This is a genomic window from Bacteroides sp. AF39-11AC, assembly GCF_003474285.1.
Lineage (GTDB): Bacteria > Bacteroidota > Bacteroidia > Bacteroidales > Bacteroidaceae > Bacteroides.
The window spans coordinates 1-115,343 of sequence record NZ_QROH01000012.1 but is presented as its reverse complement, the minus strand read 5'-3'; the positions used below and the strand labels follow the sequence as shown (position 1 = coordinate 115,343).

At 42.6% G+C, this 115,343-nt stretch carries 86 protein-coding genes, 1 tRNA gene and 6 pseudogenes (1 of these 93 running past the window's edge); 61 read left to right on the top strand and 32 right to left on the bottom strand.

The genetic code is table 11. From position 1 onward, the window contains the following. The 7 genes from DW036_RS22740 to rbr form a co-directional block, all read left to right on the top strand. Positions 1 to 1,259 carry the 3' portion of a glycoside hydrolase 43 family protein gene (locus DW036_RS22740; RefSeq protein WP_118466316.1) on the top strand. The gene continues 367 nt to the left of window position 1, outside the view, so 1,259 of the gene's 1,626 nt are visible here — the last part of the coding sequence; its start codon lies beyond the left edge, outside the window; it ends in the stop codon at positions 1,257 to 1,259. Positions 1,260 to 1,272: 13 nt separating this feature from the next. Then, a complete protein-coding gene (locus tag DW036_RS22735; protein WP_118466315.1) occupies positions 1,273 to 3,213 on the top strand; it encodes a glycoside hydrolase family 97 protein in 1,941 nt (646 codons plus the stop codon). An 18-nt stretch (positions 3,214 to 3,231) separates the two neighbouring features. Then, entirely contained in the window at positions 3,232 to 4,593 is a 1,362-nt protein-coding gene (locus DW036_RS22730; RefSeq protein ID WP_118466314.1) for a glycoside hydrolase family 43 protein, read from the top strand. Between the two features lie 15 nt (positions 4,594 to 4,608). Then, complete coding sequence (locus DW036_RS22725) at positions 4,609 to 7,230, top strand: TIM-barrel domain-containing protein (protein ID WP_118466313.1); 2,622 nt, start codon at positions 4,609 to 4,611, stop codon at positions 7,228 to 7,230. A 39-nt stretch (positions 7,231 to 7,269) separates the two neighbouring features. Further along, a complete protein-coding gene (locus DW036_RS22720) occupies positions 7,270 to 9,303 on the top strand; it encodes an NPCBM/NEW2 domain-containing protein (protein WP_118466312.1) in 2,034 nt (677 codons plus the stop codon). Between the two features lie 40 nt (positions 9,304 to 9,343). Then, entirely contained in the window at positions 9,344 to 10,414 is a 1,071-nt protein-coding gene (locus tag DW036_RS22715) for a glycoside hydrolase family 43 protein (RefSeq protein ID WP_187374669.1), read from the top strand. Between the two features lie 275 nt (positions 10,415 to 10,689). Next, the gene (gene rbr / locus DW036_RS22705) at positions 10,690 to 11,268 is read left to right on the top strand and encodes a rubrerythrin (RefSeq protein ID WP_007216470.1); all 579 of its coding nucleotides are present in this window, start codon (positions 10,690 to 10,692) and stop codon (positions 11,266 to 11,268) included. 105 nt (positions 11,269 to 11,373) lie between these two features. On the opposite strand, the gene nadB is transcribed toward rbr, so the two are convergent. Beyond that, entirely contained in the window at positions 11,374 to 12,945 is a 1,572-nt protein-coding gene (gene nadB, locus DW036_RS22700) for an L-aspartate oxidase (protein WP_118466311.1), read from the bottom strand. 77 nt (positions 12,946 to 13,022) lie between these two features. Continuing rightward, positions 13,023 to 14,942: a tetratricopeptide repeat protein gene (locus DW036_RS22695; RefSeq protein WP_022393167.1), complete on the bottom strand. Its 1,920-nt coding sequence runs from the start codon at positions 14,940 to 14,942 to the stop codon at positions 13,023 to 13,025. A gap of 232 nt (positions 14,943 to 15,174) precedes the next feature. Here DW036_RS22695 and DW036_RS22690 point away from each other — a divergent pair, with 232 nt between their 5' ends. From DW036_RS22690 to DW036_RS22680, 3 genes are all read left to right on the top strand, one after another. After that, positions 15,175 to 15,519 carry a helicase gene (locus DW036_RS22690; protein WP_233560526.1) on the top strand — a complete coding sequence of 115 codons (345 nt, stop codon included), beginning with the start codon at positions 15,175 to 15,177 and terminating at the stop codon, positions 15,517 to 15,519. Positions 15,520 to 15,569: 50 nt separating this feature from the next. Beyond that, a complete protein-coding gene (locus DW036_RS22685) occupies positions 15,570 to 15,980 on the top strand; it encodes a PH domain-containing protein (protein ID WP_022393165.1) in 411 nt (136 codons plus the stop codon). A gap of 63 nt (positions 15,981 to 16,043) precedes the next feature. Continuing rightward, complete coding sequence (locus tag DW036_RS22680) at positions 16,044 to 16,817, top strand: LytTR family DNA-binding domain-containing protein (protein ID WP_118420763.1); 774 nt, start codon at positions 16,044 to 16,046, stop codon at positions 16,815 to 16,817. 353 nt (positions 16,818 to 17,170) lie between these two features. Here the strand turns inward: DW036_RS22680 and DW036_RS26280 are convergent. After that, a pseudogene (locus DW036_RS26280) lies at positions 17,171 to 18,378 on the bottom strand (hypothetical protein). Beyond that, positions 18,375 to 19,691 carry a DUF4270 family protein gene (locus tag DW036_RS22670; RefSeq protein WP_118466310.1) on the bottom strand — a complete coding sequence of 439 codons (1,317 nt, stop codon included), beginning with the start codon at positions 19,689 to 19,691 and terminating at the stop codon, positions 18,375 to 18,377. The pseudogene DW036_RS26280 and the gene DW036_RS22670 overlap by 4 nt, the downstream one beginning before the upstream one ends. A 198-nt stretch (positions 19,692 to 19,889) precedes the next feature. On the opposite strand from DW036_RS22670, the gene DW036_RS22665 reads away from it, so the two are divergent. Both DW036_RS22665 and DW036_RS22660 read left to right on the top strand, forming a co-directional pair. Next, on the top strand, positions 19,890 to 20,945 hold the full coding sequence (locus DW036_RS22665; RefSeq protein ID WP_118466309.1) for a kelch repeat-containing protein: 1,056 nt from the start codon (positions 19,890 to 19,892) through the stop codon (positions 20,943 to 20,945). A 14-nt stretch (positions 20,946 to 20,959) separates the two neighbouring features. Continuing rightward, positions 20,960 to 21,304, top strand: a complete 345-nt coding sequence (locus tag DW036_RS22660) for a DUF4907 domain-containing protein (RefSeq protein ID WP_118466308.1) — start codon at positions 20,960 to 20,962, stop codon at positions 21,302 to 21,304. On the opposite strand, the gene DW036_RS22655 is transcribed toward DW036_RS22660, so the two are convergent. Beyond that, the gene (locus DW036_RS22655) at positions 21,276 to 22,229 is read right to left on the bottom strand and encodes a hypothetical protein (protein WP_118466307.1); all 954 of its coding nucleotides are present in this window, start codon (positions 22,227 to 22,229) and stop codon (positions 21,276 to 21,278) included. The two genes, DW036_RS22660 and DW036_RS22655, sit on opposite strands and share 29 nt — an antisense overlap. Before the next feature lie 172 nt (positions 22,230 to 22,401). On the opposite strand from DW036_RS22655, the pseudogene DW036_RS22650 reads away from it, so the two are divergent. The 5 genes and pseudogenes from DW036_RS22650 to DW036_RS22630 form a co-directional block, all read left to right on the top strand. Then, positions 22,402 to 22,969 (top strand): annotated as a pseudogene (locus tag DW036_RS22650) (ORF6N domain-containing protein). Positions 22,970 to 23,035: 66 nt separating this feature from the next. After that, the gene (locus DW036_RS22645; protein WP_118466305.1) at positions 23,036 to 23,455 is read left to right on the top strand and encodes a hypothetical protein; all 420 of its coding nucleotides are present in this window, start codon (positions 23,036 to 23,038) and stop codon (positions 23,453 to 23,455) included. Positions 23,456 to 23,464: 9 nt separating this feature from the next. After that, on the top strand, positions 23,465 to 24,823 hold the full coding sequence (gene lpdA, locus DW036_RS22640; protein ID WP_118466304.1) for a dihydrolipoyl dehydrogenase: 1,359 nt from the start codon (positions 23,465 to 23,467) through the stop codon (positions 24,821 to 24,823). A gap of 10 nt (positions 24,824 to 24,833) precedes the next feature. After that, positions 24,834 to 26,255, top strand: coding sequence for a D-alanyl-D-alanine carboxypeptidase/D-alanyl-D-alanine-endopeptidase (gene dacB, locus DW036_RS22635; RefSeq protein WP_118466303.1), 1,422 nt, complete (start codon positions 24,834 to 24,836; stop codon positions 26,253 to 26,255). A gap of 146 nt (positions 26,256 to 26,401) precedes the next feature. Beyond that, positions 26,402 to 27,312 (top strand): annotated as a pseudogene (locus DW036_RS22630) (hypothetical protein); the annotation flags it as partial. A gap of 242 nt (positions 27,313 to 27,554) precedes the next feature. Here DW036_RS22630 and DW036_RS22625 read toward each other — a convergent pair. The 4 genes and pseudogenes from DW036_RS22625 to DW036_RS22610 form a co-directional block, all read right to left on the bottom strand. Beyond that, positions 27,555 to 29,969, bottom strand: a complete 2,415-nt coding sequence (locus DW036_RS22625; protein WP_118466302.1) for a glycoside hydrolase family 9 protein — start codon at positions 29,967 to 29,969, stop codon at positions 27,555 to 27,557. Between the two features lie 5 nt (positions 29,970 to 29,974). Beyond that, a pseudogene (locus DW036_RS22620) lies at positions 29,975 to 30,904 on the bottom strand (ThuA domain-containing protein). Beyond that, positions 30,901 to 31,395: a hypothetical protein gene (locus tag DW036_RS22615; protein ID WP_118466301.1), complete on the bottom strand. Its 495-nt coding sequence runs from the start codon at positions 31,393 to 31,395 to the stop codon at positions 30,901 to 30,903. The pseudogene DW036_RS22620 and the gene DW036_RS22615 overlap by 4 nt, the downstream one beginning before the upstream one ends. Positions 31,396 to 31,702: 307 nt before the next feature. Next, a complete protein-coding gene (locus DW036_RS22610) occupies positions 31,703 to 32,281 on the bottom strand; it encodes an RNA polymerase sigma-70 factor (protein ID WP_026366944.1) in 579 nt (192 codons plus the stop codon). Between the two features lie 134 nt (positions 32,282 to 32,415). On the opposite strand from DW036_RS22610, the gene DW036_RS22605 reads away from it, so the two are divergent. The 6 genes from DW036_RS22605 (at position 32,416) to DW036_RS22580 (ending at position 45,967) form a co-directional block, all read left to right on the top strand. Further along, positions 32,416 to 33,429 (top strand): FecR family protein, encoded by a 1,014-nt coding sequence (locus DW036_RS22605; protein ID WP_118466300.1) that lies wholly within the window; start codon positions 32,416 to 32,418, stop codon positions 33,427 to 33,429. Between the two features lie 235 nt (positions 33,430 to 33,664). Next, positions 33,665 to 37,084: a TonB-dependent receptor gene (locus DW036_RS22600; protein WP_118466299.1), complete on the top strand. Its 3,420-nt coding sequence runs from the start codon at positions 33,665 to 33,667 to the stop codon at positions 37,082 to 37,084. A 13-nt stretch (positions 37,085 to 37,097) separates the two neighbouring features. Then, complete coding sequence (locus tag DW036_RS22595) at positions 37,098 to 39,062, top strand: RagB/SusD family nutrient uptake outer membrane protein (protein ID WP_118466298.1); 1,965 nt, start codon at positions 37,098 to 37,100, stop codon at positions 39,060 to 39,062. 20 nt (positions 39,063 to 39,082) lie between these two features. Continuing rightward, positions 39,083 to 39,802: a DUF3823 domain-containing protein gene (locus tag DW036_RS22590; protein WP_118466297.1), complete on the top strand. Its 720-nt coding sequence runs from the start codon at positions 39,083 to 39,085 to the stop codon at positions 39,800 to 39,802. 136 nt (positions 39,803 to 39,938) lie between these two features. Continuing rightward, complete coding sequence (locus tag DW036_RS22585; protein WP_118466296.1) at positions 39,939 to 42,956, top strand: glycosyl hydrolase family 28-related protein; 3,018 nt, start codon at positions 39,939 to 39,941, stop codon at positions 42,954 to 42,956. Positions 42,957 to 42,964: 8 nt separating this feature from the next. Beyond that, positions 42,965 to 45,967 carry a glycoside hydrolase family 55 protein gene (locus DW036_RS22580; RefSeq protein ID WP_118466295.1) on the top strand — a complete coding sequence of 1,001 codons (3,003 nt, stop codon included), beginning with the start codon at positions 42,965 to 42,967 and terminating at the stop codon, positions 45,965 to 45,967. A gap of 314 nt (positions 45,968 to 46,281) precedes the next feature. Here DW036_RS22580 and DW036_RS22575 read toward each other — a convergent pair whose 3' ends face one another. Beyond that, on the bottom strand, positions 46,282 to 47,778 hold the full coding sequence (locus DW036_RS22575) for an acetyl-CoA hydrolase/transferase family protein (RefSeq protein WP_118466294.1): 1,497 nt from the start codon (positions 47,776 to 47,778) through the stop codon (positions 46,282 to 46,284). A 93-nt stretch (positions 47,779 to 47,871) separates the two neighbouring features. After that, on the bottom strand, positions 47,872 to 48,315 hold the full coding sequence (locus DW036_RS22570; RefSeq protein WP_118466355.1) for a hypothetical protein: 444 nt from the start codon (positions 48,313 to 48,315) through the stop codon (positions 47,872 to 47,874). Positions 48,316 to 48,640: 325 nt separating this feature from the next. Between DW036_RS22570 and miaB the strand changes: the two genes are divergently transcribed. Next, entirely contained in the window at positions 48,641 to 50,011 is a 1,371-nt protein-coding gene (gene miaB / locus DW036_RS22565; RefSeq protein ID WP_118466293.1) for a tRNA (N6-isopentenyl adenosine(37)-C2)-methylthiotransferase MiaB, read from the top strand. 94 nt (positions 50,012 to 50,105) lie between these two features. Here the strand turns inward: miaB and DW036_RS22560 are convergent, their stop codons facing one another. Next, positions 50,106 to 51,308, bottom strand: coding sequence for an ATP-binding protein (locus DW036_RS22560; RefSeq protein ID WP_022393150.1), 1,203 nt, complete (start codon positions 51,306 to 51,308; stop codon positions 50,106 to 50,108). Positions 51,309 to 51,511: 203 nt separating this feature from the next. Then, positions 51,512 to 52,207, bottom strand: a complete 696-nt coding sequence (locus DW036_RS22555; protein ID WP_118466292.1) for a DUF6266 family protein — start codon at positions 52,205 to 52,207, stop codon at positions 51,512 to 51,514. A gap of 568 nt (positions 52,208 to 52,775) precedes the next feature. Here DW036_RS22555 and DW036_RS22550 point away from each other — a divergent pair. The 9 genes and pseudogenes from DW036_RS22550 to DW036_RS22515 all read left to right on the top strand — a co-directional run bounded on the left by DW036_RS22550 (position 52,776) and on the right by DW036_RS22515 (position 63,828). Continuing rightward, a complete protein-coding gene (locus DW036_RS22550; protein WP_187374668.1) occupies positions 52,776 to 54,509 on the top strand; it encodes a hypothetical protein in 1,734 nt (577 codons plus the stop codon). Positions 54,510 to 54,587: 78 nt separating this feature from the next. Then, positions 54,588 to 54,998 carry a DUF3244 domain-containing protein gene (locus tag DW036_RS22545; protein WP_118466353.1) on the top strand — a complete coding sequence of 137 codons (411 nt, stop codon included), beginning with the start codon at positions 54,588 to 54,590 and terminating at the stop codon, positions 54,996 to 54,998. 19 nt (positions 54,999 to 55,017) lie between these two features. After that, positions 55,018 to 56,556 (top strand): vitamin K epoxide reductase family protein, encoded by a 1,539-nt coding sequence (locus DW036_RS22540; protein WP_118466291.1) that lies wholly within the window; start codon positions 55,018 to 55,020, stop codon positions 56,554 to 56,556. Positions 56,557 to 56,647: 91 nt separating this feature from the next. Next, positions 56,648 to 56,872, top strand: coding sequence for a hypothetical protein (locus DW036_RS22535; RefSeq protein ID WP_118466290.1), 225 nt, complete (start codon positions 56,648 to 56,650; stop codon positions 56,870 to 56,872). 153 nt (positions 56,873 to 57,025) lie between these two features. After that, positions 57,026 to 57,919: a GLPGLI family protein gene (locus tag DW036_RS22530; protein WP_118466289.1), complete on the top strand. Its 894-nt coding sequence runs from the start codon at positions 57,026 to 57,028 to the stop codon at positions 57,917 to 57,919. A 9-nt stretch (positions 57,920 to 57,928) separates the two neighbouring features. Continuing rightward, entirely contained in the window at positions 57,929 to 60,520 is a 2,592-nt protein-coding gene (locus DW036_RS22525) for a carboxypeptidase-like regulatory domain-containing protein (protein ID WP_118466288.1), read from the top strand. A gap of 9 nt (positions 60,521 to 60,529) precedes the next feature. After that, positions 60,530 to 62,420 (top strand): annotated as a pseudogene (locus tag DW036_RS22520) (peptidase domain-containing ABC transporter); the annotation flags it as partial. Next, positions 62,416 to 62,763 (top strand): annotated as a pseudogene (locus DW036_RS26275) (HlyD family secretion protein); the annotation flags it as partial. The pseudogenes DW036_RS22520 and DW036_RS26275, both read left to right, overlap by 5 nt. Positions 62,764 to 63,090: 327 nt before the next feature. Further along, positions 63,091 to 63,828 (top strand): hypothetical protein, encoded by a 738-nt coding sequence (locus DW036_RS22515; protein ID WP_118466287.1) that lies wholly within the window; start codon positions 63,091 to 63,093, stop codon positions 63,826 to 63,828. A gap of 104 nt (positions 63,829 to 63,932) precedes the next feature. Here the strand turns inward: DW036_RS22515 and DW036_RS22510 are convergent, their stop codons facing one another. Beyond that, positions 63,933 to 64,436 carry a DUF3836 domain-containing protein gene (locus tag DW036_RS22510; RefSeq protein ID WP_118466286.1) on the bottom strand — a complete coding sequence of 168 codons (504 nt, stop codon included), beginning with the start codon at positions 64,434 to 64,436 and terminating at the stop codon, positions 63,933 to 63,935. Positions 64,437 to 64,823: 387 nt separating this feature from the next. On the opposite strand from DW036_RS22510, the gene DW036_RS22505 reads away from it, so the two are divergent. The 16 genes from DW036_RS22505 to DW036_RS22430 all read left to right on the top strand — a co-directional run bounded on the left by DW036_RS22505 (position 64,824) and on the right by DW036_RS22430 (position 81,079). Then, positions 64,824 to 65,726, top strand: coding sequence for a bifunctional 2-polyprenyl-6-hydroxyphenol methylase/3-demethylubiquinol 3-O-methyltransferase UbiG (locus tag DW036_RS22505; protein ID WP_022393133.1), 903 nt, complete (start codon positions 64,824 to 64,826; stop codon positions 65,724 to 65,726). A 36-nt stretch (positions 65,727 to 65,762) separates the two neighbouring features. Further along, a complete protein-coding gene (locus tag DW036_RS22500) occupies positions 65,763 to 66,644 on the top strand; it encodes an ABC transporter permease (RefSeq protein WP_118466285.1) in 882 nt (293 codons plus the stop codon). A 104-nt stretch (positions 66,645 to 66,748) separates the two neighbouring features. Beyond that, positions 66,749 to 67,003 (top strand): DUF3098 domain-containing protein, encoded by a 255-nt coding sequence (locus tag DW036_RS22495; protein WP_007661024.1) that lies wholly within the window; start codon positions 66,749 to 66,751, stop codon positions 67,001 to 67,003. Between the two features lie 59 nt (positions 67,004 to 67,062). After that, positions 67,063 to 67,866 (top strand): undecaprenyl-diphosphate phosphatase, encoded by an 804-nt coding sequence (locus DW036_RS22490; RefSeq protein ID WP_118466284.1) that lies wholly within the window; start codon positions 67,063 to 67,065, stop codon positions 67,864 to 67,866. 3 nt (positions 67,867 to 67,869) lie between these two features. Then, entirely contained in the window at positions 67,870 to 68,571 is a 702-nt protein-coding gene (gene truB, locus DW036_RS22485; protein ID WP_007661020.1) for a tRNA pseudouridine(55) synthase TruB, read from the top strand. An 18-nt stretch (positions 68,572 to 68,589) separates the two neighbouring features. Continuing rightward, the gene (queA, locus tag DW036_RS22480) at positions 68,590 to 69,648 is read left to right on the top strand and encodes a tRNA preQ1(34) S-adenosylmethionine ribosyltransferase-isomerase QueA (RefSeq protein ID WP_022393129.1); all 1,059 of its coding nucleotides are present in this window, start codon (positions 68,590 to 68,592) and stop codon (positions 69,646 to 69,648) included. A 90-nt stretch (positions 69,649 to 69,738) separates the two neighbouring features. Then, positions 69,739 to 70,209, top strand: coding sequence for a 2-amino-4-hydroxy-6-hydroxymethyldihydropteridine diphosphokinase (gene folK / locus DW036_RS22475; RefSeq protein ID WP_118466283.1), 471 nt, complete (start codon positions 69,739 to 69,741; stop codon positions 70,207 to 70,209). Positions 70,210 to 70,254: 45 nt separating this feature from the next. Then, complete coding sequence (locus DW036_RS22470) at positions 70,255 to 71,268, top strand: lysylphosphatidylglycerol synthase transmembrane domain-containing protein (RefSeq protein WP_118466282.1); 1,014 nt, start codon at positions 70,255 to 70,257, stop codon at positions 71,266 to 71,268. A gap of 273 nt (positions 71,269 to 71,541) precedes the next feature. Further along, complete coding sequence (metK, locus tag DW036_RS22465) at positions 71,542 to 72,834, top strand: methionine adenosyltransferase (RefSeq protein WP_044534541.1); 1,293 nt, start codon at positions 71,542 to 71,544, stop codon at positions 72,832 to 72,834. 237 nt (positions 72,835 to 73,071) lie between these two features. Beyond that, complete coding sequence (locus DW036_RS22460; RefSeq protein ID WP_118466281.1) at positions 73,072 to 73,551, top strand: hypothetical protein; 480 nt, start codon at positions 73,072 to 73,074, stop codon at positions 73,549 to 73,551. Positions 73,552 to 73,774: 223 nt separating this feature from the next. After that, positions 73,775 to 75,406, top strand: a complete 1,632-nt coding sequence (locus DW036_RS22455) for a tetratricopeptide repeat protein (RefSeq protein ID WP_118466280.1) — start codon at positions 73,775 to 73,777, stop codon at positions 75,404 to 75,406. Positions 75,407 to 75,538: 132 nt separating this feature from the next. Further along, entirely contained in the window at positions 75,539 to 75,925 is a 387-nt protein-coding gene (locus DW036_RS22450) for a DUF3244 domain-containing protein (protein ID WP_118466279.1), read from the top strand. Between the two features lie 36 nt (positions 75,926 to 75,961). After that, positions 75,962 to 76,960: a hypothetical protein gene (locus tag DW036_RS22445; RefSeq protein ID WP_118466278.1), complete on the top strand. Its 999-nt coding sequence runs from the start codon at positions 75,962 to 75,964 to the stop codon at positions 76,958 to 76,960. Then, positions 76,961 to 77,878, top strand: a complete 918-nt coding sequence (locus tag DW036_RS22440) for a thioredoxin domain-containing protein (RefSeq protein WP_118466277.1) — start codon at positions 76,961 to 76,963, stop codon at positions 77,876 to 77,878. It abuts the gene before it with no gap. Then, positions 77,875 to 80,097, top strand: coding sequence for a TonB-dependent receptor (locus DW036_RS22435; protein ID WP_118466276.1), 2,223 nt, complete (start codon positions 77,875 to 77,877; stop codon positions 80,095 to 80,097). The genes DW036_RS22440 and DW036_RS22435 overlap by 4 nt, the downstream gene beginning before the upstream one ends. 4 nt (positions 80,098 to 80,101) lie before the next feature. Then, positions 80,102 to 81,079 (top strand): DUF4249 family protein, encoded by a 978-nt coding sequence (locus DW036_RS22430; protein WP_022393121.1) that lies wholly within the window; start codon positions 80,102 to 80,104, stop codon positions 81,077 to 81,079. A 136-nt stretch (positions 81,080 to 81,215) separates the two neighbouring features. Here DW036_RS22430 and DW036_RS22425 read toward each other — a convergent pair whose 3' ends face one another. Further along, complete coding sequence (locus DW036_RS22425) at positions 81,216 to 81,614, bottom strand: hypothetical protein (protein ID WP_118466275.1); 399 nt, start codon at positions 81,612 to 81,614, stop codon at positions 81,216 to 81,218. A gap of 128 nt (positions 81,615 to 81,742) precedes the next feature. Between DW036_RS22425 and DW036_RS22420 the strand changes: the two genes are divergently transcribed. The 11 genes from DW036_RS22420 to DW036_RS22370 all read left to right on the top strand — a co-directional run bounded on the left by DW036_RS22420 (position 81,743) and on the right by DW036_RS22370 (position 90,094). Then, complete coding sequence (locus tag DW036_RS22420) at positions 81,743 to 82,330, top strand: TIGR00730 family Rossman fold protein (RefSeq protein ID WP_022393119.1); 588 nt, start codon at positions 81,743 to 81,745, stop codon at positions 82,328 to 82,330. Beyond that, positions 82,327 to 83,055 carry a DUF4271 domain-containing protein gene (locus DW036_RS22415; protein WP_118466274.1) on the top strand — a complete coding sequence of 243 codons (729 nt, stop codon included), beginning with the start codon at positions 82,327 to 82,329 and terminating at the stop codon, positions 83,053 to 83,055. Before DW036_RS22420 ends, DW036_RS22415 begins: the two co-directional genes overlap by 4 nt. 4 nt (positions 83,056 to 83,059) lie before the next feature. Next, positions 83,060 to 83,812, top strand: a complete 753-nt coding sequence (locus DW036_RS22410; protein ID WP_007660987.1) for a uroporphyrinogen-III synthase — start codon at positions 83,060 to 83,062, stop codon at positions 83,810 to 83,812. A gap of 184 nt (positions 83,813 to 83,996) precedes the next feature. Further along, entirely contained in the window at positions 83,997 to 84,386 is a 390-nt protein-coding gene (rnpA, locus tag DW036_RS22405; RefSeq protein ID WP_118216296.1) for a ribonuclease P protein component, read from the top strand. Continuing rightward, positions 84,383 to 84,604 carry a membrane protein insertion efficiency factor YidD gene (gene yidD / locus DW036_RS22400; protein WP_007219099.1) on the top strand — a complete coding sequence of 74 codons (222 nt, stop codon included), beginning with the start codon at positions 84,383 to 84,385 and terminating at the stop codon, positions 84,602 to 84,604. The genes rnpA and yidD overlap by 4 nt, the downstream gene beginning before the upstream one ends. A 20-nt stretch (positions 84,605 to 84,624) precedes the next feature. Next, complete coding sequence (locus DW036_RS22395) at positions 84,625 to 85,269, top strand: TatD family hydrolase (protein ID WP_118466273.1); 645 nt, start codon at positions 84,625 to 84,627, stop codon at positions 85,267 to 85,269. Between the two features lie 76 nt (positions 85,270 to 85,345). Then, a complete protein-coding gene (tyrS, locus tag DW036_RS22390; RefSeq protein WP_118466272.1) occupies positions 85,346 to 86,638 on the top strand; it encodes a tyrosine--tRNA ligase in 1,293 nt (430 codons plus the stop codon). 103 nt (positions 86,639 to 86,741) lie between these two features. Next, a tRNA-Gln gene (locus DW036_RS22385) sits at positions 86,742 to 86,812 on the top strand. Positions 86,813 to 87,033: 221 nt separating this feature from the next. Continuing rightward, positions 87,034 to 87,876, top strand: coding sequence for a 5-dehydro-4-deoxy-D-glucuronate isomerase (gene kduI / locus DW036_RS22380; protein ID WP_022393114.1), 843 nt, complete (start codon positions 87,034 to 87,036; stop codon positions 87,874 to 87,876). 70 nt (positions 87,877 to 87,946) lie between these two features. Continuing rightward, on the top strand, positions 87,947 to 88,741 hold the full coding sequence (locus DW036_RS22375) for a gluconate 5-dehydrogenase (protein ID WP_118466271.1): 795 nt from the start codon (positions 87,947 to 87,949) through the stop codon (positions 88,739 to 88,741). 108 nt (positions 88,742 to 88,849) lie between these two features. Next, positions 88,850 to 90,094 carry a DUF4861 domain-containing protein gene (locus DW036_RS22370; RefSeq protein ID WP_007660975.1) on the top strand — a complete coding sequence of 415 codons (1,245 nt, stop codon included), beginning with the start codon at positions 88,850 to 88,852 and terminating at the stop codon, positions 90,092 to 90,094. Between the two features lie 79 nt (positions 90,095 to 90,173). Here DW036_RS22370 and DW036_RS22365 read toward each other — a convergent pair whose 3' ends face one another. The 12 genes from DW036_RS22365 to epsC form a co-directional block, all read right to left on the bottom strand. Next, entirely contained in the window at positions 90,174 to 90,788 is a 615-nt protein-coding gene (locus DW036_RS22365; RefSeq protein ID WP_022393111.1) for a polysaccharide deacetylase family protein, read from the bottom strand. A 130-nt stretch (positions 90,789 to 90,918) separates the two neighbouring features. After that, the gene (locus DW036_RS22360) at positions 90,919 to 94,263 is read right to left on the bottom strand and encodes a protein O-mannosyl-transferase family (protein ID WP_118466270.1); all 3,345 of its coding nucleotides are present in this window, start codon (positions 94,261 to 94,263) and stop codon (positions 90,919 to 90,921) included. Positions 94,264 to 94,766: 503 nt separating this feature from the next. Beyond that, the gene (locus DW036_RS22355; RefSeq protein ID WP_118466269.1) at positions 94,767 to 95,894 is read right to left on the bottom strand and encodes an ATP-binding protein; all 1,128 of its coding nucleotides are present in this window, start codon (positions 95,892 to 95,894) and stop codon (positions 94,767 to 94,769) included. A 145-nt stretch (positions 95,895 to 96,039) separates the two neighbouring features. Then, entirely contained in the window at positions 96,040 to 96,885 is an 846-nt protein-coding gene (locus DW036_RS22350; protein ID WP_118466268.1) for a metal ABC transporter ATP-binding protein, read from the bottom strand. A 27-nt stretch (positions 96,886 to 96,912) separates the two neighbouring features. After that, positions 96,913 to 97,839, bottom strand: coding sequence for a metal ABC transporter solute-binding protein, Zn/Mn family (locus DW036_RS22345; RefSeq protein ID WP_118466267.1), 927 nt, complete (start codon positions 97,837 to 97,839; stop codon positions 96,913 to 96,915). 40 nt (positions 97,840 to 97,879) lie between these two features. Beyond that, positions 97,880 to 98,590: a tRNA (5-methylaminomethyl-2-thiouridine)(34)-methyltransferase MnmD gene (gene mnmD / locus DW036_RS22340; protein ID WP_118466266.1), complete on the bottom strand. Its 711-nt coding sequence runs from the start codon at positions 98,588 to 98,590 to the stop codon at positions 97,880 to 97,882. Positions 98,591 to 98,595: 5 nt separating this feature from the next. After that, complete coding sequence (locus DW036_RS22335; protein WP_118466265.1) at positions 98,596 to 99,069, bottom strand: YqaA family protein; 474 nt, start codon at positions 99,067 to 99,069, stop codon at positions 98,596 to 98,598. After that, complete coding sequence (locus DW036_RS22330) at positions 99,054 to 100,052, bottom strand: hypothetical protein (protein ID WP_187374671.1); 999 nt, start codon at positions 100,050 to 100,052, stop codon at positions 99,054 to 99,056. The genes DW036_RS22335 and DW036_RS22330 overlap by 16 nt, the downstream gene beginning before the upstream one ends. A gap of 48 nt (positions 100,053 to 100,100) precedes the next feature. Continuing rightward, positions 100,101 to 101,375 carry a phosphoribosylamine--glycine ligase gene (purD, locus tag DW036_RS22325; protein ID WP_118466263.1) on the bottom strand — a complete coding sequence of 425 codons (1,275 nt, stop codon included), beginning with the start codon at positions 101,373 to 101,375 and terminating at the stop codon, positions 100,101 to 100,103. A 37-nt stretch (positions 101,376 to 101,412) separates the two neighbouring features. Next, positions 101,413 to 103,563, bottom strand: a complete 2,151-nt coding sequence (locus tag DW036_RS22320; RefSeq protein WP_118466352.1) for a DPP IV N-terminal domain-containing protein — start codon at positions 103,561 to 103,563, stop codon at positions 101,413 to 101,415. Positions 103,564 to 103,578: 15 nt separating this feature from the next. Beyond that, positions 103,579 to 105,090 carry a class I SAM-dependent RNA methyltransferase gene (locus DW036_RS22315; RefSeq protein ID WP_118466262.1) on the bottom strand — a complete coding sequence of 504 codons (1,512 nt, stop codon included), beginning with the start codon at positions 105,088 to 105,090 and terminating at the stop codon, positions 103,579 to 103,581. Between the two features lie 129 nt (positions 105,091 to 105,219). After that, positions 105,220 to 106,119, bottom strand: coding sequence for a serine O-acetyltransferase EpsC (gene epsC / locus DW036_RS22310; protein ID WP_118466261.1), 900 nt, complete (start codon positions 106,117 to 106,119; stop codon positions 105,220 to 105,222). A 163-nt stretch (positions 106,120 to 106,282) separates the two neighbouring features. Between epsC and cysK the strand changes: the two genes are divergently transcribed. Then, positions 106,283 to 107,230, top strand: coding sequence for a cysteine synthase A (gene cysK / locus DW036_RS22305; RefSeq protein ID WP_118466260.1), 948 nt, complete (start codon positions 106,283 to 106,285; stop codon positions 107,228 to 107,230). Between the two features lie 456 nt (positions 107,231 to 107,686). Here the strand turns inward: cysK and DW036_RS22300 are convergent, their stop codons facing one another. The 5 genes from DW036_RS22300 to DW036_RS22285 all read right to left on the bottom strand — a co-directional run. Continuing rightward, positions 107,687 to 108,118 (bottom strand): hypothetical protein, encoded by a 432-nt coding sequence (locus DW036_RS22300; RefSeq protein ID WP_147401533.1) that lies wholly within the window; start codon positions 108,116 to 108,118, stop codon positions 107,687 to 107,689. A 1-nt stretch (position 108,119) separates the two neighbouring features. After that, positions 108,120 to 111,335: an RHS repeat-associated core domain-containing protein gene (locus DW036_RS26115; protein ID WP_222850737.1), complete on the bottom strand. Its 3,216-nt coding sequence runs from the start codon at positions 111,333 to 111,335 to the stop codon at positions 108,120 to 108,122. A gap of 7 nt (positions 111,336 to 111,342) precedes the next feature. Next, complete coding sequence (locus tag DW036_RS22290) at positions 111,343 to 114,627, bottom strand: hypothetical protein (protein WP_118466258.1); 3,285 nt, start codon at positions 114,625 to 114,627, stop codon at positions 111,343 to 111,345. A 119-nt stretch (positions 114,628 to 114,746) separates the two neighbouring features. Then, on the bottom strand, positions 114,747 to 114,842 hold the full coding sequence (locus DW036_RS25665; protein ID WP_158585981.1) for a smalltalk protein: 96 nt from the start codon (positions 114,840 to 114,842) through the stop codon (positions 114,747 to 114,749). 63 nt (positions 114,843 to 114,905) lie between these two features. Then, on the bottom strand, positions 114,906 to 115,343 hold a 438-nt coding region (locus DW036_RS22285), incomplete at its 5' end, for an N-acetylmuramoyl-L-alanine amidase (RefSeq protein ID WP_233560521.1).

Genomic DNA, 115,343 nt, shown 5'->3' with positions numbered 1-115,343 from the left:
TGCCCTATCGGTCGTATATATTCACGGCAGAAGATCCGGCCGGGAAGTGGGAACTATTATCGAGAACACAGCATTTTCATGATGCCTCTCTGTTTTTTGATGATGACGGCCGAGTATATGTATTCTATGGAACCGGTGAGCTGGAGGAATTGAAGAGTGACTTGTCGGATGTGAAACCCGATGGAGTCAGTATGAAGATTTTTGAACGGGATGCTGATGAACAAGGCTTGCTGGAAGGAAGTCAGGTTGTGAAACATAACGGAAAGTATTATTTGCTGATGATTTCCATGGATTGGAGTATCCCCGGTCGGGTGCGCAGGGAAGTATGTTATCGTGCAGACAAGATAACAGGGCCTTATGAGAAGAAGGTTATTCTGGAACATGATTTTGATGGTTATGGAGGAGTAGGTCAAGGTTGTATTATTGACTCGGAAGAAGGAGATTGGTATGGGGTTATTTTTCAGGATCGCGGAGGAATAGGCCGGGTACCTACTCTTATGCCCTGCCGTTGGATAGACGGATGGCCGATGCTGGGAGATGAAAATGGACATGTGCCTTTGACGATGGAAAAAGAGATATATCCGACTGAAAATACCAAAGGAATACTTGGAAGTGATGATTTCGACGGAGAGAAACTTTCACTCTATTGGCAATGGAATCACAATCCGGTGGATGACAAGTGGTCGCTCACAGAACGGCCGGGATATTTACGTTTAGAGACCAGCCGGGTGGTTAATAATCTGTATCTTGCTCCGAATACGATTACACAGCGTATGGAAGGACCGAAATGTAAGGCTACTGTCTCGCTTGATATTTCGAATATGAAGGATGGCGATGTGGCAGGTTTCAGTGCATTCAATGGACATTCCGGACTTTTGTCTGTGGTGAAGGAGGGAGATGCGAAACGACTTGTAATGTCTACCAATGTAGTCAACTTTGATAATACTCCTAATAAAGCCATCGCGAGTGTGGATGTAGAGGAAAAGGAACAGGTAGAACTTAATCAGAATATCATTTATTTGCGTATAGAGGGTGACTTTACTCCGAAGCGGGATATTGCTACTTTCTATTATAGCTTGGACAATAAGGAGTGGAAGAAGATCGGAACGGATTTCAAAATGCGTTTTGATTATACAAAACTGTTTATGGGAAGTAAGTTTGCCATCTTTAACTATGCAACAAAATCGTTGGGAGGTTATGTCGACGTTGATTACTTTGACTATGAGAGAGCCAATGATAGGGTGACTATTAATAAATAATATCTTGATACTTATGAAATATTTTTTAGTTATAACAGCGTTATTGATTTGCCTTACAATAAAGGCGGAGGAAAAACAAATAGCAAGTCCGGATGGGAAAATAGTAGTAACCATCTCTGATAAGGATGGGCAACCTTCCTATCGTATCAGTTATAAGGATACTCCTTTTATCAATTCTTCCCCTTTGGGGCTTATTACAAATATAGGTGATTTTTCCCGGGAGATGTCTTTGGAGCACGATGTTCAGTCAAGCAGAATTGATGAGACTTATACATTGCCCAATATAAAGCAGAGTAGTGTGCACTATGTAGCCACAGAGGGGGTATACCGGTTTAGTCAGCAAGGCAAGATTATTTATGATGTCATATTTCGTGTAAGTGACCGGGATGTTGCTTTCAAGTATAAAATGTATCCTCAAAAGAATACTTTATCCTGCATTGTGAAAGAGGAGGCGACAAGCTTTGTGCTTCCTGACGGGAGTACGACCTTTTTGTGCCCGCAAAGTAAACCTATGGGAGGATTTGCCCGTACTTCTCCCAGTTATGAGACACCGTATAAAGCAGATGATGCCATGGGCAAAAATGGATGGGGCGAAGGTTATACTTTCCCTTGTCTGTTCCGTAATGGTGATAAGGGGTGGATACTTATTTCGGAAACCGGTGTAGATAGCAAATATTGTGGAAGTCGTTTGTTGGGGCATGAAAATGGCTTATATACAATCGGTTTTCCTCAGGAGGGTGAAATGAATGGAAATGGTACAATTGCACCCGGACTTGCCCTGCCGGGAGAAACGCCTTGGAGAACGATCACTTTGGGTGAAACTTTGGCTCCGATTGTTGAAACGACAGTTTCCTTTAATGTTGTAAAGCCACTGTATGAGGCATCCGGAAAATATGAATACGGCAGAGGTTCCTGGAGCTGGATTATTGGTATGGATGGAAGTACGAAGTATGAAGAGCAATTACGTTATATTGATTTCTCTGCGGCAATGGGATACCAGTCTGTATTGGTAGATGCATTGTGGGATACGCAAATAGGCTATGACAAAGTTGAAAAGCTGGCTAAGTATGGTGCGGAAAAAGGAGTGGGACTGTATCTGTGGTATAATTCTAATGGATATTGGAATGATGCCCCACAATCACCGCGTGGTATCATGGACAATGCGATATCCCGACGTAAGGAGATGAAATGGATGCAAAGCATTGGAATACGCGGTATAAAGGTTGACTTCTTCGGTGGTGATAAGCAAGTTACCATACAGCTGTATGAAGATATTCTTGCTGATGCCAATGAATATGGGTTACTGGTGATTTTCCACGGGTGTACTTTGCCTCGCGGTTGGGAACGTATGTATCCTAACTTTGCGTCGAGTGAAGCCGTATTGGCCAGTGAAAACCTGCACTTCTCTCAGGGAAGTTGTGACAATGAAGCTTTCAATGCCTGTCTGCATCCATTTATTCGTAATACGGTGGGTAGCATGGACTTTGGTGGCAGTGCACTGAATAAATATTATAATGCGGATAATGCTCCACGCGGTAGCCGGCGTATAACTTCTGATGTGTTTGCTTTGGCTACTGCGGTATTGTTCCAAAGTCCGGTACAACATTTTGCCTTGGCTCCGAACAATCTGACAGATGCTCCGGAATGGGCGATAGGTTTCATGAAAGAAGTTCCTACTACGTGGGATGAAGTACGCTTTATTGATGGCTATCCAGGTAAATATGTAGTTATGGCACGCAGGCATGGTGATAAATGGTATATTGCAGGAGTTAATGCGCAGAAAGAGACCGTAAAGTTGAAGATTGCCTTACCGATGTTTACGCCTGGTGATCAAGTGAGGGTATTTACTGATAATGAAGAATTGCAAGGAAATGTAAAACAAATAAAGGTAAATAAGAAACAGGAGTTACAATTGGCAATGCCTTGCAATGGTGGAATATTAATTGTAAAATAATCAAATTAAAAAAGCAATATGGATAAAATGAAATCTTTATTCCTTTCATCGCTATTGGTAGTGGTGAGTACTTCGGGATTGGCACAAAATCCAATCATTCAGACAAATTATACGGCCGATCCGGCCCCAATGGTATATAATGATAAAGTATATCTTTATACTACCCATGATGAGGATAATTCTACCTGGTTTACGATGAACGACTGGCGATTGTATACGACCAGTGATATGGTGAACTGGACGGATCATGGCGCTGTGTTATCATATACTGATTTTAGTTGGGCAAAAGGGGATGCATGGGCTCCACAATGCATTGAGAGGGATGGTAAGTTTTATATGTACGTACCCATGATTTCGAATATAAACAATAGAGGTGCAATTGGTGTGGCGGTAGCTGATAGTCCTTATGGTCCCTTCTATGATCCGCTTGGAAAGCCATTGGTTCAGAGTGAATGGGGAGACATTGATCCGACTGTTTTTATTGATGATGACGGACAGGCTTATTTGTATTGGGGAAATCCCAACCTGTATTATGTGAAGTTGAATGAAGATATGATTTCTTATAGTGGGGATATTGTGCGTGTACCTTTGGTAGCAGAATCGTTTGGTAAACGCGAAGGCGATGCCCAGAGAGCCACTCTGTATGAAGAAGGCCCTTGGCTTTATAAGCGGGATAAGAAGTATTATTTATTCTGGCCGGGAGGTCCGCTGCCCGAGCATATCGGATACTCAACCAGCGATACCCCTACAGGTCCATGGAAGTATGGAGGAGTAGTGATGCCTGCCGGTGGCGGAGCGTTTACCATCCACCCGGGAGTTATTGATTTCAAGGGTAAAACTTACTTTTTCTATCATAACGGACAGTTGCCCGGAGGTGGTGGATTCAACCGTTCGGTATGTGTTGAGGAACTTAAATTCAACAAAGACGGATCTATTCCTCAACTGAAGATGACAGAGGGTATTACAAAAGGGATTACGACACTGAATCCGTATGTAAAAACGGAAGCGGAGACTATTGCTTTTTCTGAAGGGTTCAAGTCTTTCAAAAATGATCAGGTGGGTGTTTTTGTTACGGCAATGAAGAATGGTAGTTATACTTGTGTTCGCGGTGTAGATTTCAAGGCAACCGGTGCAACGAAGTTCAGTGCCAGAATAGGAACTACACATAATGATCCTGTAAATCTGGAAATCCGTCTGGATGGTGTCGACGGGCAACTGATAGGGACAATGAAGGTACCGCGTACAGGAGGAAGTGATCGTTGGGACTTACGGACTATTGACATTACAAAAGTGACCGGAGTACATGATTTATATTTTATAGTAAAGGGGCGGCCTGCTACCAATCTTATGTATTTTGATTATTGGATCTTTTCTAAATAACTTGTACTAAATACTATGAGAAATAAAAGGAAGTATATCAGAACAACAGGAATCATCCTGTTGTTCTGTGTTGTTTTGTTGAATACGGCATGTGCTTCAAAGCAAAAAGAGAAAGTCGTTCTTGAACTGAAACAGGGATTGCTTTCGCTGATACCATTAAATCAGAATGCTGTCCGGGTACAGTTTTCCCAACCGGGTTCGGCGCCTATAGAAGAACTTATCTATACAGAAAAGCTTCCTGTTCCTGAATATGAAGTTACAGAAGATAAGCAATCACTGGTTTTATCTATGGATGGAATTTCAGTGGAATTCGATAAAGGTACGGAAGTTTTGACTTTTAAAGATGCGAGTAAGCGTATCATTCTTCAAGAGAAAGTTGACGGGCGTTTCATGAAAGCTTCTTCTGTACAGGATGAACCTACCTATCAGGTGGAACAGCACTTTGTTTCTCCGAAAGATGAATATATATACGGTACAGGGCAGTTTCAGGACGGTTATCTAAATATCCGGGGATTGACACGGCGCTTGACGCAGGTGAATACACAGATTTCTATTCCTTTTATTCTTTCAAGTAAAGGCTATGGGCTGCTGTGGAATAACTATGGGTTGACGGATTTTAATCCGGCAGATAAATTTGTCGAGTTGACTCCCGCCAATGCAAGTGGAGAGGCTGTTACAGTAAATACCACCGGTACGAGTGGAAATGTAAGGGAAACCAGACAAACCTATTCGTTTACAGCTTCGGTGGAAGTACCTCGTTCCGGTAGCTATTCTTTGTTGCTGGATGTGGGACAACGAATGGCACGGAAGTATTATCTGGTTATCGACGGACAAAAGATTGTGGATGTCAATAATTTATGGTTGCCTCCCACTACTTCTGCCATTGTGGAGCTGACAGCCGGTAAGCACGATATAGAAGTGCAAGGTGAACGTAATGACAAGCCTGTGTTATATTGGCGTCCTGTTTCAGAAGAGACTGTATTCCGTTCTCCGGTTGCCCAAATGTTAGATTATACGGTTTTTGCCGGTAACGGAGATGAAGTGATCGCCAGCTATCGGGAACTGACCGGACCTGCCCCCATGATGCCTTTGTGGAGTCTGGGATATATACACTGCCGGGAGCGTTATAATACTCAGGCGGAATTGCTGGAGAATGCCCGTGAATTCCGGAAACGGAAATTGCCTATCGATATGATTGTACAGGACTGGCAATATTGGGGAAAATATGGCTGGAATGCCATGAAGTTTGATGAAGACAGATATCCTGATCCGGGAAGTATGATGAAGGAACTTCATGAGATGGATGTGCGTCTGATGATCTCTGTATGGTCTAAAATTGATGCTCAGTCCGAAGTGGGAAAGCAAGCCAAGGAAAAGGGATATTACATACCGGGCAGTGACTGGATTGACTTTTTCAATCCGGATGCAGCGGCTTTCTATTGGCAGAATTTCCGTACCGGATTATTGAAATATGGTATTGACGCCTGGTGGCAGGATGCCACTGAACCGGAGAATGATGATTTGCAGAACCGTCGCATCAATCGTGAACAAACTCCGGGAGAGGTTTACCGGAATGTATATCCGATGTATGTTAGCAAGACAATCTATGAAGGTTTACGTCAGGATGATCCAGACAGGCGAGCTATGATTTTTACTCGCAGTGGATTTTCAGGAATGCAACGTTATGCAGCCGCCACATGGTCGGGAGACGTAGGGCATGACTGGGAAACCTTACGTCGGCAAATCGTAGGGGGATTGGGACAGATGGCGACAGGGCTGCCTTGGTGGACTTATGATGCAGGTGGGTTCTTCCGTCCGGGCGACCAGTATACAAATACCGGATATCATGAACAGTTGATCCGCTGGATACAGGCAGGAACATTTTTCCCACTGATGCGTGTGCATGGCTATATGAGTAATACCGAGCCGTGGCGATATGGAGAAAAGGTGGAACATATCATTGCCCGATATCTGGATTTACGTTATAGGCTTCTTCCTTATATCTATTCACAAAATGCTGCGGTTTCATTCAATGGTTCTACTTTGATGCGTCCGTTGGTGATGGATTTCCCTGAAGACCGTTTTGCACTGGAACAAAACTATCAGTTCATGTTCGGACCTTCTATACTGGTGGCTCCGGTGGTAGAAAGTGGTGTTAACCGAATGAAGGTTTATCTTCCGGAATGTTCGGCCGGCTGGGTAGATTTCTGGAATGGTACACCTCATAAGGGAGGTATATTCACAGATGTAAATGTGGATCTTATGAAGACTCCTTTATTTGTGAAAGCGGGTTCTATATTACCGTTAGGACCTCAGAAACAGTATGCAGCTGAGGAGACGGAACAACCGTGGGAAATCCGTATTTATCCGGGGGCTGATGGTTCTTATTCTGTTTATGAAGACGAAGGAATCAATTACAATTATGAGAAAGGTCAGTTCAGCACGTTTGATCTGAAATGGAATAATTCGGATAAGACCCTTACTATCAGTGACAGAAAAGGCTCGTTTGCAGGAATGAAGGAAAGAATGGCTTTCAATATTGTAATTGTAACGCCGGAATCGGGCACTGGAATTTATCAGTCAAAAGTAAACAAGAGCATTGTTTATGAGGGAAAATCAATGGTGATATCACTGTAGTGTTTCTTAAAAGGCAATGATTTGGAAATATCTTAAAATATGAAGAATAATATGAAACAGTTTTTGGCCCTCGTAGGGTTTGTAATAGCGTCCATTACTACAGGATGTGGTCAATCCCATACTGTGTGGCTTGATGATTTGGATCTGACAGCTATGACTCAAGGTCATGGAGTAGCCATGAAAAATAAATCGGTTGATGGTAAACCCCTGACAATCGGAGGACAAACGTTTGAACGTGGAGTGGGTACCCATTCAGTCAGTGAAATAGCAATTCAATTGGATGGCAAAGCCGTATCATTTACGGCTCAGGTAGGGCTGGATGATGAGATCATCGAGCATAAGACGTCTGCCGAATTTATTGTAATAGGAGATGGAGCCAGGCTTTGGACGAGTGGGATTGTAAAGGCAGGAGATACGCCTAAATTATGTTCGGTTTCATTGGATGGAGTCAAAAGACTTGAGCTGATTGTAGCTGATGGTGGTGACGGGCCTTACTATGACCATGCTGACTGGGCGGATGCAAAGATAATATCAAAAGGAAAGCAGAGTTTTCCTACACTTAAATTCATTGCTACGGAACCTTATATACTGACTCCACCTGCTCCCGCGACGCCGAGAATTAATGGGGCTTCTGTGTTTGGAGTGCGTCCCGGTTCCCCATTCCAATATCAGATAGCGGCTACAGGCGATCGTCCGATGACATTTGCAGCAGAGGGATTACCGGCAGGATTGGAGATTCACCCGGAGACGGGTCTGATTACAGGTAAACTAACCAAGGCTGGTACATTTGAAGTGGTTTTGCAGGCGAAAAATGTGAAGGGAACGGCAGAAAGAAAACTTCGTATTGAGTGTGGTGACAGAATTGCTCTTACTCCGCCGATGGGATGGAACAGTTGGAACTGCTTCGGACATGAAGTCTCGGCTGAGAAAGTGAAGCAAGCGGCAAGAGCTATGGTTGAAAGTGGTTTAGTGAATTATGGCTGGACTTATATCAATATAGATGATTCATGGCAACATCACAGAGATCCCAACGACCGGACCAGAGGTGGACGGTTGCGTGACGATCAAGGTAATATCATACCTAATGCCCAATTTCCTGATATGAAAGGGTTAACGGACTACATACATTCACTTGGATTGAAAGTGGGTATTTATTCTTCACCCGGTCCGTGGACTTGCGGAGGTTGCGTAGGCAGTTATGGTTATGAAAAGCAAGATGCCGATATGTATGGTAAATGGGGGCTTGATTATTTGAAATATGACTGGTGCAGTTACGGGGGAGTTCTTGACCGTGATTTAGATAAGGATCCTTACAGTGTGTCTTCCTTGGCGTTTCAAGGGGGAGGGGATTCAATTGCCGGTAGAAAGCCATTTAAGATTATGGGGGATTATTTGCGTCAGCAGCCCAGGGACATTGTTTATAACCTGTGTCAGTATGGTATGGGAGATGTCTGGAAATGGGGAGATGACGTTGGAGGCCAGTGTTGGCGTACGACTAACGATATCACCGATACTTGGGAAAGTGTAAAAGGCATCGCTCTTTCTCAAGACCGTGCAGCCGCATGGGCGAAACCCGGTAACTGGAATGATCCGGACATGCTGGTTCTTGGTATTGTAGGTTGGGGAAATCCTCACCAAACCAAGCTTAAACCTGATGAACAGTATCTCCATTTCAGTCTTTGGAGTTTATTCTCTGCACCGCTTCTGATAGGTTGTGACTTGGAGAAAATGGATGATTTTACCCTGAGTCTGCTGACTAACAATGAGGTGATAGCTGTTAATCAGGATCCTTTGGGTAAACAAGCCACGTGTGTATATTCAATAGGGGAATTACGTATTTATGTGAAAGAACTTGAAGATGGCAGTAAGGCGGTTGGTTTCTGTAATTTCGACCGCGAAAAGGCGGATATCTCTTTCCGTGATTTTGATAAACTGAATATTACGGGTAAACAAACTGTGCGTGATCTTTGGAGACAAAAGGATATAAGAACCTTGGATACAGGACGGAAGCCATTGCCTCTCAATGTTCCAGCCCATGGGGTACTTCTTTATAAATTTACACCGATTCAGTGAGAATATAAAAAATAGAATTACTTACTTAATTGTTTTTATCATGAGAAACACTCTTTTTATTGTTAGTTTATATCTGATCTTATCCGCTTGCGGTGAGAAAAGTAATGAAGTGAAGTTTATTTCGGAAGGTAATCCGATAGTGACGGATAAGTTCACCGCTGACCCGGCGCCTATGGTGCATAATGGTAGACTGTACCTCTATGTGGGGCACGATGAGGCTGAAGAAGGACAGGACTTTAACATAACCGAATGGCTGTGTTATTCAACAAAAGATATGAAAACATGGACCGATCATGGAAGTGTGCTGAAGCCTACGGATTTCTCATGGGGAGTTGGCGAAGCATGGGCTTCCCAGGTTGTAGAGAAAGATGGGAAATTCTATTATTATACAACGGTACAGGCGGGTGCGCCATATAATAGTAAAGTAGTAGGCGTTGCCGTGTCAGATAATCCGACGGGACCTTTCATTGATGCTCGGGGTACACCGCTTATTACAGATGATATGACTCCTAACGGTTCTCGTGGATGGTGGAACGATATCGATCCGACCGTTTTTGTGGATGATGACGGCACACCATGGATGAGCTGGGGCAATGGTACCTGCTTTTTAGTGAAACTTAAACCCAATATGACAGAACTGGATGGAAACATAGAGATTCTTAAAATGCCGAAATTTGTGGAAGGACCATGGATTCATAAGCGTGAAAATCTTTACTATCTGACGTATGCATCGATGGGTAAGGGGCGTGAAACCATTAGCTATGCCACGGCACCAAGTATGGATGGTCCATGGACCTATCGTGGAGTCTTGACAGGAATGGCAGAAAATAGCTTTACCATACACCCGGGAATCATTGAATTCAAGGGACAAAACTATCTGTTCTATCATAATGCAATACTTACCATAGATGGTAAATCCGGTGCCACAGGGCGTCGAAGCGTGTGCGTTGACTATCTTTATTATCTACCCGATGGACGTATGGCGTATGTTGAGCAGACCAAAGAAGGTATTACTGTGAAGCCGAAGACAGCAGCCGAAGTAGCTGAGATTGTAAATCTATACACTGGTGAAGAAGAGGTTGTGGTAGAAAAAGAAGTAATAGCGGAATAGAAGTGTAACAAGCTGTAATTCCCATCATTATGAATGAGAGAATTAATAATTTAGTTATTGTCTTCATAGTCGGAAGTATTTATGTTTACCAAATACAAAGATAAAGTTTTTCCTGAATTATATTTCCGGAAATAGGTTTTATCTATGCCTTCATAGATAAATACAATGAATAAAAAGTGTGTAAATACCAAACAAAATCTTTATTTTTGTGTTGTTAATAAGAATGACTAACGACAATTGATACGTAATTTACTAACTAAATAAGAAAAAGAACTATGGCTAAAAGTGTTAAGGGAACTCAGACAGAAAAGAATCTGTTGACTTCATTTGCAGGAGAATCACAAGCAAGAATGCGTTACACTTATTTTGCAAGTGTAGCTAAGAAGGAAGGTTACGAACAAATTGCTGCTATCTTTACTGAAACGGCTGACCAGGAAAAAGAACACGCTAAGCGTATGTTCAAGTATTTGGAAGGTGGTATGGTAGAAATTACAGCAAGCTATCCTGCCGGTGTTATCAGCACTACACTGGATAACCTGAAAGAAGCTGCTGCCGGTGAACACGAAGAATGGTCTCTGGACTATCCCCACTTTGCTGACGTAGCAGAAAAAGAAGGTTTCTATGAAATCGCTGCTATGTACCGCAACATTTCAATTGCTGAAAAAGGTCATGAAGAAAGATACCTGGCTTTCGTAAATAATATCGAGAATGCTACAGTATTCGCTAAGGAAGGTGAAGTAGTATGGCAATGCCGTAACTGTGGTTTCATCTTCACTGGTAAAGAAGCTCCTGAAGTTTGTCCGGCTTGCTTGCATCCGCAGGCTTACTTCGAAGTGAAGAAAGAAAACTATTAAGAAATTCTTATTTCTATGATAAAGAACGCCCGGGTGTTTCGCTTGAAGAAACATCCGGGCGTTTTGCATTATAAGCAGTATACCCTCATGGGGGAGGCGCTTATACTATTTCTTTGCGTGCGGATAATCAATCGTATAATGTAATCCGCGACTTTCCTTGCGTTCTATTGCCTGACGGGTAATCAGGTAACCGACATTAACCATATTACGCAGTTCGCAAATAGCTCTGGATGCCTTGCTACGCTTGAAAAGATCTTCCGTCTCTTCATATATCATATCCAAGCGTACCCAGGCACGTTTCAGGCGCAGATCACTACGTACAATGCCTACATAGGCTCCCATAATCTGGTTCACTTCTTTCATGCTTTGAGTAATAAGCACCATCTCTTCGTTGGTCACTGTTCCTTCGGCGTTCCATTCCGGTATCTCGTGGTTGAATTCATAGCGGTCGAGTACGCTTAGCGCATGTTTGGCAGCGGCATCGGCATAAACAACTGCTTCAATCAAAGAGTTGGAAGCTAAACGATTGCCTCCGTGAAGACCTGTGCAAGAGCATTCTCCTACGGCATACAGGCGATTGATGGAAGACTCTCCGTTCAGGTTTACCTTGATGCCACCACAGAGGTAGTGTGCGGCAGGAGCTACCGGGATATAGTCTTTGGTAATATTGATGCCTAAGCTGAGGCACTTTTCGTAGATATTCGGGAAATGTTTCTTGGTTTCTTCCGGATCTTTGTGTGTAACGTCCAGATATACATGGTCGTCACCGCGCTGCTTCATTTCACTGTCGATGGCACGTGCCACGATATCACGCGGGGCAAGAGAAAGACGCGGATCGTATTTCTGCATAAACTCTTCACCACCCATATTACGCAATACGGCACCATATCCGCGCATTGCTTCCGTTATCAAGAAACAGGGACGGTCGCCCGGATGATAAAGCGCTGTGGGGTGGAACTGAATGAACTCCATGTCCTGCACGAAACCTTTGGCGCGGTAGACCATGGCAATACCGTCTCCGGTAGCAACCAGCGGATTAGTAGTGTTGCGGTAAACAGCACCTACACCTCCCGTAGCCATTAGCGTCACTTTGGAAAGGAAAGTATCCACTTCGCCCGTATCTTCATTCAGCACATAAGCTCCGTAGCACTTGATGCCCGGAGTATGGCGGGTTACAATAATTCCCATGTGATGCTGGGTGATGATTTCTACGGCGAAATGACGGTTGAATATCTCAATGTTAGGATGCGTCTTTACGGCTTTGATGAGGCTTTCCTGTATTTCGGCACCTGTATTGTCTTTGTGATGCAGAATACGGAATTCAGAGTGTCCGCCTTCTTTATGTAAGTCGAAGTCTCCTTTGTCATTCTTGTCAAATTCTACTCCCCACTCTATCAGTTCCTTGATTTGTCCGGGTGCTTCACGTACCACTTTTTCTACGGCGGCACGGTCACTGATCCAGTCGCCCGCAATCATGGTGTCCTCAATGTGCTTATCGAAATTATCTACCAGTGTATTGGTTACTGAGGCGATTCCCCCTTGTGCGAAGAATGTATTAGCTTCTTCCAATTCCGTTTTGCAGATGAGCGCTACTTTACCTTTATGAGCTACTTTCAGAGCGAAGCTCATGCCGGCTATACCGGAACCAATTACTAAAAAGTCGAACTCTCTAATCATATTTTGTATGTTTAAGTACTGCAAAGCTACGAAATAAGTAGTTTCATTGTACTTTTCCCGTATATTAATTCACAAAATTATGATAAGAACTGTTTAACAACTTCATCCAGGGACTCTTCTTTGGCAAGTCCTATGTTCTTTCGCATACGCGAGCGTATCACGTTGACACTGTTACGGTTAATACCCATAATCAGAGCTATTTCATCCGTACTTTGGTTCATGCAGATGAGCATGGCAAGCAACTCTTCATTGCGGGTAAGTTGCGGATAATATTCCCGTAATTTGGGTAGATAGAACGGGTATATTGCTGCAAACGATTGTCTGAAGTCATTTTCATCCTCTTTGCTGAGGAGGCTCTGACCGGTCAGTTGACGGATAGAAGTCAGGTTATTGGTAGCCATTGCCTGCTCTATCTGTTCGGTCAACTGCTCATTACGGCGGTTCAATTCTTGTTGGCGGGTGATTAATTTCTTTATTTCCTGTTTATGTTTTTCCAAAAGTAAGCGATTGGCTTTTCGTTTGCTTATGAAGTAGGCAACGGAGATGATAAGTATTAACAGCAGGGCGATAGAAATACATATATTATAGAATAACTGTTGCTTTTGCAGTTTCACTTGTGCCGAGAGCAAAGTATTTTCTTTTTCTTTCCGTTCAGTATCAAACCGGATATTGGCAGCAGCAACAGCACGCATCTTTTCAGCTGAATTCAGCGAATCCGTAAAAGTCTGGCTGCGTTTATAGCAACGGATGAATGCATCCTTCATATTCATGTCCAGATAGTAGTCCATAAGTATGTCGTTGGCCTTTTGTTCTCTGGATTTCATATCCATGCCTATAAAACCTTGTGCGGCTTTCTCTATCAGAGGTATTCCTTGTGTAGCTTTTCCTGTTTGCAATAAAGCCCGTCCTAAGTGAAGTTCCAGCTCATACTTGGCCCATTGTGGCATGCGGGAACTGTCCGGGCAGATACTTAATGCAAGCGTTAGTGCTTTCTGCACAGAATCGGGATACTCCAGATAGGCTTCTGCTGTAGTAACTTTGTTCACAAATACTCCTTTGAAACTGCCTTGCAGAGTTGATATCTTCTCAGCCTGGTTTAAATAATAGAATATAGAGTCCTTATTCTTCATCTGGCTGAATATGGATGCCCGGTAGCGATAGAGGTCACCCAGCCCGAAACTGTCTTTCAGAAGCGAGTAATGTTGAGCTTCCGCATTCAGTTGCAGGGCGCGGTCGTACATACCCAGTTCTGCATAAAGGTTGGCTTGTTCGCCATAGGCTATTACGATATTTTGGGGCGGTATGCTGTCGGTATAACTGCTGATGGCTTCCTGATTGATGGCAATAGCCTTTTCATATTCCCCGATAAGGCGGTAATAAATACCGAGTCGTGACATGATGCGAAGCATATTCCGGTACTCTCCTCCTTGTCGGTAAGCTTTCATGGCTTTTTCCAATATTCGGATGGCTTGGGGGATGTCGTTTCCGGAATAGATATAAACTCCGCTGATCATTTCAGCTTGTGGGATAAAACGGTTGGCATCTTCATAGTCGGGTAGTTGCAGGTATTCATTGGCCAACCCGATGGCTTGTTCATTGTCTCCATGCATCTGGTGCAGACTTGCCCGGGCAGATAACAGTTCATGTTTGCAGTTCTCTTGTATGAATGGAATCTGGCTGAGACTATCCATATATTCCATGCCGGAACGAATTTGCTTGCTTTTTAAGTAGTTGTAGTAAGAAATGGTAAGTATTTCCCGGGCATACTTAATCAGTGTATCATTCTCTTCTGTATTATTTATATTTTCCAGTAATTCCGCTAACTTTATTTTAGTCATATTTTCGGTTTCCCGGAACTTTTCCTCTTTTAGTAATGTGGTGAGTTTTTCTGCAGTTTGTTGCCACTGTCCGACATCTTCTGTGTTTGGAGAATGTGAATCAGTAGTACAGGCTCCTACAAATAGTAAGAGCAAGAGTAGTGGTTTTCCTATATTCATGATTCTAAAAACTTACTTTGTTTGGGCAAAGATACAATTCCATTTGGAAAAAAAAGAAATGATATCTATATTTTATGGCTTTTATTTGTAATTGATAATGAGGAAGATACATTTTTGTATATTGGATTGTATATTGGCTATTTATGGTTTAATCTTATAGTTTCTGCAAATTTGTAGCTTAATAGAAAACTAACCGACAATGAATAAAGTGGAAAAAATATCCCGATTGTGTATGAAAGAGATCAGTAGGGCTTTGATAGAAATGATTTCCGAAGACTCGCCTTATGCTTCGAAAGATATGCTTTGCGGAGCGCGTGGTGCTGTTTTCCGTGAAATTTTTATTTTCCATTATCCGGACTTTATAGGGAAAGTACAGGAACTGGTTCCCGGTGTTACGAAAGATGAGGAACTGCTTTGTATGTTGGTCTCCCTTGGACAGTCTGTAGAAGAAATAGAGAACTTGTTTTGCCTGCCTGCCGAGCAGGTATATATGTTCCGTAAATCGGTATGTTGGAAAATGAGACTGGAGGAAGTAAAGCTGTTAGGTGACAAACTAAGGGAGATATTGGAAGAATAACTCACTTCGTTTCGTAAAAATACCTATCTTAGCAGCAAAAATCAGAGTCAATGAATCGTATCTTTCATGCCCGCATTGCTGCGGGGCAATATCTATTTTTGCTGATAACAACGGCTATTACCATTCATGAAATGTGGATGAAACATGCCATTATGACTATTCTTTTTATGCTTCTGCTCATTATTGCTATTGAGCGTCTTATTCATACCACCTATACACTGACGACGGATGACAAGCTTATCCTCTTTTATGGTCGTTTTTCACGTTCAAAGGAAATACTCCTGAAGGACATTATTTCTGTAGAGCGTGCCTCTTCCATGAAAATAGGACGTTTCGCCGTGATGCGCTATGTGCTGGTGAAGTACGGGACGAAAGAAAAATGTGCTGTGTTGCTTCCGGTGAAGGAAGATTTGTTCATAAAAACTCTTACTAACCGTTTAAGTGAAGTGAAGAAATATTAATTCTCGATTTCCTTTTTGCAGTCTTCCGGAAAGTCGTTCGTCTAATTTCTAAAAATAAGAGAAATGATGATGAATTTGACTTGTGCTATTTTGCATGCCGACAGACAGGTGAGTGAACAACTGGAAGTGTTCATAGCCAAAATACCCTTTCTTTCTTTGTGTGGAAAGTACAGTAATCCCATTGAGGCATTGAAGGGTTATTATGACAACAAGGTACACCTTTACTTTGTAGGAATCGGGCAGGAAGAAATGGAAGGAATCAACGGAATGGAATTCAGTAAACTGCTTTCTCCGTCCACCCGTGTCATTTTTATTGCAGATACCCCCCGGTATGCCGCCGAGTGCTTCCGCTTGGATGCATTGGATTATCTGATATCTGAAATCAATTTTCCTGTCTTTTTTGAAGCGGTGAATAAGGCTTCGCGCTGGTTCAGCCTGAAAGGTGAAACAGGGATGTCGTTTACTGTCGTTCCCGAAAAGTCTCAGGCCGATACATCACAGTCCGAAATGCCTAAAGTGATTTATGTGAAGTCCGACAATCGCATTTTCCGTCTGGATATATCCAGAATATCTTATATCGAAGGGTTGGGCGATTACGTGAAGATTTATAGTAAAGATGAACCAAAGCCTGTACTGAGCCTGTGTACAATGAAATATATGGAGGAGAGATTACCTTCTGATGAATTTATACGTGTGCACCGCTCGTTTATTATTCGTAAAGATTGCATACGTATCATAGAGAGCAGTAAAATTGCTCTGGATAAAAGAAGTATCCCTATCGGAGAGGTGTACCGGAAGAAGTTGAAAAACTATATTTCTGACTATTCTGTCCTTTAGCCTGTTTCAATGTTCGTTGCCGAAATTGACTCATATGATACAGAAAGGAATAAAAGAGTGATAAGGTGGTAAAGTGATAGGGAGATAAAGTAGCTGCGCTATATATCGCAGGGATTTGTCAGAATTTATCAATAGCAATGTGGGCTTTTGTAACTTTCTGATTATCAGCATTGTTAAACCATGCCCTATTCAGTATACGACTGAACCCTATTAAGTATACGACTGAATGGCATTCACTATACGACTGAATTAGGTTCAGTATACGATTATTTTAGGAATATATATCATTTGTAAATAATATACACCGCTATCCTGTTTCTTAGTTCATAACCCGTCAGAAGAATATTATTCCCTTACCTCAATTTTGACCGTGATATTCTTTCTCCAAACGTAATATTCAAATTTACGCTAAATCGGCTTTCCTGCATCAGACTACTGCGTGAGTTGATCTGTTTCCGCCAGGTGGCACCCAATGAAAGATAGGAGTACCGGATAGGAAAACTTGCTCCTGCACTCACTTCCAGATATTGCATCTTTCCACCCCGCAGATTTATATACGAATTACTTAAACCTATTCCACCCATTAATTCAGTGGAGCGGGGGAGGCGTGGATTGGTAATATAGGTTCCCCCGATGTTCAACTTGTGCTGGTTTTCGTATTTTATGGAAGTGTAAGATGAGGTATTACGGCTCCAATCCAGATAATTATAATCGGCGGTAGCCACCCAACGTTCGGTAGTCATTGATATTCCGGTGCCGATGTGCATCGGTAAATATTGCGTCCGGCTATGATAACTCTTATCGACACCTTCACTGGTGGAAGAATTGCTATAAGTCAGATTGTTTTCGTGGTTGACCTGGAGGGGGCAAACACAAGTCCTGCCGCCCACTTCTGACTGCCGGTGGTATTGAATTCATAATGTATTCCGAAGTCTGCATAAAAGGCACGCTTGGAAGATTCGTATTCCACAATGGCACTTTCTTGCGTTTCGCTTTGGGTTACCGTTCCCAGTATGATACCCAGATTTACGCCAACGGACAGGCGTTTGGTCAATGCAAAGGCATTAGTAAGATAACAACGGTATAATCCTCCCGATCCTTCAAATAAGGAATAGGTATAACTTCCGGGCATACCTTCCACTTCTTCTTCGGTCTGAATCATGTAGCCTACGCTGCTATAGGGCGCAGCGCCTATCATGGCATACCAGCGTGGCAAGATGCGGCACCCTATGCTGAAGCGGTTGGGATTGCCCATAAAGCTGGAGCTGTGATCATTCTGAAAGGAATAACGGGCAGATGAAACCGATGCACCGACATCGAATATGAAACAGGTACTATCCATTCGGGTGATGGCTGCCGGGTTCAGAGTATTTTGGAATCCGGTTCTGTTCAGAGCAATACCTATATTGCCCATTCCGGCATAACGTCCACCGTCACTGGTACTCAGTTCACCCACTCCATACATGGAAGTGGGCAGGTTGGTGTTGTTTTGGGCTACGACAGAGAGGCTTGCTGCACAGAAGCTGCACAGCATAAGGGGAATCCGGTGGTAATGTTTCATTTTTCGTTGTATATTTTAAATCTGATATCTAATTTACATTGTCTCTCCTGGTCGGGGTCGTTGGTGAAGATTATTTGATTGAAAGTCATTGTCATTTCATTCTCTGGTAGACTCAGGAGTAGCTTCTGCCGTTTTATGCCCCACGTACCGAAGTTGTTGCGGATAAATTCGGTTACGTCAAAGGAATAATAAGTATCCCGCCCTAACATATCGTCCACTGTCAGGTTTCCGGTCTGTACCGTAACACCATCACTGCCGTATACATAATCTTCCAATACATTGTTTTCATCTGTGATGTAAAGGCGTATATCTTTCGGTAGTTGGTTTAGCTTGTTATAACTTCCGGACAGCGGATAGAGGTAGAGTGTGGCGCTTTCTATGGAAACAATTTCTCCTGCATCCTGCAAATTGTTCAGATGGGGGAATTCTATCTGATTATAGAATCCCGTCAATCCCTGCATATATGCCCGTCTGCCCAAGCTGCCGGAGTGAATAAGGTTCTCTATTCCGCTTTCCATGGTAGCGAGAGGGGTACTGGTGCGATCGTGGCGGATACTGGTGTAGGCATAATCAGTGTTTACACTGAAGGTCAGCTCTTTTTCCGTATGTTGACTAGCCACTTCCTTATAGTGCAGGGTGATGGCCATGGATGAATCATTCACTATAAATCCGGTGACGCATTCTCCGTTGTTTTCGGCTATGAGTGCCAGTCCGGGGAACTTTTCTTTGAACTTATCCTGGCTGTCGAAATAGTCTTCTTCTGCTACGAGGTCATTCAGTAACTCTTTCCCCAGTTCATCGGGCAGGCGTATTTCTAACTCCTTCTTTCGTCCGGGGCTCGGAGTGAAAGTGAAAGTGAACAAAGGCATACTTTCGGTAGGCAGGATAGTACTGTTGTATAAATCTTCGTCATCGTCCAGATAGATGGCTTGTTTTAGTCGGTAAACAGATATTCGTTGCTGTGTTAAGGTATCGCCCCAGAAGTTGCCGGAAGGTGTCATCCTCAGTACTAACGAGTCGAAGCTGTAACTATAATCCTCGTTGGGGGTAAAGCTGTTTTTAGAGTATTCGGCATAGTAAGCGGCGGAGACTTCACCCCATGAGGCATCCTTATAGTGTCCCAGCTGACAAATACTGTCTCCCCTGGTCTCTATGGAGTCCATAAGAATGGTACTGATGTCCACCGTACAAGTATCTACATATACATTATAGAAAGAACTACTCACCAGACTTTGTCCTAATTCTGAATTTTCATCCTGGCAAGCACAGATGGCGGCGATCATTATAATCAGACTATACAATAACTTTTTCATTGTAACTCATAATATTTCGTCGCAAAGGAAAATGAAACTTCTATATCTTCCTATTAAAATCGGCTATCGGGCAGGTTTTATCGGTAAAGGTATTTACCGGAAATTTAATGCCGTTTGTCGGTTATATTTGTTGATGAAGTACCTGTAGCCTACTTTTGCTACCAAAAATATAGTAAATCAAAATAAGTTCTGAGAAAAATGAATCGACTATTATTTGGAATGATACTGTTGGCGGTTGGATGCCTGGCTGGCAGTTGTACGGACGACGATGAATACACACAGGGTGTATGGATGAGAAGATCGGACTTGGACGGTGTAGCGCGGGGACAGGCCAGCAGTTTCACCATTGGAAATAAAGGTTATCTGTGTTGTGGCTATCGTGGGTCGAATAAGACATATCTGAAAGACCTTTGGGAATACAATATGGATGGAGATTATTGGACACAATGTGCCGATATGCCCGATGCGGCAGCGGGACGCCATAGTGCGGCTTCGTTTGCCTTGAATGACAAAGGATACATTACTACCGGTATTCAGAAGACCGAGCCCACATATCTGGCAGATACCTGGGAGTATGATCCCGCTACGAATACCTGGACGCAGAGGGATGACTTTGGCGGTGGTGTACGTCTCGGTGCATTGGCTTTCTCAATCGGAGGGTACGGTTATGTGGGTACGGGGTTCAATGATAATTATCTGAAAGATTTCTATCGCTTTAATCCTAATGCCGCTGCCGGAAAACAATGGGAAATTGTAAATGGATTCGGGGGATACAAGCGTTGGTATGGTACGGCTTTCGTTATAGATGATGTGGCTTATGTCTGCTGTGGACAGAACAATAACACGCTGGTTGATGATTTATGGAAATTTGATGGTGACAACTGGACTCAGTTGCGTGACATTGCCAATACTAATAGCGATGAAGATTATGATGATGATTATGCTATAGCGCGCTTAGGTACTGTATCTTTCGTGATAGATGGAAGAGGGTATATTGCTACCGGAACCCGTAGTGGCGTGACCAGTGATTATTGGGTGTATGATCCTGATGAGGATTTGTGGTATGGTGACTCCGATGATGATTATACGCCGCTTACGAATGTGCACAATGTAAGTTCAGGAGGTTCGTCGCGTGCCTATGCTGTATCTTTCTCTACGGGCAAGCGTGGCTTTGTGTTGACGGGGGCTTCGGGAACCAGCTATTTTGATGATGTTTATGAACTCCTGCCCTATGAGCAGGAAGATGTTGATTAGTGTTTTTGTGATTTATGAAGCTAGTGTTTATTGTGAAGATTGGTGTACTGTCTCTGGTGGCAGTATGCCTTTCTTGTTTCTTCGGCTGCACGAATGCCGCCGGAGAAAAATTATCCTGCCGCTCTATGCAAGTAAAGGGGGGATATGGGTATGTAGTGGTTTACGGGATAGATACACTGATTTATCAACCTTATATACCTGCCATAGGTGAGAAGATCACCTTTGCATCAGAGGAAGATGCTTTGAAAATAGGCAGATTGGTGTGTCGTAAGTTAGCGGAAAAGCAACCTCCTACAGTAAGCAGGGAGGAGATTGTTGAAAACTTACCGTCTATGCATCTTCCGGTGGCAGGTCGCTGACCTCATGTTGTATAGGCGAACAATCATAAGGGTATTTCTTTAGTAGTTTCCCTGTAATGATTTTCTTTGTGTCACTGCCGGGTCTTGACAAGGTCATGCTGTAACTAACTTGCAAGGCTTTATAATAAACATCAGCATAATACCTGTTTTGTTTCATACTGACCAGGTCCTTTTCGAAGCTAATATCTTTTAATTCACCTCTGTACATTCCTCTGTCGGTGTATATCTGCTTCTCTTGTTCGAGAATGATCTGTCCGTCTACAATACTTCCCGGCATATCCACAAGGCGGCTTTTTCCTTCGGGATTCATCCATTCCTTGGGATATTCGCCGGTGTTGGTGCCGAAGTAATACTCAGTAAAAGCATTGTAGAAAGGAAAAACGGTGGTTTTCTTTATTTCTTCTCCACTACCGGTTCTGTCTATCCAAGTGATTCCCCAAGGTTCTGTTCCGGCTTCTCTTACTCCATCAAATTCATCCAGATAGTAAGAGATGGATTCTATCTGATAGTAATTGGTGCATACTTTCTGCTGGATGAATATTTGCTCTGAGTAAAGTCCTTGTTCGGTACTCAGTTTGATAATTAATTTGCGTTCTTCTCCTGCAAAGTTGTCATTCAGGTGTATAATAAGGGATTTCGCTTTGTCGCGGGTGATGCTGCCCCAATGAAAGCGTACGGTGCCCATACCCTCCAGCTTCAGGGGATATCCGTTTTCATCTGTCATGATGCCTCCGTCCGGATACATGACGGAAGCCACAATCCAGTTGGTTCTGGTCATCGGGATCTCTATGGAGTTTGCATCGCCTTCAACAGTAAATTCTTCCGTAGAAGAGAAACGTTCATCATTTTCATTATCACAGGCTGTTCCGCAGAAAAGGATGACAATGGAGAATATTAGCATTTGGAGTACGTTCATTCGTTTCATGTATCTCTAGTTTCGTTAGTTTAAAATAGCTTTTGTTTATAGACGTATTTTTATTGGGAAATACTGCAAACAAAGGTATGTTTTTTTAGTAAGAAAAAGATAAGGGGGGGACTTTTTGTAGAATATTAGTTGTACCTTGTAGGTCTTTAAATCAACAAAATACATATAAAGTATGGAAAACGAATTACAAGTAATCAGAGAGCAGGAAATAGAAGCCATGCTTAATAGAACTGAGAGGACAGAAAGTTTTGCTGGACAGAGATGTGGCAACGCTGTACGGAGTAGAAACGAAGCGGGTGAATGAAGCGGTGAGGAATAATCTGGATAAATTCCCCAAGGACTATATCATTGAATTGAATGAAAGTGAGATACGGTATTTGCGGTCGAAACTTTCGACCGCAAATTTATCCCCTAAAGTACGTGCAGTCCCTAAAGCCTTTACCGAAAAAGGTCTTTACATGCTTGCCACTGTTTTGAAAAGTCCTCGTGCTACGGCTACGACTCTTGCCATTATAGAGTCTTTTGCTCATTTAAGAGAACTCTCCCGTAATCTAAATATTTTGTCAACTGAAGTAGATGAAGATAAACAGAAAACATTGACCCAACGCAGTAGCGAGTTACTTCACGAATTATTGTCTGTAGAAGAGAAGGGAGATACAACAGAAACCGAATCTTCGATAGAACTGAATTTATATGCTTTAAAGATGAAGCGTACGGTGAAAAAGATAAAGAAAGGATAATTCTTTTGTGCAGATAAGAGAGGTTTTTATTAACTTGCAGGCAGTTTACAAATAACCCTTGTATATATGGAAAAAATATTCAAATCCAAAGGTATGACTACTACTGAAAAATGGGTAATAGTATTTGTTCTTACTTTTATGTGCGGTACATACCTGTTGCTGAAAGAGGCGTCTGTCTTATGTGGATTCATTGTGGCTATTCCTTTTCTGATTAGTAATTACCAAAGGAAATATATCATTAAAGAAAATGGAGACCTTTGGGTGAAGACAGTGTTCGGTATATCTCAGAAGGCGATCGGAGTGAACTGTATCCTCTATAACCCGTCTGCCAAAGGATGGCAATGGCGCGTCCGCCAGATGGTGGTCAGGTATCAAAATGGATTGAAGAAAGGCTTTTTCCCGATTACTCCTGCTGACCCGGAAGGGCTGATAGCCGCACTTAAAGAAAAGAATCCTGGTCTTGAGTTGCAATATACCTATAAATAAATAGAAACTATGAAATACCAAGTTGCCATTATCGGTGGAGGTCCTGCGGGATATACTGCTGCCGAAGCTGCCGGGAAAGCCGGACTAAGCGTAGTGTTGTTTGAAAAGCAAAGTTTAGGTGGAGTTTGTCTGAATGAAGGCTGCATCCCTACCAAGACTTTATTGTATTCGGCAAAAACGTATGATGCTGCGCGTCATGCTTCCAAATATGCAGTCGCTGTTTCCGAAGTCTCATTTGATTTGCCGAAGATAATTGCCCGTAAACAGAAAGTGGTGCGTAAACTGGTGTTGGGCGTTAAAGGTAAGCTGACTGCCCACGGAGTGAATATCGTGCAGGGAGAAGCTACCATCATCAATGAGAATACTGTGCAGTGTGGTGCTGAGACTTATGAGTGCGAGAATCTGATTTTATGCACCGGTTCGGAAACATTCATTCCCCCTATTCCCGGAGTGGATACTGTACCCTTCTGGACGCACCGCGATGCTTTAGATAATAAGGAGCTTCCTGCTTCACTTGCCATTATTGGTGGTGGAGTAATCGGTATAGAGTTTGCCTCCTTCTTTAATAGTCTGGGCGTACAGGTCACTGTTATCGAAATGCTTGATGAAATCCTGGGAGGCATGGATAAAGAGCTTTCCGCTCTTCTGCGTGTGGAATATGCAAAACGTGGAATCAAGTTTATGCTTAGTACGAAGGTCGTATCTCTTGCTGAGGCTTCTTCCGAAGACGGGAAGCCACAAGTGCAGGTTAATTATGAGAATGCAGAAGGTACAGGCAGCGTGCTTGCCGAGAAACTATTGATGAGTGTAGGTCGCCGTCCGATAACGACAGGTTTCGGGTTGGAGAATCTGGAATTACGAAGAACGGAAAGAGGGAATATCTGTACAAACGAACAGATGCAAGCCTCTGCTCCGGGAGTATATGTATGTGGTGATCTGACAGGTTATTCTTTACTGGCACATACAGCTGTTCGTGAGGCAGAAGTAGCTGTACATACGATACTTGGCAAGAAAGATGTCATGAGTTATTGGGCAATTCCCGGTGTGGTATATACCAATCCGGAGATTGCAGGAGTAGGGCAGACGGAAGAAAGTTTGCAAATGAAAGGTATTAATTACCGTGTTGTAAAACTCCCGATGGCTTACTCCGGTCGTTTTGTTGCTGAGAACGAAGGAGTGAACGGAGTTTGTAAACTTCTGATAGCAGATGATGAGACCATAGTGGGAGCACACATATTGGGTAATCCGGCTTCTGAAATTATCACCCTGGCAGGTATGGCTATCGAACTGAAACTGACTACCGAAGCCTGGAAGAAAATAGTATTCCCGCATCCCACGGTTTCAGAGATTTTTAAAGAAGCGTTGTAACTCGATAAACATGAAAAAATATCTGTTGTCTCTTGCTCTTTCTCTTTTGTTTATTCCTGTAACCGTATGGGGACAAAATACGACTGTTAAGAGCCTTTCTTCCCGCCTGGATACCTTGATTAAATATCAACTTCCTGCTGGTTCCAACGTTGGTATATCCATATACGACCTGACTGACGGGAAGTCTTTATACACTTATCAGGCGGATAAGCTCTCTCGTCCGGCTTCTACTATGAAACTGCTGACTACTATTACCGCCCTTGCCCACCCGGATGCGGATGATCCTTTTAAAACAGAAGTATGGTATCAGGGCGTGATTGAACAAGATACGCTGAAAGGTGATTTGTATGTTGTGGGCGGATATGACCCTGAATTTGATGATGAAGCTCTGGATTCATTGGTAAATGCGCTAAGTCGTTTCCCGTTCTCGGTGATATCGGGCCATGTATATGGAGATGTTTCTATGAAAGACTCCATTTATTGGGGAAGCGGTTGGGCTTGGGATGATACACCTGCCTCCTATCAACCTTATCTTTCGCCATTGATGCTGAATAAAGGTCTGGTCACTGTTACGGCTTCTCCCGGCGAACGGGGTCACTTGGCAAGTCTCGATTGTGTTCCTGCCTCTTCTTATTATACCGTAACGAATGAAACCAAATCCCGTACTCCTGCTGTCGGACGTTTCGGGGTTTCTCGGGATTGGCTACAGAATGGTAACAACGTAGTTGTAAAAGGAAATGTGGAAAGTAAGCGGATAGGTACGGTTAATATCTATTCCTCCCAAGATTTCTTTATGCATACCTTTCTTGAGCGTTTGCGGGCAAAAGGTATCAGTTGTCCTGACGACTATTCTTTTAATGAATTGCTGAAAGATAGTGTTTCGGTACAAATGGCCCTGTTTGAAACCTCTATTCAGGATGTTGTCAATCAGATAATGAAAGAAAGTGATAATCTGAATGCGCAGGCTTTACTCTGTCGCCTGGGTGCACAAACCACCGGAAAGAAGAGGATTTCGGATGAAGACGGACTCTCCGCTATCCGTAAACAAGTAAAGGCTTTGGGTGAGGACGTTGGTCGCTACAATCTGGCGGATGGTTGCGGACTTTCCAATTATAACTATATTTCTCCGGATCTGCTGGTTTCTTTTCTGAAGTTTGCCTATTCCCGTACGGATGTTTTCCAGAAACTATATAAGGCCTTGCCTATTGGTGGAGTCGATGGGACATTAAAGTATCGTATGAAACGCGGAACTCCTTCTTATAAGAATGTACATGCCAAGACAGGTTCTTTTACAGCTATTAATTGTCTGGCGGGTTATTTGCGTATGGCAAACGGACATGAGGTTGCTTTTGCCATTATGAATCAAAATGTTCTTTCGGGAGCTAAGGCGCGTGCTTTCCAGGATGCGGTATGCGATGAAGTGATAAGGTGACGGGCTATAAGTGGGGATACTCAGAAAATGTTATAAAAATTAGCCAACTAATCCATTGCGAGTTAGTTGGCTCTTTTGTATCTTTGGATATTCCCCAAAATTTCAGGTTTGGCAGCCCAAGCGGGGGAAATTCTTTTTCAGTGGATATGGTTAAGATACGAAATATAATTGAGATTCAGCCTACGTTAGGCTTTACAGAGTTTGATATTCTGCAAAACTATCAGAAAAGTTTTGCATGCAGTGAATTAGGTCGTCTTCACTCACTTTTCCCATTTTCATTCCTTGCCAAAGAGATGGTTCTTAAAGATTCCCCTTTGGGTAGGAAAAGCTATTTTTCTGCTAGTGGCAAAATAGCTCTGATGGTCCTGAAATCTTATACCGGATTGTCAAACCGCCACCTGGCGGAACATTTCAACGGGAATATCCACTTCTAGCTGTTCTGCGGTATTCTGATTGCTCTTTCCCGTTCGATAACCAATTATAAGATTGTAAGTGCCATCCGTCAGGAACTTGCCGGTAAACTGGATGTTGATTCCCTTCAGGTTGTGCTTGCCAAACATTGGGGTCTCTATCTGGGCAATCTGTATGTATGTCTGACCGATATAACCTGTTACGAAAGCCACATATCCCACCGGTATAAACCTGCTTGGAAAGCTTCTCCGACAGACAGATGAGCAGAATTCCCCCATGGGTAGCGGTTCATGTATACTCCTGATAACCAACGACGCCTCTCTGTCATACGCAAGGTGTTCGTACAGCAGAAACAGTTTTTTGACGGTGGAAAGAATATATGTGTCCGCATAGTCCGCATAGACCGGAATTATGTCCGTCCTATCTTGCGGCAAAGGATGAGCAGTTGCGGCAGATACTACGTTCTCATCTCAGCCGGGAGCGTGCAACACGTCTGGCCGGTAGCTTCGGTACACACCACCAGCATTACTCCCTGACAAAGGTCAAGGCACGGAACAGGAAAACGGAAATCCTATGGATATTTCTCGGGATACATACATCGAACGCCGTATTGATGACGGAGAAAACAAAAACAGACAGGCTAAAGCTGCGTGACATAAAGCTATATTCTAAAATAGAGCAGCCTATGGGGGCTCCCGAAACCTCATGCCCATACGGAGCTATTTGGAACATCCAAGGAAGAAAGGATAATGAAAATGGCATGTGAAACGAAAAAATAGTCATTTACACATGCCATTGATTATTTTTTTGGGGGCATTTACTGAATATCCCGGAAAATGCTCATGGACATGGGGCGATTCCTGATTTGTGGAATGAATGATAAGTTGATTATTTGAAGAGTTCTGCTACGCACCACATCAGGCGTGCGGTGGTGTGCGTCCAAATTTCCTTATAGGTACAGTTGTTCTGCATAGGGAAATAGGGCTCGTCATCATTTTCGAATGTTTCGATTCCTACGGGCACGGCTCCCACTACATCCCCGGCATAGGCTCCGTACAGTGGCGGGTAGTCATATCCGTCTCCATAAACGGTACTCATGGCAAAAGGGTTGTAGCCCAATATGTACTCTATCTGGCGGGTTGCAATATCCCTTAGTACTTTATCATTGAATAGGCGTGCAAGGATAAAGGCAGCCTTGGCTTTGCCCATGACAACGGCGTGGAATCCCCTGAACTGGTAGGCAACGGGGAAACGGCGCAGGTAGAAATTCTGTGAGAGAGGGATACCGTTGCGCACTTGTGCATTGTATTCTTCCAAGCTGGGAAGCCCTACCTGCTCGCCTTCGTGGTACAGATTTTTATAATTGGTATTATCCACTTCATATACAGCGCTTGGCAGTATGCCATAAGGTTCAATCAGTTGTGAAATCCTGCGTAGATAGTCGGCATAGGCTTCACAAGATGCCTGCCACAACGGGGCGTCCGGATGGGTGGGGGCTTCTGTCAGTAGCATTGAGAGTCCTTCTGCCATCAAGTGTTCTTGGCTTTGATGATAATAAGCCAGAATGCGTTTCTTTTGGGAAGATTCATAGAAGAAGCCTCGCAGGGGGATTTTCCAGTCGGTGCGCTTTTCCAGCTGTTGGCCGGCCATGACGGTACGTGCCAGTCGGGTCGCCCAATCCAGATAGTAAGTATCTTGTGTAAGGCGGTATAAACGCATGGCTGTGACGGTGGTCAGGGCACAGAGCTCGGTTTCGTTCTTTTCTGTTCTTTCCGTGTCCAGCAGGTCGATAGCGAATTGGAAGTCCTCAATGGCACTGTTCCGGCACCACCGTGCAAATACCGGGTCCTTCTTTTCAAAATGGGGAGCGGCGAGTGCGCAACAGGAAGCAGCTTTCAGATTGTCCGTAGGCGTGTTTCGCGCTTCTGTCTGCATGTCGTCTTTGTCTCCACGGATATTCTTTGTCCAAATGCCGATAATCAGTCCGCCCAGTCGGTAACCGTCGCCGAAGCGGGTACGCAGAATCCAGTTCACTCCCCAACGTGCCTCTTCCAGTAGGCGTTCGTAGAAGATGCTGTCTTTGCCTTGTACGGCACCGGCCATTTCGAGGAGGGCGATGCACGATTCGGCTGTGTTTCCCGTTCCTTGGGTCAGGTCAGCAGCATCGTGCCATCCTCCGGTAACGCTCATGCTTCGCCCGTCGGGGTGATAGGCGAATACATCCTGATGGCATTCCTGATGAATGCCGGGCTGGTCGAAACCGCAACGTTCGGAAAAGAAGAAGTTTAGCGTGTGCCAGGCAGTGGATAGGTAGGCATCATTTCCGATAGGGAAAGGTTTTGATTGCACGTCGCCAATGGAAAGGTAATATTGCCCGGGTGTATTGAAACTACTGAAGTCCAGTACCAGAAATCCCTTGTCCTGCTTCTTGTCTTGATTCAGAGGGCTGCCCGTAGCTTGATAAACAATTTGTCCCGTGGCGGCATCGTGCAGGCAGAAAGTTTTTTCCTTCACGTTCTGTACCAAAGCCTGCTTGCGTGCTCCTGGCTTGTATCCGCTGTGGCAGTAGGCCATTGCACCTTTTCGCAGGTCGAATCCCTTGCTGTTTTCCACTTCTACCTTTTCGATGCGCATGTCGTCTATATATAGGCTCATGTGCTCGCTGGCTCCAGCAGGGGCACCCGCCAGCATGATGTTTACCGAAAAGCCGGTGACACAGTCACGGTATAGGTCCGGTATCTCCCATATGATGTGCTGCCATTTGTTAGGATAGACTGTTTCAAAGTGTTGTCCTTCGAAGCGTCCGGGAGTCGGCATGATTTTTTCTCCTTCATTATATAGGGTGAATCCGGCAAAGGTCAGATAAACGCCCGGTGCATCCACGTATACCCAAACGGAAAAGCGGTTGTATTCCCGCAAGTCTTCCCGGTCGAGGGGACGGATAATCTCCGGAGTGGCGTAATTCCGGTTCGTTGGATTCTTCTTGCCCAGGGAGGCAGGAGTGTCCAGGCGTATACTCCCTTTACCCGAAACAGTAACTTTCTGGTCTATATGTATGGTTCCGGGTCCGGTGTGGCGCAAAGAACCGAAATCTTCTGCAAGAGGGAGTACCCTGCTTTTCAAGACCTCTTTCTTTTCCCAGCGCGTCAGTCCGGCGTGTGCTGGGTTGGCTTTCATTATACGGTGTACATGATTGCTTTGCTGTAATTGTTTCTCCAGTTCCGTATCGGGTTTCCACGGAACTTGTGCTTGTGCATGCATGTAACAGCATGCTAGCAACAGTGTTCGAATGATGTATTTCATGGTATTCAGTGTTTGGTTTCAGGGTAAGCATGAAAAGGAGCCTTGAACTCCGGACGTAATGTATAAGTATCTTTCAGCGGGAAATCTGCCGGAACTTCTTGGGTGACGGCGCCAGTGGCAGCCCATTCGCATCCCCGGAGTAAAGTCACCTGGAAACCGGTGCAGCGCATGGAGTAAATCATGTTCGGGTCGTTGCCGCAGTGTCCCAGGAGGTCGACGAATATGCGACCCTTTTCATAGCTTACTGTCCACATCAGTGGTTCATGACGTCCGCGTTCGTAGGCGGTGGCCAATATTTCCATGTTCCTTACCGGACCGCGAAGGCGGGTATATATCTCGTCCTTGAAGTGTTTCCATTGAGGTGGCAATCCCTGCAGGATAGGATGGTGGGGAGCGCGGTGTTCTATGACGGTTTCGTGCTGCAATCCGTGGTAGCCGGCATACCCCGGAGAGTAGTCGTAGACGTACTACCCGTCTTTCCAGTGCAGATAAGGACCGTCTTTTTCGTTTCGTCCGTCCCAAGCTCCCATGCCTATTATCTCGTTGTATTCTTTCCAGTCGGCCATTGGGACGACGGAAGAATGTATCACTACGACACCACCTCCATCGGCAACGTATTTCTCGAATTTCTTGCGTACGGACTCTGTCCATGTAGCTCCGCCGTAGTTGATGACGATTAAATCATATTGGTGGAAATCGGGTTTGAAGGTAGCGATGTCTCCACCAAAGTCAGGTGTAAAGGCAAAGTCCACTTTGAACATTCCGCTGTTTTCCAATATCTGCTTCATGGCTTCGCAGGCGCCTTGCCAGTAATGGCTGCCGTCTTGACCGGCTATCATCATGGTTTTGATTACTTTCTTTTGCTGTGCGTGCGTGTGCGTGGCAATCCCTATATAAATAAGGAGCACCAGGATAAGTGTCAGTCTTGTTCTCATTTTTCGGAAGATTTAAAATTTTTGCCAGTTGGGTTCCATTCTATACGGTCATAGCAGCGTGTTGCGCGCAGATTGTAGCCTTGTTCGTCTACACTGAACTTTCCGTCTTTGAAGTAGAATATGTAGAGTTCGGAGATACCGTCATTGTTGCGGTCTTCTACAAGGAGATTGTACTTGTCGGTGACATAAATCTCGTCGGAGATATATTGGATTTCCTTAGTATAGTTATCGACGATTACATAGTATGCTTTGAATAGGTCGAAAGTGGGATAGTGTCCGTTGTCCCGTCCGAAAAGCATTACTTCTTCGAGGGCTTCATCTCCGTCCATATTGGCAAATACGGATTGCTGGAAGAAAAAGCCCGGCTTTTGTGCTTGCGGAGGAATATTGTCCCATCCTTCCTGATGGGCTGTCACTGAAAATTGTGCTTGTGCATGGAGGGCATACACAAGTACTGGCAATAGGGTAATCAATTTTTTCATTCTGTGCATTTTGAGGTTATGATAATAATTTTGTTGCTTTTTTCTTATATGACCGGCGAGCCGGGTTTTTCCCTAACCTTTTTTAGAATAATTAATGAACATGGAATGTATAGGGACTCATTGTATTTCTTGTCAGGACTGAACCAGTTTGACTCGTATACTGAAAGGTTACAACATCCGTATCTTTTCCATTAAAACACCCGGATGTTTTAGGGCAATACATCCGGGTGTTTTGATCATTCAGTCCTATACTCTTTAGGGATGAGTCCCTATATGTAGTCTGCAAGGTATGGGGGTATTCCGCTTGGGTACGACACTAATGCGAAGTAAGCAGGTGTATCAACATCAGTGGCAAGTAATCTTTCAGCTTAACTCTTAATATCTTTAAAGCCTGCTGGATGCGGTAGTCTACGGTTTTAGGAGAAACATTGAGCAGCTCGGCAGCTTCCTTATAACTCAGATTCTGGAAACGATGCATGATGAAAGCTTCTCTATAAGTAGGTGGCAGTTCGTTGATAGCCCTTTGTATATGTTTACTTAATTCGTTGATTTGATAGATATCTACCTCTTGCAGCATGGTGACCATTCGTTCATAGTAAGCTGCGTCTGCGCGTTGTTTCACTTCATTCTGGGTAATCCGGGTCATGGAACGATTATAGACGGCTTTGAACAGATATTGCTTGAGCGAATATTCAATAACGGGTCTTTCACGGTTTTCCCAGAGCCATAGCATGACATCTTGGACAATCTCTTCTGCATCTTCCAACCGGACGAAACGATAGCAATAAGTGCAGAGTACAGAGTAATATTTCTGAAATAACATATCAAAAGCATTTCTGTCTCCTCTCTGCATGGCAAATAATAAAGATGTATCTTCTGATGGTGTATTTTTCATGGTGGTGGTTCATTATTGTTGGGCAAAAATAGTTTTTTTTCTTATTATACTCTAAGTATATAAATATTTTTAGCTTTTTATTTAGGAGTTCTTCTTGCTCGTTAGTCTTATAGTTAAAGCTAGCAATAAAGAATATGGTAAAAAGAGAGGGAATGGAAAATTTGCTTCTTAGGTATTATGAAGGAGATACGACGGAGGACGAAACTATTCTGGTAGAGGAATGGTTGGAGGCATCCGAAGAGAACAGCAGGATAGCCCGGCAGGTTCAGACAATCGGTCTGGCAGTGGACATGGCGCAGATTTCATCCAGGCTGGATGTAAAGAAAGCTCTGGAGGATGTACATCGGAAGATGGAGCGGAAAAAAGTCAATAGGTATCAGGTATTATTTAGAGGGATGCAACGGGCGGCCGCCATTTTATTCATTCCTTTGGTGATATCGTGGTCTATCCTTTATTGGAGTAGAGATGGGCAAGAGATACAGATGATGGAGGTCAGGACAAATCCGGGAATGACTACCTCTGTTGAATTGCCGGATGGAACGGAAGTCGTTTTGAACTCATCGTCATTGTTGCGGTATCCTTCCCAATTTGCCGATGATAAAAGGGAAGTGAAGTTAGTGGGTGAAGCCTTCTTTTCCGTGGCAAAAGATGAAAAGAAGTTCATCGTCGGTACGTTGAACAAATCCAAGATAGTGGTACATGGAACGAAGTTCAATATAGAGGCCTATAAAGAGAGCAAGAAGGTGCAGACCACCTTGGTTTCGGGTAAAGTCAGTTTCTCCTATGTAAATAATGGCGGGAGGAATGACGTGATGATGCAGCCGGGGCAAAAGGTAGTCTATGATATAGTACAGGAAAAGGTCGTTGTGGAAAAAGCCAATGTAGACGTGGAAACAAGCTGGAAAGATGGATACTTGATTTTCAGAAACACTCCATTTGAAGAAATATTGAAGAGTCTGAGTAAAAGATACAATGTGGAGTTTATTCTGAAAAAGGCTTCATTGAAGCAGAGTTCTTTTACGGCTACATTTACTAAGCAACGTCTGGAACGTATATTGGAGCATTTCCGAATATCCTCGAACATTCATTTCAGATTTGTTGAGGATGGCGATGTGAATGCCGAGAGACAAGTAATAGAAGTTTATTAACCCTTTAAAAAGTAGTATGATGAAGCACAAGTCCGTTTAAAAAAACATGCAGGAAAATGTTGGCGCATTTTCCTGCATGAAACACAGTAACTTTTAAATATCTGTTTGGCGACAGATAAAGTAACTTTATTTTTTCACTAGAAATCAATACAAAATTATGAAAAAACACTATTGTATCCAATCATTTAGGGCAAAAAGTGTCCTGATGAGATGCATGAAAAAAATTCCTCTTGCTATGAGATGCACATTATTTATGTTGTTTTGCTTGGTTGGTATGGCTTTGGCCAATGATGGTTATGCTCAAAAAACAATGGTAAACATTACTCTTGAGGACAAGACCGTTGATGAAGTACTGACGGAATTGGAACAGGGTACTGAATTCGTTTTCTTCTACAACAACAAGCAGATTGATGTGAGACGTCGTGTATCGGTCCGGGCAAATAACAAAACGATATTTAAGGTTCTGAACGATGTATTCAAAGGGACTAATATAGGCTATAAGGTGTTGGACCGTAATATAATCCTTTATGATAAAGCTATAGGAGCTGATGAAGTACAGACGACTTTGCAGGCTGCGACGGTGAAAGGTGCTGTGGTCGATGCAACCGGTGAGCCGGTTATCGGTGCCAGTATCCTAGTGAAAGGTACCAGCAACGGAGTCATTACCGACGTAGATGGAAATTTTACGTTGAATAATGTGGAGCGGGATGCTACCCTTGTTGTAAGTTATGTGGGCTATAAGACTCAGGAAATCCGTGTCGGAGGCAAAACTTCTTTCAAAATCGTATTGGCAGAAGATGCAGAAGTACTGGAGGAAGTAGTGGTAGTTGGTTATGGCGTACAGAAGAAACAATCATTGACGGGTGCAGTGACTGCCATTTCCTCGGAAAAAATTCAGACTACCAAAAGCGAAAACCTTATCAATAACATTCAAGGTAAGATGCCGGGACTTATGATTCGTCAGAAAACCGGTGAACCGGGTACGTTCGACAACATGATCAGCATTCGTGGCGGTGGCAATCCGTTGATTGTTATCGATGGCGTGACACGCGAATACGAAGAATTTGCCCAGCTCAATTCAGAAGACATTGAGAACATCTCCATCCTGAAAGATGCTTCGGCGGCCATCTACGGTATGAACTCGGCCAACGGTGTAATCATCGTCACTACGAAGCAGGGAGCTTCTGAAAAGACACGTGTCTCTTATTCCGGATTGTTCGGAATGAAGCATGCCACGGGTATGGAAGAGACGGTAGATGCCTACACGTTCCGCCTGATGGAGAACGAAATGAGCCGCAACGGAAAGAAAGCCGAGGTCTATTCACAAGACATTTTGGATAAATATAAGAATGGAGTGGACGGTTATCGCGACTGGGATTGGATTGACCTGTATATGAATAAGTTGGCTTTTGCTACCAATCACACCCTTTCTGTACGCGGTGGCAGTGACAAAGTGAAGTATTTCGTTAGTGCCGGCTACAATCGGGACAATGGTTTGCTGAAGAGTGGCGTTCAGTATTACGAACGTTTCACCTTCCGTTCCAATTTGACAGCCGAACTGACCAAAGGACTGACTATGAATGTAAAAGTTGCCGGACGTTGGGATCAGACACAACGCCCTAGAGAAGACTTTATGTGGACATTCAAGACCTTGTTGGTGAATGACCGTGGAGTAGGTCCTTATGCCATTGGCTCTACTGACCACTATTCGGATATTGCTCCTGAAAGTAAGAATGCGGCAGCTTTGGTCAATCCCGACAAAGACGGTTACCGCCGTAATCGGGGTGTGAACTATTCGGCAGATGTTGATTTGACGTGGAAAGTACCTTTCGTAGATGGCTTGAGTATCGGAGTTCTGGGTTCTTTCAATGGCAACAACCGCAACAACTCCGAGTTGCAGAAGTCTTATCAGTTGTACGATTACTTTACCAATCAACCCACTAAAACTTACGGTGAAAACCGTTATCAGAATACCATGGGCATTTTCCAGAAACTTTATGGACGTGCGCAGGTGAACTACATGAACAGTTTTGGCAAGCATAATGTAAATGTCACGGGAGTTGTCGAAGCGTCAGGTAGCCGCTATGATGAATTGTACGGACGTCGTTTGTACGATGGTTATTTCAGCAATGACATATTGAATCAGGCCGATGCCAGCACGGCAACCAACAGTGGTTATCGTAATGAAACCCGTCTGGCGGCATATTTGGTGCGTGCCAATTATGACTTTGCGGGCAAGTATCTGTTGGAAGTTGTCGGACGTTATGACGGCTCTTATCGCTATGCACCTGGACACCGTTGGGCTTTCTTCCCCTCTGTAAGTGCCGGATGGCGTATTTCGGAAGAAAAGTTTATGAAGGGGAAGTTGCCGTTTGTGTCCAATTTGAAACTTCGTGCTTCTTACGGCAAGAGCGGATATGATGCTGGTAACGCTTTCCAATATGTAGCCGGATACACACAAGGCAATCTAGGATATGTGCTCGATGGCAACAAACTGACGATGGGTATGGTGGCTCCGGGAGTTGTTCTTGACAACCTGTCATGGGTGGTGACAAAGACGACCAACCTTGGTGTGGATTTCGACTTGTGGGACGGCAAACTGTTTGGTACGGTTGAGATTTATCGCCGTGTCAACGATGGTTTGTTGGCAAGTCGTCTTCAAGATATTCCCAATACCTTCGGTGCAAGCTTTCCTAATGAAAACATCAATTCGGAAGAGAACAGAGGTTTGGAAATTGAAATCGGTACACGTGGCAAGATTGGTAAGGACTGGGGTTATAACATCAGTGCCAACTATTCGTTTACCCGCTACAAATACCTGAAAGTGGAACACTCTCCTTACCAGAGTTCGATGGACCGTTTTCTGAATGGGTACGAAAACCGTACTATCGGTGGCATGTGGAATCATAGTGGTGGCGGTATGTGGATTCAGAAGACTGACGGACAGTTCCAATCCATCTCCGAATTTGAAACAGCTCCTCTTTATGGCGGTAGCAATGGTAACTCCATGATGCTTCCCGGTGCATTCCGTATTGTCGACCGTAATGGTGACGGGGTGATTTCATACGAAGACCAGTTGCCCGAATCGCGCCGTGCCGGAGCCAATCCTCCTTATCAGTTTGGCTTGAATTTAGGATTTACTTACAAAAACTTCGACTTGAATGTGCTGTTCCAAGGTGCTGCCGGCTATGTCATCGGCTATGCCAACGACGACGTATTCGGTTATGGTTCTAAAACCAATCCCACATTGATGAAGAAGTACATGGACCGTTGGCATACAGCCAATGTTACCGACGACCCTTATAGCCCTTCCACTCAGTGGGTATCGGGTAAGTTCCCCGCTTTGCGTCGTGACTTTACTGGTACGCAAGACAATGGTAACAGCTGGGGTGTGGGTGCCATTCCTTTCTGGAATCCGAATGCTACTTACTTGCGTCTGAAGAGCTTGGAATTGGGTTACACGCTTTCCAAGAACCTTACCCGTAAGGTGGGCATTAGCAACCTTCGTGTTTTTGTAAATGGTTTCAACCTTTTGACATTCTGTAATTCCTTGCTGAAAGATGCAGACCCCGAACGTGAAGAACGCGACTGGGGTGCCAGCTTGGCCTATCCGTTGATGAAAGCATATAACATTGGTTTGAATATTAATTTTTAACGCTTAGATTGTTATGAAGAAAAACATATTATCCGCCTTGGCACTTTGTGCTCTTGTAGGATTTTCAAGTTGTGATAGTTTCTTGGAATTGGAACCTCTCGACAAGGTGTCGGGAGACAGACTGACCGAAACTGATGGTGGAATGAAGGCTCTGCTGGCTAATGTGTATTCCACAGTACCGATGGAAGACTTTACTTTCCGCCCAAATACGGGGTTCAATGCCCGTAACTACGACGGTGTGAACGGCACTTCCAACATTGCTTTCCTCTCCGACGAAGCGGCACGCAGCGAAGGTGGAGGCGACATCACAGAGGGTTTTGACTATTGGCCTTACAGCGACATCCGGCAGGTGAATATTTTTATAGAAACGGTAAAATCTTCGTTGGAGAAAGGCATCTTGAACCAAGAAGACGCCACTCGCATGATTGCCGAGGCCCGTTTTGCCCGTGCTTATATCTATTTCGGTTTGGCCAAGCGTTATGGCGGTGTGCCTATCATCGACCGTGTGCAGGATGGCGACTACGTGCCGGGCAATCCGGAGGCATTGAAGGTGCCCCGTAGCACGGAAGCGGATACGTGGAAGTTCATTATCAAGGAATTTGGTGAAGTGGCCAATGAACTTCCTACAAGCCGCGATGGCTACCGATTTACGAAATGGGGTGCATTGGGTATGAAGTCGCGTACGGCCTTGTTTGCCGCTTCTTTGGCAAAATACTGGGACAAAGCTCCGCTGGCAGGCGAGGCGGTTGCACAAAAACTGGTCGGCATAGACAAGAGCGAAGCTGATTATTTCTATGGCGAATGTATTGAGGCTGCCGAAGAGATTCTGAGCAACTACGGAGGTTCTTTATATGGAGCGAATCCGGCAACTGTTTCCGAAGCTCGCGAGAACTTTCAAAAGCTTTTCATTCAGGCCACACCGGTGGATGAAGTATTGTTGGCTCGCGGCTATGTAGACGGTTCGGTCAATAACAATCGTTCTGGCCATGGTTGGTCCTTGTTCTACAGTCTGGCGCAGGTGAATCCGGGTGCTTTGCGTTACGGGCGTTTCAGTCCCACGCTCGACTTGGTCGATTTGTTTGAAGACTATACCGATGACGGTACCGGCAAAAGTGCTCCTGTCAAAACACGTACGGATGGTAAAGAAACCAATGTACCCAATATTCAGTTGCCAGGTAATATAAAATCCAGTGACCCTTACATACGGTATGGCAGTTTGTCTGACCCGTTCCTGAATAAAGATGCCCGTTTGCAGGCCAGTATCATTGTTCCCGGAGCCACGTATGCAGGCGTACCCATCATCATGCAAGGTGGTCTGGTTCAGTCCGACGGGGAGGTCGCTGTTTATAATAACTCGGCAGCACAAGGCAAAGACGGAAAAACCTACTTTGCTTTCGGTGCAGAAGGTACGAGTGGTTATTCGGGCTTTGGTAATATTGGTAACTCGGAAAACGGCAATTATACTACTACCGGCTTTTCTGTACGCAAGTACATGGAAGAAGAGAAATTCTCTTCTCTCTCCAGCCGTGATAACTCTGTGACGACTCCGTTTATCGACATCCGCCTGGCAGAAATCTATCTGGATTACGCAGAAGCTGTAATCGAAAGCGGCAAGGGCGATCGTGCCAAGGCTGCCACTTTGCTGAATTCACTTCGTCATCGTGCCGCCCACAAAGACAATATCCCGCTTACTTTGGAAAATGTGTTGAAGGAACGTCGTGTGGAATTGGCATTTGAAGGAAAGCGTTTTTGGGATATGGTTCGTCGTCGCGACAATCACATATTCTATAACAGCGGCATGCGTTCGGCTCTTGTTCCGATGATTGATTTGCGCACCGATACGCCTTCGTATATCTTTGTTCGTGCCAATTTCCACGGCGATGAGAAACAAAACGGGCGCACCTTTACTGCTCAGTCCTATTATCGGAGCATTCCCGGAACAGCTACAAATGGCTTAGTTCAGAACCCTGGTTATTAATACTAAAATCTTAGAAGATTATGAAGAAGATATTGTTATTGATTTCATGCTGCTTGTTTGCATTGACATCTTGTGAAATAGATAATTACGAAGCCCCCAATGCTTCCATTCACGGTTCTATCATCGATGGCAAGACCGGTGAACTGGTCGGAATGGATGTTCAGGAAGGAGGTGAATTGAAAGTCGTGGAATTGGGATTCGAAAATCCGCAAGACCAAAGCTGGAGAATTATGAATACGGGCGAATACCGCAATGATTTGGTATTTGCCGCAACGTATGACATTCGCATGGAAAACAACAACTGCTATGCCTTTGTAGAAAAAGATGTAGTGGTGAAGAAGGGTGACAATACCAAGGATTTCAAGGTGACTCCTTATATTCGCATCAAGAATCCGAAAATTGAGAAGAATGGTAATCAGATTGTTGCCACTTTTTCGTTGGAAGGCGGAAAGGGTGATGAGAAACTCGCTTCTCTCCAGTTATTTGCTTTCTCGGATATGTGGGTAGGCAATTCTGTAAAGTTTAGATTGAGCGGTGGTACCGATAAGGTGGATTTTGGCATTCCGGTTGATATAGATTCGTCTCAGACCTATACGCTGACAATTGATATCGCTGCCAACCAGAGTTCTTTCAAATATGCTGGTAAGAACTACTACTTCCGTATTGGCGCGAAAGCGGATATTCCGAATGTCGGTACAATACGTTATAATTATAGCCCGTTGGTTGCTATACCTTTCTAAAGAAGGGTGGACGTATTAATAAAATTCGTATGTTTGCTTTAGCAGAATTTTTTATGTTTTAATAAAAGAAGGCGTTCTGTCCGTTGGAAGAACAGAGCGCCTTTATTGTAATAATTAATTTGATAATAGTTTTATTATGAAAAAGCTGAGAAACCTTTTGTGGATGCTGTTATTGGTAGCATTTTGTGGGCAACTTTATGCGGTAGAGCTGAACTCTATCTATCCTTTGAAACCCAATGATCCCGAAGCATTTTATTTTACCCCCGAGAACTATCCGATAAAGGCAGATGGCAAGATGGATGTATCGGATGCCTTGCAGGCAGCGATTAATCAAGTGAAGAAGGAAAAGAACTTTGGTATTCTTTTTATTCCCGAAGGAAAATATAAAATCAGTAAGACTATCTATATACCCGGTGCCATTCGCCTGATTGGGTATGGGGAAAAACGTCCGGAATTTATTCTTGCCAAGAATTCGCCGGGATTTCAAGAAGAAGCCTCTGCGGATAAGGGAAAAGCGAAATATATGTTTTGGTTTACCGGTGGAGTGGTAGAAGAAGGGGCAGCTCCCCGTGATGCCAATGCCGGTACATTTTATAGCGCGATGTCCAATATTAATCTTCGGATAGAAGACGGCAATCCGCATGCTGTTGCGTTGCGTACCCATTATGCACAACATTGTTTTATTAGTTACATTGCAGTATACATAGGTAAGGGCAAAGCCGGATTGTTCGATGTCGGTAATGAAATGGAAAATGTGGCTTTCTATGGAGGCGATTATGGTATCTATACCACTAAATCTTCTCCGGGATGGCCGGTAATGATGGTTGATTCTTATTTTGAGGGACAGCGTATAGCAGCACTTCGTTGTCAGGAATCCGGTTTGGCAATGGTGAACCTGTATGCCAAGAATGTGCCGACTGTATTTGACATTGATCCTAATTATTGCGACAAACTGTTTCTGGAAAACAGCTGTTTTGAGAACGTAAGCGGTCCGGCGGTGGTAATCACCAACGAGAACAACAGCAACAATCAGATTACTTTCCGCAATGTATATTGCAAGAATGTGCCGGCATTGGCAAAATATACCCGTAGTAATACAGTCACAAATGTCTCTCATAAAATCTATAAAGTGAAATCATACGACCACGGTTTACAGATGGACAATATGCTGGACATGCCGGAATATGAAACACTGGTCGATGTTGAGCCGATGCAGAAGATGCCGGCAGCCCAACTGATGGACATCCCTGCTTTGCCTGCAATGGCAACATGGGTCAACCTTCGTGAACTGGGAGCAAAGGGAGACGGAGAGACGGATGATACGAAGGTTATCCAAGAGGCCATCAATAAGTATGATCATATCTATGTACCGCAGGGTTGGTATCGTATCACCGAAACATTGAAGATGAAACCCAATACCAAGTTAATAGGTTTGCATCCTTTTGGCACGCAATTCCGGCTGAGTGAGAGTACTGCTGCGTTTAGCGGCTTTGGCGGTCCGAAAGCGATGGTGGAATCTTCGGAAGGCGGTGCGAATATGCTGACGGGCATTGGCATCAATACCGGTGGCTATAACTATCGCGCTGTAGGTGTGAAGTGGATGGCAAATGCAGATTCATATATCAACGATGTGAAGTTTGTAGGCGGACATGGAGGCATGTGGAAACCCAAACCTGGGGTAGAGGCTCCGAGAGGTTGGTGGGGACGTCCTGCACGTGTTAGTACACCGGACAATCCGGTTAGGGAATCCGGTATGGATTTTGCATGGGACAATCAGTACTGGAGTCTGTGGGTCACCAACAATGGCGGTGGAACTTTTAAAGACATCTGGACAGCAAGCACATACGCCACCAGTGGGTTCTATGCGCAGAACACGTCCACTCCAGGACGTATCTATGCCATGTCCATCGAACATCATGTAAGGAATGAAGTACGTTTCAATAAAGTGGCAAATTGGAAAGTTTATTGCATGCAGACCGAAGAAGAGTCTGTGGAAAGCATACAATGCCAACCTATCGAGATGGATGACTGTAAAGATATGACATTTGCAAACTTGTATATGTTTCGTGTAATCCGTATCAATGAACCTTACCACAGTTCTGTTCGCATTCGTAATTGTGAAAATATTGCATTCTTGAACTTGCACAACTATTCTCAGATAAAATATACCAATAATATTGCAGTCTTTGATGTGAACAAGGATATTGATATCCGTCCGTGGGAACTTTCCCGCTTGATTGTGACGGGCAAGGAGCCGCACAAGCAGCCGTTGGACAATGAGATAGGTAAAGTGAACCGATTGGCTTCCGATTTTGAATTTGCCGAAGGTATTGCACGTGACAGTAAAGGAAATATTTATTTCTGTGACCACCGGATGCGTCGTATTTTTAAGTGGTCTGTAGAGACGAACAGTTTGTCATTGTTGGCCGATTTTCCATGGAAACCCTCCAATCTGGCAGTTGATTCTGAAGACAATCTTTTGGTTTTGTTCCGTTATGATGCTCAGCCAGGCTATCTGATTGATGGGAAACCTGAACAGATGCCGGTAATGCCTGATACTAAAGGTACCTCGTTCAGTGGATATGGCAATTCTGCTTATACCATGAAAGTCTATTCCATTGACCCTGAAAATCCGGAAGAAACTATCAAATTGCTGCCACTTGTCCCGATGGGACAAGTAAAGAATGTCTATAAGGCGTTGTATCCTTCCAACCGTTGGAGAGACTTCCATGATTTTAATGAAGTATCTGTATATGTACCCGAGCTGTGTTTCTTAGCACCGGATGGCAGAACCATCATACCTCATTACTTCGATTTGTCACGTAGCTCTTCTTTGCTGGAGGCTTACCCCGGTAAACCTTTCTATACATCCGATGAGTATGACCGCAGAATGGTGAAGATAGATGTTGCCAATGACGGTACACTTTCCAACCTGAAGTACTTTGTGGAGCAGGGGGAATTTGGCTCGGCGGTAGATAAGGAAGGAAACCTCTATGTGGCGGATGGGGAAATTTATATTTTTGATGAGGAAGGCAAGAAGAAAGGAATGATTCGTGTTCCTGAACGTCCTTCTACATTACAGTTCGGCGGTAAGGATGGCAATACATTGTTCATTACGGGCCGTTCTAAATTCTTTGGTGTGCGTATTAAATAGCAAAGACGATGAAATATTTCCAGACAATCAGATTTCTGTTGGCAATCTGTTTGATTGCCAGTAGCATACCGGTAGGTTGGGCAGCAAGTGGTCATTCCGTTTATACCCAACGACCGGATGATCCGGAGGCATTTTATTTCACTCCGGAGAACTATGGCTTTAAGGCGGATGGAAAGTCGGATGTGACCGATGCACTTCAGGAGGCCATCAATAGGGTAAAGCGTGAAAAGAACTTTGGGATACTGTTTTTGCCTGAAGGTAAATACCGTATCAGCAGAACAGTACAGATACCTTCCTCTGTCCGTTTGATTGGATATGGGAAAAAACGTCCGGTGATATATTTAGGAGCCGGTACTCCTGGTTTTCAAACTATCCGGAACTATATGGTATGGTTCACCGGTGGACTGGCGCAGGAGGGGCGTGAACCTTCAGATGCCAATGCCGGTACTTTTTACAGTGCAGTGTCCAATGTGGATTTCCACATTGCAAAAGGTAATCCACAAGCCATTGCCATCCGTGCTCATTTTGCCCAGCATGGATTCATCAATCATTGTGATATTAGGATAGGGGATGGAAAGGCAGGTATCTATGATGTGGGCAATGAGTTGGAAGACGTCAGATTTTATGGTGGTGAATATGGTATCATTTCTTCAAGGACTTCTCCTGGATGGCCCATGATGATGGTTGACACCTACTTTGAGGGACAGAAAAAAGCGGCTGTCTATTCAAAGGAGGTAGGTTTTGCCATTGTCAACATGCATGTGAAGAATACTCCCGTAGCTTTTGAAATGGCAGAGAACTTGGCAGACCGTCTCCATGTGGAGAACTCTCTGTGGGAGAATGTTTCCGAAGCAGGCGTCAAGGTAAGTGTAGTAGGGAATACTTTTTCGCAACTGAATCTGGTGAATGTTGACTGTAAGAATGTTCCCGTACTGGTGGACTATACCCAAAACGAAAAGAAAATCATTGGCGAGTCGAAACTATATAGAGTAAAGGAGTTTACTTACGGCTTGGTCTATCAGGACTTGAATTCCGTTTCCTCCTTTCAGGAAATTTGCGAGATAGAACCCGTATCAAGTATTCCGGCTGCGCTTCATAAGGACCTGCCTACTCTACCTGCTATGGAAACTTGGGTGAATATCCGTGAGTTGGGTGCGAAAGGTGATGGAGAGACAGATGATACGGATGTTTTTGAAAAGGCTATCTCCCTATATAAAAACATTTATATTCCTCAAGGCTGGTATCGTCTGACACGAACTTTGAAGCTGCTGCCTGGAACCAAGCTTATAGGGATGCATCCTTTCGGTACCCAGTTGCTTTTAAAAGAAAGTGAGCCTGCATTCAGTGGTTTCGGTACTCCCGTTCCTTTGGTAGAGTCTTCTGAAGGCGGTGATGATATCTTGAATGGTATAGGTATAAGCACCGGTGCATACAACTACCGTGCTGTGGGTTGTAAGTGGATGGCGGGTGAACGCTCTTATCTGAATGATGTTAAGTTTGTAGGAGGTCATGGCACCTTGCGGAAACCCGTTCCGAGTGCTCCGGGCCAACAGTCTTACCGGAGTGGTGAACGTCGTATCAGTTCTCCTACCTCTCCCGTTATGGAAACCGGTAGGGATCTTGCCTGGGACAACCAGTATTGGAGTTTGTGGGTGACCAACAATGGGGGTGGTACTCTTAAGGATATCTGGACGGCAAGTACGTATGCTGCTGCCGGATTGTATATCAGTGAGACGGAGACACCGGGACGCATCTATGCCATGTCCTTGGAACACCACATGCGTACCGAAGCCCGTTTTCATAATGTATCCAATTGGAAGATTTATGCTTTTCAGTTTGAAGAAGAAGGTCGTGAAGGGGTAGATTGCCATATGGCGGAGATGTCGGGCTGTAAGAATATCGAGATGATAAACGTATGGATGTATCGTGTTATCCGTGCTTTTATGCCGAAAGAAATAGGCTTTCGCATTTGGAATTGCGAGAATATTGTTTTTCGCAATATGCACAACTATACGCAAGTGTTACCGGTTATTGAATTTCCGGTATATGATGTGAATAAGGCATTACCGGTCTACTCCTGGGATTTTGCCCGTCTTACTATTTCGGGCAAAGAAAGGGGTTACCGTCCTTTTGTCAGCGTTATTGACAAGCCGGTAAAGTTGGCCTCTGGCTTTGAACTTGCCACTGGAGCAACTGCCGACAGTCGGGGGAACGTTTACTTCTGCGAGAATCGTCTGAAAAAAATCTATAAATGGTCGGCAGATACGGAGCAAATCACCTTGATAGCGGATTATCCATGGAAACCTTTCACATTGGCTACGGATACACAAGATAATCTGTTGGTGATTTTTCGCTACGACCCACAGCCTGGCTATTTGGTGAACGGGCAGCAAGAAACGGTTTCCCGTCTGCCGGATGATAACCCGATGTACAGTGGTTGGGGTAATAGCGGATGGAGTGCTTTGGGATATTCTTTCAATCCAAATCAGGCGGATGCCAGCATGAAACCGATGGCGCGTGTTATTACGGCCGATGTGAAGCGGATAGAGCGGGTCATCCATCCTTCCAGTCGTTGGCGGAGTGATTTTAACAAGATAGTAGCTAGTATGCCCGAGTATAGTTTCATTGCTCCTGATGGTGTGACAATTATTCCAGAGACCTATGATTTGGGACGCTCTTGTGCTTTAACTATTACAGTTCCCGGTCAACACGAACCGGTTTATATTGTGAATGAGATGAATAAAACGACAGTACAACTTTCCGTTGGTCAGGATGGTAGCTTGACAGAGCAAGGAGTTGTATGCCCATATGGTCAATACAGTAATGTGACTGATGCTGACGGAAATGTTTATGTTGCTGATGGGGAAATATTCGTCTATGACAAATATGGTAAAGAGCAGAGACGTATACAGATGGAGGAACGTCCTATCTCCTTGGCAATCGGTGGAAAACAGAAGAATATGCTTTTTGTTACTACCTCAAGTTCTTTCTATGGGATTAATATACGTTAGGCAGTATAAGTAGGGATACTCAGAAAATGTTATAAAATCAAAAACAGACAGGCTAAAGCTGCGTGACATGAAGCTATATTCTAAAATGGAGCAAGCCTATGGGGGACCCGAAACCTCATGCCCATACGGAGCTATTTGGAACATCCAAGGAAGAAAGGATAATGAAAATGGCATGTGAAACGAAAAAATAGTCATTTACACATGCCATTGATTATTTTTTTGGGGGCATTTACTGAATATCCCGGAAAAACGAGCTACGTGGCTACGTTGTAACATTGCAAACCTCTTATAGCTCGTTTCTTATAGCTCGTAGCTTACTTGTACTGTGCCCAGTCTATGTTTTTCATATCTCCACTTTTAGCCAGTTCAGCATGCATTCCTAATGCAGCACGGAGGGCATGGGGAGTCTGGGCTTTACCATCGGTCAATTTCAGGTAATCCCATAGAATATTTTTATAGTCGGGGTGTACGCAATTCTCGATAATGGTCTGTGCGCGTTCTTTCGGACTCTTGCCGCGCAGGTCGGCAACACCCTGTTCGGTGATGATGATATTTACATCGTGTTCGCTGTGGTCGGCATGCGATACCATCGGAACGATAGCGCTGATTTTACCTTCTTTAGCAACAGAAGGACACGTGAAAATAGAGATATAAGCATTTCGTGTAAAATCGCCCGAACCACCGATACCATTCATCATTTTCGTACCACCGATATGTGTAGAGTTTACGTTTCCGTAAAGGTCTGCTTCAATAGCGGTATTGATGGAAATGACACCTAAGCGACGAACCACTTCCGGACTGTTGGAGATTTCCGACGGGCGGAGTACCAGTTTGTCGCGGAAGAAATCCATATCATCATAAATACCTTGCAGACAATCGTTGGTTACAGTTAGTGAACAAGCGCTACCGAATTTTACACGACCGTCGCGGATCAGTCCGATTACGGAGTTCTGAATCACTTCTGTGTACATCTCAAATGCCGGAATCGTTTTATCGCGTCCCAATGCACCGAGCACAGCGTTGGCAATGTTACCTACACCGGATTGCAGCGGTAAGAATGTTGACGGGATGATACCACGTTTCATGTCCGCAGCCAAGAAGTCGGCTACATTTTGTCCGATTTTATCTGTCAACGGATCAGCTTCGGCAAAACCGCGTGCTTCATCCGGCCAGTTGGTTTCTACTATACCTACAATCTTTTTCGGGTCTACCTGAATATATGGCTGACCGATGCGATCGCTCGGTTTGTAGATAGGAATTTCACGACGGTAAGGCGGATCAAGCGGTTCGTATACATCGTGCAGCCCCATAGCATTCTTGCTGTGAGCAGCATTCAGTTCCACGATGATCTGGTCGGCAAGGCGGCAAACTGTAGGAGCGATACCACCGGCTGCAGTCAGGTAGATTTTACCATCGGGAGTCACTTCGCAAGCTTCGATGATGGCAATGTTTACTTTGCCCATGAAACCGTAACGAACTTCTTGTGCCATCTGTGACAAGTGGATGTCGTTATAAGCGATTTCTCCGCTGTTCACTGCTTTACGGAAATCAGAATTGGTTGTGTAAGGAGCACGGTAGCGGATAGCTTTGGCACGTGAAAGTACGCCGTCGCAAGAGTCACCCGTAGAAGCACCGGTAAAAATGCCTATCTGAAAGGGATTTCCTTTTGCATGTTCTGCTTCCGCGATTTTTGCTAATTCAGCCGTAACGGCTTTGGCTGTTCCTGCGGGAGTGAATCCGCTCAAGCCGATGTTGTAGCCATGTTTAATCAGGCTTGCAGCTTCTGCTGCCGAGATGTAATTGAATGCCATAATGTATTTAGTTATTTTTCCTATGTGAAAATTCGTAAGTTATCGGAAGAATTACCCTCAACTCTTCACTCTTAATGCTCAACTCTTCACTTATCAATACTTTCGTTGTAGTATTTCCGACCAAATAATAGCTTTCCGTGCCTCTTCTGCCGAATGAATCGCATATTCGGAATCAGTTTCAGGCTTTTGTTGTATGGATGGAGGAGGAGAAATCTTCTGTTTCGGTGGAACTGTGACAGATTTGGGAGGTGTATTTATAGAATCTCCCCCAAAAATATGTTTTGAAGCAGAGAATTGGTATTCTTCTTTAGCTGTGGAAACGGGTTTCGGGTCCGGTTGGGGACCTTCGGGGATATATCCGCCATAAGTCTTTTCCCAACTTTCGGGAATGGGCAGTGCGTCATCGTCAAAATCCGTATCCGGCATGGGTATAGCAGGACTGTTGTCAGCGTTCTTTTTTGCTTCTTTCTTGAATTGCTTGGCAATTCCGATAACGATTATGCCTGCGATTAGCAGAAACTGTAATATGCCATCCATACTCATTTAAGTTTTTCATCGCCAAAGGTAACTAAATTATCTGAATTACAGCCTATTTTTGGACATGAAAAAAGGGCAGCTTCACAGCTCCCCTTATTTTTTTTAACCTAAACCTTAACTATGAAAAAATCTAATGTTTCTTTCATTACGCAAATTTGTGAAATAAATCGCTTTACGCCAAACATCTACCTCGAAAATGTTTAGTCTCTTAACATTAATTATCAGAAATGCCTCATTTTCTAACTATTGAGTGTTATTTTTCCTCATTTCATCTGTAAATTAGTGTCGAAGGCGTATCTTTGCAGTCGAAATAAAAAAAGAAATTATGGAAAATGTAACGGGAGCAGACTTTAAATCTGCAACTGCTGATGACAACAAGAAGTTGTTCATCGAAACCTATGGCTGCCAGATGAATGTGGCAGACAGTGAAGTAATTGCCTCTGTGATGCAGATGGCGGGATACTCAACGGCAGATACGTTGGAAGAAGCGGATGCGGTGTTTATGAATACTTGTTCCATCCGTGACAATGCCGAACAGAAAATCCTGAATCGTTTGGAATTTTTCTATTCGCTTAAGAAGAAGAAACGCAATCTGATAGTGGGAGTATTGGGGTGCATGGCCGAGCGGGTAAAGGATGATTTGATAACGAATCATCACGTCGACTTGGTGGTAGGGCCTGATGCTTATCTCACTCTTCCTGATCTGGTTGCAGCTGTAGAGGCAGGCGAGAAAGCTATCAATGTGGAGCTTTCTACTACCGAAACTTACCGGGATGTGATCCCTTCGCGTATTTGTGGAAACCATATTTCTGGTTTTGTGTCCATCATGCGTGGATGTAATAACTTCTGTACGTATTGTATCGTTCCCTATACCCGTGGGCGGGAGCGTAGTCGTGATGTGGAAAGCATCCTTAACGAAGTGTCCGACCTCGTGGCTAAAGGCTATAAGGAAGTCACCCTATTGGGGCAAAACGTAAATTCCTACCGTTTTGAGAAACCGGATGGAGAGGTTGTATCTTTCCCTATGTTGCTCCGTACTGTAGCCGAGGCTGCGCCGGGAGTACGTGTCCGTTTCACTACTTCGCACCCTAAAGATATGAGTGACGAAACGCTGGAAGTTATTGCACAAGTTCCCAATGTGTGCAAGCATATCCACCTGCCGGTGCAGAGTGGAAGTTCCCGCGTCTTAAAGCTGATGAATCGCAAGTATACCCGTGAGTGGTATTTGGACCGCGTAGATGCTATTCATCGTATCATCCCCGATTGTGGCTTGTCCACAGATATATTTTCCGGTTTCCATTCCGAAACGGAGGAAGATCACCAGCTTTCCCTTTCCCTGATGGAAGTATGTGGTTATGATTCGGCTTTCATGTTTAAATACTCCGAGCGTCCGGGTACGTACGCTTCCAAGCATTTGCCGGATGATGTGCCCGAAGAAGTGAAGATACGCCGGTTGAATGAGATTATTGCCTTGCAGAATCGTCTTTCTGCCGAGTCTAATGCCCGTTGCATCGGCAAGACTTATGAAGTCTTGGTAGAAGGAGTTTCCAAACGTTCCCGCGAACAGCTTGTAGGACGTACGGAGCAAAATCGGGTGGTAGTATTCGACCGTGGTACACACCGTATTGGTGATTTTGTAACGGTAAAGATTACCGAAGCCAGTTCCGCAACGCTGAAGGGAGAAGAGGTGAAGTAATCGCTTAGAATATATTTGCTTGATATATAATCTTTTCACTCGTGTCCTGACAAGCTCGGGTGCACGAGTGAAAAGAAAATTTCCCTATTGCTGTTTAGTATAAAAATCCAAATAACCAGAGAGGTATTCGTTTTCCTGTTCCATATTCTACATCATCTATTGCCAGATAACTGTCGGGCAGGTCTTTTATTTGTTCAAAGGTCTTTGTTTTGCCTCCCACTTCAAATGTATAAGTATCGTCTATCCGAAAATCTCCTTGTCCCGAGAAAGCTATTTCGTGGCGTGATTTCAATTGATTGGCAAAAAAAGTCTCCCGGACGTTTCCGATATCGGAAGCTGCAGAGAGCGCATACATCAGATTGGTATTTTCCAAATATACCTTTTCCGGTTTGGCAAGTTGTTGCATATTGCTCTTGCCGGAATAGAGCATGATGAGCAATGCAGCCCGTTCCAGTATCTGAAACATACGTGCTACCGACTGGCGGGTCGTTTCTATACTTTCTCCTACCTTAGTCATATTGGGAGTGAACGGGACCATTTGTGAAACAATCACCAGCAGCCGTTTCATTTTCCTGATAGAAACATATTCCACTTTTTCTACTGCCGGTAAGTCGTTTTCAAGGATTGTAGTGATAACCTGCTGTAAACGGAGCGGATAGGAAGCCGGTGCTTCTTTATAAAAAGGATAATAGCCATGCCGCAGATACTCTTCGAACAGTGGAATTATGGTAACTTTTGACACGATGTTGGCACTGATGTCTATATGCCCTTTCAGTATATCTTCCAGTGTCAGGGATGGGAAATTTCCTTTGTCTTCAAATTTAATGAATTCCCTGAATGAAAGTCCTTGTAGTGTATAGAATATGCATCTGCGAGAAAGATCTGCTATGGAAAAATCTATTTGTAACAAGGATGATCCTGTGAAGATGATATGCAATTCAGGATAGCGGTCGTATATATTTTTCAATTCTTGTATCCAATTATTGTATGGATAGCGATGCACTTCATCAACAAACAAATGCGTTCCACCATGAAGGATGTGGTATTCTGCTAAATCTATAAGTCGGTGTTCGGTAAACCATAAATCATCCAGAGAGATATAGATGGCTTGTTCGCTTTTTGAAAATACTTTTTTGATGCGTTGTAACATTAAAGTTGTTTTTCCTACGCCACGTGCACCTTTTACACAAATCATTCGTGATGACCAATCTATGGTGTCATATAGATAGCGGATATGAGACAAACTAACTGAATTGACCAAACGTGATGAATTGATATAAATGTCTGTTATTTCCATAATGATACAATTTTGTAGAAGCAAAGGTAGAAAATGTTTTTTATAAAACACGTTTTATTCAGAAAAACGTGTTTTATAGATAACGCTTTCATTGAAAATGTAGCTTTCGTAACTTATTTTTCAATAAAAGAGGGAAGCTGCCAGAGAATTTATCCCCGTTCAACTTCCCTTCTCTTTTTCAGTTCCGGTTACTTGCCGTCAGTTTATCCCAACGGATCGTCTTCTATGCCTCCATCGCCTGAGCCGCCACCTTCGGAACCTCCATTTGCCGGAGTGTCCTGCAGGCATACGCTGTTAGAGACATTTGTAACATCTTCATTGCAAAAACCGAGGTAAACGGCCAGTGCATCGTCGTTCCAGTTGGCGGGGAGCTTCAGCTCTGCTTTGGTATCGGCGCGTGTGGCTGCCGCTATGTCGTAAACGGCCATCCCTCTATCCTTGTTGTATGCCAGTAGCATGGCTGCGTCTTTGGTGGTTGCATCCCCCATTCCGCTATTGTCTGTCCAGACAAAGGCGGCCTTACTGTCGCTTACTGTTACTGTAGCATCCAATGCGGGCATCAGACTGCCGCGTGTCACCAGAGCTTTGTTGTAATCAATCGATACATTTTCTCCATCATTCTTCGTTGCATGTTTCAGAATATATGATACAGCTGCATTGAATGTCGATTGCTGTCTGGAATACTCTTTATACCCAAAACGAATGAAAGGTGTCATAGTCTTTACAAAATTGATAGTTGTTGCAAATTTAGATCGTTGGTCCTGCTGCTTTTCTGTGCGTGGATTACTGATGTTTATTGCCAATGCTCTCATGTAGTGTACTGATTTCCATGTGCTTCCTACTACTGTTCCTACTTTTCCTGAGAATCCTCCGAGGATTCCTTGCTTAATTGTTCCCATAATTTTTCTTTTTTGTGTTTTAAATAATTAATTTTTCTGTGTGAACTTGCTAAAAGACTTCTGCAGCAATCTCCGTCGTGTTGTTCAGTATGCAACGGTGTTTTGTTTTCGTTGCGTTGGCAAAGGTATGGGAAAATTTCTTTTTGGGCCTTCAATTTTGGGCAAAAGTCTTCATGAATTTCTTTTTAAATTTATAATTTGTTTGTAATCAGTATGTTATATTTGATTTTATGATTTTTTAGATGATTCTTATTTGATATGTATGGTGTGTTGGGTTTCAAATGTGCTTGCTAAAGGATAGATTATTCTTGATTTAGTATTTATCCGGTTTTGGTCAATTTTTCTTCTGATTCTTACCAACTCCGTGTCATCTCCGTATCTATACGAGGATTTGGAGATTGGAGTTGGTGTGGAGTTGGTGTGGACCAGATACGGAGTTGGTACGGGGAGGGTTAATATTGGTAATTTTTTCTTTTTCAACTTTTATTCTTTTATTTTCTGATGTTTGACATTATTAATTTGAAAGTTCTATCTTTGTGCTACAAACTATAATAATATGGCGGATACAATGAAAAACAACATAACTTTAATGTTCCTTTCGATTATTTTTTTTCTGATAGCTTGCAGTGAGCAACAGAGTGATAACAAGCAGTTGATATTAGTGGATTCTCTTATGCAATCACAGCCGGACAGTGCATTGAATATCTTACGGGGCATTTCAATGGAGAATTTTGCTACACAGGTTGATAGTGCTTATTATGCGTTATTGTTGACGCAGGCAAGGGATAAGAATTATATTGTGCAGACAGATGATTCGTTGATACGCTATGCTGTGGCATATTACGATAAAACTAATGATGTGCGTATGCAGGCAAAGGCACATTATTATTGGGGATGTGTGTATAGGGATATGAATCGGCAGGCAGAAGCATTCAGAGAATTCCTTATTGCAGCACCTTTGACGGAAAGAGCTAAAGAAAAGAGACAATTGGGATTGGTGTACAATAATATAGGATTTATCTATATGATACAGGATTTTAATGAAAAAGCAGATTCTATTTATCAGTTGATGGAAGGTATTGCTGAAGAGTTGAAAGATACTTCCCTTTGGTCAGAAGCTTTGTTCAGGCAAGGTTCTATTGTCTTAGCAAAAGGAGAGGAATATTTTCCTATTGCAGAGCAGAAATTATCTGATGCTTTTGCGGCAGTAGATAGAGCGGGGAATAATGGTCTGAAAGCTGATATTTCAGCTTCACTCAGTAATTTGTACAGTCGGATGGATGAGGGAGAAAAGGCTTTGTATTATGCAAAGCTGACTCTTTCCTTGCGGAGAGACACGGCACGGGCTTATCACACTTTTTTTATTTTAGGAGATGCTTATTATAAATGTAGGCAGTGTGATTCTGCTATTTTCTATATAAATAAAAGTTTGGTAAGCAAAGATTATGGAAGAAAGGTAGATGCTTATATGCGTTTGGCGGACATCGCAATGATTCAGGGAGATACTGCTTTATCCATAGAACTGGAGAGGAGCAGTTCTGCCTATAAAGATAGCTTATATAGATTTCGCCGGAGTGTAGTTGCCAATGAAATAATTGAAGTGGAAACTGATGTGCAGACAATGTTTCAAAAACTGTATTATGATGATCTGTTAAATGCATACTTGTATATCTATATACCGGTGGTAGTAATAATTGTTGTAGTTACTTTTTTTCTATATAAACGATATCAAAGAAAAAATGATTTATTGCAAAAGGACAAGCAACAATTGGAAAAGGTCAATCAGGATTTGAACCAACATTCTACCAATTTGCAGGCTGATATAGCGGAAAAGGATTTGGAAATTGAAGATTTGAAAAAGGAATTAGCTTCACTTCAAATTGATGAAGAACAAAGAAAAAAAATGCAGGCAGAACTGAGCGAGATGATTTTGAAGCGGGGAACTTTAGCAAAGGAGGCTTTCCTGCACTCACCACTCTACGAAAAAATGCAGACTATCATAAAGGATTATCAGGATAGAGATGAATCTGATGAAGAAATAAGTAATCAGGAGTGGCAGGAATTTGTAGCCGGAATGGATATTCAGTGGAATAATGCCATAACGGATCTTTGCGTAAAGTACCAATTGTCTAAAGAGGAACTTCATTTGGTGTGTTTAAGTTTGGCAGGGTTTCCATTTTCCCATTTAGAATACTTATTGCACCTTTCCAGAAGAACGCTCTATCGAAAGAAAAATGCCTTGCTTGAGCGGATGGGTGCTGAGCGAAATTGTGAATTTGAAGAGATTTTGCAAAAAAAATAAGTGATGGCACACTTGTGACACACTTTGTTTGCACAGGCTTTCGTAATTTAGCCACTATAAAACAAAAGTCTGATGCATATGAAAAAGGTATTGTTTATTTTATTTTCGTTTTTGGTTTTTTCCGGTTCTGCAAATGCCCAGTTTATCTCTGGTAATACGGAGATAATGCTTACGCAAAAGGATGAAGATAGAACTCCACCTGGACAGACTGGTGATGTGAGCCCGGAAAATGTTCCTAAAACTCGTGGCGCTATTTTCCAATCTGTGTGTGCTTACTTATATAATAAGGTGGTAACAGTTGACTTTCAAGCAGTATTCTCTGCTGTTGCGGTCAATGTTATTAGTGAAACTACCGGAGAAACAGTTTATTCTGAGCTGTTTACTAATCCAACAAGCTTTTCTATTGACTTAAGCGGGAAAGACGCAGGAGATTATATGATAGAACTTGTCTCTGATGAAATCACGTTAGAAGGATATTTCCCTTTATAATATTCTATATAAACTGATCATGGCTGAAGTTGATAATATCGCTGTTGTACTCTATCACTATTTACGATTACTATCTGTAAAGGTGAGCAGAAGTACTGTGCATCGTTTGCTCGACACTCCGTTAGGAGATAGCATACGAGGTATCAGTGATGCATTGGATGTGCTTCATGTAAAGAATGAAGTATATCAGCTTCCGTCATCCGATTATTTTTCGCAATTGGAATCTCCTTTCATCACAATGCTTAAGGTGGACAAAAATCCATTTTGTATAGTGGCGAAAAAGAGCGATTCCATCGTAGAATTCATCGATGGAGATGGACAAAAGCATAGTATGGTGGTGGACAAGTTTTTGCAGCGATGGACGGGTACTGTCTTATTCGGAGAGCCTACAGAAAAGACCTCGAATGAACATTGCCATGTAATGAAAAATATTATTTTCTATTTGCTGCGTTATAAGTTTGCCATCGCTGTACTTTTTCTCCTGATATTGGGGATGCAAACTGCATTCTCTCAAAATCAATCGCCTGCTTTTGTTCTCTATTTATGTACATTGAGTTTTGGCATTCTTGCTTCTATCGCTATCTTCTACAAAGAACGGGTGAATGAGCAATTCATGGAGTCATTCTGCCATATAGGGAAGGTGGTGAACTGTAATGAAGTGCTTCATTCTAAGGGAGCAAATATAGCAGGTGTAGGATTAGGGGAATTATCTTTGCTCTATTTTGTTGTTCTCTTTTTGTTTTCTTTGACCCGCTGGAATGATTTTTATGGGATTTCTGCCATTTGCTGTGTTGTTGCAACGGCATTCACTTTATATTCCATTATTTGTCAGGCTTTCATTCTTCATAGAGGGTGCATGCTTTGCATGCTGGTAAACTTGGCGGTATGGGGTAATGCGGTGGCTCTTTATATGTTGAGAAACTATTTTGATATAGGTTTTTCTTTTTCTTCATTTGCTGTATTTATTGCTATAGGATGTATCTGTTTGATTTTTGGAATACAAATGAGAACTATCTGGAGCAGAGAAAGGGAGAGAGTCTCTCTAAAAAAACATCTTGGTAGTCTGTTTAATTCGGAAACTTTTCAGATGTTACTGGCACTAAAGCCTCAAATAGAGGAAATGGCAAGTCCGGATATTACGCTGCATAGTCAGGCGGCAGGAGGTAGTGAGGTGATGATAGTGACTAATCCCAATTGCAAGAATTGTGCGCGGATTCATCATCATGTGAAAGAGATAGCTTCAAGGATTCCTGTATCATTGGTATTTCTGACATTCCCAAATGATAAGTTGGGAGAAAGAATTGCGCAAATTGTCATTGCAGCTTATTACATGGATGGGTGGGATAAGGCAATGCAACTTTTGGAAGAATGGTATGAAACGAAATGTATCAGAGAAGCGGATGATTACAGTATAACAACCGAGGTGCAAGATTTGTGGATGAAGCAACAGGTATATTGTCGGAGACAGAGAATAAGCAAGACGCCCTCTGTTATAGTGAGCAAGCATTATATACCGGAAGTGTATCCGTTATCAGATTTAAGATATGTATTAACATAAAGATATTATTTTCGCGAAGTAATAGCTGTTTTGGAATCAGCTTGAAAAATCCGGGATAACCTTTTTATTTACCTTTAAATTTTTTATTGTTATGAAGAATTTAAGTAGTTTTGAAGCATTCAAACTGAACAAGGCTCAGATGAATGTTATAGCTGGCGGCATTAACGCTAAAGAATATTGCGCTCAGCTTCATGCTCTGTATCAGAACCGTGGGGGTAATTTAACCGCTGGAGAAACAACTGGTTTTGCTGTAGGTTGGACGCAGGCTGGATGTGATAAAATGTATAATGATGTTACTTTAGTATCTAATACATAAGTAATGTCATAAGACTTTAAAGGCATATTCATTGGGAATATGCCTTTATCAATTAACAATTGGAGGCTATCTCAAAATTAATACAACCATTATTATTGAAGGTTTGGGATAGTTCTTAAAACGTTTTGAGGGACTATTTTAATAGAAAATATTATGAAGATATCAATTAGTATTCTTTTCTTGTTTTTATCTATTGGTATTCATGCCCAAAACCAAACAATGAAAGCCTGGGGTTGGCAACAAGTGGATACTGCATATCTTATATGTCAATATAAGTATTCTCAGTATAATTATGTTGCAAATGTACAAACAGCGGAAACGACAAGGCTTGAGGTAGGAAAGCGACTTTCTAAATTTTATAGCTACAGTACATTTGAGCATGACTCCTTATCCAGTACTCCTGATGGTAAGCAATTAATTAATCAAAGATTTAATGAAGCTTTGAAGCAGAGCGCTCAAGCATCCCGAAAAGAAGACAAGATGAAAATTTTATTGATGGGTATTCCAAGCCGTGCATCTGAATATATGATTTATAAAAACTATCCTGAAAACGGGAGGATGTTGGTACAGGATGCTGCATCTCATGAGTATTATAAGTACATTGAAGACGATATACAAAAATTACAATCATGGGAGATTGCAGAAGATTCTATGATTATTATTGGCTATTCTTGTCAGAAAGCGACTTGTAAGTGGAGGGGTAGAAAATATACTGCATGGTTTACCCTTGATATACCGATTAGTGACGGTCCTTATAAATTTTGTGGGCTACCGGGGCTGATAATGAAAGTGGAAGATAGCAAACAATTGTATTGTTTTGAAATACAAGGGATACGAAAAACTGATAATGAGGGCATCTTTTTGGCTGAGCCACGAGAGGAAAATGTAGGTGGATATAAAGATGCAGACAGAAAAGAGATAATTGCCAAACAAGCTAAAAGCCTAAAGAATGTAATACGGAAATTAAATAGAGATATGCAGCAATTGGGTAAATCAGAAAGGATATTTGAAGATGTAGTAGATGCTATGGAGCGGGATTATAAATAAAAGTGATGCATGAAAAATTGGCTAATGCTTGTCATATTATCTTTATCAGTATTGACGGTTTATCCACAAGTAAGTTTAACAGGAAAGGTTGTGGATGCAGAAAACAATGCTTCTCTTTCTAACGTCATTGTTATGCTGAGAAACTCCCAAGGACGCGTAATAAAATATACACAGACCGATAATGATGGACTTTTCAGCCTTAATGTATCGGATGATATGGCTTCGAGTTGTAATATTTCCTTCTCTTTGATGAGTTATAAAACAAAGTCTTATGCCTTGAAAGGAAATAATCAAGAACTTAATGTATGTTTGGAACAAACCTCCATACATATAAAAGAGGTAGTAGTTAAAGCACGGAGAATAGGCGAACAGGGTGATACGCTGATTTATAATGTAGCCGGTTTTGCCACGGAACAAGATAAAAGTATAGGCGATGTACTGAAAAAAATGCCTGGCATCAATGTAGATAAAGAAGGCAAAATAAAATATAATGGAGTAGATATAAATAAATTTTATATTGAGGGTAAAGATTTATTAGAAGGTCGCTATGGCATTGCAACTAAAGGCATTTCATACAGAGATGTAGGGCGAGTGGAGGTGATGGAGAATCATCAGCCCATTAAAGTAATGGCAGGTTTTTCGTTTTCAGATCAGGCGGCTATTAATCTAAAACTGAAAGACCGGGCTAAAGCACAGTGGGTAGGCACTTTTGAGTCGGAAGGAGGATATTCCGGGAGTAAAAATGTTTTGTGGAATAGTGTCTTATTCGGAATGTTGATAAAGAAGAGCATGCAGAATATTACGACTCTGAAAAGTAACAATACAGGCCTGAATATTGGAAATGATATTCAAAACTTTTATTCAAATGCGTGGAATGAGAACAGTACAATGATGGGATTGAGAAACTATATTAATATCAGTCCGAAAAGATTTTCTAATTTGGAAGAAGAAAGAACGCTTTTCAATCGTTCGCATTTGATTTCTACCAGTCAACTATGGGAAACATCGAAAAAGTTACAAGTGAAAACACAAGTGGATTATCTTAATAATAGGGAAGCAGACAATAACTGGTTGGAAACGGTGTATTTTTTGCCGGATAGTGCGAGGGTTATATCAGAAGATGAGCAGGGAGTAAGCAGGCAAAATCATTTAGGAGGGCGTGTCATGTTGGAAGCTAATAAGGATAATTTCTATCTAAATCATGTTCTAAGTACAAATATCCAATGGAATGATGTTGACTTACAAACCGGAGGTTCTTATCCTAATAGACAATCTGCATGGATGCCTTCTTATCAATTGGGTAGCCATTTACAATGGATGCAACGTTTGGGTAAGAAATTGATTACATTTACCAGTAATAATCAATTGTGCTCTCGCCCGCAGCACTTGGATATATTGCAAAATGAGAAGCAGCTTTATCAGAGTACAGATGCTAAAGTCTTTTATACAAATGAAAATGCTAGTTACAGTCTTGTGCTTAATAAGTTTGTACTTACTTTGAAGGGAGGAATGGCAGGATTATTGCGCTCAATGGATAGTAAACTGGAAGGTGTATCCTTATCATCCAATCAAGTAGTAAACGATATAACATCCAATAATCTGCAATTGTATGTTGCTCCGCAGTTAGAATATGAGATAGGTAGATGGAATTTTACGCTGAATGTTCCTGTTAATTATTATCATTGGAATTTTGGCAGTGATTTGCAATTAAAGAATGATGTTCTCTTTTCTCCACAACTTGTTGCCAGATGGAATCTTAATTCCAGGCTAAGTGTAAGTGTGAGTGGGCAGGTCTCTTCTCAAGGTTATGACGTAGGGAATTATTATAATGGTTTGATTCTTACGGATTATCGTACTTTGAAAAGTGGATATGAAACGTATGATACTTCTGTTGGAAAATCTATAATAGGAAGCATCTATTATAAACGGTCATTAGAAGAACTTTTTGCAAATCTAAGCATATTTCCTCTTTGGAATAGCTCGCCTTATCAAAACGAACAATGTTTTGTAGATGATTTTCTCTTATACTCCTATCGGAAACAGCCAGTATCTTCTGATTCGTGGTTTTTTATCGGAAACCTGAGTAAGGGTGTTGACTTTATCAGAGGAATTGCTACACTTAAAGCTAATTACGGACTTTCAGATATATCACTTGTTGCAGAAAATAAGCTTGTCTCCTATCGTTCTTCTTCCGGCAATATGAGCATGGATATATATGGGCAACCGTCTACATGGTTAGATTGGTTTTATCAAATAAGTTATGGCTTTTCAAGTTTGGAAAGTGATATACAGGAAAAAGAAGTATTAGATAGTTGGCAGCATACATTTAAGTTGAATATCATTCCACACAAAAAAGTTATTTTTACCCTATCCGGTGAGTATTACCGCAATGAAATGAGCAAAAACGTATATAAGGATTTGTTGTTGGCTGATACAAAACTAACTTATAAGTGGAAAGATTTTGAACTTTATATCAAGGTTCGCAATCTTTTCAACTCAAAGGAATATGGATATAATGTTCACAATGAACTAACTTCTATTAGTTGTTTGCAACGCATTAGAGGGAGAGAGTTTCTGATTGGGTTTAATTGGAAGAAATAAGGAAACATTATGAAAATATTTCCTTTTTATATCCAGTACGATGCCATGGATTGTGGCCCCACCTGCCTGCGCATGGTGACTGCTTTCTATGGCAAGCATTACTCGCTGGAAAAATTGAGGGAAAAGTCATTCATCACCCGTGAAGGTGTATCCATGCTGGGTATCAGCGAGGCAGCAGATAAACTTGGTTTTCGAAGTATGTGTGTGCAAATAGATTATGCAAAACTTCAGGAAGCACCTCTGCCTTGCATCGTACACTGGAATCAGCAGCATTTTGTTGTTGTCTACAAAATAAATGATCGGCAGGTATGGGTAGCCGATCCCGGAGGAGGAAAGCTGAGATATACCAAAGAGGAATTCTGTCGTTGCTGGGTAAGTTCGCGAAAGAATGGAGAAAATACGGGAGTGGTGCTATTGTTGGAGCCGACTCCTGAATTCTATATGATGAAGGATGAAGATGAGCCTATTAATCGTAGAGGTTTCGGATTTCTGTATTCATATCTTCACCCTTACCGGAATTTGGTGGGGCAACTACTATTAGGCCTGCTTTTGGGTAGCATGATACAACTGATGCTCCCATTTCTTACGCAGTCTATTGTAGATTTTGGAATTAATAACCAAAACCTTAACTTTATATATTTGCTACTGATGGCTCAACTGATGTTGAGCTTCAGTAGCAGTGCCGTGGAGTTTATCCGTGGCTGGATATTGTTGCATCTGGGGACGCGCATTAACATTGCCCTCATTTCTGATTTCCTGATTAAACTGATGAAGCTTCCTATGGGATACTTCGACACTAAAATGACGGGTGATATCCTGCAACGCATCAACGACCATACGCGTATTCAGAATTTCCTGACGGGAAGCAGTCTGATGGCTGTTCATGAAGAAACGTGCGGAACTGGATCATAAACGTTTTACCCAGCAGAGTGCCAACCAGAGCACAGTGGTGCAACTGGTAAATGGTATGCAGGAAATAAAGTTGAGTGCCTGCGAACAGCAGAAGCGTTGGGAATGGGAGCGCATACAGGCACGACTGTTCAAAGTGAATATCCGCAGCCTTGCCTTGCGGCAGTATCAGGATTCGGGAGCGATATTGATAAACCAGACGAAAAATATTATAATTACGGGCTTGGTGGCAAGCCTGGTAGTGCGGGGAGAAATGACGCTGGGTATGATGCTGTCCGTGCAGTATATCATTGGGCAACTGAACAGTCCGGTGAATGATTTGATAGCTTTCGCACGCGATATGCAGGATGCATGCCTTAGTATGAACCGCTTGGGCGAAGTGCGTGACAAGCCGGATGAAGAAGATCCCGCAAGGCAGTTGATACGGGACATTCCTCCGGGGAAAGATCTTCGACTGGAGAATCTGAGTTTCAGGTATGATCCGTTGAGTGAATTTCCTACATTGGACGACATCAGCCTGGAGATAAAAACGGGAAAGCAGACAGCTGTGGTTGGTATGAGTGGAAGCGGAAAGACAACATTGGTGAAGTTGCTGTTGGGCTTTTATCCTCCTGCAAGCGGGCAGATATTGCTGGGAGATACGCCATTGGAGAACTATAGTATCCGGGAGTGGAGAAGGCAGTGTGGCGTTGTGATGCAGGACGGCTTTATCTTCTCCGATACCATTGCGGGAAATATTGCGCCGGGTGCGGAACACATTGACAAAGAGCGGTTGCGCCATGCGGCCGAGGTGGCAAACATACACGGGTTCATCGAAGAGTTGCCACTGGGATACAACACCAAGATAGGACAGGAGGGGCATGGATTGAGTCAGGGGCAGAAACAGCGTATCCTCATAGCCCGTGCTGTGTATAAGAATCCGGAATTCATCTTCTTTGATGAGGCCACCAATGCACTGGATGCCAATAATGAACGTATCATTATGGAGAATTGTTGCTTCGCAGACAGGGGATATTATCGGCAAGATAAAACTCCCCGTCAACGGATCGGGCAAAGTGAAACCCGGGCAAAGGGTGAATATCAGCGTGACGGGGTATCCTTATATGGAATTCGGCTTCCTGACCGGAACGGTAGTATCTGTTTCCCTTTTGAAAGATAGTGATAGTATGTATACTGTTACCGTAAGTTTACTACAGAATTTATGTACATCTTATGGCAAGGTATTAGAATTTAATGGAGAGCTTACTGGAATAGCAGAAGTTATGACGGATGAACGGAGTGTGACCGGAAGGTTGCTTGGCCCGTTACGCTATCTTTGGGAGAAATACTTGTAACATTCTTTTTTGTTCGGAGAACTCACTGAAAAGACTTTAGACGAACATTGTTTTGTAATCAGTTTAAAAAGAATCCGGGCTAGTGTTTTTTATTTACCTTTGAGTTTTTTATTCTTATGAGGAATTTAAGTAGTATCCATTTGTAATAATTGCTAAATATGAATAAGCTGTTGTATTTATTACTAATAATCATTTGTTGTGGTTGTGCGTATAATTCTGAAACAGAGAAACATCAATATCAACGTGATAATATAATAAATATTCGGGATAAGCTGATAAGCCTTCAATTATGGGAGATTAGAGAATGTATTACTAAAATAATATTTTATGGGAATGCTTGTTTTTAATATTATAGTTACGTTAATATTATTATTGTGGGGAGCTTATTTTGTCAGGATATCACGGTTTATTCTACCGGAAGAGGTTGTTTGTGCAAATTACAAATATGTTCGGTTGACTAAGATTCTGATTTTTGTAGCTGCCGGAGTTTATTTCTTGACGCGATGTCTCCTAATGGTACTTTTGCCTGGATCGGCCATTCACATGGTAGGTATTGCTGTTTTATTGGCAATGGCTGTTGTCGTGTCGCTGTGTCTTGTTATTATATCCAAGGGTAGTAGATGGCAATATGCTGCTATTGCTTATTTTTTAGTATCTACAGTTGGTATTGGTTATTGGGCGAATGATATGATTACTATGCCTGGCGAAATATATGTGAATGAAAATCAGGTTGAAATCAGAGGAAGTTATACACTTGATATTCCGCTAACTGCTATCTCTGCAGTGAAATTGGAAGAACAGTTTCCAAATGTGGCATATCGTGATAATGGTATTTCTTTTAAAGATATTAATATAGGATATTTTAAACTTAGAAGTGGCGAAAGATGTTTTATGTATCTGAAGAATAGATTGCTACCGATTATTCATATAGAAAGAAGGAAAGATATGCCTGTGTATGTGAATTGTGATACGCCAAATGAAACTATCGAATTATATAATAAACTGGATAGCATATTGATTGGGAATAAATTTCATCAGTCCGGTTGGTGGTATATTGGCTTGTAACAATGTGCTTTGTCCGGAAAAGGCTATTGTGTGGTTTGCATAAAAGAAAAAAACACGAACCTCACGGCCCGTGCTTTTCTGCTTAACTTTAATTTCTATATTTATCATTTTGCAATTGCCAATAGATTAGTTGTGAAGTCCATCTGTTTGTGGTTAACCAGCGTCCAGTCTGATTTATTTTTGCTATCTTGCTTGTAGGCTTTGTAGGCCGTAGGCATATTTGCATCATTCAGTTCGTATACACTTTTCTGAATTGCTTCATCAAAAGCTTTGTGAGATTCGTTCCAGCGAGCATAGTTCATGATTATTTCATTATCGCTGTACTGGTAAGTCATTTTGAAATAGGGTATCCATTCATCTTTTGCACCATCCCATTTGGAAGCCTCTTTACTTATCAGGCGGTTCTGATCATCGTATGCAAAGGTGTACTGCATGTGGCGTTGGAGGTAAGATCCATCTTTTTTGAAGATAGTTTTTGATGCTACCAATTCGCCGTTCATCACTTGATTTGTTATGAAACCATCCTGAGCTTTCACTTCGGAGTTAAGAACACTTGCTATCATAATAGCTACCAATGCGACTGCTTTAAATAAACTTGTAGTTTTCATAATCTTTATTTTTTAATTGTTACTATTTCTATTTGGCTTTCGCTCTTATCTATTAGACGGAACTACTTGCTGAAAAGTGGCAGATAATTTTTATTTTTTTGCTGACCGCTTTCGCTTAATAACAGTCAATTCCTGTGCCAAAGTGATAATGTGTTGATAATCAGTGGTTATTTAAGGATGCAACCTGTTCATTATCGGACAGCTGTCCGCTTATTATCGAACAGTGATTAGAAATAAAGGAAGAGCGTGCTTACGAAGTTCCTCTCTTTTATTAAAACTCCTTAAAGAAAGCCCGTATCATCACTTTTTATTTGTTATTTTGCACCAAATTCGGGTATAGTGTGGTCTGATTGATTCGGGCTGCACTTCATTATTGCATAATGTTCAATGAATAAACTCACCATAAAAGTCTGTCCGGTATGCGGTAGTGCACATATAGAGCGTGCTATGACTTGCATAGACCATTATGCTTCCAGCGAAGCATTCTATCTGTGCCGTTGTCAGGATTGTAGCTTTCTCTTTACGCAGGATTTTCCTGTGGAAGCCGAGATAGGCAGATATTATGAAACTCCCGATTACATTTCCCATTCCGATACGAAAAAAGGCCTCATGAACAGGGTGTACCACTGGGTGCGTAGCTATATGCTGGGCCGTAAGGCACGCTTGGTGGTTCGCGAAGCACATCGTAAGGAAGGACGTCTGCTGGATATCGGTACGGGAACAGGATATTTTGCCGATGCTATGCAGAAGCGAGGCTGGCAGGTGGAGGCAGTGGAACGGAATGCGCAGGCACGCGTATTTGCTAAGGAACACTTCAATCTGGATATAAAGCCTGATACTGCATTGCAGGATTTTGCTCCCGGTAGTTTTGATGTCATTACTTTGTGGCACGTTATGGAGCATCTGGAACATTTGAATGAGACGTGGGATACATTGAATAAACTCCTGACGGAAAAGGGTGTACTGATTATTGCAGTGCCTAACTGTTCTTCTTATGACGCTAAGAAGTATGGTGCACATTGGGCTGCTTATGATGTTCCGCGCCATTTGTGGCATTTTACGCCGGGTACCATTCAGAAGTTGGGTGCCAAGCATGAGTTTATATTGGCTGCACGCCATCCGATGCCGTTTGATGCATTCTATGTATCGATGTTGAGTGAAAAGTATATGGGGCGTTCTCTGTCTTTCTTTCGGGGTATGCTTAGTGGTACGCTGGCATGGTTCAGTGCATTGGGGAGCAAGGAGCGGAGCAGTTCGATGATTTACGTGTTCAGAAAGAAACAGAAGTAAGATATAGAGGATGATAAAATGGTAAGATGATAAGGTATGAAGACGAAAAGCAAAAATAATTCCGTATCCTATTTTGATATGCAGTTCATTACCTCCAGTATCAGTACTACGTTGGTATTGCTGTTGTTGGGGTTGGTGGTGTTTTTCGTGCTGACTGCCCATAATCTGTCTGTGTATGTGAAGGAGAATATCAATTTCTCTATTATCATTAGTGATGATATGAAGGAGACGGATATTCTGAAGTTACAAAAGAGGCTGGATAAAGAAGTGTTTGTACGGTCTACGGAGTATATTTCGAAGAAGCAGGCGCTTCGCGAGCAAATTGAAGCAATGGGAACAGACCCGCAAGATTTTCTGGGTTATAATCCGCTTCATGCATCTATCGAAGTGAAGTTGCACTCTGATTATGCGAATACCGACAGTATAGCTAAAATAGAGAAACAGATAAAGAAGAATACCAATGTACAGGAAGTGCGTTATCAGGAAGATCTGATAAACATGGTCAATGAGAATATCCGCAACATAAGTCTGATGTTACTGGGGTTGGCGGTATTATTGGCGTTCATATCCTTTGCATTGATCAATAATACTATCCGGCTGACAATCTATTCCAAGCGTTTTCTCATTCACACAATGAAGTTGGTGGGAGCGAGTTGGAGTTTTATCCGTCGTCCGTTCCTGTGGCGTAACTTCTGGATAGGCGTATTGGCTGCTGTCATTGCCGATGGGATTTTGTGGGGTGCTGCCTATTGGTTGGTGGTGTATGAGCCAGATCTGATCAGTGTTATTACGCCCAATGTCATGATGCTGGTTTCCGTATCGGTGCTTGTGTTCGGGGTGTGCATTACGTGGTTCTGTGCATACCTGTCCATTAATAAGTTCCTGCGGATGAAGGCAAGCACACTGTATTATATATAATACTGGACAGTATAGTTGCTTCAATCGGAACTATGCATGAGTGGAAAAATAAGAAACGCTTTGAGCGAAGTTAAACCGTAAATAATTAAATCATAAATAACGAGATGAGTAAACAGAAATTTGCTTTCGATAAAACCAACTTTATCCTGCTTGCAGTTGCAATGGCGGTAGTGATTATCGGCTTTATCCTGATGACCGGTCCGGTGTCTACACCGACGCACTTTGAACCGGATATTTTTAGTGCAAGACGTATTAAAGTTGCTCCGGTGGTTTGCCTTGCGGGCTTCTTGCTTATGATATATGCAGTGTTGCGTAAACCGCGTGACAAGCAAACGGATAATGAAGGAATGAAAGAATGAAATGCTATGTGTGGGAGGATGTGACTTCTATCATAAATTATAAATCATAAATAAACTACATGGAATGGTTTGAGGCGCTCATCCTTGGGATAATCCAGGGTTTGACAGAGTATTTGCCGGTAAGTAGTAGCGGACATTTGGCTATCGGTTCGGCATTATTTGGTATTGAAGGGGAAGAAAATCTGGCATTTACGGTAGTAGTACATGTGGCTACGGTATTCAGTACACTGGTAGTTCTTTGGAAGGAAATAGAATGGATTTTCAAGGGGCTGTTTAAGTGGCAGATGAATGAAGAGACGCGTTATGTAATTAATATCTTGATTTCTATGATACCTATTGGTATTGTAGGTGTATTTTTTAAAGATGAGGTAGAAGCAGTCTTTGGTTCAGGTTTGCTGATTGTAGGCTGCATGCTATTGGTGACGGCTGCTTTACTGTCTTTTTCTTATTATTATAAGCCGAAGCAGAAAGAAAATATTTCTATGAAAGATGCATTCATTATCGGTTTGGCTCAGGCTTGTGCTGTGCTTCCCGGACTTTCACGTTCCGGAACTACAATTGCTACAGGGTTATTGCTGGGTGATAATAAGGCAAAGTTGGCTCAGTTCTCTTTCCTGATGGTGATGCCACCGATATTGGGCGAAGGCCTGTTGGATGGTATGAAGTTGATGAAAGGCGAAGATATTGCCGGAAGTATTTCAACGTTGTCATTGTTGATAGGCTTCATTGCGGCTTTTGTATCGGGTTGTTTGGCTTGTAAGTGGATGATTAATATTGTGAAAAAGGGGAAACTGATATACTTCGCGGTTTATTGTGCGATTGCCGGTATTGTGACCCTTGTACTTTCACAAATGCAAGGATAGCAGATGAAGTTTAAAGAAGGAGAAGTACTCTATTTCAATAAACCGTTGGGATGGACTTCGTTTAAGGTTGTGGGACATGCGCGTTACCACATCTGCCGACGGATGAAAGTGAAGAAATTGAAAGTAGGCCATGCCGGCACACTCGATCCTTTGGCTACAGGGGTGATGATTGTCTGCACAGGTAAGGCTACGAAGCGAATTGAAGAGTTTCAGTACCATACGAAGGAATATGTTGCCACCATTCAGTTGGGCGCCACCACTCCTTCCTACGATCTGGAACACGAGATAGATGCCACTTACCCTACGGAGCATATTACGCGGGAGTTGGTGGAAGAGACGTTGAAGACATTTATCGGTGAGATACAACAAGTGCCTCCCGCCTTTTCAGCCTGTATGGTGAATGGCAAACGTGCTTATGATCTGGCACGTAAAGGCGAAGAGGTAGAGTTGAAACCGAAGTTGTTGGTGATTGACGAGATAGAGTTGCTGGAGTGTAACCTGCCGGAGATTAAAGTCCGCGTGGTGTGCAGCAAAGGTACCTATATCCGTGCCCTGGCACGTGACATCGGTGAAGCGCTGAATAGTGGTGCTCATCTTACGGCTTTGGAACGCACTCGTGTAGGTGATGTCCGGTTGGAAGATTGCCTCGACCCGATGAATTTTAAGGAGTGGATAGATGCTCAGGAGATAGAAATTGAAGAATAACTTAAAGAAAGAATAGATATGAAACTGTCGCAATTTAAATTTAAGCTTCCGGAAGAGAAGATTGCTTTGCACCCTACAAAGTATAGAGATGAATCGCGCCTTATGGTGCTTCACAGAAAGACAGGTGAGATTGAGCACAAGGAATTCAAAGATGTTCTGAACTACTTTGATGACAAAGATGTGTTCATCTTCAATGATACGAAAGTGTTCCCTGCCCGCCTGTATGGTAATAAGGAAAAGACCGGTGCCCGTATCGAGGTATTCCTTCTTCGCGAGCTGAACGAAGAACTTCGGTTGTGGGATGTATTGGTAGACCCTGCCCGTAAGATACGTATCGGCAATAAGCTGTATTTCGGTGACGACGATTCTATGGTGGCTGAGGTTATTGACAATACGACTTCTCGCGGTCGTACGCTCCGTTTCCTTTATGACGGTCCGCACGATGAGTTCAAGAAAGCTTTGTACGCACTGGGCGAAACCCCACTGCCGCACAGCATTATCAATCGTCCTGTAGAACCGGATGATTCAGAACGTTTCCAGTCTATCTTTGCTCGCAATGAAGGTGCGGTAACGGCTCCTACTGCCAGTCTGCACTTCAGCCGCGAACTGATGAAGCGCTTGGAAATCAAGGGTATCGATTTTGCTTATATTACTCTTCATGCCGGTTTGGGCAATTTCCGAGACATTGATGTGGAAGACCTCACGAAGCATAAGACGGATTCTGAGCAAATGATTGTGAATGAAGAGGCTGTTAACGTTGTGAACCGTGCCAAGGACCTGAACAGACAGGTTTGTGCCGTGGGGACCACCGTGATGCGTGCTATTGAGAGCACCGTAAGCACAGACGGACATCTGAAACCGTACGAGGGCTGGACGAACAAGTTCATCTTCCCTCCTTACGACTTTACAGTGGCAAATGCGATGATTTCCAATTTCCACATGCCGCTTTCTACTTTGCTGATGATTGTTGCTGCTTTCGGTGGATACGATCAGGTAATGGAGGCGTATAATGTGGCTCTGAAGGAAGGTTATCGCTTCGGTACATATGGTGATGCGATGTTGATTACGGATAAGTAAACGAATGATTAGTGGTTAGTGATTAGTGATAAGCGGGTTGTTGCAGTGTCATTCTCTCACTAATCACTCATCGTTAATCACTAATCACTTATGCAAGTCTATTTCAGTTTAGGGACTAACTTAGGCAATAAGGAGCAGAACCTCCGTTTTGCCGTGCAATATATTGAGAAGCGGATAGGGAAAGTTATTTCCCTGTCCGCTTTTTATGCTACTGCCCCGTGGGGATTCTCCTCGAAGAATGCTTTCCTGAATGCTGCTGTCTGTATAGAGACCACGCTTTCTCCCTTAGAGGTACTTTCTGAGTCGCAGTCCATTGAGCGGGAGATGGGACGTATTCATAAATCAGTAAATGGTGTGTACAGCGACCGTGTGATAGATGTCGATTTGTTGTTGTATGATGATCTTATTCTGGATACCCCTACATTGAAACTTCCCCATCCGTTGATGCAGGAACGTGCTTTTGTGATGGAACCGTTGGCGGAAATTGCCCCTGATGTACTGCATCCTGTATTGAATAAAACTATGCAGGAGCTTTATAGGACACTTGTGTCTCAGAAATAGAATACTTGTGTTATAGAAATAGAATGCTTGTGTTATAAAAACAGTATGAAGAATAAATATCGCAACTTGTTCTTGCTTTTTGGTGTGCTGGCTATCGTTGTCATGCTTTGCACGATGGATATGGATTATTCCGATATATGGGAGAACCTGAAGCGCGTGGGCTTTTGGTTTCCTGTGATCATGCTGTTGTGGTTCTTTGTCTATCTGATAAATACCTGTTCATGGTATCTGATAATCAGGGATGACCGCAAGTATCGCGTTCCTTTCTGGACGGTCTGCAAACTGTCGATCACTGGTTTTGCCATCAATTATGCCACGCCCGGCGGACTGATGGGAGGCGAACCGTACCGGATTATGGAACTGACTCCTTATGTAGGCGTAAGCAAGGCCAGCTCTTCGGTCATCCTGTACGTGATGATGCATATCTTCTCTCACTTCTGGTTCTGGTTTCTTTCCATATTCTTATATCTCTTCCTGTATCCTGTGAATACCTTTATGGCGGTATTGCTCACTGCAGTCGGAGCGTTCTGTCTGCTGGCTATCTATTTCTTTGCCCGTGGCTATAAGAATGGAATGACGGTGAAGACTTTCCGGTTCCTGCAGAAGGTGCCGTTTGTCAAACGGTGGGCACATCGTTTCATTGTGAAACAAAAAGATACTCTGGAACAGATTGATAGTCAGATAGCCATGTTGCATAGCCAACATAAGATTACTTTCTACAGTTCGCTGTTGTTGGAACTTTCGGCACGCATATTTTCCAGCCTTGAAATATACATCATTTTGCGCGTCTTCACACCGGAGGTGAATGGCTGGGACTGTGTATTGATATTGGCTTTCTCTTCGCTGTTCAGCAATCTGATCTTCTTCTTCCCGATGCAACTGGGGGCACGCGAAGGCGGGTTGGCACTGGCTGTAGACGGATTGCACATGTCTCCGGCACTGGGTGTTTATGTGGGGCTGATTACCCGGTTGCGTGAACTGCTATGGATTGCTATCGGGATGGTGTTGATAAAGATTGGGAATAAGAAACCGGGAGATGCTTCTTCTTCCGAATGTTAAAGCCTTTTCAAGTATCCCGATTGCCTTACCCACAAGTGGGTATTCTGTTTATACAAGTGTTAATACTTCCCCGATTATATACTATATTCATCGAAAACCTTTATCTTTGCACCCGAAAATGAAATGTGGAAAGATTTGAGTAGCTTGCAACCACAGAAAAAAATGCTAAAACACATCCTTTTCTGACGATGCCTCCGTGCATCGGGATATGCATGTCTACTCACCCGGTCCCCGCTTTTCATTCTTTAATTATTCATTCTTTAATTTAGAAGTATGGGATATTTATTCACATCCGAATCGGTGTCAGAAGGACACCCCGACAAAGTGGCCGATCAAATATCGGACGCTGTGCTTGACAAACTGTTGGCTTACGACCCCAGTTCGAAAGTAGCTTGCGAAACTCTGGTAACTACCGGACAGGTAGTACTGGCTGGAGAAGTGAAAACCAAAGCGTACGTTGACTTACAACTCATTGCGCGCGAAGTAATTCAGAAAATCGGCTATACAAAAGGCGAGTACATGTTCGAAAGTAACTCGTGCGGTGTATTGTCCGCTATTCATGAGCAAAGTCCCGACATTAACCGTGGCGTAGAGCGTCAGGACCCTATGGAACAGGGTGCAGGCGACCAGGGTATGATGTTTGGTTATGCTACTAACGAGACCGAAAATTACATGCCTCTTTCTCTCGACCTGTCACACCGCATTCTGCAAGTGCTGGCCGACATCCGTCGCGAAGGTAAGGAAATGACTTATCTCCGTCCCGACTCTAAGAGCCAGGTAACCATTGAATACGATGATAACGGCACGCCCGTACGTATCGATACGATTGTAGTTTCTACTCAGCATGATGATTTCATCCAGCCGGCTGACGGCAGCGAGGCTGCCCAGTTGAAAGCGGATGAAGAAATGCTTGCCACAATTCGTCAGGATGTCATCAATATCCTGATGCCACGTGTCATAGCTTCCATCCATGCAGAGAAAGTTTTGGCATTGTTCAATGATCATATCACTTATCACGTCAATCCTACCGGAAAGTTCGTTATCGGCGGACCTCATGGAGATACCGGTCTGACAGGGCGTAAGATTATTGTAGATACATATGGTGGCAAGGGTGCTCATGGTGGCGGTGCTTTCTCAGGTAAAGACCCCAGCAAGGTAGACCGCAGTGCTGCTTATGCTGCCCGTCACATTGCCAAGAATCTGGTAGCTGCCGGTGTAGCCGACGAGATGCTGGTACAGGTATCTTATGCTATCGGTGTGGCACGTCCCATCAACATTTACGTCAATACTTATGGACGCGGTCATGTAGCGATGAGTGATGGTGAGATTGCAAAGAAGATTGATGAACTTTTCGATCTTCGTCCGAAAGCCATTGAAGATCGTTTGAAACTCCGTAATCCGATTTATCAGGAAACTGCAGCTTACGGCCATTTGGGACGTGAACCGCAAGTAATTACCAAGCACTTTAAATCTCGTTATGAAGGTGACAAGGATGTAGAGGTAGAACTCTTCACTTGGGAAAAACTGGATTATGTGGATAAAGTGAAGGCTGCTTTCGGTCTGTAGTATTTTCCTTTCAGTTAGTAATCAGCGTAGCTTTACAAGCTATTTATATAGAAGCCGTCTTTCTTCATCCCGTTTTGCGGGGGAGAGGACGGCTTTTTGTTATTCTTCTGTTTAATAATAAAACATTTTCTCTGAATAAAGAGTTATTTATATGGCTACGAAGATATAATTTATTTGTGATTTGTCATTAAACGGTGTTATTAAATAATTGAAGATACACTTTTAAATTGATTAAGAATGGGCAATATCTTTAACAAAATATTCTCTTTAACGAGAGATAATGAAAGCAAACCGGATTTCCAGACTTGCTGTACTCCTATGGAGGTTTTTGATGAACAGAAAGTAAAAGCTATTGTAAAGCACTGGCTTTTGTCCATTGATGAATATGAGACTATACCGGATGATATCGTTGCATTGAACTTCAATCTGTGGGAAGCTGTTGAAGAAGATGGTGGAAGTTGCTATACACTTGAGTTGACGGGTGCCAAACAGTATGATGCAGAAGATGATGACTGGGCATGTGAAGAGGATTTTGATCCAAGACTAAGAAACTGTGATGCATTGCAACTTTCGAGTGCAATCCCATGGGAGGATATATTGAAAGGACTGGTAAAAGTCTTGAAAGAACTGAAGGTTGAGTTAGCGGGGATAAACCTCTTTCAGGTTGAGCATATTACTGTTGGATTTACGGAAGGGGATCTGGAAGTTATAAAATAATGTGTAAATGCTCCCAATTCTGGCGAAATGCTAATTAGTCATCGGGAAACTCCTTTGTTTTGCCTTGTTTCTGTATTTGTGGGTATCTGAACGGATATATAATGGCAAAAATGCTATTCGTTTATAATTTGTTACTATCTTTGTGGAGATACGTAACTATCCGTTAATGTTGACTTTTTGTCGTTGATTGCATTCGGAAACATAGTGATAAAACTACCTATTTATGAAGAAACTATTATTCTTTTTCTTATTAATTACAATATCTCTGTTTAATTCGTGCAGAAAGGGAGAGCATGTCATTAATCCGGCTTTATTATTAGCGGATTCTTTAATGCAATCTCGTCCTGATAGCTCACTCTATTTACTTGAGCAAATCTCCGATCCACAAAAGATAAAGAATGCGGATAGGGCTTTCTATAACTTATTGTTAACGCAAGCAAAATATAAGAACTGCATACTATTACAAAATGATTCTTCGATACAGATAGCAGTAGATTATTATAAAAAGAATGTGGATAAAGAACGACTTGCGAAATCTTATTTCTATCTGGGTTGTGTTTATTTGGAACAGAAAAAGTTACCGACAGCTATTGATTTTTATTTGAAAGCTATAGATGTAATGCCTAAAGATAGGGACTCTATCTTTTTATCTATGATATATAGTCATTTAGGTGATTCTTATAATAAACAAAACTTGAATCAAACAGCTATAAGTATGTACAAAAAGGGGTATTATTTGTGCATGAAATATGATTCAGTCCGTACTTGCTATTTCCTAAAAGATATAGGCGATGCTTTCTTATTAAAATATCAACTGGATAGTACATATTATTATTATCAACAGGCATTGGTAATAGCTCATGCTTTACAAAATTTTGATTTACTATCTGTTATATATAAAAACATGGCTACTTTTTACAATGCGCAAGGTAAATATGCAGAGGCTGAGGCGTGCATTTCAAAAGCATTACCATATTTATCTAGTGAAGAAGATATTACTTCTGCTTGCTCTGTAAAAGGTGATATCTTGAGTGATATGAATAGAAAAGATTCAGCTGTGTATTATTGGAGAATAGGAAAGAGGTCATCTAATATATATGTTAAAGCATCATCTTTTCATAGTTTATTTCAGGAAAGTAAGAGAATGAAAGATTGGCAAAATGCTACATTATATGCTGATTCTTTCATTTTATTCTATGATTCCATTGAAACGATGAATAATCGTGCAGAACTTGATAGTTTGATGGATAATCGTATAGTTGAATTACATAAAAATGAATTATCTGATCGAAATCGACATTTAGTTATTTTGTTAGTAGTAATTTTTTTATTGCTATTATTGCTATTGGTTATACTGTATTTGTGGAAAGATAGATGCCGCAAGAAAAAGTTTATGGATTTGCAATATAGATTATTGGATAATCGTGTGGAAACAGTGTTGCTAAATGATAATTCGACCTCTCCTCGGAAGATTAATAGTCTTGAATTACAAAGATTGAAAAAAGAACGCATCGAAATTTGTATGGCATTGTTTGAGACAACTGAAGGCTATAAGAAATTGATTGAGTTGAAAAAAATAATGCCTAAAGAACGTATAATCAAGGCGAGATTTTCTAGAGTAATAATAGTGCGTGATATTCAAAAAACATTTGTAGATGTGATGGGTGATTTGAAAGATAATTGTTTGTCATTGACTACCGATGATTTGCTTTATTGTGTATTGGTTCTGCTTCGTTGTCCTAAAGAGGTAATTATGGATGTGATGGATTCCTCTTCAGATGCAATAAAAACAAGAAAAAATCGTATTAAGAATAAAATGAATACTGACTTATTTGAAAGTATATTTAATATTTAATAGTCAGGCCTTTATAAGTTTTATTGTTACTGTTGTTACCTTTCTTATTATCCTATTGTTACCATTGTTACTATTTAATTATTGGTTCTCATATAAAAAACATTTTAATTTGCCTCGTCAAAAATTATTAATATGAAAACCAACAAATTACTATTATTTTTATTGGTATTTCTACCGATATGTATGTGTGCAATGCCACAAGGAAAGGTGGAAGATATTAAATTGCAGAAATCATTATCTAGTACACCTGCCAAAGGTAAACGCTCAGTAGACCTTCTGGAAGCTTCAGCACATTTTAATTTCTATAATGAGACGTTACTAATTAACCTTTATGGTGATTTTAAGAATGTTGAAATCTCTGTGACCAATCTTTTGACTAATGAGGTCGTTTACTCTGAACTACATACAATATCAAGTAATATTGTATTGAACATGGGCGGATTATTAGAAGAAAATTCAGAATATCGTTTAGAGATAATTATTGGAGAGACTATATTATACGGAGATTTTGATTTTTAATTTAAAGCTAATGGTGTAGCTTAACCATTCAAAGACATGAAAAAACATTTATTATTCACTCTTTTAGGAGTATTGACATGCTACTCATGCAGTAATAGCTATGATTTGTTAGAAAATGATTTGGAGTTAGCTAAAGCAGCTACAGATTATGAGGCATCAACCAGAGCGATTGAAGAAGATACTGATTCTTTAAAAATAGAAACGGTAGCGGATGAGGAAACTATTCAGCAGCTTATGGATGATTATGTAACAGAATTAATGAACCGTACATCTATAGCAAAAGAAAAGGTGATGCGAACTGTTTATAGTGCTTCCGATGATGTAGTAGGGGTCTTCAGGGTTGGCACTTGCGGGGGTTATGCTGAGTTGGATGTTCGTATTGATACGGAAGACACTAGGTCGAAGTCCAAGACTGAAGGTTCGGTAGGGGATTCATATGTTGATAGTAACGGTAATGTTGTTTTAAGATTTTGTTTAACTGAGGCGAGTCAGTATTATCCTGGAGGTGTATTTCTTGTAAAGCATATAAATTACAATAGAACGGATTTTAGTTTTACTTATCCCTCGATGAAAATTATAGCACGTTATCATGATTGTGATGATAAACGTCCGATTAATGATGCTTGGGGTACACATCCTAAATATAACTCTGCAAAAGCCATATCTACGGGATATACTAAAATAGATAATAATGTTGTTTTAGCATGGGCTTTTCCTGATAGACGAGGTGTACCAAGTACTATGACAAGTGGGCAATTTGGTCCTAAAACTCGTATAAATTATGGAGTTATCTGTGGCTCACCAGCTGGAACGATGGGAAAAATCCTCTTTGATGATGAAGATTCGAGTAATAAGAATTGGGCTAAATTATATACTGGGTATACTTTTACTAAAGATTTGGCATCAGAAACTCTTTATGGTGAATATGGTTTAAATACAGGCAAAAATACGTTGTATAGTATAACATTAAATACAAATCTTGATTGTTTCAAGAATAAGAATATATATCATCCAAGGATGATAACTGCTAATTAAATGAAACAGATATTGTTATTAATGTTGGCTGTGTTGCTGTATTCTTGTTCCAAAGGTGGCGAAGAAGTTGTTGCTGAAATAAATGGGTATAAACTATATGCTTCAGAATTGTCTCAGGTGACAACACAAGAGACCTTCGATTTATTGAATATGGCTTATGAAATAAAGATGAGAGCCTTAGATGATTTAATCAAACGAAAATTGATTGAATATGAGGCTCTTGGTCGGAGGATTCTTGTTGATGAGTATTTGGATACTTATGTTGATAGTATTATGACAGTTTCAACGGGAATAGATACGGCGGACTTGTCCTTAAAAAATAGTATGCGGAGTGTCTTAATCCGGCATTTAGCAGATTCACTATTTAATAAAGCGCAAATCAAACGATATGTTTATCCTCCTAAACAGCCTAAATGTGTTGTTGCTGATTTGTGCGTACAATATAGGGGAAATCTCGATGCTGCTACCCATTTGATAGTAGCATCAGATTTCTGTTGTAAACGTTGCGCTGAATTTGAGAAAACCTTGAAACGTATTTATGATAAATACCATGACCGGGTGAAATTTGGCTTTGTTAGTTTTGCGGACGAACCGAATCTTGCTTCGTTAGCTTGTGAAGCAGCTGGTAAATATGGGAAATTTTGGGAGTTTCATGATGCCATATTCTCATATAATGCTTTGCCGGACTCTGCATATATTTTGGGACTTGCAAAGAATTTAGGATTAGATGTAGCCGGATATAAGCAAGATTTACAGTCTGCCGAAACTTATAATAATGTAAATCATACTATTAATAAACTGATGGAGCGGGGATTGTTTGCCACTCCTACCATAATAATCAATAATCGTTTGGTTTACATAACAAACTCTTATGAAGAATTGACTAAACTGTTAGATAAAGAATTGCAAAACAAATGAAAATTTTATCTCTTTATTTATGTTTTCTTTTTCTGTGCCTGCACACTTCCTTTGCTCAAAAAGTAATTGTACGGGGTCGTGTGACGGATGCAAAGACGGGTGAAGCCCTCTCTGATGCTAATATACTGGAAAAGAATTCGAGTATAGGTATGGCTACAAATGCTTATGGGCTTTATTCTATTACGATCCAGGCAGGGAGGTGTGTGCTTCAATGCTCCATGTTGGGGTATACTACCTGGTCGGATACGTTGCAACTGTCAGACAATGCGGTGGTGGATATAGCTTTGCAACCCAACGATTATCTGCTGAAAGGAGTTGAAGTAGTGGGAGCAAGAAAACATGGCGGGCAGTTTATGTTGGATGCAAAGGAGATACAAGCCTTACCTGTTGTGGGGGGAGAGGCAGATTTGATGAAGACTTTACAATTCTTGCCCGGGGTACAAAGTGGTAACGAGGGAGCCAATAATATTTCGGTAAGAGGAAGCAATCAATGGGGGAATTTAGTTTTACTGGACGAAGCAGTGGTTTATAATCCAAGCCATGTGTTATCCTTTTTTTCTGTGTTTAACAATGATGCTATTCAAAAAGTAGACCTTTATAAATCTTACTTTCCATTGAAATACGGCGGACGTTCTTCGTCGGTGATTGATGTCCGTATGCGTGAAGGTAATAGTAAAGAGCGTAATCGGAGCGCGAGTTTAGGATTAATAGCTTCTAAAGTCTTATTGGAAGGTCCGTTGAAAAAAGGTTCTTATCTGGTTTCCGGCAGGTTTGGTTATCCCGGAGCTACACTTAGCTTATTGGGGGGGGATCTGACATCTAAGCCACAAATGTGGTTTTATGATGTGAATGCTAAAGTGAATATGGCATTGAATGACCGTAACCGCCTTTTCTTTTCGTTATATAGTGGAGGAGATCATACCATTTTCAACAAACTGGTCAAAGACTATGGAATGGATTGGGGCAATGCGACAGCTACTGTGCGCTGGAATCATATTCTGAATGACCGGACTAATGTGAATACAAGCGCCATCTTCAGTAACTATTATTATAAGTATAAATCCCTGGCAGACGGATTGCAATATCTATGGAAATCAGATATGCAGTCTTACCAATTGAAATCGGATTGGGAGACGCATTTGGACAATTCATTGAGTCTGAAAACGGGAGTAAGTGCGCATTATTTCACTACGATGCCCGGTGCGGTGACAAGAGCTAATGAAGATTCTAATGTGATGCCTTCGCGCTTGCCCAGAAAAATGCTGTGGGATATGGGACTCTATGCAGAAGGTGAATATAAATTCCTTTCCCGTTTCCAACTGAATGCAGGAATCCGTTTGTCTGTGCTGCATGCTCCGGGAAGTTCTTCTTATGGGGCAAAAACGTATGTGGTTCCTGAACCCCGGGCGGAATTGGCCTATATGCCTGATGCTTCCAGTCGCTTCACTCTTTCTTATACGCAAGCAGCACAGAGCATACATATGCTGTCCAACTCTTCGGTAGGAATACCTTCGGATATGTGGATACCTGCCAATGCGTTATTGCAACCTTCTGTAATGCGGCAGGTGGCATTGGGGTATGAATATCATTTTTCTCAAAGGGAATACACTCTGTCGGTAGAGGCTTATATCCGGAAGATGCGTCATGTGGTAGATTATGCAGAGAATGCCAATATATTCCAGAACGACCGGATTGAAAAAGAAGTGGAGAGTGGCACTGCCCAAGGCACCGGACTGGAATTTTACTTTTCTAAAAACCGTGGAGTATTGACGGGATGGCTTAGTTATACACTTTCGCGTGCCCGAAACAAGATTAATGGGGAGGAATACAAACCGGTATACGATCGCCCACACAATCTGAAGTTATTCCTGAACTGGAATTTTGGGTCTCATTGGTCATTATCGTCCACTTTTTCTTATGCTTCGGGCATGAATCTGACGTTGCCGGTGGGGAAATATTATTTTCATCAGGCTGTATTCTACATTTATTCGGGCAGAAACGGATATCGTGCTCCGTCGTTTCATCAGTTGGATCTTTCGACGACTTATCGATGGAAAAATCGAAGTCTTTCTCTTTCAGTGATCAATGCGTATAACCGAAAAAATGTTTTTTCTATGTATGCAGGGCGTGACGGATATTCTTCTTTTTCAAAGTCTCGTATCTATAAATTATATCTTTATGGTATTGTACCATCGCTAACCTATACTTTTAAATTTTGATAATATGGTAAAGACTCTTTCTTATATTTTGTGTTTGATTTTAGGAATGTTTATATCAGGGTGTGAAAGAATAGTTGATGTGGATTTTTCGGGATATACCTCAGATGCTATCGTCTTCGAAGGGATTGTTACGAATGAGCGTCCACCTTACTTCTTTCATCTAACAAGACCTTCTGCCGTATCGGCAGGTGAATATGATTATGCAGGTATAGAAGATGCTGTAATCATTATTACAGATGTTACGGACGGTATCAGGGATACGCTTCAGTATGTGCCGCCTCGGTTTGAAGGCTATGATGTGTATTATAACTATTATAATTATGATACGAAGCGGAAAGAGGAGACTTCTGGATTCAGTTTGGGTGCCGTCTATGGAATGTATGTGACCACTAAACTATATGGTATCGTGGGGCATTCCTATTCGCTGGATTTTTACTGTGATGGCAAGCATTTTGAATCGGAAGCACAGAAAATGGAACAGCCTCTCGTTATCACCGACCTTAAGGTCAAGAAAGTGGATTTAGGGGAAAAAGGAGAAACTGATGCACCTTGTATTAGCTTCATTAATCCGCCGGGAGAGAATTATTATTTGTTTTCATTTTATCCTTGGTCGTATACCCACTTTACATTTACGCGCCCTAATGTCTTACTTGGAGGAGATTCGGATTGGCGTTTTTCCATTTTAGGTGATGAATATTTGGAAGAGAATGTGGTGGACTTTATTGTTGATGACGGAGAAAATGCTTTCGGCTATCCTAATGGATGGGGATATATTCCGGTGGGTGACTCTCTGTATGTATGGGCGCAGACTATCTCTAAAAGTTGCTATCATGTTTACGAGCAAATGCTGAAGCAATTACGTACAGATGGTGGTGCTTATACTCCTACGCCTACCTCTATTACCGGAAATATCAGTGGTGGAGTTTATGGTTGCTTTCGGGTAAGCGCTGTTTCTGAAAAAGGAATACTAAAGGGAAAATAGGTGTTTGTCAGGGAAGTATTCTTACCGTATTGAGATGAAATACTCACCCCATTGAGAAGAAATACTCATCGTATTGAGAAGAAATACTCATCACTGTGAGAAAACATTCTCAATATGGTGAGAATAAGTGAGAATCTTACGGTTGAGCTGTCTCCAACATATCAATCAGCTGTACCCGCTGTATAGAGAAGCTATTGCTTTCTTTTTGTACATACTTGAGCAGTGCGAGTCCGTCCTGACGAAGTTTGGATTTTCGAAGAAGGTCATCTGTTCCCATATCGTCGGATATCTTCAGCATGGTCATAGCGGCAAGCTCCGTCTTTCCCATTTCATTAGGATCGCCTTTGTATCGATCAATTAATTCCTCTATATTCATTCCCAGCAAATCTTCGGAGGGGAAACCCAGTATTTGTCTGGTCAGATCGTCATATTCAGTCCATTCACTCCAGCGGTATTTCTTCTTCTGGAGCAGGGCGTTCACAATTAAAGAAATGATTTCCTGGATCATTCGTATCAGATAATCTTGCTTAATCATATATTCCTCCTTTTAATAGTGTTAGTTGAAAAGAATGAGAACAGATTACAAAGTTAGTGATATTTTTAAGATATCGCTGAAAATCTTTACCTTTGCACTCACTAATAATATAAGGTATAGCAATTCCCATGAATAAGATAACTTCCGTATGTGTATATTGTGCTTCGAGCACCAAAATCGATTCCGCCTATTTTGAAGCTGCCCGTGAACTGGGTACTCTGTTGGGGCAACGTCGTATCCGACTGATAAATGGTGCTGGTGGTATCGGACTGATGAGTACTACTTCTGATGCTGTGTTGGCAGCAGGTGGAGAGGTGACTGGTGTTATTCCTCATTTTATGGTGGAACAAGGATGGCAGCATAAAGGGTTGACAGAGATGATAGAAGTGGAAAACATGCACCAGCGTAAGCAGAAAATGGCAGATTTAAGCGATGCTATTATTGCTTTGCCCGGTGGATGCGGTACATTGGAAGAACTGCTGGAAATTATTACCTGGAAGCAATTAGGTTTATATCTGAATCCTATCGTTATCCTAAATACCAATGGATATTTTGATCCCTTGTTAGCCATGTTGCAGCGTGCCGTGGATGAGAACTTTATGCGCGAGCAACACGGTGCTATCTGGCATGTGGCAAGTACACCGCAGGAAGCTATTGATCTGATACATACCACTCCCATCTGGGATAGTTCCATACGTAAGTTTGCGGCAATATGATTGGGCTACTGCTGACATGGATTGCGGGATTCGAGGGAATGCCTATTCCCTATTCTCCTAAATTGGATGACGGAATCACTATACTCCTGTTGTGCTGCTTTTTCATATCTGCCTATGTCTTATCCCGTAGTCGTAAGTTTCTGGTGCAACTGGTGAAAGACTTTCTGCTCAACCGTGAGCGGACCAGTATCTTTGCAGCCACCACGGCAGCGGATATGCGTTATATGTTATTGTTGATCTTGCAGACTTGTGTGCTGGGGGCTGTCTGTACTTTCAACTATTTTATAGATGTCCGGCCGGAGCTGGTAGAACGTATTCCTCCTTATATTCTGCTTGGAGTATATCTTGCAATGGCTTTACTTTATCTTTTCTGGAAATGGGTGACTTACTCTTTCCTGGGTTGGATTTTTTTTGACGGAAACCGTACAAGTCTTTGGATGGAGTCTTATTCTACATTGCTTTATTACCTTGGATTCGCCCTTTTCCCATTTGTTTTGTTCCTTGTTTACTTCGATTTGGATTTACTTGCAACTGTGATAATCGGTTTATTTTTGGTCTTTTTTACTAAAATATTGATGTTCTATAAGTGGATAAAGCTTTTTTGTAACAATTTATATGGCGTTTTGCTTTTAATTTTGTACTTTTGTGCCCTTGAAATCATACCTTGTTTTATTGTATATCGAGGTGTGTTACAACTAAATGATTATTTGATAATAAATTATTAGGACGTTGAAAATTAAGAAAGTACTTGTGTCGCAGCCGAAACCGGCATCAGAGAAATCTCCTTACTACGACATCGCCCAGAAGTACGGTGTGAAAATTGATTTTCGCCCGTTTATCAAGGTGGAAAGTCTGTCTGCTAAAGAATTCAGACAGCAAAAAGTGTCAATCCTGGATCATACCGCTGTTATCTTTACATCGCGTCATGCCATCGACCACTTCTTTCACCTGTGTACAGAATTGCGTGTTTCCATTCCGGAAACTATGAAGTATTTCTGTGTGACAGAAGCTGTTGCATTGTATATTCAAAAGTATATTCAATACCGCAAGCGTAAGATCTTCTTTGGTAATACAGGAAAGTTTGAAGACTTGTTGCCTTCTATCATCAAGCATAAGACTGAGAAGTATCTGGTCCCGATGTCTGATGTGCACACAGACGAGATCAAAAATCTCTTGGAAAAAAGCAAGATACAGCATACAGAAACTGTTATGTATCGTACAGTAAGTAATGATTTTACTGCGGAAGAAGAATTTGATTATGACATGCTTGTATTCTTTAGTCCTGCAGGAGTAACTTCTCTGAAGAAGAATTTCCCGGACTTCCAACAGAAAGAAATCAAGATTGGTACCTTTGGCTCCACTACAGCACAAGCTGTACGTGATGCCGGACTCCGTCTCGATCTGGAAGCTCCCAGTGTACAAGCTCCGTCTATGACGGCAGCACTGGATATGTTCATCAAAGAGAACAATAAAGGAAAGTGAGAATAGAATTATAAGTTGTTAGCTATAAGTCGTTGGCTTATAATTTGATAACTGTAATTTTGAAACTGATAGAATTACGAGCTACAAGTGGTTGTGCTTTTATGCCCCATACTTTGTAGCTCGTAATTTGTTATTTCCCTTCCTCATAAACTGATAACTAATAACTTTATAACCCATACTGACCATGCTCTCCAATACCCTGCATAAGACCGAAAGGCTGGATAAGAAGAAAGTCATCGATAAGATGTTTTCAGGCGGTGCGCGCTCGTTTTCCGTCTTCCCTTTGCGTGTGGTATATCTGCCGGTGGAGGAGTTGGAAGCTCCTGTTTCCATACTTGTCAGTGTATCAAAACGCCGTTTTAAACGGGCGGTGAAGCGTAACCGTGTGAAACGTCAGATACGTGAGGCATATCGGAAAAACAAGCACGGACTATTGCAGGCACTCCAGGATAAGGAGCAGCAACTTGCTGTGGCTTTCATTTATCTTTCCGACCGATTGACTGACTCGATGGAAATTGAAGAAAGGATGAAGATTGCGTTGGCTCGTATCACGGAGAAAGTAGCCTCCTTATGAAAAAGCTGCTTTCATACCTGCTGTTGCTTCCTATTTATTTTTATCAGAAGTGCATTTCACCCTTGACTTCTCCTTCGTGCCGTTTCACTCCCACCTGTTCACAATATGCTGTTGAGGCGATTAAGAAGCATGGTCCTTTCAAGGGATTGTATTTGGCAATCAGGCGTATACTGCGTTGTCATCCCTGGGGAGGTTCCGGATATGATCCTGTTCCATAAAGACATAATATCTTTGCTGTATGATAATTCCTGCTGATATACACACTCATTGCCAACCGGAAGTGCCTGGAGAAGCTATTGTGAATTGCTTTCCCGAAACATTTGTTCCGCAACAGGAAGGGTGGTATTCTGTGGGAATACATCCGTGGTATATAACTTCTTCTACTGTATCTCTGGCTGAAAAAAAGAGATGCTTGGAGGAGCTATTGTATCATCCTCAGGTTTTGGCTATAGGTGAAGCCGGATTGGATAAATTGGCTGATGCTTCTCTGCCTTTACAGATAGAAGTTTTCGAATATCAGGCACGGCTGGCTGAAGAAACAGATAAACCGCTGGTTATTCATCTGGTGAAGGCTGTAGATGAACTCTTAAAATTGAAACAGAAGATACGTCCGGTGAAGCCGTGGATTATTCATGGGTTTCGCGGAAAAGCAGTGCTGGCAGAAGAATATCTCCGACATGGTTTTCATCTTTCTTTCGGGGAAAAGTATCAGGAAGAAGCACTGCGAATCGTACCATCTGACAGGCTGTTTTTGGAGACGGATGAGAGTATGACTTCTATTGATGCGCTCTATGAACGGGCAGCTATGATTCGTAAAATTCCCTCTGGGGAACTCAGGGAAACGGTTCGGAAGAATGTGAAGGAAATCTTTTTTAGGCGATAAGAGTTGTTAGTTCAGATAAAGAGTCGTACTTTTGCAATTACAAAGTATATCAAATATTTAAATAGTTAATCATTCGATGAATTTTGTAGAAGAATTGAAATGGCGTGGCATGCTCCACGATATGATGCCTGGTACGGAAGAGCTTCTGGCTAAGGAACAAGTGACCGCATACATAGGTTTTGACCCTACGGCGGACTCGTTGCACATTGGACACCTCTGCAGTGTAATGATACTGCGTCATTTCCAACGTTGCGGACATAAGCCGATGGCATTGATTGGTGGTGCTACGGGTATGATTGGTGACCCTTCCGGCAAGTCGGCAGAGCGCAATCTGCTCACAGAAGAGATTCTGCAACGCAATATGGATGGTATGAAGAAGCAGTTGGGCAAGTTCCTGGATTTCGAATCTGATGCTCCCAACCGCGCAGAACTGGTGAACAACTACGACTGGATGAAGAACTTCACATTCCTTGATTTTGCTCGCGAAGTAGGTAAGCATATCACCGTAAACTATATGATGGCGAAGGATTCTGTAAAGAAGCGCCTGAATGGTGAAGCTCGTGACGGTTTGTCTTTCACTGAGTTTACTTATCAGCTGTTACAAGGTTATGACTTCCTGCATCTGTATGAAACCAAAGGTTGCAAACTGCAAATGGGTGGTTCCGATCAATGGGGTAACATTACAACAGGTGCCGAGTTAATTCGTCGTACAAACGGTGGTGAGGTATTTGCACTGACCAGTCCTCTGATTACGAAGGCTGACGGCGGTAAGTTCGGTAAGACTGAGTCCGGTAACATCTGGCTTGATCCTCGCTATACTTCTCCGTATAAATTCTATCAATTCTGGTTGAATGTGAGTGATGCTGATGCTGCACGTTACATTAAGATATTTACTTCTCTGAGCAAAGAAGAAATAGATGCTCTGATAGTAGAACATGAAGCTGCACCGCATCTGCGTATTCTTCAGAAACGTCTGGCAAAAGAGGTGACCATTATGGTTCATTCTGAAGAAGATTATAATGCAGCAGTGGATGCATCCAATATATTATTCGGTAATGCAACTTCTGACGCTTTGAAGAAGTTGGATGAAGATACTCTGTTGGCTGTATTCGAAGGTGTTCCTCAGTTCGAAGTATCTAAGGATGCTGTGGCAGCCGGAGTGAAAGCTGTCGATTTGTTCACTGATAATGCAGCAGTCTTTGCTTCCAAAAGTGAAATGCGTAAGTTGGTACAAGGCGGTGGCGTTTCCCTCAACAAGGAGAAGTTAGAAGCTTTTGATCAGGTTATCACTTCTGCTGACCTTTTGGATGAGAAATACTTGCTTGTACAGCGTGGAAAGAAGAATTACTACTTGATTATTGCTAAATAAAAGGCAAAATAGTGGCAAATGATAAAAAATGCCCCGAAATATTTGGATATTTCGGGGCATACTCTTATCTTTGCACCGCTTTTTAACAGAAAGCACCCGTGTTTGTCCTATGGTGTAATGGTAGCACAACAGTTTTTGGTTCTGTTTGTCTAAGTTCGAATCTTGGTAGGACAACAACATTTATTGAGCTTTATAGAGAATAGTCTCTGTAAAGCTCTTTTTTTTGTCTTATTTTCTGTTAAAGAATTCCTATTTTCTTCCATTTGAACGATAATGATATATAATTGGGACAAAAACACAATGTTTTGACGTTTTCTTTTGCTACATTTGCATCGTGTACGTAAACGAAGTATGCCAATAACCGATTATTATAAACTTTAAAACGTAATAGGATTATGAAAACGAACTATGAAATTCGCTATGCAGCGCATCCCGAAGATGCAAAAAGTTACGATACCAAACGCATCCGTCGTGATTTCCTCATTGAGAAAGTATTTTCTGCTAACGAAGTAAATATGGTATATTCCATGTACGACCGTATGGTTGTAGGTGGTGCAATGCCGGTAGGCGAAGTGTTGAAGCTGGAAGCTATCGATCCGCTGAAAGCTCCGTTCTTCCTGACTCGTCGTGAAATGGGTATCTATAACGTAGGTGGTCCTGGTGTAGTAAAAGCCGGAGATGCTGTATTCGAATTGAATTATAAAGAAGCTCTTTATTTGGGCTCAGGTGACCGTGAAGTAACCTTCGAAAGCAAGGACGAAAAGAATCCTGCTAAATTCTATTTCAACTCACTGACTGCTCACCGTAACTATCCTGATAAGAAAGTGACGAAAGCTGATGCAGTAGTTGCTGAAATGGGTAGCTTGGAAGGTTCTAACCACCGTAATATTAATAAGATGTTGGTGAACCAGGTGTTGCCTACCTGCCAGTTGCAGATGGGTATGACGGAACTTGCTCCGGGTAGTGTATGGAATACAATGCCGGCACACGTTCATAGCCGCCGTATGGAAGCTTATTTCTATTTTGAAGTGCCCGAAGAACATGCAGTTTGCCACTTCATGGGTGAAGTTGATGAAACCCGCCATGTATGGATGAAGGGCGACCAGGCTGTATTGTCTCCTGAATGGTCTATCCACTCTGCTGCCGCTACTCACAACTATACCTTTATCTGGGGTATGGGCGGTGAAAACCTGGACTATGGAGACCAGGACTTCTCTTTGATTACCGATCTGAAGTGATAATTGAGTAAATCACGATTCTGAATCGTAAATAAGAAACAAATAACTATTAAACCTAAGTAAATAAATTATGGTAAACTTTTCATTAGAAGGCAAAGTAGCACTTGTAACCGGTGCTTCTTACGGAATTGGCTTCGCTCTGGCAACTGCCTTTGCACAAGCCGGCGCAAAAATCGTGTTCAACGACATCAAGCAAGAACTGGTGGACAAAGGTCTGGCTGCTTACAAAGCTGAAGGTATCGATGCTAAAGGTTATGTATGTGACGTAACGAATGAAGAGCAGGTAAATGCTATGGTTGCCCAGATTGAGAAAGAAGTGGGCGTGATTGATATTTTGGTAAACAATGCAGGTATCATCAAGCGTATTCCGATGCTTGAGATGTCTGCTGCCGAGTTCCGTCAGGTAATCGATGTAGACTTGAACGCTCCGTTCATCGTGTCCAAGGCTGTTATCCCTTCTATGATTAAGAAAGGTCACGGCAAGATTATCAACATCTGCTCTATGATGAGTGAGTTGGGTCGTGAAACGATCTGTTCATACGCTGCCGCCAAGGGTGGATTGAAGATGCTGACTCGTAACATCGCTTCCGAGTACGGTGAATACAACATCCAGTGTAATGGTATCGGCCCGGGTTATATCGCTACTCCGCAGACCGCACCGCTTCGCGAACCGCAAGCTGACGGTTCACGTCATCCGTTCGATGCATTTATCGTTGCTAAGACTCCGGCTGCACGTTGGGGTACTCCTGAAGATTTGATGGGTCCTGCCGTATTCCTGGCTTCCGACGCTTCTGACTTCGTAAACGGTCACGTACTCTACGTTGACGGTGGTATCCTGGCTTACATTGGCAAACAGCCTAAATAAGTATATGAATAGATAATGGGAAATGGATAATTGATGCTGTCAGTTATCCATTTTTCCCATTATCTATATCTTCATTATCCGTTTTCAATTATCAATTGATTAAGCAATATGAAAAAGTTATTCCTTTTACTGGCAACAGCATTTGTATGTTTTGCCTGCACCAATACTAAGGATGTGGTTACTGTAACGGTAAGTAATCCTTTAGCAATGGAGCGTTCCAATGAAATGGTTGAAGTGGCTATGAGTGACATCTCTAACCAACTGAAACTGGCTGACACAGCTCAGATTGTGGTTCTGAATGCTGACGGACAACAAGTCCCCTATCAGATTACTTACGATGAGAAAGTAATTTTCCCTGCAAGCGTAGCTGCGAATGGTACGGCTGTCTATACTATCCAGGCAGGAACACCTGAGAATTTCGCTGTAAAGGCTTGTGGTAGATATTATCCTGAACGTGTGGACGACGTAGCATGGGAAAACGATCTGGTTGCTTTCCGTACCTATGGTCCTGCTTTGCAAAAGAGTGGTGAACGTGCTTTCGGTTATGACGTTTGGACAAAGTACAATACTACTGAACCGGTTGTAGAAGCTCGTTATGCAAGCGAATTGAACCCGGAGACCAAAGCTAAGATTGCTGAACTGAAGAAGACTGACCCGAAAGCTGCACAGGAATTGTATAAATCAGTTTCTTATCACGTAGACCATGGAAATGGTCTGGACTGTTATAAAGTAGGTCCTACACTGGGTGGTGGTACTGCTGCCTTGATGCCCGATGGTGAAATCGTATATCCTTATTGCTATGCAACACAGGATATTCTGGACAATGGTCCGCTGCGTTTCACTGTGAAACTGGTTTATAATCCGCTGAACATCAAGGGAGACTCTACAGTAGTTGAAACACGTGTTATTACGTTGGATGCAGGTTCTCATTTGAATAAAACAGTTGTGGTTTATGATAACCTGAAAGAAACTACTCCGGTAGTTGCTGGTATCGTATTGCACGAACCGGATGGTGCTGTAGTAGCTGATGCTGCTAACGGTTATATCACTTATGTAGATCCTACGGATAATGTGAATAATAACAATGGTAAGATCTTCGTAGGTGCTGCTTTCCCGGCTACTGTAAAAGAAGCTAAATCATTGCTTTTCCCTGAAAAGGAGAAGAATGAACTGCGCGGTGGTGCCGATGGTCATGTACTGGCTATCAGCGATTACGAGCCGGGTTCAGAGTATGTTTACTACTGGGGTGCAGCTTGGGATAAGGCTGACATCAAGACTCCGGAAGCATGGAATGCATATATGGCAAATTATGCTCAGCAAGTGCGCAATCCTTTGACGGTGACAATTAAGTAATCGATACTGTATAGAATAAAAATGCCCTCTGAATATTTTCCATTCGGAGGGCATTTTTTATATAACTATGTAATTAGGATTACAATAACTTAAACTCGTATCCTTCTTCTTCCAGAAAATCAAGTGCCCGTGGCAATGCATATTGCAGGTTCCCGTTATTCCAGGATTTTAATGAATCATGGAAAGTGATAATAGAGCCATTTCTTGCATATCTCATCACATTGGCAAGTACTTGCGGACCACGTAACTTCTTACTGTAATCACGGGTTACCAAATCCCACATTACAATTTTATAGCGTCTTTTTAATACGAAATATTGTCCCCAACGCATATGCCCGTGTGGCGGGCGGAAGAGGTCTGTTTTCATCAGTTCGTTTGCTTTGTCTGTATTGGCAAGGTAATTATCAGACAAATACTCAAATCCGCGAATATGGTTGAAGGTGTGGTTGCCAATGCGGTGCCCTCGGTCTATTACCATCTGAAATACATCAGGATGCTTACGTATATTGTCTCCCACCATGAAGAAGGTGGCTTTAATATTGTGTTTATCCAATAATTCAAGTACCCAAGGGGTTACTTCGGGAATGGGGCCATCATCAAAAGTCAGGTAAACGGCTTTTTCGTTAGGGTCCATTCGCCAGATGGCACCGGGGTATAGCTTTCGGACAAACTCAGGAGGTTGTTCTATAAACACGATTGTTAGTGATTAGCGATTAGTGATAAGTGATTAGTAGTTAGCGGTTAGTGATAAGAGATTAGCGGTTAGGGTGAATGTTAGGGCACAACCGCTAATCATTGATCACTAACCGCTAATCGCTGTTTTTTTATTTCATCCGGTCAACACACATTTGATATAGCTCGTTCAGCTTGCTGTCGTATACAGGAGCCAGTTCGGAGTTATACTTCTGCATGAGTTTTACTTCTGTGCTGAGGATAGGCAGTTGATAGTCAATAACTTCACGGCTGGACATTGCAAAGCGTTGGTCATCCAAGCTCAGATACCATGTGAGGTACTCCACAGCTTTATCGGCAAGTGCCTTCATGATGTTGTCGCCTTTCTCTATTTCGCCCAACTGATAGTATGCTTCTGCCATTTGCATAGCACCATTTTGCCAGTCATAAGGTACGTTATAGGCAGGAATCATCTTCTCGGCGTACTCCAGGGCTGCTTTAGCCTTATCCGTCTTGCCTTCGCGTATCAACTGGCCAATGAGTTGTGAGAAGATACGGCGGTGAGAATAACACATACGCATAGCATTCTCATCAATATAGATACCTTCCTTGTCGATGCCACCGAATTTGAACTTGTTCATCAGGTTGTCGTACATCTTTTCGCTATCCAACTTGACACCTGTCTTTTCAGTATCAAACGGAGTGAAGCGGTAAGTCAGACCTTCCTGAACGAAGTGGTTGCCCATACCAAGGTGGTTTTCTGTACCTACGCTGACTGCCATGTAGATAGGTCGTTCCCAATTGGCTTCCGCCAGCATTTCAAGCATCATCAGTTCGCTCTTATAGAGAGCGCGTTTACCTTTCAGTGAAATGTGCATATAGTCGGGGATACTGTCACCTGGTATCATCATACCACTGCGGCGTACAGCTTCCTTGTCCACCTTCATTACGATGCTGTCTGTAGGAATTACCTTAAGGTCATCATTCTTGCTGCGTACCCAGTATTTCAGGATGTTCTGAAGTTCGTACGGATTTTCTCCGAATTCTTTCTTAACATTCACCAATGCTTCAGGATTACCGTTCAGTGCCTGCTTTTCAGCCTCAGCATAGAGTGCGTCGATGCTCTTCTTATAATCAGGCTGTACAGGGATGTATTCATTGGTTCCTTCTACATACTCCATACGGTCCCAAGTGATGGGCAGTGACGGAGAGTTGTAGGCAGGACGTTTCATCTGGTCGATGTACCAGTCCGTTTGCAAGTAACTGAGGTTACAGGTACGTGCATCGGTACGGAAACCTTCTGTCTCCTGATTGTACCATAAGGGGAACGTATCGTTATCACCGTTGGTGAAGATAATCGGATTGCCGGTTTCTTGCAGAGACATCAGGTAGTTCTGACCAAAGTCACGTGCCAGATAGCGGTCGCTGCGATCGTGGTCATCCCACGTCTGGCTTGCCATCTGTATGGGGACAAGCAGGCAGACAACAGATACCAGTGTTGCGGCGGGAAGTTCTTTCATCTTGGCATAATGCTGCAACAGACGGACAATACCTGCCACCCCCATACCTATCCAGATGGCAAAGGCATAGAACGACCCGGCATATGCATAGTCACGTTCACGCGGCTGGCTCGGTGTCTGGTTCAGGTAGAGCACAATGGCGATACCCGTCATAAAGAATAGGAAGAACACCACCCAGAATTGCTGGATGCCCTTTTGTCCACGGTATGCCTGCCATAACAGGCCAATGATACCGAGCAACAAAGGCAGACAGTAGAAGACATTGTGTCCCTTATTGTTTTGCAACTCCTGTGGCAACAGGCTTTGGTCGCCTACCAGGAAGTTATCGATGAACGGAATTCCTGTGATCCAGTTGCCATGTTCTATTTCTCCACTACCCTGCAGGTCGTTCTGGCGTCCGGCGAAGTTCCACATGAAATAGCGCCAGTACATCCAGTTGAGCTGGTAGGTGAAGAAGAACTTGATATTTTCCCACTGTGTAGGCATATTCACCATCACCATTTGTCCGCATTGGTCGTAAGGAATGTCATTGCCTTTTATGTCTACCCAAGCTTGATATTCCCTGGTGTGCTGGCTGCTGTACATGCGCGGGAAAAGCATGTTCTGAGCATATTCGTATTCGATACGTCCGGGAATTTCAATATAGCTATCCTTTTCATCGGGCGTAGCTTTTTCTTTGCGGATAAATTTGGTACCACTGTATGAAACACGCGGTTCGCAATAACCGTCTTTCACATCAAGGGCAACTTTAGAAGAGAATGCTTGTCCGTAGAATAGCGGACGGGTTCCGTATTGTTCGCGTCCCAGATATTCACCCAGCGTGAAGATATCTTCAGGTGAGTTTTGGTCCATCGGCGTATTGGCTGTAGAGCGGATCACGATGATGGCGTAAGAAGAATATCCGATGACGATCATCATTGTACAAAGCAATGATGTGTTCAGCGTACGTGCGGAAATGCGATATTTCTCTTTCATGCTTGCCTGCATCTTCGGACTGAGATAGAAGAACAGGAAAGCGATAACTATAATGCCTATTACTACAGCACTTGTTCCGTGTCCGTAGAATGGGATACCCAACAGGGCGATAGTCAACACGAAGGAGATGGCCATGCGCATCTTGTTTTTCTCCGTGTAGCTTTCGTATATACCCCAGATAATGGAGCCTGCCAGCACAATGATATAAACCATTACACCGCTGTTGAAGGACATTCCTAACGTATTTACGAAGAACAGTTCGAACCAGCCACCTACTTTTACAATACCCGGTACCATACCATAAAGTACGACAGCTACTAAAATGCCGGAAGCAAGCAATGCCAGCAATGAGCCTTTGGCATTTGCGTTTGGCACTTTCTTGTAGTAGTAAACCAGCACGATGGCGGGTAAACAAAGCAAGTTCAGCAAGTGTACACCAATACTCAATCCGGTCAGATATGCAATCAGGATAAGCCAACGGTCGCTGTGCGGTTCGTTAGCCACATCTTCCCATTTCAGTATCAGCCAGAAAACAACGGCTGTGAAGAGAGAAGAGAATGCATAAACTTCACCTTCAACGGCACTGAACCAGAAAGTATCACTGAATGTATATGCCAGTGCACCTACCAGACCGCTACCCATGATGGTAATCAACTGTCCTTTAGTAATATTATTTTCATCTGTAGCCACAAGTTTGCGTACCAGATGCGTAATACTCCAGAATAGGAACAGGATACAAGCGCCACTCATCAGTGCACTCATATAATTCACCATTTTAGCAACGGTGCTCGGGTCTGAAGCAAATTGTGAAAAGAGGTTAGCTACCAGCATGAAGAAAGGTGCTCCGGGTGGGTGTCCTACTTCCAGTTTGTAGCCGGTAGTGATAAACTCCGGGCAGTCCCAAAAGCTTGCAGTCGGTTCTATAGTCATGCAGTAGACCGTGGCTGCAATGATGAAAGTAATCCAACCTACGAGGTTGTTTACGGTTCTGTACTGTTTCATTCGGAAATAATTCGTTATGTTTTTAAGTTATATCTCTGTATTTTAGCGTACACGGGCGCAAATATAGTGATTTAACTGCTAAAACTGTGGAGGTAAGGCATATTTATTAGGATAGGTTAAAAGATATACATTGATTTTTGGTAGGTAAAAGTTGGTTGCTAATGTAATCAACCAAGTTTTGATGACGTTCTGACTGGAAGGAATGTGGTTGTGTCAAAACTCTGGCACAACCTCATTCTATAATTTATAGTGCTGTTATCTTTTCTTTTGGCTATGCCGCTTTTTTCTCATTCATTTGGTAACAAGTTACTATATTACCGTTATATTGGGTTATAAATAGCCCAATAAATATAGATTTAGCAAGTGTAATGAGCTCCTTTCCTGCTTTTCTCAGTTTTGCACACATCTTTTTGATATTAAAAGCTGTTATATTTACACTCATCGGAAGTGCAACATGTGCAAAAAAGTTGAGTCTGTTTGCACATGTTCCTTCTTTTCTATATTCAGCAATACTCCCTCCTGAACCACAGTTCAAACACCGGGTCAGAGAACACATATTTTTCTCCCTCTTTCTCCATGAAGTCACGTTCAGTCAGTATTCGTTTGTTTCGTGTGATGGTTTGGGCACTTCCCAGTTCATATTTGCGCACTACGGCGGCAGAGTTGAGGTGGTACTCACCGTCGGCAACAGCACGTAGCATGGCTGTTTGGGCGGCGGTCAGGTTCTCGGTGTCGTTCATGAACATGGGCATATTGGTATCTATTAGTTGGCGGGTACGGACTTCGATGATATCATCTGTCACTCGTCCGGAAGTGCCGCTCCAGATAAAGTAGCACAGTTGTTGCAGATACCACGAATGGCACTTCACGATGTCACACAAACGTTCCGCTTGCTCTTCGCTGATTTCTTTCTCGGTTCGGCGGAAGGCATTGATGATGAAAGGTACCCATTCCTCTTTCTTAATCTTTTGCAGGAACAGCACTTGACCGAAACGATAAAAGGGATTGGACGAATTGTTGAAAATGTCCATCATCATGTGCCGCTTGCTCCCATAGAAACAATAGGCTACCCGCTGCTGTTGCTGCCAGACAGAGCGCATCTTGCCTTCCATGCTTTTATAGTCGGGCAATAATGCCAATTGTTGGAATTCATCAATGCATACTATAAGTTGTATGCCTTTGGCAGAAGCTATTTTTTCGGGTAATTCCAGTATCTCCATGACATCTCTTTCTTCCAACTTGAACTTTAGGTCGAAAGACATTGTGTCGGAGGCATCGCTTTTCAGAGTAATACTGGGAGAGATGGTTTTCAGGAAGTGTTTTACATCTTCCAGCCGCTTTTCGAGCGTGGAGGCTGCACATGTGATGACTTCCCGGACAAACGCACGGTAGAATTCGGCTTCGGTTTTGATGCTGAATGCATCAATGAAGCATACACGGATATGTTTGTCTTCATGCATTAGCTCGTCCATTGCTACCTTTACAAGCGAAGACTTACCCCAACGACGCGGAGAGATAAGCATTACATTAATGCCCGATCCAAGCAACTCTTTCAGTTGCTTACGTTCTTCTATGCGGTTGACGAAACTCTCTTTATCGACCAGCGTACCGTATTGAAAAGGTGATTTCATAAGCTGTTTGTTCTTGATTCTAAGGACAAATATACAAATTATACATGAATGTATAATACATCTATGTATAACTTTGTTTGAAATATGTGCAAAACATCACTTTTGTACTTGTTCTGGTAATGATTTGTATCCTTCCTTGTTCTTTTTAATGTTTGCTGTTACAACATCCACATCCATCTCCGTGCTTATGTTCCGCCAATATGCGATGCGGCAGAGCTCCATGTCCCAGCAGTTCTATCGGGCAATTGAAGTTTCGTTCCAGCCATTCTTCGCTTACACCCGTGTCGGGATGGTAATCCAGCGTCTCGTTCACGCAAGCGATGGATTTCACCTGTTGCAGCACTGTGCCGATGTCATGGCTGACAAGAATGATAGCGCAATCATGGTTAATTTCAGCCAGCAATTCGTAAAGTCGGGCTTCGAAGCGCTTGTCTATATACGTACTGGGCTCGTCGAGGACAACAAGTGCCGGATCGGAAATGATGGCACGTCCCAGTAGGGCACGTTGCAATTGTCCGCCACTCAATGCACCGATAGCACGTTTTTCCAGACCTTCCAATCCCATACGTGCAATCACTTGCCGGGCTTTTTCCCGATGCGTCGCAGTGAAGCGTGAAATCAGTGACTTTTGTGAACTGAGTCCTGAAAGAATCACTTCTTCTACTGTTATAGGAAATTTACGGTCAATGCTGTTGTATTGAGGCAAATACCCCATTTTTAGAACGGAGCGATTGGTAGTCAGTGCCGGGCGTTGCGCTGTGCCTCTCTGCTTGTCACTTGCCACGAATCGCTTATCACTATATAAAATTTCTCCTGCTGTAGGTTTCAGCAGACCAAGAATACACTTGATAAGCGTTGTTTTTCCGCCACCGTTGGGGCCGATGATACCCAGAAAATCCCGGTCGTAAACGGTGAGGTTTACATTACGTAGCACTGTACGGCTATCATAACCGGCGCTGAGATTTTTTATTTCGATAAGGGGCGTACTCATTTCTTTACTCTATTTTACAGTCTCCGATTACTTCTTAACGACCAGTTCCCTGGCAATGTTCAGCATCTCTTCTTCCCAATGGTAAGAAAGTGGATTGATAGGAACTACCTTCGTACCTGTTTGTTTTGCTATGATTTCTGCATTGCGACGGTCGAATTCGGGTTGTACGAAGATGACACGTATCTTTTCCTCCTTGCAGGTATCTATCAGGTTTTTGAGATGGGAGGGAGAGGGCTCTTTTCCATCTTCTTCAATAGAAATCTGATGTAAACCGTAGTCGCGTGCAAAGTAGGACAATGCCGGATGATAAATCATAAAGGCACGGTCCGCATTGGGGGCAGAGAGCATATGGCAGATAAGGCTGTCAGTATGTTCTATCTGATTACAGAGGTTTTTATAACGCTCCATGTAAGTTTCTTCATTATTCTTGTCGATGGTGCACAGGGCGTTTACAATATTTCCGGCAATAATTTGCGCGTTGTAAGCGGAACTCCAGATATGTGGCTCTACGCCGAGAATGTGGTGTTCATCTTCCTGGATAGAATCGTGGGTATGCGCTTCGTCGTCACCGTGATGGTGGTGGACGTGAGAGGAATCAAAAATCAAATCGATACCGCGGGAAGTATCGAAGAACTGCAAATGCGGCGCATTATCTGTCAGCTTATCCATCCAGGTTTGTTCAAAACCGATATAGCCGATGCGGAAGTAAGCTTTACTCTTGGCAAGATCGACAAGTTGCTGCGGAGTAGGGTCGTACGTTTCCGGACTGCTACCTTTGGGTACCATGCTGATAACGTTGAAGTTATCTCCTGCAATGGCTTCGGTGAAGTAGCGTAACGGTTCGATGGTAACAGTGATGACGGGTTTATCGTCTTCATTCTTATTTTGAACGCTGTTATTCTTGCAGGACATGGCAAGCAAAGCAGCGAGGATATACAGGAATGTTCGTTTCATTTCTTTATTATATTTATGGTTTCCAATAGTTCGTTATAACTTAGTTGTTTGTTCTCTTGGTTGCTCTCAGTATTTCCCGTTTTCCACCCGGAGGTCCCGGAAGACGCTCCACAAGAAATCCGACAGCTTGCAACATACGGCGAATAACACCTTTGGCGCAATACGTCGTTAATATGCCCCCTGCATTCATAGATACGTAAAGTGAGTGAAATAGCTGCTCGTTCCACATTTCAGGTTGCTTTTCGGGGGCGAAGGCATCGAAATAAACGAGATCGGGATTTAGTGATAAGGTGTTAGTGATTAGTGATGAGTGGGTTGTATCATGTTTATCACTAATCACTAACACCTTGTCACTATTTGCATCTGTCTGTATTTTTCGCAGAGTGAAGTACGTGGATATTTTCACATCCTCTTCCCATGGTGCAGTATGTAACTGCTTAAATAATGGGTTGTCACTATATCCTAATGCATCAACTTCTTCCCAGGTAAGAGGATAAAGTTCAATACCGGTATAGTGTACGGGACGCTTTTCTTGTTCGGCAACTTCCAGTGTAAGCAGGGCATTCAGCCCGGTACCGAAACCTATTTCCAGAACATGCGGCTGGGGTGCAGCCGAAGCTTTCAGCCCCATATCTATAAAGATGTGTTGCGATTCTGTACGTGCTCCTTTCACCGAATGGTAATGTTCATTCAGTTCTGGTACAAACAGCGTTGCACTTCCGTCTTCTGTATGTTCTATGGTTCGTTTCATAACTCTTAAAACATTGATATTACTCCTTGCAATGCCAACAGCATCAGGATGTATCGCACCAGCTTTCCGGCAAACATGGATGAGGTAGTCAACCACACATTGCTGCGCATGAAGCCCAGTGCTATGGCTATTGCCTCGCCCACAAAAGGCAGGAATGCAAAGAAAGCCATCAGAGCACCTTTTCCTTGCAGGAAAGCTTGCATCTTGTCTACTTTCTCCTTTTTTACTTTAAAATATTTCTCTATCCAGTCTATCTTACCCAAACGCCCCATGTAGTAGCACGTCATACCGCCTATTGTGTTCCCCAATGTAGCAGAGAGGACACACATGGCAGGATTCAACCCCACTTTTACCAGTGCTATCATTACCAGTTCCGAACTGAACGGAATGATGCTTCCCGCCAGTAAAGCGGAGATGAAAAGTCCGAAATAGCCCCAGTCTATCAGGAGTTGAACCAGTGAATCTATAAAAGCGTCCATATATTAAATCCGAATAAAAGTACAAGCCCTGCGAGGGCACAAATGAAAAACACATTGGAAGCCCGACTTTTCGTCAACACCACAAAATGTCCCGTCAGGATACTGACACCTATCAGCAGCAGAGGCAGGAGATGAATCGTCAGTATCGGTTGTAGCAGGATATAGATAAAGATGTAGAAGCTCAGAAAAATAAGAAAATGCAGATAACTGCGGGTACGTATCTTATCTTCGTAACCTGCCACCAGACAGTGGATGGAACTGACCAGGTATAATACGAACAGATAGCCCAATGTAGCTATTTCCCACAAGGGGAAGTCCCATAGATTGATAGGGTGGAATTTTGCCAGTTCGATGAAAGGCTGGTAAAATAAGTCCATTTCATCGTAGAAGTAAGCATGCCCCAATAGAAACCAGTAGGGTAAAGCCCAACCGGCCAAACTGCCGAAAAAGCTCTTTGGAGTGAGTGCCTGGAAACCGTATGCACCTATCCAGTAGAGGGGGATAAACAGTGTCAGTTGCGGGAAGAACAGACTGCCCAACCCGATAAAGAGGAACGAATAGAACATGGTGCCTGCCGGACGGGGATGTTGGTAGCCCTTGAACAGGAAGAACAGGGATATAAGAAATGCTATCGAGGCAAAGTCTCCGGCATAAACTGGATGCAGGGCCGGACAAACGGATATAAACAGGAAATAAATGGCCGTTTGTACAGATGCCCGCATGCGGATGATGGCAAAAGTATTGTTTAGTTCTATCAGGAAGTAACCGACGACGCCATAGAAGATGAAACTTAAAGGTGTACTTGCCCATGCCGGAATATATCCATCTATGATAGTATCCCACAGGGGATAACTACTTTTTATTACCGGAACTTCAGGCAATAGAATAGAGGTCAGTATCCAGCAGAATAATGACAAGAGGATGGCAGCGGGCAGTGTGAAACGTCCCGCTGTGATCTGGTTCTGTAGTCGTTTACTTCGTATCATATAAGAATGTGGTAATGTGATGTCTTACCACTCTATCACTTTTATTTAAAGGTCGAAGCCAATATCGCGGCGGAAATACTTCTTGTCGAATTGAATCATTTCCGCAACTTTATAACTCTTGGCAAGGGCTTCTTCTTTGGTTTCACCATACGAACATACGGCAATCACGCGTCCGCCGTTTGTTACCACCTGGCCGTCTTTCATTGCTGTTCCGGCATGGAAGAGAATACTGTCTGTAGCGGCAGCTGCTTCAAATCCGGTCATTACCTTGCCTTTCTCGTAAGCTTCGGGATATCCGCCACTGACGAGCATGACGCAAGCAGCCGTACGCGGGTCCATTGTCAATGTCTTTGTATCGAGGTTCACATCGCGTACACCTTCCAGAAGTTCTACGAAGTCGCTCTGTACACGCAGCATGACACTTTCTGTTTCGGGGTCGCCCATGCGGACATTATATTCTATGACCATCGGTTCGTCTTTCACACGGATCAGTCCGAGGAAGATGAATCCTTTATAAAGGATGTCTTCTTCTTGCAGTCCGCGGATGGTGGGCTCAATGATACGGGTACGCACTTTTTCCATAAACACCTCGTCGGCAAAAGGAACGGGAGTCACACTTCCCATACCACCGGTATTCAAGCCTTTGTCACCTTCACCGATGCGTTTGTAATCTTTGGCAACGGGCAGAACTTTATAGTTCTTGCTGTCTGTCAGCACAAATACGGAGCACTCGATGCCGCTGAGGAATTCTTCGATAACTACCGTGGCACTGGCCTGACCGAACATGCCACCGAGCATTTCTTTCAGTTCCTTTTTGGCTTCTTCGAGTGTAGGAAGGATCAGTACGCCTTTTCCTGCGCAAAGACCGTCGGCTTTCAGTACATAGGGTGCTTCAAGGGTTTCAAGGAAAGCGAGTCCTTCTTCCAGATTCCCGGCATTGATGCTTTTGTAGCGGGCGGTGGGGATGCCATGGCGCTCCATGAAACCCTTGGCAAACTCCTTGCTACCTTCCAACTGGGCACCCTTGGCAGTAGGGCCGATGATGGCGATATGTTGTGTGGCGGCGTCTCCGGTAAAGCTGTCGTAGATGCCTTCTACCAACGGATCTTCGGGACCTACCACGATCATGTCTACTTTTTCTTTCAGGGCGAAAGCTTTCAGGGCAGGGAAGTCGGTAGCTTTGATAGCTACATTCTCGCCTACTGCACCGGTACCGGCATTACCGGGGGCGATAAAAAGTTTCTCTACTTTCGGACTTTGGGCTATTTTCCATGCCAGAGCGTGCTCGCGGCCGCCGCTTCCTAATAATAATATCTTCATCTTTATATTTCGTTTAATTTATTGCTTCTATTTTATTCTATAAATTGTCTTCAAAATATCTTGTTATCTTCTCATGCAGATGTACTCGGTCACGTCCTATGACATTGTGCTTATGCGTGGGATAGATGAATAAATCGGGATACGTACGTGCATCCACACAGGCTTTTATGAACGAAAGTGTGTGTTGTGGCACACAGGTATCGTCATGGTCGTCATGAATCAACAATAGATGTCCTTTCAGGTTGCCTGCCAGATTCTTCAGGTTGCATTGTTCGTAACCTTCCGGATTGCTTTGCGGTGTATCCATGTAGCGTTCTCCGTACATGATTTCATAATATCCCCAGTCAATAACCGGACCGCCTGCAACACCTACTTTGAATATCTCCGGATAGCGGAGCATCAGGGCCGTAGTCATGTGTCCGCCAAAGCTCCATCCGTGTACACCGATGCGGTTGCCGTCTACGTAAGGCAGGCTTTTCAGGAATTCTACACCTTTCACCTGGTCTTTTCCTTCTTCGATGCCGAGATGGCGGAAGGTGACGTTTTCAAATTCAAGACCACGGTTATCGCTTCCGCGGTTATCGAGGGTGAACATGATATAACCTTTGTTTGCCATGTAGATGTCCCAGCCGCGTGCACCGTTTTGCCAGCCACCGGTGACCATCTGTGCGTGCGGACCGCCGTATACATAGATGATAGTGGGGTATTTCTTGTTCGGATCGAAGTCAGCAGGCTTTATGATGCGGTAATAAAGATCGGTCACACCGTCGGCAGCCTTGATGGTGCCTACTTCGATACTTGGCATGCTGAAATCCTGATACGGATTCTCTGCTGTCAGCAGATTGATGCTTTTAAAAGTTTTAGTGTTGATAATGTCTATTTTACGAGGGATATCAGGGGTTGAATAGTTGTCAATGATGTATGTGCCCGATGCGCTGAGCTCTCCTTTGTGAACACCTTCAGTTGTAGTATTGATATTGAAAGGCAGACTACGCTTTCCGCTGGTTATGCTGACTGCAAAGTTGCTGCTTCCCAGTGCATCTACGGCATTGAATATAACTTCTTTTCTCTGAGTATTGAATCCTAAGATATCACTTACCAACCATTTCCCTTCTGTGAGTTGCTTAATCAGTTTACCGTCTGTGCCGTAGAGATACAGGTGGTTGAAACCGTCGCGCTGGCTCTGATAGATAAACTTGCTGCTATCCCATGGCAGGAATACGATGGGATGCTGAGGCTCTACATATTTGGGATGCGTCTCTTCAAAGAGAGTACCCATCAATTCACCTGTTTCTGCATTGTATTGACAGAGCTTGGCATGGTTCTGGTCGCGGTTCAATTCTATAAGATAGAGGCTTTTGGCATCCGGGGCCCAGCTGATATTAGTAAAGTAACGGTCGGTGGGATCTCCCGCATTCAGATAAATCGTTTTCTGAGTTTCGGGATTGTAGATGCCTACGGTTACTTTATGGCTTGTCATTCCTGCCATGGGGTAGCGCACGTTGTTCGGTTCGCCTACCCGTGCAGTGATGTCTACCAACGGATACTGTGTTACCATACTTTCGTCCATGCGGTAGAAAGCAAGCAGGTCACCCTTCGGGCTCCAATAGGTTCCTTTGCTGATGCCGAACTCGTTGCGGTGTACGCTTTGTCCGCATACGATGCCTTCGGGTTCGTTGGTTACGGCGTGGCTATTTACGTACAGATTATTATCCTGGGTATAAGCCACGTTACCGCTTGCAATATTGTAATCTTTGTTGGCTGCTTTTTCGGGCAGAGCTTGTTTGCTGATGATTTTATCGGCTTTCCAGTCGTAAACAACGTAGTTTTTGGGCAGAGAGATAAGCAGTTGTGTTTTTTCGGCCCAAGGTAGGGTTACCTGATGTAAATGATTCAACTTACCCAGCTTTTCCTGTTCCAGTGCCTGATTGATTTTCTCACGCGTCAGGAGTAGTGTTTCTTTTCCTGTCTTCGGGTTTACTGCAAACAAGGAGTCTATTCCGGGCTTGATGCACGTATCTCCCCACCATTGCAGTCCGTACAGGTTTTCAGCAAAGCGATACGTTTCTCCGCCGGGAATCAGGTCTTCCAGCGTCGGTTTCTTTAAATCTTGTGCCATAACATTTGTTGTGAAGAGAGCGGACGATGCCAATAGTACCACTCCCATCCATTTACTGATTATCTTCATATCCATAATCTTTTGTTATTCTTCCTTCTTTCCGAACTCCCTTCTTTTTCTTTCCGGATAAGATGTTCCTTTCGGTTTACGGTCTCCGTCGAACTCTCTTCTTTCGCGCGGTCTAAACTCTTTTCCACCGTCGCGACGTTCCCTGTCGAATGGTTTTCTTTCTCGGTCTCCATCCTTGCGGAACTCTCTTGGCTTGAATTCTCTCGGTTTGTCATCTCTGGCCCTGAACTCTCCCGGTTTGCGAGGTTCTCTCGGTTTAAACTCCCGTCCCTCTCTCGGCTTAAACTCCCGCGGTTCTCTGGGTTTGAAGTCTCTTCCTTCTTTCGGTTTGAAGCCGGATTCCTTGGAGGCCTCTCCTTCTTCGCCCTCGCCTTCCTGTTTCTTGAATTCTTTATATTTTCCGTCGAAAATCTCATATTTACGGAATTCACATTCCAATGCACCGTTGAACAAAGGTGTCTTGACGGTCGGTTTCAGTCCTATCTGATCGAAGCATTCTTCGCGGTAAGAGAGCACCCATGCTGTATTTCCGATGAAAGCATGTTTCAAACGTTCACCTATCATCTGATACAAGCCCAACAAGTTATTGGTAGAGATACGTTCTCCATAAGGCGGGTTGGTGATGATCATTGATTTCTCCGCGGGCTGCCCAAATTGCTGGAACGGCTGTAACTTCAAGACAATATCTTTTGATACACCTGCCGCCTTCACATTGTGTGTAGCTATTTCATTAGCTTGCGGGTTATTGTCGTAACCATATATCTTATGCGTAAATTCACATTCCTGACTATCGTCATTGTAAATCATGTCGAACAAATCCTGATCGAAGTCATTCCACTTCTCAAAAGCAAATTCCTTGCGGAATACCCCCGGAGCAATGTTGCGTGCAATCAGTGCCGCTTCAATGGGTATTGTACCCGAACCACACATCGGGTCTATCAAGTCACATTCCCCTTTCCATCCTGTCATCAATATCATTCCGGCAGCCAGTACTTCGTTTAGTGGAGCCTCTACTGCTTCCTGGCGATACCCGCGGCGGTGCAGTGACTCGCCCGATGAGTCGAGAGAGAGCGTACAAGTGGTCTGTGCAATGTGTATATTCAGCAATACATCCGGTTTGTTGATACGTACGGACGGGCGTTTGTTAAACTTATCACGGAAATAGTCCACAATGGCATCCTTCACTTTATACGATACGAACTTGGAGTGGCGGAACTCTTCGCTGAATACAACGGCATCTACGGCAAAGGTTTTTTCTACATTCAGGATCTCTTCCCAGCAGATAGCTTTGATTTGGTCATATACTTCATCGGCGTTCTTGGCAGTGAAGCTCTTGATTGGTTTTAGGATACGGATTGCTGTACGCAGGCAGAAGTTTGCTTTGTACATCATTTCCTTGTCTCCACTGAAAGACACCATGCGTCGGCCTATTTCTATGTCGTTTGCCCCTAATGCAGTCAGTTCTTGTGCCAGTACTTCTTCCAGTCCTTGGAAGGTTTTGGCAATCATTTGAAATTGTTCGCTCATTTATTTAATAACTGTTTGACTATACTTTTTATATTGATTCTCTCTATGTTTGGCAAATTATTGCATCTATATATTCAATGTGCTGTATCTATATATCCAGCGTCACTCCGAAAATTATCTGTTATAGATTTATTTCTTGGCTTTTGTTTGCACGATTCTCGCTCCTGGCGGCACATTTTCCGTTACCCAGATATTACCACCTACTGTGGCACCCTGCCCGATGGTGATGCGTCCCAGAATGGTGGCGTTGGAATAGACGATAACATTGTCTTCCAATATCGGATGGCGTGGAATACCTTTGATCGGTTTGCCGTCTGCATCCAGCGGGAAACTCTTGGCACCAAGCGTCACTCCCTGATACAGTTTCACATTATTACCGATGATGCATGTCTCACCAATCACCACACCTGTTCCGTGGTCTATGGTGAAGTGGCTGCCGATGACGGCACCCGGGTGGATATCTATTCCCGTTTCGCTATGGGCCATTTCGGTGATAATGCGGGGAATGAGAGGAACACCGAGCCTCAGCAATTCGTGCGCAATGCGGTAGTTGCTGATGGCGCGTATGGCCGGGTAGCAACTGATTACTTCTCCGAAACTATGTGCAGCAGGGTCGCCATTGTAGGCAGCCGCTACATCCGTAGCCAGTACACGGCGCATTTCTGGCAGGTGACTGATAAACTTGGCGGCAATCAGCGCAGCTTCCTCGCGTTGAAGTTCAGTACAGCAGCTGCATTCGCCGTCGCCGGTAAAGCAAAGACCTGCAAGCACTTGCTCGGTCAGTAAGTCGAACAAACGTTCTACGTTTACTCCGATGTGGTACTTTACGGTACGACTGTTGACTGTGGAATTACCGAAATAACCGGGGAAAAGTATGGCACGCGACAGCTCTACGATGTTATGCAACGCTTTGGCCGAAGGCAATGGATTACCGTCCGTGTGCTGATGAAACAGTCCTCTGTAAGACGAACTTTCCGATAGTTCATCGACTGCCTGTGTCAAAATGTGAGTAAAGTTCAATGGACTCATTGGGATATCCTTTTATAATAAGGTGGGCACAAAGGTAACTATTCTCAGCGAAAATCCCTCATTTATAGTATGAAAATCCCACAAATATGGTATTTCTTGTGAACCGTTATCCCGCTATCTTTGTACTTTATAAAGAAGAGTATAAATTAAAACCCAATAAGTTATGAAAAAGATAGCAAAACAGCTCACTGATCTTGTGGGCAACACTCCCTTACTGGAGCTGAGTAATTACAATAAAGCGAAAGGTTTAAAAGCCCGTCTGATCGTGAAACTGGAGTCATTTAACCCTGCCGGAAGTGTGAAAGACCGCGTGGCATTGGCGATGATTGAAGATGCGGAAGCTTCCGGTTTGCTGAAACCCGGAGCCACTATTATAGAACCTACCAGTGGAAACACCGGAATTGGGCTTGCATTTGTAGCTGCTGCAAAAGGTTATAAGCTGATTCTTACGATGCCCGACACCATGAGTGTAGAACGCCGTAACCTGCTGAAAGCCCTTGGTGCCGAACTGGTGCTTACACCGGGTGCCAATGGTATGAAGGGTGCCATAGCCCGTGCTGAAGAACTGAAAGCTGCTACTCCGGGTGCGGTGATTCTTCAGCAGTTTGATAACCCTGCAAACCCTGCTATGCACGAACGTACTACAGGACAGGAAATCTGGAGGGATACGGAAGGTGTTGTTGATATTTTTGTAGCCGGTGTCGGTACCGGTGGAACCGTTAGTGGTGTAGGTGCCGCCCTGAAGAAACATAATCCCGCTGTGAAAGTAGTGGCAGTGGAACCTACTGACTCTCCTGTGCTTTCGGGAGGTGCACCAGGAGCACATAAGATACAGGGAATCGGTGCCGGTTTTGTTCCTAAGAACTACAATCCGGCGGTAGTAGATGAAATCCTACAGGTAACGAATGATGATGCTATTCGTGCGGGCCGTGAATTGGCTAAATTAGAAGGTTTGTTGGTGGGAATTTCGTCCGGAGCAGCAGTCAGTGCAGCTACCCGTCTGGCACTTCTTCCTGAAAATGCCGGGAAAACAATCGTTGCATTATTGCCGGATACGGGCGAACGCTATCTTTCGACGTTGCTGTATGCGTTCGAAGAATATCCGCTGTAAGATGCCTGATGGAATCTTTTAATGGAAATCTGTTGGATATTTGTTTTCGGACTTCGGAGTGAAGAAGTATTCTGATTGAAAATGTCGTATAGACTGAATTTGGAATGGTATAGATAAATATTTCTTTTATGCCCTTTAGAAGTGCCTGTGGCCCTACTTTGGTAGGGCTACACCTTTTGCTCCGGATGGCTACACCATTTTGCGGTGATGGCTACACCTTTAGGGCAAAAGGGTGTAGCCCTGCTGGAGGGATGGTTATGGAAGGTAGAATGAGGTGATTGTTATTTGACAAAGAAAGGACGAGCTTGTATATTTGATAGAATCATCTCTATGCTAGAAAAAATGGTGAAAAATCCCTGTTCCTAAACATTCTATATTCAGAAACAGGGATACATAAGGTTAGTGCATTAAAAGATTCTAATATTTAATTGATGAAGGAAAGCGCACTGTAGCAAACTACCAAGGAATAGCAGTATTATTTCGATGATAAATGTCCATAGCTTCTTTTATATAAGAAAGCTTTTCTAAATCTGTGAAACAGTGATTGTTCTTCTCAAAAAAAGAGAATATAGATTTTAATGTTTGATATAAATCGGTATGACAATCTAAAAATGTTTTTCCTTGTTTATCTAATAGTAATAGATATGTATAACTATGTGATGCATATGCTCCTATTCGATATATTCCACAAATATCAGAACATTTTAATTCATCTGACTTTATTAACTCATAAGCATAATAAGAACATCTATCTCCTTCCTGTATTTCACCAGTACTAATGAGAAAATCCCTTATTTCTTTATTCTCAAAATCTTGTCCGAACAGATTATTACCTATTGGAATAATCAGTATAAATAGTATCGTTGTAAATTTTATCATATCTGTCATCTTAGAATTTATTATGCTGATTGAATAATTCATTCAATACATTTGTTTCAGCTTCATTTGGAGTTTTTTCAATATCATGTGATGTCTTATTTACTACATTTTCTTTGCTTTCTTTTATATTCTGTTCATCGGTGGCATGTACAGATTCGTGTGTAGCAACCGCTCCTATAGCCTCATCATTATTTTTTGTTGATACTTTGTATTTTTTAGCCTTAGGAGTGTTTGCATTGGTAAACTCATTCAATGTTCCTTCAAAGATAATAATATCAACAGACTTTAGTTTATCAGCAACAAAATGTTTCTGAGAGGTTCCTAGTCTATATTTTTTTCTATTCTTATCTTTTTCTATTTTACTCTCTGAACTAATGCTTAAAGTTATATCATGATCCGCATTGACCATTTTTTCAAACTGGATTGTTCCAGTTCGAGTTTGCATCATCGCGTTACCAATTCGTTGAGCATCTTGAGATGCAGTTTTGGTCCACCCTCCATCTTTTGTATATATGATATTCCCCTTAGTATCAACTATCTTTCTACCATCTGTATCAATATAGCGTGCCGGGAGATTATTACAATACACGTATGGACTCACTCCATAGTATTTCTCCGCCAGCGGATCTACCACATGCCATCTCCCCAGTGCTGCATCATAATGTCTTGCCCCATAGTCATACCAATTCAATCCTTTTTTTGCGTCGAGTTCCTTACCATTGTACTTGTAAGGTTGTGTATTTCCTGTATTTGCAAATACACCCCCAAACGGGTAATAATGATTTGTTTCTTCCACGTTGCCATTTTGGTCTACGACTACCCGGTTATTTCCCTGATGATCTTTCAGATAATAGTGGTATTTATTATCATTCAAAGAAACGTATCCTTCTTCAGTTAACAACAGCTTTGCTGTATTGTTTTCATAGATCACATTGCCGCAGTAATCAGTAGTGGTAGTAACACTTCCTATCTTATGAACTGTGCGGAGTTTTGTCCCGTCTGCCCCATAAGTATAGGTAATGGTACTTTCATCTAAGAACTTAACCAAGCTTGGCAAATTTAAAAAATTATATTGGATTTCCTTTATATCTTTATTTAAATCTTTTGTCAAGTTTCCATTAGGGTCGTAATCGTATTCAATAGTAGCATTTGCTCCTTTTTTAAATTCAAAGCCATTATTATATGCCGTAGCCGTTGCTGCGTCACTTACTGTTTTTAATTGATTACCCTTTAATTCCAACGTAAGATTATCAACTAGACCATAGGCATTGGCCCCTGTTTGTCCATAGCGTTTTAATTTTTTAATGTTGCCATTCTTATCATACTCGGTAATCTGTTCTGTAAAACGATTCAGATTCGCGTTGATAGAGTTTCCCTCACCGTAAATTCCATCTGTCATACGGTTCAGTCCGTCATAGCTGAACTTATATCCCCGTGTGACATTGTCGGGTCCCTTCCAGGTCATGCTGCTGATATTTCCATTATAATAAGGTACACCCGGGCCATCTATATAATGTAGGTTCTGTGTAAAACCGCATCCTGAAATAGATGTAGTATATGATCTTAAATTATAGGTATAATCTACCGCCAGCGATGTGAGCCCATGTAGCTTATTGCGGCTGACACGATTCATTTCATCGTATTCTTTGCTTGATAAAGTGATCTGTGGCAAGATGATCTTGTCTATGGTCAGTTGATAAGTAGTGGTTATTAACCTCTCTCCGTGGTCGTAGTTATAGCCATATACTTCTGTAATGTTTTTACTACCTGCTATATGTATGTGCTTTCTTTTGGTAACTTTATTGCGGAAGTCATATTCATAGAAATTTTCTTCTTTCCCCTCAAGCGGATTATTCTCTTTAGACTGTACGATATTTCCACGATCATCATAATAGAATACTGTGAACATGTCTTTTCCTGAAGTTGTTCTTTTCATGCTACCTGTGAGCATTCCTTGATAACCTCCAGTGTATTGTACTCCATAGCTGTTTTGACTTTCGAAATCGTAGTTGTTGCTCAGATTGTTGTAAGCCTTAAATGTATACCCGTCATAGAAGTTTACATTTTCTACGATCGGGTCAGTAAGGGCGATTCCTTGTGGCTGATAACCATAGAAAGCGGAAGAAATTGCACTGCTTCCTTTCCATTCCGCATATATATCTTTGTTGGCAAGGTCTGTAGCGAAGGGATTGTGCGAAGCGTTGTAAAGTCCTATTACTGCATTGCGTCCCAGTTTATCAGGTAAGGTGAACAGCCATTTCCCTTGTTTACGCAAATTGCCGTCCTGTGTCAGAATTAGTCTGCTTCCATGGTCGTAGACATAGAGTGTCCAAGCTGCACCGGGTAGTTTCTTCCCAATGCAGTTCCCTCTTTTGTCATAGCAGTATAAGTAAGCATATTTCCATATTACTTCGTTGCTGTTGTTATAACTTCCTCCTGAAGTAAGCATATCGGTTATAATAGGAGGCAGCACTGCGGCGATATTTCCAAAATTATCATATACGTAATAAGTATCGTGATTGCTGTTTCCTAACTGTCGTGTCAATACAATTTGGCCCAATTTATCTTTGAATTCATGTGTTGTCTTATCGTCTTCGTCTTTTTTTACTGTTACATATAGTTCACCACTGACATAATCAGTGCCACGGGTGAGAGTTATAAGAGTATCATTAGAATAAGTAGCATTAATTCGGGGACAACTGAAAGTGCCACCATCATTTAGATTACGGGCATAATTAGTAGTTCTGAAATCGCCATAAAGCCTCCAATCTTCTGCAGGGTCTGCTTCTCTTACAATTCTCCCAAAAACACTCCTTTCATATTCATAACTTACACATGGGTCGGCATCATTAAAATAATTTCGTGCATCGTCTTCTAATCTGTCAAAATGTACATGTGCTCCATTATTACTCTCTATTACAGGTAAGGGAAGCCATTTTTGCCAGATGCGCCCATCTTGGTTATATTGGATATAGTTAACCAAATCTCGCGATTGCGAACTTCTTTTCCGTGAAACCGTTTCTTCCAACCGACCATATTTGTCGAAGTATTGTACAGTATATAGGCAACTGTTCGTATTTAGGTTGTTGGCATTGGTAGTGTTAGTCATAGGGGTGCGGGTCAAAATATAATTCTGGTTAGTACTTGGACTAATTTGTCCGTATGATACACTGCATTGTAGGAGCAGGAATAGCGAAATTGCTTTCTTTAATATATTGTTTCTCATAATGTTGTTATTTATTGTAGTAATGGTAGTCGTATTTTTCTATAATTTGTTTACTTCCATTCTTTTGGATATAGATTTCTGAAAGTCTTCCCGAAGAATCGTATGTATAGTAGGTGGTTAGATTGCGTGCATCTGTCACGCTGGTTATTCCTACTAAAGGTTTGTAAGTGAAAGTTGTGATGTGTGCATAGGGCAAACTATCTCTCAATCCATTAATAGATGATAGGTCACTTGTAGTTGGAACAGTTTTGTTACACAAATTACTAATGAAACCGGCAGAAAGCTTTTGCAATACTTGTTGATAGCTGGCATTCTTTATTTCTGCTATCGGATACATGCCATTGTAGCTCCATAAATAAACTACAGATGAACTTCTATCGGAAATTTGCATCGGTCTTCCCCACTGATTGTAGGAACTGAATTCCAGTTGTGGAGAAAATGCGTTTTGGTAATTGTTGGCAGGCAAGAGTGTTTTTGTCTCTATTATCTGTTCTTCTTTTGGCAGGAACATATTCAAAGTGTCTTTATATATAGTCTTCTTGCCCATTATTACATTCCCATTCTTTAAGGCAACTACTTCTACAGGAATGGATATTATATGCTTACCGACCATGGATTGACTGACCGCATCCGTTAAATCCGTGGAATAACTGATTTTTTTCATATAGCTATCTCCGCGTGAGGTGACGGATTCTGTTTTCAATTGCAGGTTGTTGTTATAAGTATATATTTTTTCCGTAATAATGTTCCCATTGTCCTCATTGTCGGTTATTTTTTCTTTAGTCTTATGAGGCCACGTAATGCGATATTTATATGGGTGTACATCTACACCACCTGAATTGAACATAAAGCCGTATATATTTTGCGAATAGATAGCTGAATAATCATACTCTATACGTTTCCCTTCTGTATTTCCTTTGCTGTAGCTGATATATTTAGGTAGGCCGTTATAATAATTTATCTCTGTAGGCAGGAAGGGGTAATCATCTGTCTGTTCTTCTTTTTCGTTGTAGAAACTATAAGTTGTTGACCCATCAATTGCTGATTCTTGAACACTGTCGTATCCGATTGAGTTGCCGTGCTTTAGTGTATACATTGGTATTGTTGGATCAGAGACTTGTATTATATAGCTTGTATTGCTGGGAGTTGCCGTGCCGTTAAGACAGCTGTAGCTCGCGGTATAAGAGACTGCAGGTTCTATTAACAGTTTGCCTATTGGGTAGGTAAAACTCCGGTCTTTCTCTCCTGAAATGTGTGATATTCTTAGTCCGCCTCCTGATACAGGCTCCTTGACTTGTGCAACAACCTTATCATATTCATAAGAAAATGCAAAACGCACATCTTTGGCAGGAGCAAATGCTTCGAAAATGTATGTTCCAGCAGCAAGACTTATGGTGCGTTGTGGAAAATCATATGAACAGTCATGTTGTAGTTCATCAGGTACAGGATAGGCAAGAATTATGTTATTGTTACCTGAGCTGTAAAGACGAGTGATGCGAAAGGTTGGATAATCTACATCGTTATTGTACATAATGTCCGGATCTGGCTTGCAGCCCCAATTTTCAGCCCATCCTCCCAATTTGAATGAAGTTACTGTTTCCAAAACAATTGTATCGCATTCGTATGGTGGGAATTGCCTGTCAATATCATCTTGGTAGTAATTATATACATTGAGACCTTCTTTCATGGTTTCAATGCTGGTACTGGTAGATGGACCATTAGGCCAGTATTGATTTGCTTCATAGGTGAGTTCTACAGTTTTATTGGTTGGGTAACGGATCGATTGCAGACTACCTATTTTCATAGAGTTTAGCTGAGAGTGTTTATTAGCACCTGCATATACTACATTATTATATTTGGCAGTACAGTAATAACTGCTATTTTGGCTTATACCGTTATAGTAGCCCCAATAATCCGTATTCTTAGAGTTCTTTGCGGGTAAATTGCCTTCATTATATGAAAACTTATAATTGAAAGTTGCATCGTTTGAGTCGGAGAGTTTACTCAATTTAAGTCGCTTGAATACGTGTTTATAGCTTCCTGTATAACTGTTATTGAAATAGTCATAATCAAACTGATAGCTTTTTATGCAGGTGTTGGTATTATCATAAATTCTTAGAGTGCTTAGTCTTTGTGGACTCGGAGAGGCACTTAGTCCTATCATATCTTCGCGGGAAGTGCAATTGAACTCAATGTGCCCGCTATTCCAAGAAATGCTTGATAGACGTAAATTATCAATGACTGTCTTGCTGCATGAATAGATAACATTATTACCAGGTCCGCAGAGCGAACCGGAAAAAGATGTCACATTGTATTTAACACAACTCTCTTGTACAGGTGCTTGATAAGATTCTGTTTCATAATTGAAAGTAATTATACGATTAGTTGAAGTTTTTATTTGAGATAAATACCAACTAGAGGTGTATGTCAGTGGACTATCATAAATACTGTTTAATGTACTTTCGTATTCGTCAAATTTTGTGGCATTACTTAAGTTGTAATTTAGTACACCTTGGCGTCCATAAGAACGGGTTGTTTCGTACTGATTGAATAGGTATTGCACTCCGTCGGGGGTAGTGAGCTTGAAGTATTTCTTTTTCGCTCCATCTGGTAGTACTTCTATTTTTATATTATCACTTTTATTGAAAAGAACAGAACCTCTTGATTTATCGAGTACAAACTTACCGCTTGCATTAGGTAAAGAGTAACTGAATATGTCTGGTTCTGAATCGATGAGGAGTGCTGATTTAGCAATTCCTTCGCCACCTACTGTTGTATAATATTGGCTGTCGTAAGGATTGTTGGCTTCAGGACCACTATAATATCCCTGGTTTATATTGCTTCCCGGTGGTGTTTGTTCCAGAAAATCATCAGCACACTTAATTGTTCTTGAAACAACCCCTCCTGCATTGAGTGCCCATCCTAATCCTACCCACGATGCCTCCTGGTTTACCCGAATACCTGAAGCGTGGTAACTTAAAGAGATCGGTAGTTTGTAGTTATCTATATTTATCTCATATAGTGGAATAGAAATATCAGGTACTCCTGTATAATGTGATACAGGATAATCGGCATATGTTGTCAGTGAACTGACCGTAGGTGATGAAGGAATGTAACTTGGCAGATTGCTCCGATAATCATCATTTAGACTTCTGAAACTGACCTTTGAGGGAATTACAGAATCTGGGCATATAGGAGTATTGGGAGGTTGAGCATTGGTTATCTGTGCAAAGATAGGTAGGACAATGAGTATTCCCAACACTATTGTTTTTTGAAATTGTAGTATATTCATAATGTTTATTTCTTTAATTGTATTTTTGAATTATTGTTAATGTTTTTTTTGACAACTCTCGGTAAGTTGCTTTTTATTTAAACTTACCGGGAGTTTTTTAAGAAGGGACATTGTCTTGTTTACAGCGTCATCGCATTCGCTCCCAACGCCCCCGCAATAGCCGAAGCCACCGCGATAACCACTTTCAGGATCATATCCCATACTGATTTCTTGATTGCCATAGTTTTACACCTCCTTTCGTGTTCTCTTTTTGAATGATTTCATGCTCTGAATAAGAATCAGAGTTCTTTTCCCACATCGAAGCACGGGCATACCTTTATCCACTCCTCCGGTTCCACCACTCCGTTCCCGTTCAGGTCCGGACTAAGGTCACGGTGTCCGCAGACATAGCTCTTTCTGAAGCGCTTCAACAGCTGGTGCACCAGCAGGCGGAGCGCACTTTTTTGTTCCGGCGTACGGGTATCTGCAGGATGTCCGTTGCAATCCAGTCCACCCTCATAGCAGATGCCTATCGAGTGGGCGTTGTGCCCTTTGGCATGTGCCCCTATCTGTTCCAGGGGGCGGGTGGGGACGACGGTGCCATCCCTGCGGATGTAGTAGTGATAACCGATGCCATGGAAGCCACGGCGGCGATGTTCTGATTCCAGATTCTCTGTGGTAAGGGCATGATCCGCCCTGGTGGCGCTACAATGCACCACAATTAAGTTGATACTTCT

Bases quoted from the DNA above. Each gene is read 5' to 3' on its own strand.
- DW036_RS22515 (WP_118466287.1), top strand. From the start codon at position 63,091: ATGGGAATGCTTGTTTTTAATATTATAGTTACGTTAATATTATTATTG.
- DW036_RS22445 (WP_118466278.1), top strand. From the start codon at position 75,962: ATGAAAAAACATTTATTATTCACTCTTTTAGGAGTATTGACATGCTAC.
- DW036_RS22575 (WP_118466294.1), bottom strand. From the start codon at position 47,778: ATGGCATTCAATTACATCTCGGCAGCAGAAGCTGCAAGCCTGATTAAA.
- DW036_RS22455 (WP_118466280.1), top strand. From the start codon at position 73,775: ATGAAGAAACTATTATTCTTTTTCTTATTAATTACAATATCTCTGTTT.
- DW036_RS22500 (WP_118466285.1), top strand. From the start codon at position 65,763: ATGAAGACGAAAAGCAAAAATAATTCCGTATCCTATTTTGATATGCAG.
- truB (WP_007661020.1), top strand. From the start codon at position 67,870: ATGAAGTTTAAAGAAGGAGAAGTACTCTATTTCAATAAACCGTTGGGA.
- purD (WP_118466263.1), bottom strand. From the start codon at position 101,375: ATGAAGATATTATTATTAGGAAGCGGCGGCCGCGAGCACGCTCTGGCA.
- DW036_RS22395 (WP_118466273.1), top strand. From the start codon at position 84,625: ATGATAATTCCTGCTGATATACACACTCATTGCCAACCGGAAGTGCCT.
- DW036_RS22490 (WP_118466284.1), top strand. From the start codon at position 67,063: ATGGAATGGTTTGAGGCGCTCATCCTTGGGATAATCCAGGGTTTGACA.
- DW036_RS22595 (WP_118466298.1), top strand. From the start codon at position 37,098: ATGAAGAAAAACATATTATCCGCCTTGGCACTTTGTGCTCTTGTAGGA.
- mnmD (WP_118466266.1), bottom strand. From the start codon at position 98,590: ATGAAACGAACCATAGAACATACAGAAGACGGAAGTGCAACGCTGTTT.
- DW036_RS22300 (WP_147401533.1), bottom strand. From the start codon at position 108,118: ATGACAGATATGATAAAATTTACAACGATACTATTTATACTGATTATT.
- DW036_RS22290 (WP_118466258.1), bottom strand. From the start codon at position 114,627: ATGAATATACTACAATTTCAAAAAACAATAGTGTTGGGAATACTCATT.
- DW036_RS22670 (WP_118466310.1), bottom strand. From the start codon at position 19,691: ATGAAAAAGTTATTGTATAGTCTGATTATAATGATCGCCGCCATCTGT.
- DW036_RS22345 (WP_118466267.1), bottom strand. From the start codon at position 97,839: ATGAAACGAACATTCCTGTATATCCTCGCTGCTTTGCTTGCCATGTCC.
- DW036_RS22360 (WP_118466270.1), bottom strand. From the start codon at position 94,263: ATGAAACAGTACAGAACCGTAAACAACCTCGTAGGTTGGATTACTTTC.
- DW036_RS22560 (WP_022393150.1), bottom strand. From the start codon at position 51,308: ATGGAAATAACAGACATTTATATCAATTCATCACGTTTGGTCAATTCA.
- DW036_RS22350 (WP_118466268.1), bottom strand. From the start codon at position 96,885: ATGAGTACGCCCCTTATCGAAATAAAAAATCTCAGCGCCGGTTATGAT.
- DW036_RS22335 (WP_118466265.1), bottom strand. From the start codon at position 99,069: ATGGACGCTTTTATAGATTCACTGGTTCAACTCCTGATAGACTGGGGC.
- DW036_RS22450 (WP_118466279.1), top strand. From the start codon at position 75,539: ATGAAAACCAACAAATTACTATTATTTTTATTGGTATTTCTACCGATA.
- epsC (WP_118466261.1), bottom strand. From the start codon at position 106,119: ATGAGTCCATTGAACTTTACTCACATTTTGACACAGGCAGTCGATGAA.
- cysK (WP_118466260.1), top strand. From the start codon at position 106,283: ATGAAAAAGATAGCAAAACAGCTCACTGATCTTGTGGGCAACACTCCC.
- DW036_RS22370 (WP_007660975.1), top strand. From the start codon at position 88,850: ATGAAAAAGTTATTCCTTTTACTGGCAACAGCATTTGTATGTTTTGCC.
- DW036_RS22590 (WP_118466297.1), top strand. From the start codon at position 39,083: ATGAAGAAGATATTGTTATTGATTTCATGCTGCTTGTTTGCATTGACA.
- DW036_RS22470 (WP_118466282.1), top strand. From the start codon at position 70,255: ATGAAGAATAAATATCGCAACTTGTTCTTGCTTTTTGGTGTGCTGGCT.
- DW036_RS22655 (WP_118466307.1), bottom strand. From the start codon at position 22,229: ATGAAACGAATGAACGTACTCCAAATGCTAATATTCTCCATTGTCATC.
- DW036_RS22375 (WP_118466271.1), top strand. From the start codon at position 87,947: ATGGTAAACTTTTCATTAGAAGGCAAAGTAGCACTTGTAACCGGTGCT.
- DW036_RS22605 (WP_118466300.1), top strand. From the start codon at position 32,416: ATGGTAAAAAGAGAGGGAATGGAAAATTTGCTTCTTAGGTATTATGAA.
- DW036_RS22580 (WP_118466295.1), top strand. From the start codon at position 42,965: ATGAAATATTTCCAGACAATCAGATTTCTGTTGGCAATCTGTTTGATT.
- DW036_RS22505 (WP_022393133.1), top strand. From the start codon at position 64,824: ATGAATAAACTCACCATAAAAGTCTGTCCGGTATGCGGTAGTGCACAT.
- DW036_RS22530 (WP_118466289.1), top strand. From the start codon at position 57,026: ATGAAGATATCAATTAGTATTCTTTTCTTGTTTTTATCTATTGGTATT.
- DW036_RS22610 (WP_026366944.1), bottom strand. From the start codon at position 32,281: ATGAAAAATACACCATCAGAAGATACATCTTTATTATTTGCCATGCAG.
- DW036_RS22685 (WP_022393165.1), top strand. From the start codon at position 15,570: ATGAATCGTATCTTTCATGCCCGCATTGCTGCGGGGCAATATCTATTT.
- DW036_RS22715 (WP_187374669.1), top strand. From the start codon at position 9,344: ATGAGAAACACTCTTTTTATTGTTAGTTTATATCTGATCTTATCCGCT.
- DW036_RS22435 (WP_118466276.1), top strand. From the start codon at position 77,875: ATGAAAATTTTATCTCTTTATTTATGTTTTCTTTTTCTGTGCCTGCAC.
- DW036_RS22420 (WP_022393119.1), top strand. From the start codon at position 81,743: ATGAATAAGATAACTTCCGTATGTGTATATTGTGCTTCGAGCACCAAA.
- DW036_RS26115 (WP_222850737.1), bottom strand. From the start codon at position 111,335: ATGAGAAACAATATATTAAAGAAAGCAATTTCGCTATTCCTGCTCCTA.
- DW036_RS22695 (WP_022393167.1), bottom strand. From the start codon at position 14,942: ATGAATATAGGAAAACCACTACTCTTGCTCTTACTATTTGTAGGAGCC.
- DW036_RS22550 (WP_187374668.1), top strand. From the start codon at position 52,776: ATGAAAAACAACATAACTTTAATGTTCCTTTCGATTATTTTTTTTCTG.
- DW036_RS22425 (WP_118466275.1), bottom strand. From the start codon at position 81,614: ATGATTAAGCAAGATTATCTGATACGAATGATCCAGGAAATCATTTCT.
- folK (WP_118466283.1), top strand. From the start codon at position 69,739: ATGCAAGTCTATTTCAGTTTAGGGACTAACTTAGGCAATAAGGAGCAG.
- DW036_RS22430 (WP_022393121.1), top strand. From the start codon at position 80,102: ATGGTAAAGACTCTTTCTTATATTTTGTGTTTGATTTTAGGAATGTTT.
- DW036_RS22735 (WP_118466315.1), top strand. From the start codon at position 1,273: ATGAAATATTTTTTAGTTATAACAGCGTTATTGATTTGCCTTACAATA.
- DW036_RS22690 (WP_233560526.1), top strand. From the start codon at position 15,175: ATGAAAGAGATCAGTAGGGCTTTGATAGAAATGATTTCCGAAGACTCG.
- dacB (WP_118466303.1), top strand. From the start codon at position 24,834: ATGAAAAAATATCTGTTGTCTCTTGCTCTTTCTCTTTTGTTTATTCCT.
- DW036_RS22495 (WP_007661024.1), top strand. From the start codon at position 66,749: ATGAGTAAACAGAAATTTGCTTTCGATAAAACCAACTTTATCCTGCTT.
- metK (WP_044534541.1), top strand. From the start codon at position 71,542: ATGGGATATTTATTCACATCCGAATCGGTGTCAGAAGGACACCCCGAC.
- DW036_RS22660 (WP_118466308.1), top strand. From the start codon at position 20,960: ATGAAGCTAGTGTTTATTGTGAAGATTGGTGTACTGTCTCTGGTGGCA.
- DW036_RS22585 (WP_118466296.1), top strand. From the start codon at position 39,939: ATGAAAAAGCTGAGAAACCTTTTGTGGATGCTGTTATTGGTAGCATTT.
- DW036_RS22720 (WP_118466312.1), top strand. From the start codon at position 7,270: ATGAAGAATAATATGAAACAGTTTTTGGCCCTCGTAGGGTTTGTAATA.
- DW036_RS22680 (WP_118420763.1), top strand. From the start codon at position 16,044: ATGATGATGAATTTGACTTGTGCTATTTTGCATGCCGACAGACAGGTG.
- DW036_RS22460 (WP_118466281.1), top strand. From the start codon at position 73,072: ATGGGCAATATCTTTAACAAAATATTCTCTTTAACGAGAGATAATGAA.
- DW036_RS22355 (WP_118466269.1), bottom strand. From the start codon at position 95,894: ATGAAATCACCTTTTCAATACGGTACGCTGGTCGATAAAGAGAGTTTC.
- DW036_RS22440 (WP_118466277.1), top strand. From the start codon at position 76,961: ATGAAACAGATATTGTTATTAATGTTGGCTGTGTTGCTGTATTCTTGT.
- yidD (WP_007219099.1), top strand. From the start codon at position 84,383: ATGAAAAAGCTGCTTTCATACCTGCTGTTGCTTCCTATTTATTTTTAT.
- DW036_RS22600 (WP_118466299.1), top strand. From the start codon at position 33,665: ATGAGATGCACATTATTTATGTTGTTTTGCTTGGTTGGTATGGCTTTG.
- rnpA (WP_118216296.1), top strand. From the start codon at position 83,997: ATGCTCTCCAATACCCTGCATAAGACCGAAAGGCTGGATAAGAAGAAA.
- DW036_RS22525 (WP_118466288.1), top strand. From the start codon at position 57,929: ATGAAAAATTGGCTAATGCTTGTCATATTATCTTTATCAGTATTGACG.
- DW036_RS22615 (WP_118466301.1), bottom strand. From the start codon at position 31,395: ATGCACAGAATGAAAAAATTGATTACCCTATTGCCAGTACTTGTGTAT.
- rbr (WP_007216470.1), top strand. From the start codon at position 10,690: ATGGCTAAAAGTGTTAAGGGAACTCAGACAGAAAAGAATCTGTTGACT.
- DW036_RS22725 (WP_118466313.1), top strand. From the start codon at position 4,609: ATGAGAAATAAAAGGAAGTATATCAGAACAACAGGAATCATCCTGTTG.
- DW036_RS22645 (WP_118466305.1), top strand. From the start codon at position 23,036: ATGGAAAAAATATTCAAATCCAAAGGTATGACTACTACTGAAAAATGG.
- tyrS (WP_118466272.1), top strand. From the start codon at position 85,346: ATGAATTTTGTAGAAGAATTGAAATGGCGTGGCATGCTCCACGATATG.
- miaB (WP_118466293.1), top strand. From the start codon at position 48,641: ATGGAAAATGTAACGGGAGCAGACTTTAAATCTGCAACTGCTGATGAC.
- nadB (WP_118466311.1), bottom strand. From the start codon at position 12,945: ATGATTAGAGAGTTCGACTTTTTAGTAATTGGTTCCGGTATAGCCGGC.
- DW036_RS22625 (WP_118466302.1), bottom strand. From the start codon at position 29,969: ATGAAATACATCATTCGAACACTGTTGCTAGCATGCTGTTACATGCAT.
- DW036_RS22535 (WP_118466290.1), top strand. From the start codon at position 56,648: ATGAAGAATTTAAGTAGTTTTGAAGCATTCAAACTGAACAAGGCTCAG.
- DW036_RS22730 (WP_118466314.1), top strand. From the start codon at position 3,232: ATGGATAAAATGAAATCTTTATTCCTTTCATCGCTATTGGTAGTGGTG.
- DW036_RS22540 (WP_118466291.1), top strand. From the start codon at position 55,018: ATGGCTGAAGTTGATAATATCGCTGTTGTACTCTATCACTATTTACGA.
- DW036_RS22545 (WP_118466353.1), top strand. From the start codon at position 54,588: ATGAAAAAGGTATTGTTTATTTTATTTTCGTTTTTGGTTTTTTCCGGT.
- DW036_RS22665 (WP_118466309.1), top strand. From the start codon at position 19,890: ATGAATCGACTATTATTTGGAATGATACTGTTGGCGGTTGGATGCCTG.
- DW036_RS22315 (WP_118466262.1), bottom strand. From the start codon at position 105,090: ATGAGCGAACAATTTCAAATGATTGCCAAAACCTTCCAAGGACTGGAA.
- kduI (WP_022393114.1), top strand. From the start codon at position 87,034: ATGAAAACGAACTATGAAATTCGCTATGCAGCGCATCCCGAAGATGCA.
- DW036_RS22415 (WP_118466274.1), top strand. From the start codon at position 82,327: ATGATTGGGCTACTGCTGACATGGATTGCGGGATTCGAGGGAATGCCT.
- queA (WP_022393129.1), top strand. From the start codon at position 68,590: ATGAAACTGTCGCAATTTAAATTTAAGCTTCCGGAAGAGAAGATTGCT.
- DW036_RS22555 (WP_118466292.1), bottom strand. From the start codon at position 52,207: ATGGGAACAATTAAGCAAGGAATCCTCGGAGGATTCTCAGGAAAAGTA.
- DW036_RS22510 (WP_118466286.1), bottom strand. From the start codon at position 64,436: ATGAAAACTACAAGTTTATTTAAAGCAGTCGCATTGGTAGCTATTATG.
- DW036_RS22320 (WP_118466352.1), bottom strand. From the start codon at position 103,563: ATGAAGATAATCAGTAAATGGATGGGAGTGGTACTATTGGCATCGTCC.
- DW036_RS22570 (WP_118466355.1), bottom strand. From the start codon at position 48,315: ATGGATGGCATATTACAGTTTCTGCTAATCGCAGGCATAATCGTTATC.
- lpdA (WP_118466304.1), top strand. From the start codon at position 23,465: ATGAAATACCAAGTTGCCATTATCGGTGGAGGTCCTGCGGGATATACT.